Here is a 115,343-nt window from a genome sequence, read left to right on the forward strand (position 1 = left end):
GTCGCCCACATCGGTGTGCGCACACGCGATTTCGCCTACATCGTCAACGGCAAGACCCCGCCGGCCGAACCGTTCCGCCATGCGCTGACCTCGCCGTCGGGGGAGCTGTGGACCTGGGGACCCGGCGACGCGTCGAACGTCGTGAGCGGTTCGGCGCTCGACTTCTGCCAACTCGTGACCCAGCGTCGCAACCTCGCCGACCTCGACCTCGAGATCGTCGGCGACGACGCACACGAGTGGTCCGGCATCGCACAGTGTTTCGCCGGTCCGCCCGGTGCCGGCCGAGAGCCGCGCGGGGCCTGAACCGCCGCCGGCTCACCTTCAGAACCACCAATCAACCGCAGTCACAACCAAGGAGTCTCGGGTGCCCATTGTCAGCCCCAACGTCTGGGATACGCCGGAACGTCTCCAACTTCGTTCGATGGTCCGGAAGTTCGTCGAGAAGCACGTTCTGCCCTTTCAGGACGACTGGGAGCGCGACGGACTGATCCCGCGTGAACTGCACCTCGAGGCCGCCAAGCTCGGCCTGTTCGGCCTCGGAATCCCCGAGGAGGTCGGCGGTTCCGGCGGCGACATCATCGACACGACGATCCTCGCCGAGGAACTGCACTACGCCGGTGCGGCGGGCGGCATCTTCTCCGGCCTCTTCACCCACGGGATCGCCCTGCCGCACCTCATCGCGGCCGGCGACCCGGAGCAGATCGACCGCTGGGTTCGCCCGACCCTGGCCGGCGAGAAGATCGGCAGCCTCGCGATCACCGAACCCGGCGGCGGCAGCGACGTCGGCCACCTCACCACCAAGGTCGAGCGCGACGGCGACGTCTTCATCGTCAACGGCTCCAAGACCTACATCACCTCGGCCGTCCGGGCGGACTTCGTCGTCGCGGCCGTGCGCACCGGCGGGCCCGGCGCCGGCGGTGTGTCGCTGCTCGTCATCGAGAAGGACACCCCCGGATTCACCGTGACCCGCAAGCTCGACAAGATGGGCTGGCGCTGCTCGGACACCGCCGAGCTGGCCTTCGTCGATGCGCGTGTCCCGGTCAAGAACCTCGTCGGTCCGGAGAACTCCGGATTCGCCCAGATCGCCATGGCCTTCGTGACCGAGCGGTCCGGCCTCGCGGTGCAGGCCTATGCCAGCGCCCAGCGGTGCCTCGACCTCACGGTGCAGTGGGCCCGTGATCGCGAGACCTTCGGCAAGCCGATCATCGCGCGGCAGTCGGTGCAGGACACCCTCATCGAGATGGCGCGTCGTATCGATGTCGCCCGCACCTACACGCGCGCCGTCGTGGAGCGGAAGGTCACCTCTCACGACGACCTGATCGCCGAGGTGTGTTTCGCCAAGAACACCGCCGTCGAGGCGGGAGAATGGGTGGCCAACAAGGCCGTACAGCTCCACGGCGGCCTCGGTTACATGACCGGCACCGAGGTCGAGCGGCAGTACCGCGACATGCGCATCATCGGCATCGGCGGCGGCACCACCGAGATCCTCAACGGCCTCGCCGCGAAGCGACTCGGCTACCACGCCTGATCCGGCCGGCCGGCAGAATCCGAACCAACAAGGGAGTGAAGCGATGACAGCTCTGGACAACCCGTTCGTGGAAACACCCGAGCGCGCCGACCTGCGTGACGCGGTCGCCGGGCTGGCCGCGAAATACGGTCAGGAGTACTTCCGGGAATGCGCCCGTGAAGGACGCAAGACCGACGAACTCTGGCAGGAGGCGGGCAAACTCGGCTTCATCGGCGTCAACCTCCCTGAGGAGTACGGTGGCGGCGGTGCCGGCATGTACGAGCTCGCGATCGTCATGGAGGAGATCGCCGCCTCCGGTACCGGGCTGCTGATGCTGGTGGTCTCACCGGCCATCTGCGGCAACGTGATCGCCCGCTTCGGCACCGACGAGCAGAAGCAGCGGTGGCTGCCCGGCCTCGCCGACGGCTCCATCACGATGGCGTTCGGCATCACCGAACCCGACGCCGGGTCGAACTCGCACAACATCACCACCACCGCCCGTCGTGACGGCTCGGACTGGCTGCTGTCCGGGCAGAAGGTCTACATCTCCGGCGTCGACCAGGCCCAGGCGGTCCTGATCGTCGCGCGTACCGAGGACGCCAAGACCGGCAAGCTCAAGCCGGCGCTGTTCATCGTGCCGACCGACGCGGAGAACTTCTCCTACACCATGATCGACATGGAGCTGCAGAACCCGGAGAAGCAGTTCCAGCTGTTCCTCGACGACGTCCGGCTGCCCGCCGACGCGCTCGTCGGTGACGAGGACGCGGCCCTCAGCCAGCTGTTCGCCGGGCTGAACCCGGAACGGATCATGGCCGCGGCGTCGGCTGTCGGCATGGGACGGTTCGCACTCGACAAGGCGGTCTCCTACGTCAAGGAGCGCACGGTGTGGAAGACGCCGATCGGCGCACACCAGGCCATCGCGCATCCGCTGGCGCAGGGCAAGATCGAGCTCGAGATGGCCAAGCTCATGATGCAGAAGGCCGCGACGATGTACGACGCCGGCGACGACTGGGGTGCCGCCGAGCCGGCGAACATGGCGAAGTACGCCGCGGCCGAGGCCGCCGTGAAGATCGTCGACCAGGCCGTGCACTCGATGGGCGGCAACGGATTGACCTCCGAATACGGTATGGCGCCGATGCTGAGCCTCGTCCGCATCGCCCGTGTCGCACCGGTCAGTCGGGAGATGATCCTCAACTTCGTGGCGCAGGCCAGCCTGGGCCTCCCGAAGTCGTACTGAGGCAAGGCCGAAGATGTCCACGCGTGTGTCGTCGAATCGTCGTGAACCTCAGCAGGAACGCTCGCGCCTGACGCGTGAACGCCTGCTGCGGTCGACGATCGACGCACTCGCGGCGGACGGTTGGGCGGCCGCCACCGTCGCCGCGGTCGCCGAACGTGCCGGCGTGTCGCGAGGCGCTGCGCAACACCACTTCCCGACGCGAGAAGCACTCATCACCGCCGCGCTCGAGCAGGTCTTCGACGACCTTACGACCGCGGCCGACAGCAAGTTCGGGGCGTCGGCCGCCCCGGGCGAGCCGATCACCGCGCCACGCGTGCTGGCAGCGGTCCAGCGCGTGGTCGACGTCTACACCGGAACGGAATTCAAGGCGGCACTGCAGGTGTGGGCCGCCGCGGCGTCGGACCCCGCGCTGCGCACGCTGATCCTGCCGCTCGAGGCGAAGTTCGCGCGGGCCGCTCATCAGCGCACGATGGCGGCGATGGGTGTCTCGCCGGATGACGAGAAGGGACATCGTCTCGTCCAGGCGACACTCGACTTCGCCCGCGGTCTCGGTCTGGCCGACACCCTGTCGGATGACTCGGCACGCCGAGCGCAGGTCGTCGACACCTGGTGCGAGCAGCTCGCGGTGTCGCTCGGGGTCGACGGGGCGGCCTGACTCCAAGCGTCGGGACGTCGTCGCACCGGATCCCCGACTGCCGAACCTCAACTCGACCGGCAGACGTCGATCGACGTCTGCGGGTCGGGTTGACGTCGACCGGTGGTTGGGTGGGCGACGGTGTCTCACCGGGCCTTCGAGGCTCGTCGACTTCGATGCGCTCCTTCGTCGCTTACTCAGCCCGGCGGCTTGCGCTCCTCGCACCTCAGGCAGCAGACCTGGGTGCGTCGCGCTCTTTCGGATCGACCATCGGAGCTGGGTGCGTCGCGCTCTTTCGGACCAGGCGGCGGGGGATCAGGCCGGGACCGCGTCCCGCGACCTACCTCGGGTCCCGACCCAGTAGACGCCGAAGGACATGAGCGTCATGCCGACGAACACGACCACCAGCGACATGGTCATCGAGACATAGCCCTGCTCGCGCGGGTCGAGGAACGGGTACGGGTACCAGTCGACGATGGGTCCGCGGATGAGTGAGTACACGCCGTACACCAGCGGGATGGCCAGCCAGGTCAGCCAGCTGCGTTCGGGAAGTCGCTTGGCGCGCACCAGGGCCCAGTCCACCAGCATCACCAGCGGGATGATGCGGTGGAGTACGTCGTTCACCCAGCTGTAGGTGACGTCCACGTCGACCCCGCTGAGCAGCAGCGCGTAGACGATGCCGGTGATCACCATGCAGGTGGTCACGGCTCCGCGGACCCACTCCCACGCCGGCCCGGTGGGGGCGAGTAGTCCGCCGACGAGCAGCACGACCGCGGCCGCGATGTTGCTGAGCACCGTGAAGTAGCCGAAGAAGTTCCACAGGGTGAAGTCTGGGTCGTCGAGGCGGACCATCACCTGATAGATGAGGGCCCAGGTGCCAAGCGCCGCGAACGCGATACGGAGTACACGGATCCACCAGGTCGCAGTCACAGGGTGATTCAAGCACCCCCGCTCGAGTAGGCGTGTGCGACCGCATCGGAGCGGCACGAACATGCTGCTGCGACGCCGGGCGTACCCGTCCGGCGATGAGATGATTCCGGGCATGGCGCCGCCCTTCGCACTGACCGCTCTGCTCACGACGCGTGACCCTGGAGCGGCCCGCTTGCGCAAGGCCGCGCGCGGTGCGTCGGCGATGGCCATCGGTGCGCTGGTGGTCCTCGCGATCCGGTCCGTGGTCAGCATCCCGGTCGCGGCCGAACTGTCTGCCGGGTTCCTGTCGCTGTGGGCGACGGTCGGTGCGGTCAAGGACACGACCGCGCGGGCCCGGATCGTCACGACCGTCGCGCTGCTCGTCCCCGGCTTCGCGGCGGCACTCCTCGCGTGCCTGCTGCATCCGTGGCCGGTCGCGCGGGCGATCGCCTTCGTCGCGATCGCCGGTCTCGCCGCCTGGACGACGCGCTACGGGCCACGGGGGAGTGCGCTCGGCTTCTTCGGGTTCTTCGCGTTCTTCTTCGCCGTCGTGATGGAGGCGGACCTGCACACGTTGCCGGTCCTGTGCGGTCTGGTCGTCATCGCGGTGGCGAGCGCACTCTTCGTGCGGCTGGTGCTGGTCCCCGATCGACCGGGTGGGGAACTGGTCCGACTCCTACGAAGCGTGCAGGTCTGCGCCGACGACCTGCTTCGGGTCGCAAGCGAACCGGAAACCGGGCCGCGGCGGGTGGTGGCATCGGTCACCCGACTGTCGGCGGCGACGAGTGCGGTCGCCGCGTGGCAGAAGAACTACGACGCCGCGCGCTACACGGACGTGGATGACACCACGCTGTCGCGCCGGGTCTCGATGCTGCACCTGTCGGGTGAACAGGCAGCCTTCCTGGTGGCCGAGAACCGTGCGGGTCCCGCCGTCGCACAGGCGGTGTCACATGTCCGCGGTGCGCTGAGGTCATCGTCGGACGCGGCCGCCCCGACCCTCGCCGGACCGGACCCGGACCCGACGATCGCGACGCTACGCGTCGTCGTGTCGGCGACCGCCGATCTGCGCGCGATCGCCGTCCGGCGCCGCGGGACATCCACGGGGGCGACCGCCACTGGGGCGAGAACCGCCTCGACGACCCCGACGCCCGCGGAGAAGACACCGCGGCCCGACACCACTCGATTCGCACTCCAGGTCATGGTCGCCTGCTCGTTGGCCCTCGCCGTCGGCGAGGTCATCTCGGCGAGCCGCTGGTACTGGGCGGTGCTCAGCGCCTTCATGGTCTTCAACGGGATGGCCACGCGCGGAGCCATTCTCACCAAGGCCGTCAAACGAGTGCAGGGAACCGCGGTCGGACTCGTGATCGGCGTCGCCGCCGTGCTGATCATCGGTGAACACCCCGCGGTGCAGTACGCGATCGTGGTCTGCGCGGTCTTCTTCGCCTTCTACTTCGGGGCGATCTCCTACACCTGGACGATCCTCTTCATCACGATCGTCCTCACCAACAGCTACGACCTGCTCGGTGTCCTGAACCGCCACGTCCTCGAGTGGCGCATCGAGGAGACGCTGTGTGGTGCCCTGGTCGGCGCGGCCGCGGCCTTCCTCATCCTGAGCACGCCGACCTCACCCGTCCTCGACACCAAGCTCCGGACGTACTTCGACGCGCTCGTCGACCTGGCCGCCGTCGCCCTCCGCAGAGGCGAGAACCGGCCGGGACAAACCGATTCCGACGCGGCCCTGGCCTCCGTCCGAGTGCTCGACGGCGCCGAGGCCGCGATGCTCGACGCCGCGGCCTCCGCGGTCTTCTCCCTCAGCAGGTTCCATCGATCGACGCTGCGTCGTCTGCGGCCGCATCTCCACGAGACGACACGCGAGGCGAGGGGACTCGCCTGGTCGGCGATCGCCCTGACGCGGCCGGGCGGCGCTGCGGCCGAAGCCCGAGTCGATCCGGACATCGAGCAGGATCTCGTCGAGGAGCTCCGGGGCGCCGCCGACGCGACGGTGTCGGCGATCGAACACGGCGGCGCCGCGGCATCGACGACCGGGAAGTCGACGACCGGGGAGGTGGAGGTCGAGTACAGCGTCCGGGGAGCGGAGCCCGCCGAGTACTCACCTGCTCGGCAGGCCCGTCGACTCATCGCATCGGTGCAGTACATGCGGTCGGCGATCGCCGGGCCCGTCCGGCCGGCTCGTGCAGACGAACAGCTCGCCGGTGACTGAGACCTGCCGGCGAGCTGTTCGGGTCTTCTGTCTACCGGCTCACTCGCCGTGGATGATGACCCCGCGCAGGTTCTTTCCGTCGCGGAGGTCCTGGTAGCCCTCGTTGACCTGGTCGAGGGTGTAGGTGGTGGTGATCAGCTCGTCGAGCTTGAGCTGGCCCTGGTCGTAGAGACGCAACAGTTTGACGATGTCGTACTGCGGGTTGGCCGAGCCGAACAGGCTGCCCTTGATCGTCTTCTGGTTGAGCGTCAGGTCGGTGCCCGACACGTGCACGGTGAGCTTGGCGGGATCGGCGAGACCGGTGATGACCACCGTGCCGCCCTTGCCGATCACAGCCGTCGCGTTCGACACCACCTGCTCGTCGACCGTGCCCACCAGGATGAGCGCCTGATCGGCGCCCTGACCCCACGTCAGTTCGTTGACCTTCGCGGCGGCTTCCTCGGGATCTGCAAACGCATGCGTCGCACCGAATTTCAGTGCTGCGTCGCGCTTCATGTCGACCGGGTCGACGACCACGACGAACTTGGCGCCCGCCGACACCGCACCCTGCACCGCGTTGATACCGAGGCCGCCGATGCCGTAGATGACCACGGTGTCACCGGGGCGTACCCCGCCGGCGTACACCGAGGTGCCCCAGCCCGACGGCACGCCGCATCCGACGAGGACCGCCTTGTCCAGCGGTAGCCAGTCGTCGACCTTCACCACCGAGTGCTGCGAGATGGTGGCCCGTTCGGAGAACGTGCCCAGCATGCACATGGCGCCGAAATCGTCCTTGCCGGAATGGAACCGGAAGGTACCGTCGGGCATCGAGCCCTCGAGGATGGTTGCGCCCATGTCGCACAGGTTCTGTCGGCCCGTCGAGCAGTAACGACAGGTGCCGCAGTTGGGGATGAAGCTGCACACCACGTGGTCGCCCGGCTTCACCTTGGTCACACCGGGGCCGACGGCCTCGATGATGCCGGAGCCTTCGTGACCACCCACGATCGGGTACCGCGGCGGCAGATCGCCGTCGGTGAGGTGGAGGTCGGAGTGGCACAGTCCGGCGGCGGTGTACTTGATCAGGACTTCGCCCTCGCGCGGTTCGTCCAGGTCCAGTTCGACGATCTCGAAGGGCTTTCCGGGCGCGGTGAGAACGGCGGCCTTGGTGGTGAGTGTCATGGCGTGCTCCTTTGCACTAGAGGGATCTGGGGGAGTGGAAGCGGATCAGAGAGCGATGTTCACGGCCTTGGTCTGCGTGTAGAGATCGATCGCCGACGAGCCGAGTTCGCGCCCCCAGCCGGATTGCTTGTATCCGCCGAAGGGCATCGCGGTGTCGAAGCCGTTGTACTGGTTGACCCAGACCGATCCCGCCTGGATCTGGCGGGCCGTTCGATGTGCCTTCGACAGGTCGGTGGTCCAGATGCCTGCGGCGAGACCGTAGATCGAGTCGTTGGCGGCGGCGGCCACCCCGGCGTCGGCGTCGAAGGGCAGCGCGGCGACGACCGGGCCGAAGATCTCCTCCTGCACGATCGAGAAGCTGGGTTCGACGTCGACGAACACCGTCGGCTCGATGAAGAATCCCTCATCGCCCCAACGCTTTCCGCCGGTCAGTGCACGCGCTCCGTCGGCGAGTCCGGCCGACAGGTAGCCGGACACGCGGTCGAACTGCTCCTGGCTGACCAGCGGTCCGAGTTCGGTGGCGGGATCGAGGCCCGGTCCGATCTTCGCCTGCGAAGCCGCTTCCGCGACCGCCGCGGTGAAGTCGTCGAAGATGGGGCGCTCGACGAAGAGTCGGGTGCCGGCGACGCAGCACTGGCCGTGGTTGAACATCCACGCGGCCACCGAACCGGCCACCGCCTTCTCGAAATCGGCGTCGGCGAAGACGATGTTGGGGCTCTTGCCACCGAGCTCCAGCGAGACCTTCTTCAGATTTCCCTTCGCCGCCTCGACGATCTTCTTGCCGACCTCGGTGGACCCGGTGAACGCGATCTTGTCGACGTCGTCGTGTGCGGCCAGTGCGGCGCCGGCCTCGCCGAATCCGGCGACGATGTTGACCACGCCGGGCGGGAAGCCTGCCTCGTCGAAGATCTCACCGAGCAGCAGTGCGGTGAGCGGGGTCTGCTCGGCCGGCTTGAGGATGACGGTGTTGCCCGCGGCCAGCGCCGGCGCCAGTTTGAAGGCGGCCATCAGCAGCGGGAAGTTCCACGGGACGATGAGCCCGCACACCCCGACCGGTTCGCGCAGCGTGTAGGCGTGGAACTCGCCGCCCGGCACGAAGGGCATCGAGACGTCGACGGTCGACCCGGTGATCTTGGTGGCCAGGCCCGCGTTGTAGCGGAAGATGTCGGCCGCCCAGGCGGTGTCCACGGCGGTGGCGATGGTCGCGGCCTTGCCGTTGTCGAGTGCCTCGAGCTGACCGAATTCGGCGGCGCGCTCGGACAGGAGATCGCCCACTCGCCAGAGCAGACGTTCGCGCTCGTTCGGCTTCATCCGGGTCCACGGTCCGGAATCGAAGGCCTCGCGGGCGGCGCGGACCGCACGGTCGATGTCGGTGGCGTCGCCATGGGCGACCGAGGTGAGCGGGCGTGCGGTGGCGGGGTCGATGGTCTCGAAGGTGCGGCCGGATGCGGACCACACCCACTCCCCGCCGATCAGCATCGGTCGGTCGTGGCCGATGAAGTCGCGGACTTTCGGGAGCAACTCGGTGGCGACTGCGGTCATGGGAACCTCCTGGGCAGGCGCTCGTCGCCGGTAGCGAAGCGAGCGGGTCGAGATGAGTCGGTCAGGGGTGATCTGGGTCATAGCTGTGACCTGACTCATTTCTGCCACCGATCGGGCCGGTCGCCGTGTCCAGAAACTGAACACCTGGCGTCGGTGTGCCGGTCGCCGGGAACCGGAGGTCGAGAAAAGTGCGGTCGGCGTCGTCGCTAGCGTGTCCGGGGGTGGCGCTCGCCGCCGTCGTGCAGGAAAGGAACCGATGGCAGTGCGCGTGGCCGATCGATTGCGGGGTGCGTTGCAGTCCGTGGGGCCGTCGCCGTCGCCGGTGTCGCTGCGCGAGGCCGTGCGCGCAGGTGCCGGATCGGCGCTGGGCCTCGGGCTCGTCGGACTCGTACTCGCGACGTCGGGTGTCGACCTGCGGACGGGGCTGTTCCTGATCGCGCCGTTCGGGGCGTCGGCCGTACTGCTGTTCGGCGCGCCCAACAGCCCGCTCGCACAGCCCTGGTCGGCGGTCGTCGGCAACACGGTGTCCGCGCTGGCCGGGGTCGCGGTGACGCTGGTGGTGTCGCCGGGTCAGCTGCGCATCCCGCTCGCCGTCGGCGCCGCGGTGATGGCCATGGTCGCCTGCCGCGCGGTGCATCCGCCGGGCGGCGCGGTGGCGATGACCGCCGGACTCAGTCCGGACGTGATCGGAGCACTCGGATTCCGGTTCGCGCTGGCCCCGGTCGCGGTGGGGACGATCGCGCTGGTCGTCCTCGCGGCCGTGTACGCGCGTCTCACCGGACGCCGGTATCCGTACCGCCGATTCGACGACGAGTCGTCGGCCACCGCGCGGATCGGGCTGGACGAGAACGAGTTGACCGACATCCTCGACCGGTACAGCCAGTCCCTCAACCTCGGTGTCGCAGACCTCGCCCGACTCATCGGCGCCGCCGAACTCCAGGCCGCGGGTCACCGCGCGGGTCCGCTCGTCGCAGGTGACGTCATGTCCCGGGGGCTGGTGACCGTCGGACCCGATTCGACGCTGACCGACCTCGCGCAGATGTTCGACACCCACCGCTTCACCTCGCTGCCCGTGGTGACGCGCGGCGGCCGGTTCCTGGGTGTCGTCTTCCAACTCCATCTCGTCTCCCGTCTACGCGGGGGGTCGGCACAACGCGGTTCGGACCGCCGGTTCGGCCGCCTGCTGCGCCGGGACGGCACCGTCCTGACGGCCGCCGACGTCATGGACACGACCCTGCCGTTCGCGGCGCCGGATACGCCGGTGACCGCGCTGTTGCCGATGCTCGCGGACAGCGGCTGCGACGCCGTGCCCGTGCTCGACGGGGATCTGCTGGTCGGCATCGTCACGCAGACCGATCTCATCGCCGCGCTCGCCCGACAGACCCTGGCCGATCCGCTCGTCGACTGACGTTCGGCCCGGTCCCATCGCGGTACTCCCTAGATCCCGAGTGCTCGCATCCGCGCGTACAACGTGGTGCGGCTGATGCCGAGGTCCCGCGCGGCGTGGACCTTGTTGCCGCCGGAACGATCGAGCGCATCGACGATCGCGGTGCGTTCGGCCTGTTCCCGGCCGGAGAGATGCGCCGCCCGACTCGTCGTCCGGTAGGCGGCCGGCAGATCGGCGGTCTCGATCACGCGTGCCGTCCGGTGCCGGCACGATTCCGCGGCGCCCCGCAGGACCGCGATCAGCTCGGTGAGGTTCCCGGGCCAGTCCTGGCTGAGCAGCGCATCGGTCGCCGGACCGGACAGCGTGAGCTCCGGATCGATGTCACCGAGGATGCCGCTCGCGATGGCCGCGAGCTCTGAGATGCGGTGCCGCAGAGGCGCCGGGTCGACGCGGGTCGCACATCGGCCGAGCAGCGCCGCGACCGTGGGACCCAGCTGCGCGCGCGGGCCGCTGACGAGGATCAACGGGGTCGCCGCCGGAGTCGGCGCGGCGGCCCTGGTGAGTAGAGCCACCGACCTGTCGTCGAGCAGGTCCACGCCGTCGATGACCAGCGGCACACCAGAGGATCGGGCGCGCGTGAGGAACGCCGCGACGTCTGGTTGCCGGCCGGCGATCAGCTCGTCGGCGACGTCGATGATCACGGCCCCCTCGGAAGCCAGTTCGAGGGCCAGGGTCGTGCGTCCGGTGCCCGGCTCCCCGGACACGGCGACGGTCGTCGGTGAGGGCCGGACCGGAGTCGGTCGCGTCGGCGTCGGCGCGGCGAGAGGGCGGAACCGGAAGAGCGCGGCGCCGCGGGTGCCGGCCACCGGTTCGACGGCGATCTCGACCTCGGCCCCGGAGACGAGGGTCAGCGGCAGCGTCGTCGTTCGGAGAGCGGGATCGGTGGCGATGGCGCGGAGTGCACCGATGTCGGTGGGGGAGAGCAGTTCGGCGGCCAGGGCATTCGTGAGCTGCAGGTCGTCGCCGACGGCGGCGACCGCGACGTCGCGTCGTGGGGCGGCGCGCTGGAAGGCGTCGAGCACCCGCCGCTGGTGTGCGCGGGAGCGGTCGAGCAACCGGTCGGCGATGTCGGCGACGATGCCGTCGACCACCGGCACCGCGAGCGGGTTGATCCGGTCGGCGATCTCGGACATGCAGATGATCCCCGCCAGACGGCGGGTCGCGGGATGGATGATCGGCTGGCCGTAACAGCTGATCGACCGGAACTGTTCGAGGTAGTGCTCGGTGCTGTTGACGATCACCCCGCCGCGCGTCTCGGCGGGGGTGCCGAGCGCGGTGGTCCCGACGATGTCCTCGCCGAACGGGACGCCGGGTGCGGCGCCGATCGCATCGAGCCGGCGTTCGACGGTCGTCCCGAACGCCACCCGGGTGACCATGCGGCACTCGTGGTCGACCAGCAGCAAGGACACGTCGGTCTCGGCGAGACGCGCGGCGGCGTCGTCGAGTACGGGCCGCGCCGCGTCGAGCAGGGGATCGGCGGAACCGATGTCGTGCAGGCGGGCCGGGGTGTTGTCCTCCGGTCTGACTCCCGACAGCGCCGACCGTCGCCACGAGTGCTCGATGACAGGGCGGTGTGGCGTTTGATCGGACCGGAACGAGAGAGTGTCGATGACACCAACGTGACACACATCACCGCCGAAGGAAAGCCCGGATGCCGGGTGCGAATCGGCGTCGGTGCGTCGTACTACCGTGGGCGCATGCGCGTCGCGACCTGGAATGTGAACTCGGTGAAACAGCGGATTCCGCGCCTGCTGCCCTGGCTCGACGAACGGCGGCCCGACGTCGTCTGCCTGCAGGAGACCAAGCTCTCCGACGACGCATTCCACGAGGCTCTCGGCGCCGATCTCGCCGAACGAGGGTACGAGATCGCGCATGCCGGGCAGGGCCAGTGGAACGGCGTCGCGTTGCTGTCGCGGGTCGGGCTCGACGACGTGCAGGTGGGTTTCGACGGCATGCCGGGCTACCCCGATCCGGAGACGCTCGAGGCGCGCGCGGTCTCGGCGGTGTGCGGCGGTCTGCGCATCTACTCCCTCTACGTCCCCAACGGCCGCACCCCCGACTCCGATCACTACACCTACAAACTCGAGTGGCTCTCGGCGCTCGCGCAGGCGGTGACGGAGCCCTCGTCGACGCTGCTCTGCGGTGACATCAACATCGCGCCCGCCGACGCGGACCTCTTCGATCCCGATGCCTTCGTCGGGCACACCCACGTCACCGCGCCGGAACGGGCTGCACTCGCCGAGTTCGCGGCACTGGGTCTGCGCGACGTCGTCCGGGACCGCTGGCCGGATGACCGGGTCTTCAGCTACTGGGACTACCGTGCCGGAATGTTCCACAAGGACCTGGGCATGCGGATCGATCTCATCCTGGCGGGCGAGTCGGCCGCCGGCCGGGTCGAGGCGGCCTGGATCGACCGCAAGGCGCGCAAGGGCAGCAAGCCCAGTGATCACGCGCCGGTCATCGTCGACCTCGACGAGGCGCCCGACGGCGACATCGGTCCGGTGGTCCCGCCGCCGTCGAATCCGGCGAAACCCGGTGGCGCGAAGGTGAAACTGCCCCAGACCCCGGAGTGATCCCGCTCACGATTCTCAATCCTTTTGCACGGCAATGTGATTCGTCGACCCGTCGGGCAGGATTGGCCTGTTGAGACGATTGCGGGAAGGTGCCTCTTCTCCGATATGATCACCGCGGCCCGAGCACGGGCCGAAAGATCCTCGTGAGAAAGAGAATCCACACATGAAGCACCTCAGGGCAGGGATCATGGCGCTGGCCATGATGGGTGCAGTACTCATCGCCGTCCCCGTTGCGACGGCACACGCGGCACCGGCGACGGTGGCGCTCCCGACGGCGTCCGCGGCGATCGCCGCGGACCACAAGAGCGTGATCGTCGACGTGCGCGGGGGCAGCGTCGTGGTCAGCCCGGCGGGGGCGCTCCAGATCCTCGACGGTCGCGGCCGCACCGTGTCGTCGATGCCGCTGTCGGGGCGGATCGACGGGTTCACCGTTCCGCTGCGCGCCGCGGTCAGCGCGGACCGGTCGCAGGCCACTCTGACCCCCACGGTCAGCCCGGACCTCCGTGCGCTGCTCGATTCGGCAGCCACCGACGCGGCCAAGCAGAAGCGTCTGACCAAGGCCCAGCGCTACGACATCATGTGGGCGGAACTGAACAAGGGCTGGCGGGGGAACACACCCCTGTACACGCTGGTCGGTGGCCTCGTCGGCTTCATCGTCTTCGGCTGGATCGGTGCCGGCGTCGGCGCGTTCATCGGTGCCTACATCGGTTACGGCGAGTCGAACCCGAAGGCCTGGCCGTCGGTCGTCGCCTGGTTCAACACCCCGTAGTCGACTCGGATCGACACGCCGCCGCCCCCGGTCCGATGGCCTCGGACCGGGGGCGGTGTCGTATCGGGGTCATATCGTGGGCGCATGCGCGCCGACCCCATCGATCGACCGGCCGACCTCGACGCCGTCCGCGCGTCCTATGACCGGGTGGCCGACGCCTACGTCCGACTGGTGGTCGACACGGGAATCGGCGACCCCCGGTGCCGTCCTTGGCTGAAGGCCGCACTCGACGCGTTCGCCGAATCGGTGGCGGGCATCGGTCCCGTACTCGACGTCGGCTGTGGACCCGGGAGAGTCACCGCCTATCTCGCCGAGCGCGGACTCGACGTGGCCGGCGTGGACCTCTCGCCGCGCATGATCGACAATGCGCGTCGCCTGCACCCGTCCTGCCGTTTCGAGGTCGGCTCGGCGACCGACCTGGATCTCGCCGATGCATCGCTGGGCGGCGTCCTGGGTTGGTGGTCGTTGTTCAACCTCCCGCGGCACGTTCTCCCGCAGGTGCTGGCCTCATTCGCCCGCGCATTGATGCCGGGTGGCTGCTTCATCACCGGCACCCACACGGGCGAGGAGGACGTGCGACGCACCGAGGCCTACGGCGGTCCGGTCGAGTGGACGACCCATCAGTGGTCGCCGGAGAAGTACGTCGGATTGATCGAGCAGGCGGGCCTGCGCCCGGTCGCCGAGCTCCGGCTGCCCGCCGACGAACACGTCGGGCCCGGTCTGGTCGTCATGGCCGTACGGGACTGAGGGTCACTCGATGCCGAGACGACTCCTCATCCGGATGGCCCGCGGCTACGGGCGGTTCCTCGGCGTCGTGCTGTCGCTCGCCCGTCGGGTCGGAGGTCGACGTCTGCCGGCGGGACCAGGGCCGACCGCCGGGTTGCTCGTGGCCGCGCACGTCGCACTCGTGACGGTCTGGTTCGGACCCCTCGGGCTCGCGATCGCGGTGATGGCGGGCCTGGGCGCCGGGGTCGTTGCCGGCCTCCTCGTCCGGCACCGTCCGCTCTCCGACGACGAACGGCGGACGGCCGAGCTCGTGTTCGGGCCGGCCGAATGGCTCGACGACGTGATCCTCACCGATCTGGCCGGACGCGGCGCCCGGGCCTTCACGCTGCCCGCCGTCGACGGACGGGTCCTCTGCAATCTCGGCGCGACGTTCGACGCCCCGCTGGGTCCCGGACCCGCGGCCTATCCGGTGCCCGGCCAGCTGCTGATCCACGAACTCGTCCACGTTCGGCAGATCGTCGGCGCGCGGTCGCCGGCGGCGTTCCTGGCCGACGCGTTCGCGGTTCAGGCGCGACACGAGCTCGGTGAGAACGTCTACGGCCTCCGGGGGCCGGGTGATGCTCACCACGCATGGCCCGATCACAACCTCGAACGCCAGGCGACGATCGTCGACCGGTGGTTCGGTGGTCAGAGTTCACCGACCGGGCGGCCGAGAGACCCGGAGAGCTCCTTCGCGGCCTCGATCGCGCAGGTCCGGGGCCGGAATCCGGGACGGTCCGGCGGTGGCAGGGCCGGGCTTCACGGAAGCCTCGACGCGCCGGGTTCCGGGGTGTAAGAGTGGAGAAGGTAATGCCATGCCCCAGCGTGTTCGGACCCCAGCGCGCACGACCTGTTCATCTGCAGGTCGCGCGGAGGATCCGTTTTTTGACCTGTGCAAACCCGATCGGTAGAGTGGATCGTCGGTGCCCGGCCCATGCTGGGCCAGTCCGCATGCCCGGCCGACGGCTCTCGAGCCGGCCCTGAGATCGATGAGAGATCAGGGCGGGGTGGCAGGAAGGACTGACAAGCGAATCCGCTGTCGAGTGTATGACACGCCCGACCTCGGGGTAGCGAAAATGTACTGACCAGTGTGAATGCGCTGGTGGGGCGAGTTGTGGAAGCGCGCCGGAGACCGGTGTAGAAGCCGAGACCCGCGAGCTTGCCCGGAGCACCAACCACGACTGACAACAAAGAGGAATGAACACCTAGTGCCAACTATCAATCAGCTGGTCCGCAAGGGCCGTCACGACAAGGCTGCAAAGACCAAGACCGCGGCTCTCAAGGGGAGCCCGCAGCGTCGTGGCGTGTGCACCCGCGTCTACACCACCACCCCCAAGAAGCCGAACTCGGCTCTTCGTAAGGTCGCCCGTGTGCGTCTGACCAGCTCGGTCGAGGTCACCGCGTACATCCCCGGTGAAGGCCACAACCTGCAGGAGCACTCGATGGTGCTCGTCCGCGGCGGTCGTGTGAAAGACCTCCCGGGTGTGCGCTACAAGATCATCCGCGGCTCGCTCGACACCCAGGGTGTCAAGGACCGCAAGCAGGCCCGTAGCCGCTACGGCGCGAAGAAGGGGAACTGATAAGTCATGCCACGTAAAGGACCCGCACCCAAGCGCCCCCTGATCAACGACCCGGTCTACGGTTCGCCGCTGGTCACCCAGCTGGTCAACAAGATCCTGCTGGACGGCAAGAAGTCGACCGCCGAGCGCATCGTCTACGGCGCGCTCGAGCAGGCCCGCGAGAAGACCGGCACCGACCCGGTCGTCACCCTCAAGCGTGCGCTCGACAACGTCAAGCCCACCCTCGAGGTGAAGAGCCGCCGCGTCGGTGGCGCCACCTACCAGGTGCCGATCGAGGTCAAGCCGAACCGCGCCAACACCCTGGCGCTCCGCTGGCTCGTGACCTTCAGCCGTCAGCGTCGCGAGAAGACGATGGTCGAGCGTCTGGCCAACGAGCTGCTCGACGCCTCCAACGGCCTCGGTGCTTCGGTGAAGCGCCGCGAGGACACCCACAAGATGGCCGAGGCCAACCGGGCGTTCGCGCACTACCGCTGGTGATCACTGCCGGCCGCGGTGGCCCTTTCCGGGTCACCGCGGCCGGACTCACCTCAGACCCAACAGCTCTCTAGCGAAAATGCGAGGCGATTAAGTGGCACAGGAAGTGCTCAGCGACCTGAACAAGGTGCGCAACATCGGCATCATGGCCCACATCGATGCCGGCAAGACCACCACGACCGAGCGAATCCTCTTCTACACCGGTGTGAACTACAAGATCGGTGAAACCCACGACGGTGCCTCGACCACCGACTGGATGGAGCAGGAGAAGGAGCGTGGTATCACCATCACCTCCGCGGCCGTGACCTGTTTCTGGAACAAGAACCAGATCAACATCATCGACACCCCCGGACACGTCGACTTCACCGTCGAGGTGGAGCGAAGCCTCCGCGTCCTCGACGGCGCCGTTGCCGTGTTCGACGGCAAGGAAGGCGTCGAGCCGCAGTCCGAGCAGGTGTGGCGTCAGGCCGAGAAGTACGAAGTTCCCCGTATCTGCTTCGTCAACAAGATGGACAAGCTGGGCGCGGACTTCTACTTCACCGTCCAGACCATCAAGGACCGCCTCGGCGCCAAGCCGCTGGTCCTGCAGCTCCCGATCGGTGCCGAGGACAACTTCGACGGCGTCGTCGACCTCATCGAGCAGAAGGCCATCACCTGGCGCGGCGTCGTGCCGACCGGTGCCGAGCCGACCATCGAGGAGATCCCGGCCGACCTCGTCGAGAAGGCTGCCGAGTACCGCGAGCAGCTCCTCGAGACCGTCGCCGAGTCCGACGAAGCCCTCATGGAGAAGTACTTCGGCGGCGAGGAGCTCACCGTCGACGAGATCAAGGCTGCGATCCGCAAGCTGACCGTCTCCCGCGAGCTCTACCCGGTGCTGTGTGGCTCCGCGTTCAAGAACAAGGGCGTCCAGCCCATGCTCGACGCCGTCATCGACTACCTGCCGTCCCCGCTGGACGTGCCGTCGGTCGAGGGCCACGCCGTGGGCAACGAGGACGAGATCCTCTCGCGCAAGCCGTCCGCCGACGAGCCGTTCTCGGCTCTGGCGTTCAAGATCGCGGCTCACCCGTTCTTCGGCAAGCTGACCTTCGTGCGTGTCTACTCGGGCCACATCACGGCGGGCACCCAGGTGCTCAACGCGACCAAGGGCAAGAAAGAGCGCATCGGCAAGCTCTTCCAGATGCACGCCAACAAGGAAATGCCGGTCGAGGACGCCACCGCGGGCCACATCTACGCGATGATCGGTCTCAAGGACACCACCACCGGTGACACCCTCTGCGATTCGGCGAACCCGATCGTGCTCGAGTCCATGAGCTTCCCGGACCCGGTCATCAACGTCTCGATCGAGCCGAAGACCAAGTCCGACCAGGAGAAGCTGGGCACCGCGATCCAGAAGCTCGCCGAAGAGGACCCGACCTTCTCGGTCAAGCTCGACGAGGAGACCGGCCAGACCGTCATCGGCGGTATGGGCGAGCTCCACCTCGACATCCTCGTCGACCGCATGAAGCGCGAGTTCAAGGTCGAGGCCAACGTCGGCAAGCCGCAGGTGGCGTACCGCGAGACGATCCGCAAGACCGTCGAGAAGCACGAGTACACCCACAAGAAGCAGACCGGTGGATCGGGCCAGTTCGCGAAGGTCATCATCAAGCTCGAGCCGCTGGTGGACGCCGAAGACGGTGCCACCTACGAGTTCGCGAACGCCGTCACCGGTGGTCGCGTCCCGCGCGAGTACATCCCGTCGGTGGATGCCGGTGCACAGGACGCCATGCAGTACGGTGTCCTCGCCGGTTACCCGCTGGTCAATCTGAAGGTCACCCTGCTCGACGGTCAGTACCACGACGTCGACTCCTCGGAAATGGCCTTCAAGATCGCCGGCTCGCAGGCCCTCAAGGAAGCTGCGAGGATGGCCGGCCCGGTCATCCTGGAGCCGATCATGGCCGTCGAGGTCACGACTCCCGAGGATTACATGGGCGACGTCATCGGCGACCTGAACTCCCGCCGTGGCCAGATCCAGGCCATGGAGGAGCGCAGCGGTGCACGTGTCGTGAAGGCACAGGTGCCGCTGTCGGAGATGTTCGGCTACATCGGAGACCTTCGGTCGAAGACCCAGGGCCGGGCAAACTACTCCATGGTGTTCGACTCGTACGCGGAAGTTCCCGCGAACGTGTCGAAGGAGATCATCGCGAAGGCAACCGGCGAGTAATCGCCTCGAGCTCGAGCAATCCGCGCTGGCCGACAAAGCGGGCGCACATCGTAAATCAGTAAATCTCCTGCTGGGATCCGCCCAGCAGCAACAGTCCAGGAGGACACAAAGTGGCGAAGGCGAAGTTCGAGCGGACCAAGCCGCACGTGAACATCGGCACCATCGGTCACGTCGACCACGGCAAGACCACCCTGACCGCTGCCATCACCAAGGTGCTGCACGACAAGTACCCGGAGCTCAACAAGAGCTTCGCGTTCGATCAGATCGACAAGGCTCCTGAGGAGAAGGCGCGCGGTATCACGATCAACATCTCGCATGTTGAGTACGAGACCGAGAAGCGTCACTACGCCCACGTCGACGCCCCCGGTCACGCCGACTACATCAAGAACATGATCACCGGTGCTGCCCAGATGGACGGCGCGATCCTCGTGGTCGCCGCCACCGACGGCCCGATGCCGCAGACCCGCGAGCACGTGCTGCTGGCCCGCCAGGTCGGTGTGCCCTACATCCTGGTCGCCCTGAACAAGGCCGACATGGTCGACGACGACGAGATCATCGAGCTGGTCGAGATGGAGGTCCGCGAACTGCTGGCCGCCCAGGACTTCGACGAGGAAGCTCCCGTCGTCAAGGTCTCGGCTCTCAAGGCTCTCGAGGGTGACCCCGAGTGGGCCAAGTCCGTCGAAGAGCTCATGGCAGCTGTCGACGAGTCGATCCCGGATCCGGTTCGCGAGACCGAGAAGCCCTTCCTCATGCCCGTCGAGGACGTCTTCACCATCACCGGCCGCGGCACCGTGGTCACCGGTCGTGTGGAGCGCGGCGAGGTCAATGTGAACGAGGAAGTCGAGATCGTCGGCATCCGCGAGAAGAGCACCAAGACCACCGTCACCGGTATCGAGATGTTCCACAAGCTCCTCGATTCCGCACAGGCAGGCGACAACGCCGGTCTGCTGCTCCGCGGCCTCAAGCGTGAGGACGTCGAGCGCGGTCAGGTCATCGTGAAGCCGGGCACCACGACCCCGCACACCGAGTTCGAGGGCCAGGCATACATCCTGTCCAAGGACGAGGGCGGCCGTCACACCCCGTTCTTCAACAACTACCGTCCGCAGTTCTACTTCCGTACCACGGACGTGACCGGCGTCGTGACCCTCCCCGAGGGCACCGAGATGGTCATGCCGGGCGACAACACCGAGATGAGCGTCAAGCTCATCCAGCCGGTCGCCATGGACGAGGGCCTGCGTTTCGCCATCCGCGAGGGTGGCCGCACCGTTGGTGCGGGTCGAGTCACCAAGATCACCAAGTGATCTTGTCCTGACGCACTGACTCACTGAGTCGACGAAGGCGCCCCAGCCGCGAAAGCGGTTGGGGCGCCTTTGTCGTTGGCGGTGGTTGTCGTTCGGGGACGGTCTTGCACCACACAAAGCCCTGCTCGGAGCGCGGTGGACGAATACAGTCCCCGCATGACCATGTTCGGGGAATCGGGTGCCGGGCCACGTGTCTCGTCCCATCTGACGGGCGCGGTGGGCACCTTTCTGTTCGTGATGCTGTGCGGGATCGTCGGACCGATCTTCCTCGCCTGCTACTTCCTCCTCGACCTGCCGGACACCGAGTGGATGCTGTGGACGGGACTCGGGGTCACGCTGCTCGACGTCCTGATCGGCGCGGGACTGGCGTGGATGCGATATCGCGGCGGAATCCGATCCGACCGGCTGCGCGCGACCGGGGTGCGGGGCATCGCCGAGGTCACCTCGATCGGCCAGACCGGCGTCGAGATCAACAACCAGCCGCTGATGACGCTCGGCCTGCGGATCGGCGGGGGCGGCCTGGTGCCGTTCGAGGTGAACACCCGAAAGGTCGTGCCGATCTTCCAGCAGCCGCTGTTGTACACCCGACGGCTCGCGGTGATCGTGGACCCCGACACCCAGGAGTTCGAGATCGACTGGGAGGCAACGGCATCGGTAGTCGGTCAGGGGTCGTCGGCCGGTTTCTCCGCGGGTGACACGCGTACGGTCGCGGACCGGCTGTCCTCGCTGGACGACCTGCACCGGAGCGGCGCGCTGACCGAGGACGAGTACCGACGCGCCCGTGACCGTATCGTCGACGAACTCTGAGGACGAAAAAGCCCGCCGACGATCGACTTCTCGCGGTCGATCGCTGGCGGGCGTAGAGAAGGGTTACTGCGTGTCCGTGTACAGGTCGCCGTACTCGCCGCGCATGTTCTTCTTGTCCAGCTTCCCGACGCTGGTGCGCGGCAGGCGGTCGACACGGATGATCGTGTCGGGCAGCTGCCACTTGGCGAACCGGTCGACGAGCAGCGCATGCACCTCGTCGATGTCCAGGTCTTCGCCGTCGGTGGTGGCCACCAGGACGACCGGGCGCTCCTGCCACTTCGGGTGTTCGACGCCGATGACGGCTGCCTCGGCCACGCGCGGGTGGGCCATGATGGCGTTCTCCATGTCGATCGACGAGATCCACTCACCGCCGCTCTTGACGACGTCCTTCAGGCGGTCGGTGAGCTTCAGGTAGCCGTTGCGGTAGATCACGCCCATATCGCCGCTCCGCCAGTAGCCGTCGAGGAACTTGTCGGCGTCGTCGGCGAGGTTGTGGTACCGCTCGGTGATCCACGGGCCCCGGAACAGCAGTTCGCCCTGGCTGACCCCGTCGTGCGGCAGGTCGTTGCCATCGGCGTCGACGACGCGTACGTCAACGGGGGAAGGTGGTCAGGGGTGACAGACCCGCGCATGAGTCCCGCGGACCTGACCGCGAAGGCGAAGATCCGGAACGCGGCGCTCGACCTCTACGCGGGTCAGGGCGAGGGGCGGGTGTCGATGCGTGCGGTCGCCGCGGCGGCCGGGGTCACGGTCGGGCTCGTTCAGCATCACTTCAAGACCAAGGACGGACTCCGGAACGCGGTCGAGCAGCTCATCGTCGACTGTCACGCGCAGGCGATCGCCTCGGCGCCCACCGACGGCACGCCGGCCGAGGTACGAGAGGCGAGGGACCTCGCGGTACGTCGGATGCTGGTCGAGCACCCGCCGGTGGTCGACTACCTGCGTCGGGCCGTGCTCGATCCGTCCGGTGAGCACGGGGCGCTGATCGGTCGTCTGACCGAGTTGACCAGGTCCGAGGTCACCAAGTCGCGTGAGTCCGGTCTGGCGTCGACCGATCGGTCCGAGGCGGTTCAGGTGCTCAGGGTGATGGTGCGCCAGCTGGGTGGCCTCTTCCTGCAGCCGATGGTCGACGCCGTCTGGGCGGGCGTGGACGGGGTCGACACCGCCGACGCGGACATGCCCCTCCCTGAGGGTCACCGTGGTCGAACGGGACCCCGAACGCCTCGACGATCCTGCTTGAGGCGTCCGCGCGGACGCCTGCTGTCGGGTGTGACGAGGGGCGCAGGGCGATCTTTCGTACCCTGATCTGCATGCATGTGCTCAGTCGACGTGCCGAACCCGACCTCGCGGTCCGGGTGGCCGGTGAACCCGACCGCGGGGTGCCGGTGGTCCTCGTCCACGGGATGGCGTCGGATCATTCGACCTGGCGTCCGCTCGCCGCCGCATTGCGCCGCGAGGGTCGCGACGTCATCAGTGTCGACCTCCGCGGGCACGGTCGCAGCGGCCGTGCCGGTGGCCCGTACCGCCTCGACGACTTCCGCGACGACCTGGTCTACGTGCTCGACAATCTGGGGATCCACATGGCCGACGTCGTCGGGCACTCGCTCGGCGCGCACACCGCGCTGCGGCTCGCGATGTACGAGCCCTCCCGCGTGCGCAGACTCGTCCTCGAAGAGGTTCCGCCGATGCCACGCGACGAGGCCGACCTATCCGAGGGCATCACCATGAGGGCAACCCTCGGCGAGCAGGTCTGTGGACTCCTCGCGCTGGCGCGGAACCCCTTGCCGGTCATTCGGTTCGACGGCCGGATGGGGGACGAGATCGTCGCCGAGTTCGACGTCTGCGCACCGCAGTGGTGGTCGGAACTACCGCGGGTGAGTGCGACGACGATGGTGATCTCGGGTGGGGAGAAGAGCTTCCTCCCGCCGCGACATCTGCAGTCGGTCAGCGAGGCGCTCCCGGATTCACGGTTCGTCACCATCGATGCGGGGCACAGCGTGCACCGGGCGGGTTCAATCGGTCCATGCAACACCGGGTTGTTGTAGTGAGTGTAACTGTCCTTCAAAGACTTCGGCGGGGGTCTTCCAGCCGAGGGCCTTTCGGGGACGGTTGTTGAGGGTGTATGCGATGGCTTCGAGGTCGTTTGCAGACCACCGTGACAGGTCAGTTCCCTTCGGAAAATATTGGCGCAGCAGCCCATTAGTGTTCTCGTTGGACGGTCGCTGCCACGGTGAATGCGGATCGGCGAAGAACACCTGCGTTCCGGTATCCATCGCGAACTGGGCATGAGCGGACAGTTCCTTACCGCGATCCCACGTTAACGTCTTGCGCAACTGCTGCGGCAGCGCCGCTATCGACGCCGTCAGTGCCGCGTTCATCGCGATGGCGCCGTAGCCACCGAGTGCCGGCCCGTTCTTCACCGGCGGTTGCTCACCCCACCCTTGCAAGCGTGGGAGATGGACTAGAATCGTTGCGCGACTGCGCCGTTCGACAACAGTGCCGATAGCCGACCGACCCACACCGATGATGAGATCACCCTCCCAGTGGCCGGGGACAGCACGGTCGTGGGCCTCAGGCGGGCGCTGGCTGAGGACGACATCGGAGGTGACGTGACCCTGCGGCTTGTTGCGTGAGCGAGCACGGGGCTCCCGTAATGCCCGCCCGGTCCGCAGGCACGCCACCAACTCGCGTTTGAGCGCGCCACGGCCCTCGATGAACAGGGATTGATAGATTGCCTCATGACTGATGCGCATGGATTCATCATCGGGGAAATCGACCCGCAGGCGCTGGGAGATCTGCTCCGGACTCCATGCCAGAGACCACCGCCGGTCGGCCCGGTGCGGCTTGTTGAGCCCCTTCCACGGCGGCGGCGTGGGGCCGGCGACGATCGTGCCGTCGGGGCTACGGACAGTGCCCGCCAACCGCTCCTGCACGTACTCCCGCAACTCGACGTTGGCCACGAGTTTCGCTGTTTTCGGGCGCTTGGCGGCCTGCTCAGCTTTCCACTGCGCCACCGAGGCTCGATACTCACGTTTCCCACTCCTGGTAGCGGAGTTGCGGCGCAACTCACGCGAAATCGTTGCCGGACTGCGTCCGATCTGCCGAGCAATCTCTCTCACACCACACTGTTGGGCGCGGAGCAGCGCGATCTCTTCCCGTTCAGCGAACGACAGGTAACGACCCGCCGGCTCGTCCAGACTCAGTGGCGTCATTCCGCCAGCGTGGCGGAACCACCGCGACCCCACCGGCACCGACACGCCGACCGCCACCGACGCCTCCGCCGTGCTCATCCCCGTCGCGATCAACCCCCAAAACTGACGTTGCACCGCCCGCGACGGCTCGGGCCGGCCCGGCGAACGCATCGCCGGCCGCAACGCACGATCAGCTCGCCACTGCCGACGAACCCCCGTGGGCGCATCGCTGGTCTTCTTGCTCCAGTCTGCTGTAGCCAAAGCCAACACCTCCAAGATCAAGGTGTTGCGACGACAAGTTGAATTCACCCCGTGACCGACGGTCGGAGTTCATCCGACGCGTCGAGGAGTTCCTGGGACCCATCGTTCCCTGAGGTGCGAGCGATGCGAGCCTCGAAGGGCCTGGGACGCTAGGCCGCCGGCTTGTTGTGCAGCGGGCGCGGGTCGACACCGACCTTCTGCCACGCCTCGTAGGCCCACGGAACGTACAGGGTCTTCAGCGGGAGCTTGTTGAACAACGGGTTGATGGCGCGCATGAACGCGGCGAAACGCTGGAAGTTCTTCTCCTTCTTGTCGTTCCACTCGAGGCCGCAGACGTCACGCATCTGCTGCGGGAGAGTCCCCACGATGACCGTGCGGATGAACGCGTTGAGTGGAGCCGACAGCACCTTCCACACCGGTGCGGGGATCTTCTTGGGACGCGGCAGACCCTGACGGATGTAGCCGGTCGCGTAGACGATCGTCTTGTGGGGGATGAATCGGTCCAGCATGTCGTCCCAGTAGGCGACGAACTCCTCATAGGTCTCCGGCTGCCCGCGGTCGCTGACACCGTAGAGCTGGTACCAGACCTTGCTCTCCTCGAAGATCTGCACCTTCTCGGCGTAGCTCAACCGGCGGATGAAGGTGTCGGTGATGAAGAGGACCTGATCGACGAACGTCGCGTGCGCCCAGTAGAACAGCTCCGGGTTGAGCGCGTGGTAGCGCGAACCGTCGCTGATGGTGCCCTTGATGTCCTTGTGGAAGTCGCGCACCGTCCGGCCCCACTTCTCCGGTTCGGTGCTGTAGACGGTTTTCATCACCGGCGGGCCCGTGCGCTTGGCGCGGCCGAGGAAGTCGCTGAAGATCACCGAGTGGTCGAGGACGGCCTGGCCGAGCTGCTCGATGCAGTTCTCGGTGCCGGCCAGACGCTGGAAGCCGAGAATGCCCCGGGAATCGCCGTAGAACTTCCACACGAGTGAGTCGGCTCCGAGTCGAGGACGCACGATCTCGCCGGCGGTGTCCGGGGTGTCGTCGACGATCATCGGTTCCGCCTCGCGGATACCGGCATCGAATCCCTGGTTGACTGACATGAGAGCGAGGGTAGCGGACTTGGAACAAACTGTGAAGGTTGTTCCATCGATTTCCACAACCCTCGTTCACAAGTGATCTGGTGGACCAGGAGGAAGCGATGCCCGGCGGCGGCGTGAACAGCGAGTGGGAACTCCCTGATGTGGAGGACCTGCTGGCCACGGCGGTGGTCGTCCGACTCCCCATGCGCACCCGGTTCCGCGGGCTGACCGCCCGCGAGGCGATGGTCTTCGCCGGTCCCGCGGGCTGGGGTGAGTTCGGGCCCTTCGTCGAGTACGACGACGCCGAGGCCTCCGCGTGGTTACGGGCCGGGATCGAGGCCGCCTACCTCGGTCCACCGCTCGCGGTCCGCGACGCCGTGCCGGTGAACGCCACCGTTCCCGCGATCCCGGCCGAGGATGTGGCCGATCTGCTGAAGCGATATCCCGGGGCCGGTACGGCGAAGGTGAAGGTCGCCGAACCCGGCCAGACCCTCGACGACGACATGGCGCGGGTCGAGGCCACGCGTGAGGTGATCGGACGTGTCCGCGTCGATGCGAACGGCGGCTGGTCGGTCGACGAGGCGATCACCGCGCTGCGCGCGATCGGCGATGTCGAGTACGCCGAACAGCCCTGCCGCACAGTCGAAGAGCTTGCGCAGGTGCGGCGGGCGGTCGAGGTCCCGATCGCCGCCGACGAATCCATCCGCAAGGCCGACGACCCGCTCCGGGTCGTCGCGGCGGACGCCGCCGACGTCGCGGTGGTGAAGGTGGCGCCGCTCGGCGGGATGCGTGCGACGCTCGAACTCGCCGACACCCTCGGTCTCGACGTCGTGGTGTCGAGTGCGCTCGACAGCGCGGTCGGCATCGCGGCCGGGGTCGCCGCGGCCGCGGCCCTGCCTCGCCTGGACCTCGCCTGCGGCCTGGGGACCGGTTCGCTCCTCGCCGCGGATGTCGCACCCTCGTTCCGGATGCGCGGCGGCGTCGTCGAACCGCGGTGGTTCGGTCCCGAAGAGCCGATCGCTGCCGGGGCGCACGCCGCGCCGGAGGATCGCCGGCTGTGGTGGCGGGACCGGTTGCGACGCTGTCATCACCTGCTCGCCGACGCCTGACGGTTCCATCCCGCGCTAGGAACGTCTTTGCCGATTTGTCTCAACATGGTCTAGTATGCGATGTGGATCACATTCCGCAGGGTTCCGATTCGGAGGGAGACGGCCATGGCATCGGTACTGGCGACCCCGCCCGCGGGTAGCAACCTGCAGGCCATCCCGTGCTCGGGCCGCAACAGCATTCTCGAGATCATGTCGATGCGTCGCGACCCGTTCGCCTTCGCCGACCGTCGTCGCGCGCAGTTCGGCAGCGTTTCCGGGCTCAACGCGTTCGGTGTGCAGATGGTCGTCACCGGAAACCCGCGCGCCGCGCAGGAGTTGCTGATGAACAAGGACCGGGCCTTCGCCAACGGTCCGGCGTGGAGCTATTTCATCGGCCCGTTCTTCAACCGCGGCGTCATGCTCCTCGACTTCGACGAACACCGTCACCACCGGCAGATACTGCAGCAGGCCTTCAGCACCACCGCGCTCAAGGGCTACATGCAGGAGATGCAGCCCATGATCGCCGAGCGCATCGCCGACTTCCCGGTCGGTTCGGTGAAACTCTTCGACCAGTTCAAGGCGCTCACCCTCGATGTCGCGCTGGAGGTCTTCCTCGGGCTGAACCTGCCCAGGGACGAGGCCGACCGCATCAACAAGGCGTTCATCGACACCGTCCGCGCGGGTGTTGCCTACGTGCGCAAACCCGTACCCGGAGGGCGCTGGTGGAAGGGCCTGCGGTCCCGCAAGGTTCTCGAGGAGTTCTTCTACGCCAACATCGCCGCCAAGCGGGCCCGGGAGACCCCGGACCTCTTCTCGGTGCTGTGTCATGCGGAAAGCGATGAGGGACATCGCTTCTCCGACGAGGACGTGGTCAACCACATGATCTTCGTGCTCATGGCTGCCCACGACACGTCGACCATCACGATGACCCAGATGGCCTACCACATGGCCAAGGCCCCCGAGTGGCAGGAACGGGCGCGCGCCGAGTCGCTCGAACTCGGACCCGAACTGGGCTACGACGGTCTCGCGAGCATGACCGCGCTCGACCTGGTGATGAAGGAGTCGCTGCGGCTGTGTCCGCCGGTGCCGGCGCAACCCCGGATGGCCATCAAGGACACCTCGGTCGAGGGCTTCTACGTTCCGAAGGGCACGATCGTCACCACCTCGTCCCTGTCGGGCCAGCGGGATCCGGAGTTCTTCACCAACCCGGACATGTTCGATCCCGAGCGGTTCTGTCCCGAACGCGCCGAGGACAAAACGCACCGGTTCGCCTGGATGCCATTTGGTGGTGGCGTTCACAAATGCATCGGCCTGTATTTTGGCCAGATGGAGATCAAGACGATCATGCATCACCTGCTGCGCGGGTACGAATGGTCGGTCCCGGCCGACTACGAGCTGCCGATGGACTACAGCGCGCTGCCCGTGCCCAAGGACAAGCTCCCCGTGACCCTCCGACGCCGGTGATCGCGTGTCGGACAATCTCGTGAAGGACTCCTTGAAGAGCGCGGTGAAGGGGAGGGGCGCACGCACGTCCACCCGCAAGGTGCGCAACACCGCGAGCCCGGCCGACCAGGAGGCGGCGATCCTCGCCGCCGCCGCGTCGGAGTTCGCCGAGGCCGGAGTGCGCCGCGCCAACATCGACGAGGTCGCGGCGCGCGCGGGCGTCAGCCGCAGCACCCTGTACCGCCGCTTCCCGAACAAAGAGGCGCTCCTGTACGCCGTCGCCACCGACGCCTATGAGCGGGGAATGAAAAGGCTCGAGGAATCGGTCCGGGGGATGGGCCCCAAGGACGCCCTCGTCGAGGCGTTCGCGGTCGGCGCCGAGCTCGTGATGTCGGATCCGCTGTTGAGCCGGATCGTCCTCACCGACTCGGAGATCAAGAGCGTCACCGCGAAGATGACGTCGCTGTTCATCGACATGGTCACCGACCGCGTGGCGGCCACGCTGCGCGACGAGGGTGCCGAGATGCCCGTCGAGGATCTGCTCGAAGCCGTCGAGATCCATGTGCGCCTGGTGATCTCGTTACTGGAAACGCCGCCGTCGGACCCGGCCCGCACCGAACCGCAGCGGGTTCGCGACTTCGCGGCGAAATTCCTCGCCCCGATGATCTGGTGACCGGCGCCTGACGTCGGGCGGCCCGCGAGGCCCGCCATCCGCTTTCGATTTCCACATCAACCACCCGAGGGGGAACCAATGAGCCTGCGCGACAAGCTGTCCCGGACACCCGACCACGACGCCATCCGGGCGGCGTGCAAGGACAAGGTCGTCGTCATCACCGGTGGTGCACGTGGTATCGGCTTCGAGACCGCGACGCAGCTGTTCCGGGCGGGTGCGAAGGTGGCCATCGGCGACGTGGACGGCGAGGCGGTGGGCAAGGCCGCCGCCGATCTCGGTATCGAGGGCGTCGAGGTCGACGTCACCAAGCGGGAGTCCTTCGACGCATTCCTCTCCGAGGTCGAGTCGCGGCTCGGGCCGATCGACGTCCTCGTGAACAACGCCGGGATCATGCCGGTCGGTCCGTTCCTGTCCTACGACGACACGATCATCCGCCGGACCTTCGACATCGACGTCCTCGGCGTCATCATCGGCTGCCAGGAGGCGGCCCGACGCATGGCACCGCGACGCACCGGCCACATCGTCAACATCGCGTCGACCGCCGGCCGCATCCCGACCCCCGGTCTGACCATCTACAACGGCGCCAAGGCCGCGGTGATCGAGTTCTCCGAGGCGCTCGGTGCCGAGCTGGAGCCGGAGGGTGTCACCGTCAGCGCCGTCCTGCCGACCTTCACCCGGACCGCGCTGATCTCCGGGCTCCAGACCAACAAGTTCATCCAGACGGTCGCACCGGAAGAGGTGGCGGCGATCGTCGTGGAGACCATCGCCAAGCCCGTGACGCGCGTGTACGCCCCGCGCTCGATGCGCTGGGCCGACTCGAGCCCGCTGTTCCCGCAGGCGATGAAGCGGTTCAGCCGCAAGCTCACCAAACTGGACTCGATCTTCCTGAGCCCCGACCAGGAGGCGCGCGCCGCCTACTCGAGTCGCATCCGTGGTGAGAAGGTCGTTGACCCGGCGCCGGGTGCGGAGCGAGCGGGCCGATCTGACAAGGAAAGCACGCGCCTGTCGTCGTAGGGGAGCGAGATGGCGTTGTGGAACGGGGCGACGAGCGCGCCGGAGATCGCGGCCGCGCGTACGGCGCGGCGCGATCTGCGTGAGGCGCTCGACGAGTTGCACGCCGTCGAGGTCGAGGCGGGGTTACGCCGCCCGGTGCCGCGGCGCCGGCTGATTCTGGCCGCGCTGGTGGCGATCGTCGCCGTCGTCCTGGCCGGGATCGCGGTGGTGGCCTGGACCGACGCGCGGAATGCCTACACCGACGATGATTTCGAGCGGGCAGCGGCCGAACGCGTCGGTGTGTTGATCGCGCCGGACCATCGTGATCCGAGCCGGGCGCGCAAGATCCTCGCGGGCGCGACCGGCGCCTTCTACGACGAGTTCGCCCAATCCGCGGACAGTTACAGCGCTTTCGTGCAGGCCAATGGATCGGTCTCCGAATCGTCGGTCGACGGCACGGGGGTCTCCGCCCGGGAGGGTGACAATGCAACGGTTCTCGTCGCGGCGACCGTCGTCTTCGACACGGGTGGCGGGGCCGGGGACGGTCAGGCACGCCGATTCCGGCTGCGCGTCCTCGTGACCCCGGACGACGGTTCGCTGAAACTCGGGGCGGTGCAATACCTTCCATGACGTCAACCGGTTACATCTCGTCGCGGGCGGGAGCCGTCCGAGTTCTGGTGGCAGCGCTGGTGCTGGGAGTCGCGCTGTTCGCGGTGGGGTTCGCGTGGCGGTCGTACTCCGCGGGAGAAGACCTGCAGCACAGCCGTGAGCAACTCCGCGACCGTGCGGGAACGATCGTCGCCGACGTCTTCTCGGTCGATTCGGCACGGTGGCAACAGGATCGGTCGCGGGCCCGCGAGCTCGTCGCCCGCGACTTCCTCGACAGCTACGGCGCGCAGCTCACCCGGCCGCCGGAGCCGGGGACCGTCTCCGTCGTGTGGCGGCCCGAGATCGTCAGCGTGGTCGACGCCGATGCCACCGAGGGGAAGGCCCTGATGCGGGTGGCGGTGACCGTACGGGCCGGCGCGCCAGCCGAATCAGAACCCTCCGCGACGACGGTCCGCCGCTCGGTGCTGGCCCGCTTCGTCCGTGCCGACGACACGTGGCTCCTCGCCGCAGCCGATGTGATCGGGTGAGGCCGATGACCGACTCGACGACGACCGCACGTGTGCAGCTCGCCCGGGTTCGGGTCGACCAGGCGACCCGCACCGCGCGCACGACCCGGATCGCCGCCGCACCGGCGCTCCGAGAGCGCGCCGTGCGACGAACACGGCTCCTACGGATGGTGCTCATGGGGGTGGCGGGGATCGTCGCGATCCTCGTCGTCGCGGGTGTCGTCCTGGGGTGGCAGATCCGCGGGCAGCGGGCAGAGGCCGATCTGCAACGCGAGGTACTGGAGTCGGCGCGTACCGCGGTCACGGCGATGCTGACCGCCGACCCGGCCGACGCCGGCGCGTACGTGGACGGGGTGCTCGCGGTGAGCGCCGGGTCGCAGCGGGACCGCATCGCGACTGCGCGTGACGCTCTTGTCGCGGAGGTGCGGTCACAGACCGGACGCAGTGTCGGACAGGTGGTCTCGGCCGGACTGGTGACCGATCCGACATCCGGCGACACCGGCACCGCCGTGGACGTGCTCGTCGTCGCCGACGCCACGAATCCGCTGCTGCTGGGGTCGGGTGATGCCGGGGACGCGGCCGTCGACGCGACCGCGGAACGGATCACGGCGCTGATCACGATGGAACGTACCGGCGACGGCTGGAAGATCGCGGAGGCGCGACGACCATGACCGAAACCCTGAAGCCGCGCCCGAGCCGCCGGCAACGCCGCCGCATCGGTGCGCTGGTCGTCGTCACGGTCGTGGCTCTCGTCATCGCCCTCGTCGCCTGGATCGGGGTGTTGCGGTCCGCTCCCGAGCTCGACGAGGCCGAGCGTGCGGCGATCCTGTCCGCGGCCGGCGGCGCGGTCGGCGCGCTGATGACGTTCGGACCGGGCGATCCGCCTGACCAGCGACGCCGGACCGACGCGCTGCTCACCGATCCGTTGCGCCTCGAGTACCGCAACCGGGGGACCGACGTCGTCCTCGCGGGAGCGCGGGGTTCGTCGATCACGATGGTCGGACGGGTCGTCGGCGCCGGCCTGGACGACAGCGCCGCGGACCGGGCGCGGGTCCTGGTGTTCGTGGATCAGACGGTGTCTGTCGCAGACGGGCAAAAACCTATAGGCTTTAGGGCGCCTGCCGGTGCGGACGGTGAGACAACCCCTACCGCAAGGTGGGCACTTATGCGTAAGGTCGACGGGAATTGGCTGTTGTCCGACCTGCAACCGGTCGGAGACGTAACCCGCTGAGGCAGTCGCCAGGGACGCGACAGGTGTCCCTGGCTGAAGGGTGTCCGCGGTGAGAGGGGACGAGAATGAGTGGATCAGGCGCGGGCGTAGTGGTCGTCGGGGCGGGTCTGGGCGGGATCAGGGTCGCGGAGAACCTGCGCAACAACGGGTTCGCCGATCCGGTGACCCTGGTCGGTGCCGAAACGCACCCGCCCTATGATCGCCCGCCGCTGTCGAAGTCGGTACTGCTGGGCAAGGACGATCGCGTCGACCTCAAGCCCGAGGAGTTCTACGGCGAGAACGACATCGCCCTTCGTCTGGGCTCCGCGGTGACCGCGGTCTCGCCGGCCGACAAGACCATCACGCTCGCCTCCGGTGACACCGTCGCCTACGACACGCTGGTGCTGGCCACCGGTCTGGACCCGCGGCCGTTCCCGGGTCTCGCCGACGCCGTGGCCGGTGTGCACATGATCCGGACCTACGACGACGCGGTGGCGCTGCGTGGCGAGATCGACTCCGCCTCGACCGCCGTGGTCATCGGCGCCGGGTTCATCGGCTGTGAGGTGGCCGCGAGCCTCACCGCCCGCGGGTTGAGCGTCAGCCTCGTCGAACCGGCCCCCACCCCGCTCGCGGTGGCGCTCGGTGAGCAGATCGGCACGCTGGTCTCCCGGCTCCACACCGACAACGGCGTCGACCTGCGCACAGGTGTCGGGGTCGCCGAGATCGTCGTCGCCGAGGACGAGGGCGGATCCCGGGTGCGGGCGGTCAAGCTCGCCGACGGCACCGAGCTCCCGGCCGACATCGTCGTCGTCGGCATCGGTTCCACCCCCGTGACGGGTTACCTGGAGGGCTCCGGGATCGACCTCGCGCCACGCGAGGTGGGCGGCGGGATCGCCTGCGATGCAACCGGACACACGAGCGCCGAGGATGTCTTCGCCCTCGGCGACGTCGCCAACTGGCGCGACGAGGACGGCACCCCGCACCGTGTCGAACACTGGAATCACACGGTCGAGCAGGCGTCCGTGGTCGCCCATCAGATCACCGGTGGCGACGCCGTGACCGCGGCGGTGTCGTACTTCTGGAGTGACCAGTTCGACGTGAAGATCCAGGTCCTCGGCGCCCCCGCGCCGACGACACCGTGCACCTCATCGACGACGACGGCAAGAAGTTCGTGGCCTACTACAGCCGTGACGGCATCCTCACCGGCGTCGTCGGCGCCGGCAAGGTCGGCGCGGTCATGAAGACCCGGCCCAAGCTGCAGACCCCGACACCCATCGCCGACCTCCTGTAGGACGCCGGTGGGTGCCGAGTTGACCGCCGCGGCGGTGCGGGCGGCAGCCGCCGAGATCGCCGACCCGCAGTTGGCGATCGGCCTGGGGAAGTTCTTCCAGACCCGCCCCGGCGGTTACGGGGAGGGCGACGAGTTCATCGGACTCCGTGTGCCCCAGCAGCGTGCGATCGCCAAGCGGTTCCGGGGTATCGGTTCCGATGAGGTCGTCGCGCTCCTCGATTCGCCGATTCATGAACACCGGCTCATCGCGTTGTTCCTGCTGCGTGGTGAATTCGAGCGGACGCTGCGGCCGAGATCGGGTCCGGACCGGGACGGCGCCGCGCGGTGGGTCGAGTTGTACCTCGACGCGGTGCGGCGCGGACGGGTGAACAACTGGGATCTCGTGGACTCGTCCGCCGACTCGGTCCTGGGCGAATACTGCCGCCGGCGGGACGAGAACGCGGTGATCCTCGCCCACGCCGCCGACGACGACCTCTGGCGGCGCCGGGTGGGGATCATCGCGACCTTCGCGCACATCAAACACGGTGACGCGTCGGCACTTCTGTCGGTGGCGCCGCACGTCCGCGACGACCGGCGCGATCTCATCCAGAAGGCGTTCGGGTGGATGCTGCGCGAGGTCGGAAAGCGCGTCGACGAGCAGATACTCCTCGGGTACCTGGAGGAGAATGCCGCCCGAATGGGCCGCACCGCACTGAGTTACGCGATCGAGCACCGAACTCCCGAGGAGCGCGCGCACTTACGTGCGCTGAGGTGAGAGTCGCCTCAGCCCTCGCGCGCCACGCGAACTGCCGCCCAGATCATCGGGAGCTGGAACGGCAGGCGTGCCAGCGCGACTACCTTGTAGGGCAGCGGTTTGTCCCACCAGAGCCGCACCATGTTCAGGTTCGCGGGGTAGACGGCGAGGAACAGCAGCGCCGACAGCGCGCCGGAGACGCGTCGGGTGCGTGGCACGAGAAGTCCGGCGCCCAGACCGATCTCGGCGACCCCGGACAGATAGGTCAGCGTGCGCGGGTCACCGGGGATCTCCTCCGGGATGATCTCGTCGAACGGTTTGGGCGCCACGAAATGGAGCGCCCCGATGCCGAGGAGCATCACCGCCAGGCCGCGGGCGAGTTGGAGCGGATTCAGTCGGGACTTCCGGATGGTGGCCACGTCGTCGTGCTCCTTCGGTTGGTTCGAACTGCTTGTCAGAACTCGATCTTGAGTGAGTCGGAGGTCGGGTGCGCCTGGCAGCCCAGGATGTAGCCGTCTGCGATGTCCTCGGGATCGAGGGCTCCTGCGTTGTCCATGTCGACGGTGCCCTCGGTGAGAGTGCAGGCGCACGAGCCGCATTCGCCCTCCTGGCAGGAGTACGGGGCGTCGAGTCCGGCGGCGAGCATGATGTCGATCAGCGTCCGCTTACGCGGCCAGCTCAGGGTGTGGGTCTCGCCGTCGAGCTCGACTTCGACGGTGGCCGCGGAAGCCTGGTCCTCCTCGGTGACCTCCTCGAGTTCGACGTCGGCGAACGGGTCGCCGGACAGCGAGTTGTAGACCTCGGTGTGGACGTTGTGGTGGGGAAAGTTCGCCTGCGCCAAGGCCTTGTGGACGGCGTCCATGAACGGCCCGGGTCCGCACATGTAGGCGGTGTGGGTGGTCGAGTACGGCGCGAACACCGACGTGAGAGCCGCCGAGGAGGGGAGGCCCTGCAGGGTCTCGAGCCAGTGCACGACGGTGAGCCGGTCGGCGTGCGCGTGGAGCAGGTCGCGCAGTTCGGCCGCGAAGATCACGTCGTCCTCACTGCGGTTGGCGTAGAAGAAGACGATCGGGGCGCTGCTCTTCTTCAGCGCCGCCTTGAGGATCGACATCACCGGTGTCACGCCGCTGCCGGCGGCGATGAGCAGCAGCGGATCGTCGTAGGACTTCGGGGTGAAGACTCCCGACGGAGGAAGCACCTCGATCTGCGAACCGGGGGACAGGTTGTCGCACACCCAGTTGGAGCCGTAACCGTCTACGGTGCGCTTGACGGTCACCTTGGGGCGGGCGTCGGTGTACGGCGACGAGGCCAGGGAGTAGCAGCGCGCCACCGACCCGGTCTGCTCGCTCGGGATGCGCAGGGTGAGGAACTGTCCCGGCTTGTAGTCGGTGAAAGCGGCCGACGACGCCTCGGGGACCTCGAAGGCGATGGATCTGGCATCGGACGTCTCATCGATCACCTCGGCCACCGTGAGAATCACGCTTCGTGAGCCATGAGGGGTCAGGTCAGACATGTAGCAGCTCTCCGACGTCGAGGACCGGGTGAAACCGGGCCGAATTAGAACACGTTCTACTTCAGGATAGCCCAACCGGTGGGCGTCCCACGAGGCCATTCTGTCGCCAGCGTAGTCGGGGTGACGGTCACGACACCCGGCTCAACGAGCCGACGCCGTTCGCGACGGTGCGCGCACCGTCGGCGATCAGTGCCTCGAGGTCGGCATCGGGGTCGGCGAGCCACTGCTCGTAGGCGGCGAGCGCGGCACCCAGGCACAGCCAGCCGATGGTCTGGGGGAGGTGGTCGTTCTCGTCCAGGCCGAGGCGGGTGGCGCAGAAATCGGCGATGACGTGTCGCCAGTCGGCGTACATGATCATCGAATGCGCCTGGAGTGCAGTAACTCCGAGGAGTAGGGACATGCGCCGGCGGTGGTTGTCGAGCTCCTCCGGCGGAACGCGGTTGAAGGCGACGAGTGCTTCCACCAGGGCGTCGGCCATGGGGGTGTCGGCGGGGATCTGGGCGAGCAGTCCGCGCAACTCGCGGAGGTGGTCGTCGAACTCGCCCCAGGGGATCTCGTTCTTCGACGGGTAGTACCGGAACAGTGTCCGGCGGGCGATGCCAGCGGCCTCGGCGATGTCGTCGACGCTGGTCTCCTCGAAGCCCCGGGTGGTGAACAGTCCGATCGCGAGCGCGCTGATCCGGGCCCGTGACGAGATCGGGCGTCGTCCGGGCGCGGTGCGCGAGGGTCTGGTGTCCTGCTGCTGGGGCGTCATCGAGAACACACCCTATGTGACCTGCTTCTTCGTGATGGTGCCTCCGGTGGACTGCCTATCCGTCCGGATAGTTTTCGCATCGACTCTGGCTTTTGTGCACTGAGTGCCACTATAGTCGTCCGTGATCCGAGTCACCATCACGAATCAAGGAGGTATGGATCATGGCCGATCAGTCCGCGGTCACCGCGCAGGGCTCCAACGAGACCGAACTCATCGCCGAGTCGCTCGTCGAAGAGGTGTCGATCGACGGGATGTGCGGGGTCTACTGATGTCTGCCCCGACATCGAATCCGACCTCCGGCGACCGTTCCGCGGTCGCCGGGGTCCGGTTCGACGCCCCCGGTCCCGATGCACCAGACGCCCATGGCTTCGACACGTTCGCCGCGTGGGAACTCAACCCGAAGGTGGCGCTGCGCCCCGAGCCGTTCGGCGCGCTGCTGTACCACTTCGGTACCCGCAAGCTCTCGTTCCTCAAGAACCTCACGGTGGTCGGGATCGTCCAGTCCCTCGCCGACCACGACTCCGCCGAGGCGGCCCTCCTCGCCGCGGGGATCACGCCCGCGCAGCGGCCGCTGTACGTACAGGCGCTCACCGCGCTCGCCGACAGCGCGATGATCACGCCGCGCGCGGCCTGACCGAGCCCCACCACCGATCGCCAGCCCCGATCGATTCCCGCATTCAGCCCCGACCCTAGGACCGACACGATGACGACCATCGAGATGCCGCCCACCGCAGCCGGACTCGTGACCACCGAGCGTCCGAGCGCACCCGCCGACCAGGTGCCCAAGGTCGGCCGCCTCGTCGACCAGTTCGAACGCGGGCTCGACGCGCCGATCTGCCTGACCTGGGAGCTCACCTACGCCTGCAACCTGGCATGTGTGCACTGCCTGTCGTCGTCGGGTAAGCGCGACCCGCGTGAACTCTCGACCGAACAGTGCAAGGCGATCATCGACGAACTGCAGCGCATGCAGGTCTTCTACGTGAACATCGGCGGCGGTGAGCCGACCGTCCGCCCGGACTTCTGGGAACTCGTCGACTACGCCACCAGTCATCAGGTGGGAGTCAAGTTCTCCACCAACGGTTTGCGGATCGACAAGAAGGTCGCGGCTCGTCTCGCGGCGTCGGACTACGTCGACGTCCAGATCTCCCTCGACGGCGCCACCGCCGAGGTCAACGACGCCGTGCGCGGTCCGGGTTCGTTCGACATGGCCGTCCGGGCGCTGGAGAACCTGGCCGAGGCCGGCTTCAATGACGCCAAGATCAGCGTCGTCATGACCCGGCAGAACGTCGCGCAGCTCGACGAGTTCAAGGCGCTCGCCGACCGCTACAACGCCACCCTGCGCATCACCCGGTTGCGTCCGTCGGGCCGAGGTGCCGATGTCTGGGACGATCTGCACCCGCTGCCCGAGCAGCAGCGCGAACTCTACGATTGGCTTGTCGCACATGGTGATCGCGTGCTGACCGGTGACTCGTTCTTCCACCTGTCGGCCTTCGGTGGGGATTCGGGCGGCGGCCTGCCCGGCCTCAACCTCTGCGGTGCCGGACGCGTGGTGTGCCTGATCGACCCGGTCGGCGACGTCTACGCCTGCCCGTTCGCGATCCACGAGAACTTCCTCGCCGGCAACATCCTGTCCGACGGCGGCTTCCAGGAGATCTGGCAGCGCTCGGATCTGTTCACCGAACTGCGCGAGCCGCAGAACGCCGGTGCCTGCACCAAGTGTGCGCACTTCGACGCCTGCCGTGGTGGCTGCATGGCGGCCAAGTTCTTCACCGGATTGCCGCTGGCCGGACCGGACCCCGAGTGTGTGCAGGGCTACGGCGAGGAGCTCCTCGCCGGCGACCGCACCAAACCGACTGCGAACAAGGATCATTCGCGCGGAACCCCGTTGACCCTGATGACCCGCCGGCCCGACGGGGACCTCGCCCCGATCGGTCGGCCCACCAAGTCCTGTGATGAGAACCCGCTGGCCGGGTTCACCCCTGCCGCGCGGTAATCCACCGCCGGCCGACCGTGAACCGAGTCGTCCCGGGGTGCGTACGCACCCCGGCGATGACCCGTGTCCGAGAAGAAGTGAGTGAGAAAATGGCTCTCAACCCCTGGGCGAAAAACCCCTGGTTCGAAACGGTCACCGAGGCTCAGCGTCGCGCCAAGAAGCGACTGCCGAAGTCGGTGTACGCATCGCTGGTCGCGGGCACCCAGGCCGGTATGACCCTCGACGACAACGTGCAGGCCTTCTCCGAGTTGGGTTGGGCGCCACATGTTGTCGGGGCGCAGCCGGAGCGGGAGATGACCACGTCGGTGATGGGGCAGGAGCTGTCCTTCCCGGTGATGATCTCGCCGACCGGTGTCCAGGCCGTCGATCCCGACGGCGAGGTCGCCGTCGCGCGCGCCGCTGCCGCCCGGGGGACCGCCATGGGCCTGTCGAGCTTCGCCTCCCACGCCGTCGAAGAGGTCACCGCGGTCAACGACAAGGTGTTCTTCCAGATCTACTGGCTCGGCAGCCGTGAGGACATTCTCCGGCGGGCCGAGCGCGCGAAGGCGGCCGGCGCAAAGGGTCTCATCGTCACCACCGACTGGGTGTTCAACGTCGGACGAGACTGGGGCAGCCCGGAGATCCCGGAGAAGGTGAACCTGAAGGCGCTCGTGCGTCTCGGGCCCGAGATCGCGGTCAAGCCGCGGTATGCCCTCGACTGGGTCAAGGGTGGCAAGATCACCATCCCCGACCTCACCGCACCCAACCTCACCCCGCAGGGTGTCCCCGGCCCGACCTTCTTCGGCGCCTACGGCGAGTGGATGGGCACCCCGCCGCCCACCTGGGAGGACCTGCAGTGGCTGCGTGAGCAGTGGGACGGTCCGTTCATGGTCAAGGGCATCACCCGGCTCGACGACGCCAAGCGCGCGGTCGACATCGGTGCGTCGGCGATCTCGGTCTCCAACCACGGCGGCAACAACCTCGACGGAACCCCGGCGACCATCCGCCTGCTGCCCGACATCGCCGATGCGGTCGGCGACGACATCGAGGTCCTGCTCGACGGCGGCATCCGCCGCGGCAGCGACGTCGCCAAGGCTCTCGCACTGGGCGCCCGCGCCGTGATGATCGGCCGTGCGTACCTGTGGGGCCTGGCGGCCAACGGTCAGTCCGGTGTCGAGAACGTCCTCGACCTCATGCGGATGGGGCTCGACGGCGTCCTGATGGGCCTGGGCCACAAGAGCGTGCACGAACTCTCGGCCGACGACCTGTTCATCCCGGAGGGATTCAAGCGCTCCTTCGGAAACGCCTGATCCTCGTCGGATCACCCCCGCCCGCCGACCGGACCTCCGGTCGGCGGGCGGGGGTGTGAACGGGCCCTGGACGCAGAACTAGAACGTGTTACAGTTCTGCCATGGGACAGTTCGACGGCAAGGTCGTCTACATCACCGGCATCGCCCGTGGTCAGGGCCGCAATCACGCGGTCCGGTTCGCCCGTGAGGGGGCCGCGATCGTGGGGCTCGACATCGCGGGTCCGATCATCGACCACGCGACCTATCCGCCCGCGACCGCCGAGGACCTCGCCGAGACCATCCGGCTCGTCGAGGGCGCGGGCGGCAAGATCCTTGCCCGGCAAGGGGATACGCGCGACCTCGCCTTCCAGCAACAGCTCGTCGCGGATGCCGTCGAACAGTTCGGTCGGCTCGACCACGTGATCGCCAACGCCGGCGTGCTCACCTGGGGCAAGGTGTGGGAGCTGTCCGAGGAGCAGTTCAGCGACGTCGTCGACATCAACCTGATCGGTGCCTGGAAGACGCTGAAGGCCACCGTGCCCGCGATGCTCGAGGCCGGGAACGGCGGCTCGATCGCGATCATCAGCTCGGTCGCCGGACTGAAGGCGATGCCGCTGCAGGCGTCGTACTCGGCGTCGAAGCACGGCCTGGTGGGTCTCGCGCAGACTGCCGCCAAGGAACTCGGCCACCATCACATCCGGGTCAACAGCGTCCACCCGTACGCGGTGGACACCCCGATGGGTGTCGCCGACACCGAAGCACACCGCATCTTCGGGATTCCCTGGGTCACCCCGCATTTCACGTCGATCCTGGACTACCACCCGGTCGCGTCGCTCGACGAGATCTCCGACGCCGTGATGTATTTGGCCTCCGACAGCGCCAAGGGCATCACCGGTGCCGAGTTCCAGATCGACATGGGGCACTCGAAGGTCTGACCCTTCGAGGCTCGTCGCTACGCTCCTCGCACCTCAGGGAGCGGGGGATGTCGCCGGGCATCGCTTCTCGCACCTCAGGGGCGGGGGATGTCGCCGGGCATCGCTTCTCGCACCTCAGGGGGCGGGGGATGTCGCCGGGCATCGCTTCTCGCACCTCAGGGGGCGGGGGATGTCGCCGGGCATCGCTTCTCGCACCTCAGGGGGCGGGGGATGTCGCCGGGCATCGCTCCTGGCACCTCAGGGAGCGAGGGGGCGCGTCGCGTTCTCTCGGATCAGGGAGCGAGGGACTGGTCGCATCGGACGGGCCGGCCGGAATGAGGTCGCACGCGACATCGCTCCGGCTGTACGACCTCGGCCGAAGTCGTTCCCCCCCCGATCGATATCGCGCGCGACATCAATCAGGGCGCTGCGCACCGGACTTCACGGGGTGAATGGTGAACAGCGGGCCGCGCGGTCGGAAATCTCGTCCATCTCAGGTGCGTCCGAGGGCCATATGCCCTCGGACGGTGCTGACGCGGACGCGATCTCCGACTCTTCGCCGGGCATCGCTTCTCGCACCTCGGGGAGCGAGATCGTCACGAAGCGAATCGTGAGGAAACGAGAATCGCCACTTCCCGTGCAGAAGCGCCGGCTGCAACCAGCCCAGCGCATCTGTCCGGGAAGTGGCGATTGTGGTGGGTCCAGGTCAGGCCCAGAGGGTCTTCGGGTCGACGGCCTCGGTGGCGGGTGCGACCGGGGTCTCCGGCTGGGTGCGCGAGAAGCGCGGGGCGACCTGCGCCTGGGTGACGCCGTCGATGTCGACGAGGTTGGCACGAGCGGCCATGTGTGCGTCGCTCGGCGCCTCGGCGAAGGTCAGCACCGGCGAGGTGCAGGCGTCGGTGCCGTCGAAGATCTTGGCCCACTCGTCGCGGGTGCGGGAGTTGAAGGTGTCGGTGAAGACCTCCTTCAGCTTGCCCCAGTTCGCGATGTCGTTCTGTGCCGGCAGGTCGGCGTCGGCGAGGCCGAGGCCCTTGAGCAGCTCGGCGTAGAACTGCGGCTCGATGGCGCCGACGGCCATGTACTTGCCGTCGGAGGTCTCGTAGACCTCGTAGTACGGGGCGCCGGTGTCGAGCATGTTCACGCCGCGGGTGTCGCTCCACAGGCCGGTGCCGCGGAATGCCCACATCATCTGTCCCAGAACGGAAGCGCCGTCGACCATGGCAGCGTCGACGACCTGTCCCTTGCCGGAGATGCCGCGCTCGAGCAGTGCCGCGAGCACGCCCACGACGAGGAACATCGACCCGCCGCCGAAGTCGCCGGCCAGGTTGAGCGGCGGCACCGGACGATCGTCCTTGCGGCCGATCGCGTGGAGCAGACCGGTGAGCGAGATGTAGTTGATGTCGTGTCCGGCGAGGTTGGCGCGCGGCCCCTCCTGGCCCCAGCCGGTCATGCGGCCGTACACCAGGCCGGGATTCACCGCGGCGAGGTCGTCGGGACCGAAGCCGAGACGCTCCATGACGCCCGGACGGAAGCCCTCGATGATGACGTCGGCCTTGGCGACGAGCTCGAGGATCGTGGCGCGGTCGGTCTCGTCCTTCAGGTTGGCCTCGACGACGCGACGGCCGCGCAGCAGCGCATCGGCGTTCACGCCGGGCTTGGGCAGTGAGCCGGGTCGCTGGACACGGACCACGTCGGCGCCGAGGTCGGCGAGCAACATGGCCGCGTGGGGTCCCGGGCCGATGCCGGCGAACTCGATGACCCGGATGGAGCTGAGTGGGCCGGGCTTTCCGCTGTTGTGGGGTGTCGTACTGCTCATGTGTCGTCCTCCGGTCGTTGTACTGCCACTGTGTCAGGCGTCACGCATTACGCATTAGCATTCCACAACCGATCGAACGCTCGTCAGCCTGGTCGGCACGAGGTTTGCGGCCCGTTTCTCCCTGTTTTTGGGCCGAGGGGCAGAAGCTTGGGAGCGCGATGGCTAGCATTGGTCAGATGACAGGACCGTCGACGCTGGGGCAGTGCAGCTGGCCGGACCTCGATGGGAAGGTGATCACTCTCGTGGTACCTCTCGGTTCTGTCGAACAGCACGGTCCGCACCTGCCCCTGGATACCGACACGCGCATCGCCTCGGCGGTCGCCGACGTCGTCTGTGAGCGCCTCGTGGCCGAGGACATCCTGCGGGCCCCCGACCTCAACTACGGCGCGAGTGGCGAACACGAGGGCTTCGCCGGGACGATCTCCATCGGTCACGATGCCCTCCGCGGGATGCTCATCGAGTACGGGCGCAGCGCCTGCCGCTGGGCCAGGCGCATCGTCTTCGTCAACGGGCACGGCGGCAACACGCGGACGCTGATCGACGCGGTGACCCGACTTCGGTACGAGGGACGCGACGCCGCCTGGTTTCCGTGCGCCTTCCCGGGTGCGGACGCTCATGCCGGATTCACCGAAACCTCTGTGCTGCTTCATGTTTCGCCGTCGATGGTCGACACCGCGCGGGCGGTCGCCGGAAATCGCGAGCCGGTGGGTGCGCTCCTCGGTGCGATGCGCGAAGGCGGTGTCGGGGCAGTCAGCCCGAACGGTGTGCTGGGTGATCCCACCGAGGCCACCGCCGACGAGGGTCGGCGACTGGTGGCCGAGGTGACCGATCGTCTCGGTGAAGCGCTCGTTTCCTGGCAGGTCGACGAACTGGGGCGGCTCGGATGACCGCACTCGACGACTCGGCGCCCCGCGGCACCGGCGAAACCACTGGCGCACAGTCTGTTTCGAATGAAGGCGCAGAGGACGGCGCCGACTCGCCGGGCGAGGCGGCGCCGGAGAATCCCACCGACCTGCCCGACGGCTTCCAGGTTCAGATCGACCTGGGGTCCGCGCGCGGCGGTGACCTCCGCTACCTCGTCGGCGGCTCTCCGACACGACTGCTGCGCATGTCCGACGCCGCACTCGGGATGACCTCTGATGACGGTCGAATCGAGGTGTGCGACAACGTGACCCGCCGTCTGGCCCGGGCGCTGCTGGACGCCGGAATCGCGAACCCCCGCCCGATGTTCGGGCCGCAGCCGGCCGACGTCACCGTGGTGGTGCCGGTCAAGGACAACCAGGCCGGCGTGGACCGGCTCCTCGACGCTCTCGACGGTCTGACGGTCGTGGTCGTCGACGACGGATCGGACGTGCCGATCGTGGCCGATCGGCCCGGTGCGAAGGTGATCCGGTTCGACGACAACCGCGGTCCGGCGGCCGCGCGGAACGCCGGGGCGGCCGCCGCCACCACCGATTTCGTGGCCTTCCTCGACTCCGACGTCGTTCCCGACCCGGACTGGCTGACCGTGCTCCTGACCCACTTCTCCGACCCGACCGTGGGGATCGTGGCCCCCGGATCGTCGGACTCCGATCCGCCGACGGATCGTCCTCGCTGGCGGAGCGGTACGAGAACGGCTGGTCGTCGCTGGACATGGGCCCCGAGGAGTCCGCGGTTCTGCCCTCGACCCGCGTCCCGTACGTTCCCAGTGCGGCGATCGTGGTGCGGCGCAGCGCATTCTGTGGTTTCGACGAGTCTCTCCGGGTGGCCGAGGACGTGGACGCATGCTGGCGGATGCACACCGCGGGCTGGCGGATTCGTTACGACCCGGTCGCCCGGGTGGCGCACGACCACCGCACCGACCTGCGCTCGGTGCTGTCTCGACGATGCTTCTACGGAACCGGGGCCGCGCACCTCGCCGCACGTCATGGCGACCGTGCCGCCCCGATGGTGATGTCGGTGCCGATGGCCGCGGCCGTGGTCGCGCTGTTGTCGCGAACCCGCGTGGGCGCGGCGCTGGCGATGATCATCCTCGCGCACCTCGCGACCCGTCTGCGCAAGCGGCTCGGAGACCTGCCGTCGGCGCCTCTCGTCTCGGCGCAACTCACCGGACGCGCCGCCGGGTTCGGGCTACTGCAGGCGGCCGATGCGATCTGCCGGCACTACTGGCCGGTGGCACTGCTGCTGGCCTGCGTGTCGAGACGCTTCCGCACACTCGCGGTTCAGGTGGCGATCGTCGAGGGGGTGGTGTCCTGGTTCCGGGACCTGCTCGCGGACCCGACCACCCCGCCGGCCCTGGGGCCGTTCCGCTATCTGCTGATGCGCCGCCTCGACGACCTCGCCTACGGGGCCGGTCTCTGGCAGGGCGTCATCACCCACCGAGACGCGGAGGCATTGCGCCCGGTCATCTCCCGATGACCCGTCCTCTCCGGATGTCGTCGCCCGACGAGCGTCTGACCGCGGACGTCGTCATCGTCGGCGCGGGGAGCGCCGGGTGCGTCCTCGCGGAGAGACTGTCGAGAGACCCCGGCCGCGACGTCGTGCTGCTCGAGCGCGGACCCGGACGCCGGCCGGGGCCGGAGGCGCGGGACCTCCGGGCTCTCCCCATCGGCGACCATGCGCGCTACGTGGTCCGGCACGTCACCGATCTCGACGGTCTGACCGCGGCGCGCGGGTCCGCGGTCGGTGGATCGTCGGCGGTCAACGGTGGATACTTCCTCCGCTGGCACCGGGATGACTTCGCGGACTGGCCGGCCGGCTGGGACCTCGACGCCGTCGACGCCGCCTACTCCGAGCTCGACGGGATCGCCGGTTCGATGAGCGTCTCACCGGTGTCCGACGACGAACTCGGTGATGCCGGAGGAGCTTTCGAGCGATACTGGTCGGCGAGGGTGCCGGTTCGGCCCGTCGACGCCCGCTGGCCGGTGGTCGGCGTCAACCGCGTGCTCGGCAACCGGTCCGGGATGCTGCGGCGGACCGCGGCCGAGGCCTACCTGGAGCAGGCCCTCGACCGGCCCAATCTCCGCGTACTGGCCGACTGTGAGGTCCGGCGGCTCGCGGTCTCCGGTGGCCGGCGCGTCACCGGTGTCCGGGCCGACCGGTTCGCCGTCAGTGCGGGCGAGGTGATCCTCGCTGCCGGGACGCTGGGCACCGCGCAACTCCTCCTCGTCTCCGGCCTCGAGGCGCTCGACGGGGCCGATCACCTCGAGGCCGGCGAGCACCGGGGACTCGCGGTCTCCTATCGCCGGATGGCGCCGGCCGACCCCGGAATGGTTCTCCCGACGGTGGTGCACACCGATGACGGACTCGAGATCCGTTGCTATCGAGATGATTTCGCAGCATTCATCGACGGTCTTCCGCCCACTGGGCCGATGGTCGAGGTGACCGCGATGAGTCGGTCGCCCGTTCGGCTCGTCGCGGGTGATGAACGGGTTCGCCTCGAATTCGGCGAACCGTCGCCCGAGGTCACCGTGTCGATGCGGGCCGGAGCCGACCGGGTGGTGGAGATGCTGCGATCGCGCGAGTTCGCCGGCATCGTCGTGCCGGGAAGTGCGTCGGTGGCCGCGGTGCCGGGGTTCTCCCAGCACGCCTGGGGCACGATGCCGATGGGTGTGCGCACCGATGCGCTCGGCGCGGTCCACGGGGCCGAGGGGCTGCGCATCGTCGACGGGTCGATCCTGCCCACCGGTGGCCGCAGCGGTCCGCACGCCACGATCATGATGATGGCCGTCCACATCGGCAATCGACTGGCGGGTCTCGGATGAGTGCCGGCGCGTGATCCGTTGCAGTCTGCACCAGCGGGACCGCTTCCTGCCCGCGGGCGCTAGCCAATAAGCGGGAAGGAATCGGCCACGCGGGAACATCTACTACCGAAAGTCGTTGGCGCGCCCTCTGATCCGTCGATCTGGTGCCGATCGGAATTGTCGGTGGCTGCTCGTATGGTGGTGTCATGGCTTTCGAGTTCGGCACCATCGACCCCGTCGGGGATGTCCCCGACCCGGGTTTTGATGTGTTCGAACCCCTCGCCGGACTCTCCCCGGAAGCCTTGATCGCCACTGCTCGATATTCGGCGTCGATGAACGCGGTCAACACCTGCCGCATGGCGATGGCCGCCAGTCTGCTGCATGACCACCGCGAGGAGGACTACCAGCTGCGGCGCAGTCAAGTCCATTCCGGGCAGGCCGAGTCGGTCGACGACCTGATGGCAATGACCGCCGAGGTGTTGGCCGGTCGCGATCCGTATGAGGAGTTCGGCCCGAACGGGTTCGAGCAGGCCACCGCCGAGTTCGGCGCCGCGATGAACATGACCTCGGCTCAGGCGCGGGACATGATCCGTACCGGCGATGCGATGCGATACCGACTCCCACTCACCGGCACCACCCTGGCCTGTGCCCGCATCGACATGTCACGGTTCCAGATCGCGATGAAGCGCACCGATTTCGTCGACGATGCCACCATGCCGACCGTCGACGCGGCGTTGGCCGAAGCCATCCTGGCCCGCGACCCGATGTCCACCACACGGTTCACCACGATGGTCGACCAGATCGTCCACACCCACGCCCCCGATGCGGTGAAACGCCGCAACGAACACGCCGCCCGCGACCGCGGTCTCACGATCCGCCCGGACCGGCACCAGCCCGGCCAGTCGCGCATCGCCGGGCATGTGCCCAACATCGACGCCGCCGCGCTCAACGCCCGTCTGACAGCGATGGCCACCGGTGTCCACAAGCGTGATGGACGCACCATGAGCCAGCGCCGCGCCGACGCTCTACTCGCACTCGCGCACGGCAGACAAGACCTGGACTGCCGGTGTGAGGACTGCGCACCCGAACCCGCCGCAGAGGAACCCGCCGCGCAGGAGCTCGACGCCTCCGATGCCGGTGTTGGGCCGGTGGCCGACAAGAACGATGAATGCGCGTGCACGTGCACCAGGTGCCGGGCTCCGCGTCCGACGTTTCACATCGTGGCCAACGAGTCCACGATGCAGGGTCGCGACAACGATCCCAGCGTGCTCGATGGTTACGGGCTCATCGATGCCGATGCCATGCGCGCTCTGTTCGCCGATGCCACCCATACCTTCGTCACCGCCGGCGGGCGCACCGAACCGGCCGAAGCCGATGCGGCGGCCGCCGCCGCCGCGAGCCGGTATGTGCCCGGCAAGAAGCTGCAGGCACTCGTGCGTGCCGGAGAGTTGTGTTGCACGTTCCCCGGCTGCAATCAGCCGGTGTGGACGGTCGACCTCGACCACACCCAGCCGTTTGACCACCGCAACCCCGACAGCGGTGGGAAAACCATGCAACGGAATCTGAAACCGTTGTGCCGGTTTCATCACCGCATCAAAACCTTCGGCCGGTGGCGCGATTCCCAGGACGAGTACCTGGCGATCGGGTTCGAAGCACCCACCGGCCATGTGTACCTGGGTAATCCGTTCACCGGACGGGACCTGTTCAGCTCGTTGAAGACCCAGCCGCCCGACCACCCGGCCCGGCAGCGACTCGACGATGAGCGAGTCGCCCGCACCGACACCCACCGCCGACGACAAGACGACTGGGACCGCAACAACCCACCACCGTTCTGACACCGAATCGGAAAGTGGCTGGGTGGAGGCTCCTTTCGATACGCCCTCCGCAAGCTCCGGGCTACTCGAGGGGCGGATGGGGACGTCTCGTCGCGCGCTCCGGGCTACTCAAGGCGGGGATGGGGCATCGGCGCTACTCAACTCTGGCTACTGGAACTGAGAACGTCAGGGCCGGGAAGACCTAGGCTGGAAACATGTCTGGAACGTCGCTGTCGGGTCCCGCGGTCCGCGAATTCCTGGCCTCCGGTACCAAGACCGGCCATCTCGGTTACACCGCCTCCGACGGGCGGCCCCTCGTCGTCCCGGTGTGGTTCGTCGTCGACGGCGACCGGCTGGCCTTCAACACCGGCGCCACCACCGCGAAAGGGCGTGCGCTCCTGCGTGATCCGCGGGTGACGATGTCGGTGGACCTGCAGGAGCCGCCGTACGGGTTCGTCCAGGTGCAGGGGCGTGCGGTGGTGACGGAGGATCTCGACGAGGTGCGTCGGATCGCCACGATGTGCGGCGCGCGGTATATGGGCGAGGAGCGCGCCGAGGAGTTCGGCGCGCGCAACGGAGTGCCCGGCGAGCTGGGCCTCTGGATCGAACCGAGCAAGGTCATCGCGGTCCTCGATGTCACCGCCTGACAGTTCGGCACCGACGGCGTCGAGACGGCGTCGCGCCCGGCCCGCGGCACGGTTCGCGCCGACGCTGCCGAAACAGTGCTTGGGCTTCATGGTGGGTTCGGCGCTGTTCGCCCTGGGGTCGGTGCCGGGATTCGGGCAGCTCGTCGGCGCCGACACCGTCAACCTGTGCTACTTCGTCGGCGCATGGTTCTTCACCGGGGCCGGCTTCATCCAGCTGGTGCGCAGTGCAACACCGGCCGAACTCGAGTCCTCGATGCCGGGCTCGGCGGTCCGTGCCGAATGGCTGAGCGCCGCAACGCAATCCGTAGGAACCATCCTGTTCAACATCTCGACGACCAGTGCGCTGTTCGCCCACACCGTCGCCGGCGAACGCCACCTGGTGTGGTCGCCCGATGCCGGCGGCTCGATCGCCTTCCTCATCAGTGGCGCGGTCGCCTTCGTCGCCTACTCGCGGTCGGCCGGCAGTGGTGTCGATCTTCGGAGCCGCGACTGGTGGTCGGTCCTGGTGAACTGGGTGGGGTGCGTGGCGTTCGGGGTGTCGGCGGTGGGTGCCTTCGTCGCCAGGGACGGCGTGACCGCCGATGCCGTCGCCGCGAATGCCGGGACCTTCGTGGGTGCTCTCTGTTTCCTCGTGGCGTCGGCGATCGTGCTGCCCGGGGCCCGGAACCGCTGATCGCCGCTCACGGGTACGTCTCGACGCCGGATGTGGCACTGATCCGACTTGCGGCGTCGAACCGCGGCCCGGAACATATGTCCGATGCGCGGAAGGACGCGCGATCGCGGCGGGTTCGCCGGTGCCGCGGACACCGAGGTGTGACGGGGGAGTTCGATGAGGGTGTCGATTCGTTCAGGGGTTGCTGCTGCACTGGTCTTGATCGCGGTGACCGGGGTGGGTGCGTTCGGTGCGGGTCCGTCCGCGGCGCTTCCGCGTTCGCCCGGTGACACCCCGATGTGTGCGGGCGTGGGAACGCCACGCACCGTGGTCGCTCAACCGACGGCATTCGAGGCGGTCGCCTTCGACCGGTCCGGCCGAATGCTGGTCAGCGACCTGATGGGAAATCGGCTCATCGCGGTCGACCGACCGGGCGCGGCACCGAGGAGGGTCGCGCGGGTCGAGTCGCCGGGTGGGATCGCGCCACTGCCGAACGGAAGGGTTCTCGTCGGCTCGGGCAGTGGCCCCGCCGCGGCGGTGTCCCCGGACTCCGCATCGCTCGTCGAGGTGAACCCGGGTACGGGTGCGCACAGCGTGTACGCCGACGGGCTGTCGATGGCGAACGGAGTGGTGCGGGCGCCCGACGGGACGGTCTACGCCTCCAGCAACATCGTGTCCGCGATCGATCGGATCAGCCCGGATCGCAAGGTGTCTCGCGCCTGGTTCAGCGACTCCCCGGGCAACGGGCTGGCGGTGTCCGCGGACGGGCGGACGCTGTTCGCGAACGTGTCCCTCGGTGACTCCCGGGTCCTCGCCGTCGACACCGCGACCGGGACCTCACGGACGTACTTCCGTCCGCCCGCCGGGCTCGACTGGGTGTTCTTCGACGACCTCGACATCGACGCCGGCGGCACGCTCTATGCCCCGATCTACCTCGGTGGACAGGTCTGGCGGATCGGCCGGGACGGATCGCATTGCGCATTGGCCGAGAACCTCACGACGCCGGCCGGGATCTCCGTCGGCGCTAGCAGGGCCGGTTTCTCCGCCAGGAGCGTCTACGTGACCACGCACGCCGGTTCCGTCATCGAGATCCCCGGCGCGGTTCCGCCGATCGCACGCTGAGCAGGCAAGTACGGTCCGGGTCAGACGCCGTAGTCCCGGAGGAGGCCGGTGTAGCGTTTGGGTCCCGGCGCGGCGAACTCGCCGGACGCCGTCCCGGTGTACAAACCCATCGCGGCCATCGCCGACAGCATCCCAACCCCGGCCGACACCCCGTCGATCACCGGTACGCCGAGCTCCGCACTGATGGTGCGCGCGTGATCGGCCATGCCCGCGCAGCCGAGCACGATGGCGTCGGAGCTGTCTTCGAGCAGCGCCTCCCGGCAGGACTTGGTGAGGATCTCGGCCGTGTCGGGATTCGTCTCGAGTTCCAGGACCGGTATCTCACACGCGTGCACACCGAGGCAGTGTCGTCCGAAACCGTAGTGGTTCATCAGGTCCCGCGTGCGTCCCATGCTCCGGGCGAGCGTGGTGACGACCGAGAATCCGCGACCGAGCGGCGCCGCGAGGTGGAACGCCGCCTCGGCGATACCGAGTACCGGTGCCGACGCCACCTCACGGGCGGCGTCGAGACCCGGGTCGCCGAAGCAGGCGAGCAGGTAGCCGTCGGCGGCCGGGTCGTCCGCGATCGCCCGGAGCACACCGGGTATGGCGAGGGCTTCGTCGTAGTGGCTCTCGATGGAGGCCGGTCCCGTCGGCGAGGTGACCGCGGTGACAACGGTGTCGGGCCGCGCGAGGAGATCGCGCGGCCCGAGAGATCACCGTTGTCATCTCCCGAGATGTGTTGGGGTTGATGACAGTCAGTCGCATCAGCTGTTCGTGGTCTCCTCGGTGGTGGCTGCCACGACCGGCTCCGGCGTCGGTTCGACCACGGGTTCACCCGCGGCGTCGACCGCGATGTCGGTGGTGGTGTCCGCGGTGGGTGCCGAACCGTGGATCAGATGCGTGGGAACGAATTTCATACCCAGCCAGTAGATCGCCAGCCCGAGTCCGGCGCCGATGAACCAGGTGAAGCTCGCCTGGTAGGCGGTGCCGAAGATGACGACACAGATCGGCAGGATGGACGCGACGACGGTCGAGGCCACCGCCACCGGATTCCATCCGTTGCGGTACCAGTAGGTCCCTTCGGGCTTCATGGTGAACAGGTCGTCGACGACGATCTTCTGCTTCTTGACCAGGTAGAAATCGGCGATGAGGATGCCGAACAGCGGACCGATCACCGCGCCGAGCGTGTCCATCGTGTAGTGGATCGCCGTCGGGTTGTTGAAGAGGTTCCATGGGGTGATCAGCACCGAGCCGACCGCCGCGATCATGCCGCCGGTACGCCAGCTGATCTTGGTGGGGGCCACATTCGAGAAGTCGAAGGCGGGGGACACGAAGTTGGCGACGATGTTGATACCGATGGTGGCGATGGCGAAGGTCAGCACGCCGAGTACGGCGGCGGTGGTGTTGTCGATCTTGTCGACGATGTGGACCGGGTCGGTGATGATGTTGCCGTCCTCGTCCGTGCCGATCACCGTCACCGCAGCCGAGACGGTGCACACGACGAGCAGCGAGAAGAACAGGAAGTTGACCGGCAGACCCCAGAAGTTGCCCTTCTTGACCTCGCCGAAACTCTTTCCGTAGCGCGAGAAGTCGCCGAAGTTGAGCATCGGCCCGGAGAAGTACGAGACCACCAGCGCGAACGCACTGATCATCATGGTGAACGACGACCAGCCGGACAGGCCCTCACCCACCGAGAGATCGAGGCTCACGTTGTCCCAGCCGGCCTTCGCGATCAGGTAGCCGGCGAGCACGATCATCACCACGTAGACCGCCGGGCCGCAGAAGTCGATGAACTTGCGGATCGTGTCCATACCGTTCCAGAACACGAACGCCTGCAGGACCCACATCAGGAGGAAGCCGGCCCAGCCGAGCGCCGAGAGACCGAGGAATCCATGCTGGTCGACGTCACCCCACGGTTCGAGACCCGGCCAGAACTTGAGCGCCAGCAGGCCGAACGCGACCGAGGCGAGGTAGGTCTGGATGCCGTACCAGACCACCGCGATCGCGCCGCGGATGATGGCCGGGATGTTGGCGCCCTTGACGCCGAAGGAGACCCGCGTCGTCACCGGGTACGGAACGCCCGCGATCTGCGAGGGCTTGGCGACGAGGTTGCAGAGGATGTTGACGGCCACGATGCCCACCAGAAGGGCGACGAGGACCTGCCAGGCGGCGATGCCCAGCGCGAACAGGCTACCGGCGAAGACGTACCCGCCGACGCTGTGGACGTCGGACATCCAGAACGCGAAGATGTTGTACCAGGTCCACTTCTGTTCCTTCAGTGGCGCGAGGTCGGTGTTGGTGAGTCGATCGTCGTAGCCGGCCTTGATGATGCTCTCGCCCGCGGCGCCGTGATGCGACTGGGCCGCGTCGGCGGGGGTTGGTGTGGACATGTGTTCTCCCGGTTTGTCTCTCAGCGGTGTCGATTTCGCTCTCAGGTGCGGAACGCTGATGGGACAAAAGTAGGAACGCTTTGTTACCTGTCGATGAACGCGCAGATATATTCCGCAGGGCGGACGGCCCCGTCAGAACGTGTCAGTCGTGGCGGACCGCGAGCAGGGCTGCCGTCTCGATGATCGCGCTCTCGAGTCGCTGGTGGTGGCGGCTCGCGACCTCCAGGACCGCGGTGGTGTCGCGGTCGGCGAAGGCGTCGAGCAGTGCTTCGTGATCGGAGTTGAGTGCCGCCTGCGTCTCCGACGGTACCGACCGCATCATCTGGAAGGGCTCGGTGAGGTTCCAGGTCGCCTCGAACATGTTGAGCAGTCGCGGCATCGCGCACGGGACGGTGAGGGCGCGATGAAAGTCGCGGGAGATGTCGTGAAAAGCCTTGCCGTCGTTGTACTTCACCGCGACGAGCAGTTCGGCGTGGTGGTCACGGGCGAGCTGTAGTGAGGCCTCGTCGATGAGCTCGACCGATCTGGCGAGGGCGGCCTGTTCGAGGGTTCCGCGGACGAAGTAGATCTCGCGGAGCTCCTCGGTCGAGGGCTGGCTCACGCGGTATCCGGCGTTGGGGCGATGCACGACGAGACCCTCGCCGACGAGGGTCTTGAGCGCTTCGCGCACCGGTATCGGACTGACCTGGAAGACGTCGGCGATCTCGGCGGGCGGGATCTGGGTCCCGGGAGGTGCACCACCGGAGAGGATCAGCCTGCGGAGCTCCTCGAGGACGTTGGCGCGGGTGTTGCCCGTGCGGGTCTCCGCGAGCTGTGCGAGCAACCGGTCGGTCATGCGTCGGTTCATCGCATCACTCCTGGGCGGGTGGGGTACTTGGCGATCCACTCGGCGACGGCCTCGGTCAGCCGATGCTGGTTGCTGCGCTTGACGATCTCATGACCTTCGTCGTCGAACATCAGCATCTCGGCGATCGCGCCGCGGGCCTGCAGTTCGGCGACGATCTGTTGCGATTCGCTGACCGGCACGTTGGTGTCGTGTGCACCGTGGACCACGAGCAGCGGTGCCCGCATGTCGTCGATGCGGTGGATGGGGGACAGGTCGGCGAGCAGTTCGCGATCCGAGTCGGGATGGCCGTACTTGGTGTACGCGGCGACGGCGATCCACGGCTCGGTGTTGCGGAAGAACGACTCGAGGTCACTCATGCCGCAGATGGCGATCCCCGCCGCGAACAGGTCGGGGTGGAAGGTCAGGCACGCCAGGGTCAGATAGCCGCCGTAGGAGCGGCCGGAGCAGAACACCGAGTCCGGATCGGCGATTCCCTGCCGGCACAGGAACTCCGCGCAGTCCGCGGCGTCGTCGATACCCGCGTAGCGGCCGTACCGGTCGTCGGCATGGGAGAACAGCCGGCCGTAGCCCGACGAGCCGCGGACGTTGGGGGCGAAGACGGTGATCCCGGCGTCGACGAGGGGACCGAACAGGAACTGGTAGTCGGGTCGCGTCTGGCCCTCGGGGCCGCCGTGGAAGTAGAGCAGCGTCGGGCTGGGCCGCTCGTCGCGCTCCTTCTTCACGGGTCGATAGAGAAAGCCGGAGAGCGGCATGCCATCTCGCGCGAAGAACTCCACGAGTTCGGGGCGGAGGAGGCTCGACGGACCTGTGCCGGTGACGACGTCGTCGCGGACCGCGGTCACCTCGCGGGTCGCGGTGTGGATGAGGTGAACCAGCGGGGAGTGCTGTGGGCTCGACACGGTCACCGACACCACCGTCCCCGCCGCGCTGATCGACAGGTCATGGGCCACCTCGCCGGGGAGATCGATCGGCGGCTGCAGCGTCTGGTCGGGCAGTGTCAGAATCTGCAACTCGCTGCGGCCCTTCACATTCCACAAGAGGGCGACGGTGGACTGGTCGTGGCTGACGGCGAACTCGTCGAGCCCGACGTCGACGCGCTGCGCCATCACCCGGAACCGCACGCCGAACTTGCTGACCTCGACGCCGAGGAGCCGGGGGAACTTCGCGTCGAAGTCGCTGCGCACCAGGGCCTGAACGCTGTCGAGGTCGCGGATGGGTTCGGCGGGTGAGGGGACGAACACCAGCGAGGCGTGGTCGAAGCCCTGGTCGAGTACGTAGCCCTGATCGGTCACGGCACCGGGGTCCTGCGGCAGGAGCGGGGTCATGGTGACCTCGTCGTCGGGCGCGTCCGGGTGGCGACGCAGCAGCAGCATGTCGTGATAGCCGCGCGGTCCGACCCGAACGAGCGTCGCGCCCTTCCACGAGTCGATCAACTCGCTGCCGACGCGTAGGTCGAGGGTCCGGGTGGTCTGCGTGCCGGGATGCACACGCAGCGCGTGGGTGGTGCCGTCGTGGTCGATCGCGGTGAGCAGCACCCAGTCGGTGTCCCAGCCGACGAGGCGGACGGTCCCGTACGACCTGCCGTCCGGCCGGGTGGCCGCGATCCGGTGCGCGGTGTCGTCGTCGGGGTCGGTGGTGACGACCCAGACCTGGTGGTGCTCACCGCCACTGGGCGCCATCTCGACGGCCAGCCACCGGCTGTCGGTGGAGTGCACGATCTTGCGGACCGGGCCGGTGGACCGCAGCTTCACCCATCGCAGGTCGCCGACACCGTCACGGGACAGCGAACGCTGTGCGGCACGCGGATACCCGTTGCCGTCGTCGACGATGTAGGCGAACGCACTCCCGTCGGGGAGAGCGAGGCGCCGTATGTCTTCCAACCGCGGTCGTCGAAACGCAGCATGGTCACCGTGGGGAATTCGCTTCCATGGTCTGGAGCCACATCTCGAGGAGGGCGATCTGCCACAGCTCGTTCCCGTCGAGTCGGGTGCGGATGCCGTTGGGATCGCCGAAGAGCTTCTCGAGTGCCTCGGGCCGATAGAGTCCTCGATCGACGGCCGACTGCGATCGCAGGGTGTCGGTGACGAGGTCGAGGACCCCGCCGGTCAGGTGGCGGATTCCCGGCACGGGGAAGTAGCCCTTGGTCCGGTCGATCACCGCCGAGGGCAGTAGTGCCCGGCTGGCCTCCTTGAGAACACCCTTGCCGCCCTGGGCGAGTTTGAGCTCGGCCGGACAGGTTGCGGCGAGTTCGACGAACTCGTGGTCGAGGAACGGCACCCGTGCCTCGAGTCCCCACGCCATCGTCATCGTGTCCACTCGCTTCACCGGATCGTCGACGAGCATGACGGTGGTGTCGAGTCGGAGAGCCGCGTCGACGGACGTGTCGGCTCCCGGCGCCGACTGATGCGCGTGGGCGAAGGCGAAGCTCGGGTCGTAGCCGGCCTCGAGGAGGTACTCGTCGGCGAGGATGCTGCGGACGTCGGCGTCGTCACGGTCGAAGAAGACGTTCGCGTAGGCGCGCGTCGTGTCCGCTCGCGGCACACCCCGCAGCGGCGGATACCAGCTGTAGCCGCCGAGGATCTCGTCGGCGCCCTGCCCCGACTGGACCACCTTGATCGACTTGCTGACCTCCTGCGACAGCAGATAGAAGGCCACGCAGTCGTGGCTGACCATCGGCTCGCCCATCGCCGCGACGGTGTCGGGGATGGCGGGAAGCAACCGGTCGGTGCCGATGTGGATCTTGTGGTGGTCGGTCGCGAAGGTGTCGGCGATCAGGTCGGAGTAGGCGTACTCGTCGCCGGACTCTCCTGCGGCCGAATCGAATCCGATGCTGAAAGTGGCGAGGTCGGTCTGTCCCTGCTCGGCGAGCAGTGCGACCACGAGTGACGAGTCGACACCGCCGGACAGGAGCACGCCGACCGGGACGTCGGCGACCATGCGGCGCCTGACCGAGGTGCGCAGCGAGTCCAGGAGTTCGGCGTGCCATCGCTGTTCGTCCCAGTCGGCACGGTCGGGATGGGGCGCGAAGGTCGGCTCCCAGTACTTCCGCTCGGTGCGGCGGCCGTCGGGGTGGATCGTCATGACCGTGGCGGGCGGCAGCTTGCGGATGCCGTTGTAGATGGTGTGCGGCGCGGGGACCACCGCGTGGAAGCTGAAATAGTGGTGCAGCGCAACACGATCGATCGAGGTGTCGACGTCACCGGCGCGGAGCAGTGCCTGCACCGACGAGGCGAACCGCAGCCGTCCCGGCGTGTCGGCCAGATACAGCGGCTTGATCCCCAGGCGGTCGCGCCCGAGGGTCACGACGCCGGTGTCGGTGTCGACGATCGCGAACGCGAACATGCCGATGAAGTGGTCCACGCAGTCGGGACCCCACGCGTGGAAGGCCTTGAGGATCACCTCGCTGTCGGCGTGCGAGAAGAAGCTGTAGCCCTTCGCCTCGAGCTCCGCCCGCAACTCGTGGTGGTTGTAGATGCACCCGTTGAAGACGAGTGCCAGTCCCAGGGCCGGGTCGATCATCGGCTGGCTGCCCTTCTCGGACAGGTCGATGATCTTCAGGCGCCGATGCCCGAGAGCGACAGCCCCTTTGGCGAAGACGCCGCTGCCGTCGGGGCCACGTCGCGTCATCTCGCAGGTCATCGCGTCGACGGCCGACACATCGGGCACGCTGCCGTCGAAACGGATTTCGCCGCAGATTCCGCACATGATCTCTGTCCTCCTGCTCGGTGGCGCCTGTCGGTCGGTTCCCCGTCGATACCGTCCTTCTTCGATACTGCCGCACTCCAGGGGTGGACTCCGGATCTTGCGCGCTCCGGGAGGGGCGGCGTCGAGCGCGGGGTCACCTCTCACCCTAAGAGCATCACCGTCGGGTGGCAGGCCGAGACGCCGGTCGCCGGAATGGCCCGGCGCGACAGGCGAGCTGTGGCTACGATCTGGCTGGCGGAGGAGGAACTTTGTTCGCACAGGTCAAGCGCCGGCTCGGCGCGATCGTCGGTGTCGTCGTCGGAACGCTGTGCGCGATGGTGGCGGGTGTGGCGCCCGCGCCGGCATCGGCGGCCCCACAGGGGTATGCGCCGGGACCGGGGTGCGCGTGGCAGTTGATGTCGAACAGCACCGACCTCAATGTCGCCTTCCCCGACGCCAATGCGACGTACTGGGTGTTGCCGTACGCGCTCGGCCCGGGGGATTCGATCCGACTGTCGGGAACCTTCCCCGCCGCCCGGTACTTCTCGCTGAACACCTACGGCACCGACCTCGACACCGTCGACACGCTGCGTGACAACCAGATCCGGCCCGACGCGGGCAGCGTCAACCCGTTCGCCGCGCCGGTCGCGTTGCCGCCGGCGTCGAAGCGGACCTGGCATGCGACGGTCGTGCCCGGCGCCGCCGACCGCTCCCGCAACGAGATCCGCGGACTTCCCGCCGGCGGACAGGCCGTGCCGGTCGGCTTCCTGATCGTCCGGATCTACGTCCCCGACGACCCGAACTCACCGAACGGCGGCGTCACCCTGCCGAACGTGACCTTCTCGATCGCCGGGCGGTCGGTCCCCGTCGCACCTTGTGCGCAGCCGTTCGATCCGCGCGACTACAACGGACCGATCGCGCAGGCGCTCACCAAGGTCTTCGACGACGCGATCGGCAACGCGGCGGCGGCGTCGCTCCCCGGGAACGCCCGGGAGGCGACCTTCGTCAACCCGGCCAGCACGTCGGGTCTGTTCCCGAACGGCGACAACAAGTACATCGGATCGCTGCTCACCTATCAGCCGGGACGTGTCGCGGTGATCCGCGGCAAGGCCCCGACCTTCCCCGACACCCGCGCCGGGCAGTCGCCCGCCACCCCCGGCGAACAACTCCGGTACTGGTCGATGTGCCAGAACGACAAGGTGACGCCGTACCCGGTCGTCGCGTGCGCGGCCGATCACACGACCCGGGTCGACGCCGACGGCTATTACACCTACGTGGTCGCCGCGCCGTCGGATCTGACGCCGTCGCAGGTGGCCGGCTCCGACCTGACCGTCATCCCCTGGGGCAGCACGTCGGTACAGAAGGTGGTGTTCCTCCGCAACATGCTGCCGTCGGAGCAGTTCTACCCGGACAGCGTGCAGGCGTCGCAGGCGAACAAGAGCGATCCCGCGTCGAGCATGGGGCCCTACTACCCGCGCGCCACCTACTGCGCGGCGGAAACGCTGCGCGCATCCGGTTGGCAGGCCTGCTACCGGTAGCTACTTGGGCGTCACCCAGGTGGTGATGTCGCAGTGGACGACCTCGACACCCTTGGTGTCGACGATGCTCACCGACACCGTGACGTCGGTCCCGGTCGTGATGGCGTCGAAGTCGACGTCGTCGGCGAGGCGCGCCTCGGCGGTGAGCCGAGTGGTCGCCTTGGTCAGGTAGGCGGTCTGCATCGCCTTGGGAATCCAGCGGTGCGAGGTCGGGGTGGTCGCCTCCATCAGCACGCCCATCGCGGCTTCGGCCAGGTTGCACGCGGCGATCGCGTGGAACGTGCCGATGTGGTTGTGGACGCCGAACCAGTTGGGTGCGGTGACCCTGGCGTAGCCCGGCTCCATCTCCTGGACGAGAGGCAGGACGGTCCCGAAGTACGGGGCCTTCGCGACCAGGCCGAGTGAGAACAGCACGTTCCCGAGAGCATTGTCGGGAAGCTTCTTGCGCAGGGCGTAGGTGGAGCTGATGGAGGACATGCGCGAATATTACTCATGAGTCAGTTCGTGCGTGGACCCGCGTCCGCAGGGTGTGACGAGGTCGGATTTGAATCGGGACCCGCCTCTGTTGCATACTTGTCGGGTTGCCTTGACCGGCGGACGCACGTTGCACTGTGTGCCGACACCGCGGAAGCCGTCAGGTGAATGACTCCCAGGCCCGGTTTACGGGGACTGGGCGTGTAACGCGTGCTCCGAATCAGGTTCACGGACTCGACACGCCCGACCGCGGGTGCCGGAGCAAACCGGCTCGTACCAGCGACGAGCCAACGTACAACGACAGATGAACAGCGTCGATTGCCGAATCTCACACGGTGGTCATGTGCTCAGCCGGCGAGAGCCTGCCCTGGTCACGCGGTGTTTGTCTGTCGAGAACAACTGACGGAAGAGGACACAGCGTGGCGGGACAGAAGATCCGCATCAGGCTCAAGGCCTACGACCACGAGGCGATCGACGCTTCGGCGCGCAAGATCGTGGAAACCGTGACCCGTACGGGTGCACGTGTCGTTGGCCCGGTGCCGTTGCCCACCGAGAAGAACGTGTACTGCGTCATCCGTTCGCCGCACAAGTACAAGGACAGCCGCGAACATTTCGAGATGCGTACACACAAGCGACTCATCGACATCCTCGACCCGACCCCGAAGACGGTCGACGCGCTCATGCGCATCGACCTGCCGGCCAGTGTCGACGTCAACATCCAGTAGGACGGGGACGAGATAAATCATGAGTAATCAGAGTTCATCCAAGGGCATCCTGGGTACCAAGCTCGGTATGACCCAGGTATTCGACGAGAACAACCGGGTCGTCCCGGTCACGGTCATCCAGGCCGGACCGAACGTGATCACCCAGCTCCGTACGCAGGATCGTGACGGCTACACCGCCGTCCAGATCGCCTACGGCGCCATCGATCCCCGCAAGGTGACCAAGCCGGTCGCCGGTCAGTTCGAGAAGGCCGGGGTCACCCCGCGCCGCCACCTGGCCGAGATCCGCGTCAACGACGTCAGCGAGTTCGAGATCGGTCAGGAACTGACCGCCGAGATCTTCGCCGACGGCGCGCTGGTCGACGTCACCGGCACCTCGAAGGGCAAGGGTTTCGCCGGCGTCATGAAGCGCCACGGCTTCGCCGGTCTGGGCGCCAGCCACGGCGCTCACCGCGTGCACCGCGCACCGGGCTCGATCGGTGGCTGCGCCACCCCGGGTCGCGTGTTCAAGGGCATGCGGATGGCCGGTCGAATGGGTAACGACAAGGTGACCACGCAGAACCTCACCGTCCACAAGGTGGACGCCGAGGCCGGCCTGCTGCTGATCAAGGGAGCGATCCCGGGTCGCAAGGGCGGCATCGTGGTGGTCCGCGACGCAGTGAAGGGTGGTGCGAAGTAATGAGCACCGAGACCACGACCAAATTGACGCTGGACGTCAAGACCGCCGACGGCAAGACCAACGGAACCGTTGATCTGCCCGCCGCGCTGTTCGACGCCCCCGCCAACATCGCGCTGATGCACCAGGTCGTCGTGGCCCAGCAGGCCGCGGCTCGCCAGGGCACGCACTCCACCAAGACCCGCGGCGAGGTTCGCGGCGGTGGCGCCAAGCCGTACCGCCAGAAGGGCACCGGCCGTGCACGCCAGGGCTCGACCCGCGCACCGCAGTTCGCCGGTGGTGGCACCGTCCACGGCCCGCAGCCGCGCGACTACAGCCAGCGCACCCCCAAGAAGATGAAGGCCGCCGCCCTCCGCGGTGCGCTGAGCGATCGCGCTCGCAACGAGCGCATCCACGTGATCACCGAACTGGTTGCGGGACAGGCTCCCTCGACCAAGTCGGCTCGCGAGTTCCTGGAGAGCCTCTCGGATCGTCGCAAGTTCCTGGTCGTTCTCGGCCGTGAGGACCTGACGGCGTGGAAGAGCGTGGCGAACCTGCAGAACGTGCTGCCGATCGCGCCGGATCAGCTCAACACCTACGACGTCCTGGATTCGGACGAGGTGGTGTTCAGCGTCGAGACGCTCAATGCCTTCATCGAGCAGAACACGGCGGATGCCAAGGCTGCCGTCGAGAAGACAGCAGAGGAGGCCTGACATGACGACCGTTGCCGATCCGCGCGACATCATCCTGGCGCCCGTGATCTCCGAGAAGTCCTACGGACTCATGGAGGACAACGTGTACACCTTCCTGGTGCACCCGGAGTCCAACAAGACCGAGATCAAGATCGCGATCGAGAAGATCTTCGATGTGAAGGTTGCCAGCGTCAACACGGCGAACCGACAGGGTAAGCGCAAGCGCACCCGCTCTGGCTACGGCCAGCGCAAGTCGACCAAGCGCGCCATCGTGTCGCTGACCGCAGACAGCAAGCCCATCGAGATCTTCGGAGGCTCGGTCAGCTGACCGGGGCTTCGGCGAGAAGGACTAGATACTCATGGCTATTCGTAAGTACAAGCCGACGACCCCGGGTCGTCGTGGAGCCAGCGGCTCCGACTTCGCGGAGGTCACCCGTGACCACCCGGAGAAGTCGCTGGTGCGTCCGCTCCACGGGCGCGGTGGCCGTAACGCTCACGGCCGCATCACCACTCGTCACAAGGGTGGCGGCCACAAGCGTGCCTACCGTCTGATCGACTTCCGTCGTAACGACAAGGACGGCATCAACGCCAAGGTCGCTCACATCGAGTACGACCCCAACCGCACCGCGCGTATCGCGCTGCTGCACTACGTCGACGGCGAGAAGCGCTACATCATCGCGCCGAAGAACCTGAAGCAGGGCGACATCGTCGAGAGCGGTCCGGCCGCCGACATCAAGCCCGGCAACAACCTGCCGCTGCGCAACATCCCGACCGGTACCCAGATCCACGCTGTGGAACTGCGTCCGGGCGGTGGCGCCAAGATGGCACGTAGCGCCGGCGCGTCGATCCAGCTGCTCGGTAAGGAAGGCACCTACGCCACGCTGCGTATGCCTTCCGGCGAAATCCGCCGTGTCGACGTGCGCTGCCGCGCAACCGTCGGCGAGGTGGGCAACGCCGAGCAGAGCAACATCAACTGGGGCAAGGCCGGCCGTATGCGCTGGAAGGGCAAGCGCCCGACCGTCCGCGGTGTCGTCATGAACCCGGTTGACCACCCGCATGGTGGTGGTGAGGGCAAGACCTCCGGTGGACGCCACCCGGTCTCGCCGTGGGGTAAGCCCGAGGGCCGCACCCGCAAGAACAAGGCCAGCGACAAGCTGATCGTCCGTCGCCGTCGCACCGGCAAGAACAAGCGATAACAGGAGGAGGTAAGAGAATGCCACGCAGCCTCAAGAAGGGCCCGTTCGTCGACGACCACCTCCTGAAGAAGGTGGACGTCCAGAACGAAAAGGGAACCAAGCAGGTCATCAAGACCTGGTCCCGTCGTTCGACCATCATTCCCGACTTCATCGGTCACACCTTTGCCGTCCACGACGGACGCAAGCATGTGCCGGTGTTCATCTCGGACTCGATGGTCGGTCACAAGCTGGGCGAGTTCGCCCCCACCCGCACCTTCAAGGGTCACATCAAGGATGACCGGAAAGCGAAGCGCCGCTAATGACTACGCAGACCGATAATCCGACCGCCAAGGCCACCGCGAAGTTCGTTCGCGTGACGCCGATGAAGGCCCGCCGCGTGCTGGACCTCGTCCGCGGCAAGAACGTGGACGAGGCCCTGGACATCCTGCGGTTCGCCCCGCAGTCGGCGTCCGAGCCCGTGTACAAGGTGCTGGCCAGCGCTGTCGCCAACGCAGAGAACAACCTGGATCTGGATCGCCGGACCCTGGTCGTCGCCACCGCGTTCGCCGACGAGGGCCCGACCCTCAAGCGCTTCCAGCCGCGTGCCCAGGGCCGCGCATTCCGTATCCGCAAGCGCACCAGCCACATCACCGTGGTCGTGGAGAGCCTGCCGGAGAAGGCAGCCGCCGGCCGTGGCCGTTCGCGTCAGCCGAAGAAGAAGGGAGCCTAGTAGTGGGCCAGAAAATCAACCCGCACGGCTTCCGTCTGGGCATCACCACCGACTGGAAGTCGCGGTGGTACGCCGACAAGCAGTACGCGGACTACGTCAAGGAAGATGTCGCCATCCGCAAGCTCCTCTCCACGGGGCTCGAGCGGGCCGGCATCGCGAAGGTGGAGATCGAGCGCACCCGTGACCGGGTTCGCGTCGACATCCACACCGCGCGTCCGGGCATCGTCATCGGCCGCCGTGGCGCCGAGGCCGATCGCATCCGCGGCGACCTGGAGAAGCTGACCGGTAAGCAGGTCCAGCTGAACATCCTCGAGGTCAAGAACGCGGAGTCCGAGGCCCAGCTCGTGGCCCAGGGTGTCGCCGAGCAGCTGAGCAACCGTGTGGCGTTCCGCCGCGCGATGCGCAAGGCGATCCAGTCGGCGATGCGTCAGCCGAACGTGAAGGGCATCCGGGTCCAGTGCTCGGGTCGTCTGGGCGGCGCTGAGATGAGCCGCAGTGAGTTCTACCGCGAGGGACGCGTGCCGCTGCACACGCTGCGCGCCGACATCGACTACGGACTCTACGAAGCCAAGACCACCTTCGGCCGGATCGGCGTGAAGGTGTGGATCTACAAGGGCGACATCGTCGGTGGACGTCGCGAGCTGGCTGCGGCCGCTCCGGCAGCCGAGGATCGCCGTCCGCGCCGGCCCAGCCGGCCCCGGCGTAGCGGTGCCTCGGGCACCACTGCGACGAGCACCGACGCCGCTCGCGCGGCCGAGGCTGCTCCCGCCGAGGCCACTGCTGGTGCGGCTGAGAAGCAGGAGGGCTAGGCCATGTTGATCCCACGTCGGGTCAAGCACCGCAAGCAGCACCACCCCAGCCTCAAGGGGCAGGCCAAGGGCGGCACCAAGGTGACGTTCGGCGATTACGGCATCCAGGCTCTGGAAGGCGCGTACATCACCAACCGTCAGATCGAGTCCGCTCGTATCGCGATCAACCGGCACATCAAGCGTGGCGGCAAGGTCTGGATCAACATCTTCCCGGACCGCCCGCTCACCAAGAAGCCGGCCGAAACCCGCATGGGTTCGGGTAAGGGTTCGCCCGAGTGGTGGGTCGCCCCGGTCAAGCCGGGTCGCGTGCTGTTCGAGATGACCTACCCGAATGAGGAGATCGCTCGCGAGGCCCTGCGCCGCGCACAGCACAAGCTCCCCATCAAGACCCGGATCGTGACACGAGAGGAGCAGTTCTGATGTCTCTCGGAGTTGCTGCGAACGAGCTGCGCGAGCTCAACGACGCCGATCTGGTCGACCGCCTCAAGGAGTCGAAGGAAGAGCTGTTCAACCTTCGCTTCCAGATGGCCACCGGCCAGCTCGACAACAACCGCCGTCTGCGCACCGTGCGTCGTGAGATCGCACGTATCTACACCGTCATGCGCGAGCGTGAGCTGGGCCTGGCGTCGGGACCGGAAGGTGAAGACGCATGAGTGAGGACCAGAAAGTGACCGAAACCCAGACCGCTGAGCGTAACCGCCGCAAGGAGCGGATCGGCTACGTGGTCAGCGACAAGATGCAGAAGACCATCGTGGTCGAGCTGGAAGATCGTAAGAGCCACCCGCTCTACAAGAAGATCATCCGGACCACGAGCAAGGTCAAGGCACACGACGAGAACGGCGATGCCGGCGTCGGTGACCGCGTGCGGATCATGGAGACCCGCCCGCTGTCCGCGACCAAGCACTGGCGTCTGGTCGAGGTGCTGGAGAAGGCCAAGTAAGCCCTCTCCTCGCGAGATCTACACACGAACGGCCCGTTCCCTTTCGAGGGAGCGGGCCGTTCGTCGTTTCGGGTATCTCCCGGAGACGGTCGTGTTGGTCTCACCGACGGATTGACCGCGTCTCCGGCGAATGTGAGGGTGAACCTGATGGCCGCGACCGATGCATCTCCGACCGACATACCGATCGAACATCCGGCTTGGGCGCGTCGGGTCTTCGAATCCGAGTCGGCCGAGCCGGATCTCGATCATGTCCAGCGAATCGGTGCCCGTTTCCTGGGTCTGGGCTTCATCGGTTATCCGATCGTCCTGCCCGCGGCGATCGCGTCGTCCGGATCGGTGACCGCTTCGTGGTGGGTGCCGCTGAGCATCGTGTTGTCGGTGGGCCCGGGAATCCTGCTGATCATCTTCAGTTTCCGTCCGGGCACGTCCTGGTTGGGTCCGTTGGCGCTCGTCACCTGGTCTGGGTTCCTGCTGTCGATCCTCTTGTGGTTCTGGGCGTGGACGGGCGCGACCCTGACCGATCCGGGGGACGTGGCGCAGTGGATGGTGGCGTTCTGCGGCATGCCCAGCATGGTGTTGATGCTGGTCCACGCCCGGCTCGGCGTGATCAGTCTGATCGTCTCCTCGGTGGCCTCGCATCTCTCGCAGCAACTCGGGCGGTTCGGCGAGCTGACCTCGGACCTCGCGTTCGAGATCATGTGGTCGGTCGTTTTCACCTCGGTCTTCCTCGCGGTCGTCCTGGTCGCCACCCGCACGGGGCGCCACCTCGACGAGACCCGGGAGGACACCTATCGGACCGCGGCGAACGTGGCCGCCTCGTCGGCCCGTGAGGTCGAGAAGGCGCGTTTCGACGCCATCGTCCACGACCGGGTGATCGCCTCACTGCTCGCGGTTGAACCGGGCAGACCCGACGAGCGGCTCGCCGCCCAGGCCCGTTCCGCACTCGAAGAACTCGCGCGGGTCCCCGGCCCCGGCGGCGCCGAAGCGCTGTCGCGGGGGGAGACGCTGGGTCGGATCAGGTCGGCGGCCGCGGATCTGGCCGAACGATTCGAGGTCCAGGTCCTGGGAGCGGAGGCCGGCGCCGACAGCCTCCGGGATGCCGGGCGGGATCGGGTCGACTATCCGGTGGAAGTCGTCGAGGCGGTGATCGAGGCGATGTCCGAGGCCCTGCGGAACGTGGTCCGACACGCCGGGCCGGACGCCGAGTGCGCGGTGATCGTGCAGCTGGCCGCCGACGCGTTGAGCATGGCGGTCGTCGACAACGGCAATGGCTTCGACCCGGACTCGGTGGGGCCGGGCCGGGTCGGGATCGCGGTCAGCATCCGCGGCCGGATGGCGCGCCTGCTCGGCGGCCGGGCCCAGGTGAGCAGTCGCGAGGGGCGCGGAACCACCGTCCAGATCGGGTGGGAGCGTCCATGATCGGGAACTGCGAGCGCGGTCGCGACGTCGAGCGGGGCGCGGTCGACAACGCCTTCGGGATCGGCTCCTTCCCGCTGTGGCTGGCAATGGGGATCTTCGGCTGCGGATATCTCGTCGTCACGGTGTATGCGAACAACGACGTCACCGGGGTGTGGCAGTGGATCGGCATCATCGCCGGTTTGGTCTTCTTCGCCGCCGGCGGGTTCCTGATCCTCGACGTACCGGGGGACCCGCTGCCGGTCCCGCCCACGGTGGTGATCTCCGTGCTCGCCGTCGCCGGCGTGACGGCCTCCCTGTTCTCGTTGCCGTTCCCGCTGACGCATGTCATGCAGACCGGACCGCCCATCGGGGCGTCGGTGATCGTCCTCGCGTTCGTCGCGGTACGCGGCCGTCCGTCGGCGGCCTGGACCGCGAGCATCGTCATCTCGGTGATCGCGACGGTGTGGGGCCATGTCGCGACCCAGGGCGCGATGTGGGGTCTGGCGGTGACGCTGCCCGGCTACGCGATCATGATCATGGGCTCGTTGTTCTCGCTCATGCTGCGGCCCATGGCCAGGCAGTTGTATGCACTGCGTGAGGCGAACGAACGGCAGGCGGCGCGCGACGCGGCCGCGGCCGCGGCCGCCGAGGTCCGGCATCGGCGACTGGCTGCTGTCGACGAACGGGCTCGGCCGATCCTCACGCGGATCGTCGAGCGCCGGGAGTTCAGTGCCGACGAGGTGGCTGTCGCACGCCTCATCGAGGCTCAGTTGCGCGACGGTATCCGGGCGTCCGATCTCGACCTTCCCCAGGTGCGGGATGCTGCGTGGCGTGCCCGGCTGCGTGGCGTCAAGGTGGTGCTGCTCGACGACGGCGGCCTGTCCGTCCTCGCCGACGACGAGGCCGCGCGGGCGCGAGACCGTCTCGCTGCGGCGGTCGCCGAACTGCTCGCCGACGCCGAGAGCGGACGCGTGACGGTCCGTATCCACCCACCGGGGCGGAACACGCTGGCGTCGGTGGGTGTCGACACCGACGATCAGGTCGAACTGGTCGAGTTCACGGCCGCAGGGACGGCGCATTCTTCGTCTTCTGCGACGCCAGCGCCTTCTGCGGACCGGTGGCCGGCCAGATGAACACGGCGACCGAGACCGGCGGCCCGGCAGGAGCGGTACGCGTGGCGCGTGTCGTCGAACGCGTTCGTCGGGGTCTCGGACGCGGTATCCGTGAGGATGCATCCGATCTCGACCGGCAGAAGCGAATCGGGTGCAGGTTCGTCGGATGTGGGCTGCTGGCGTTCTGCGCCGTGATGCTCCCGACTGCTCTCGCGCGGGCCGATCTCGCGGCCGGTTGGTGGACGCCGGTGAGTCTGGTCCTGGTGGTCGCGCCGGCGGTGTTGTTGGTGGCGTCGACTTTTCTGGCCGTCCCGCGGGCCCTGCTGGGACTCGTGTGCGCTTGCTCCCTGGGCTATCTGATCGCGACGCTCCTGTGGTTCCCGGCCTGGCTCGGCGTCCCCGACGAGTCGGCTCGGTGGGCGGTGTGGTTGCTGCAGTTCCCGTCGGTGCCGAGCTTCGGGTTGGTCGTCATGCTCCGCACCGGTCTGGCGCTGACCAATCTCGTGGTCGCCACCTTCGCCGTGCACGCGGCCAATCAGATCGCGCGCTACGGGGAGCTCCGTCCGGTCGAACTGCTGAGCGTGCCGCTGTCGGTGGCGTTGGCCGGGGTGTTCCTGGCGGTGGCCCTGGCCGCGGTGCGCAACGTGCGTGCGCTCGATGAGCGGCATCCCGCCGTGCTGGCGATGACCACCCGGGCCGCGGCCGATGCGGCGCAGGAAGCGGAACGCTCCCGATTCGACGCGCTGATCCACGATCACGTGATCGCCACCCTCCTCGCGGTACGCGCGGGTCCGCCCGATCCGCGGCTCGCGGCGCAGGCGGCGTCGGCGCTCGACGAACTGGACCGCAGCGCGGTGGCGACGTCGGAGTTCACGGCCAGGACATTCGCCGCCCGCGTGGAGGACGCCGTGTCCGCGGCGGGTGACCGGGTGTCGTGTACGAACGTGATCTCCGAGCCCGCGGCGAGCTATCCGGCCCAGGTGGTCGAGGACATCGTCGACTGCGTGGCCGAGGCAATCCGGAACTGTATGCGCCACGCGGGCACCGACTCGCGGTGCGACGTCGCCGCCGAGTTCGGGGACGGCTTCGTCCGGGTCACCGTCGCCGACGACGGTGTGGGCTTCGACCCGGATCTCGTCGATCCGCGGCGATTCGGCATCGCGGTCGGGATCCGCGCGCGGATGGCCGGCCTCTCGGGCGGCAGTGCGGACATCGAGAGCGCGCCGGGGCAGGGCACGATCGTCGTCGTCGAGTGGAGACGGCCATGACCCCGATCCGGCGAGGTGATCCGATCGACCTCGACGAGACGACGGGCAATCTGTTCGGACTGGGCTCACCGCTGCTCATCAGGGCCCTGGTCATCTTCGCGAGCGTCTACGTGGTGGTCACCGTCGGCGCGGGATGGGAGATCCGGTCGGTCGCGACCTGGACGGCGCTGGCGGCGGGTTTCGTCATGTTCGTGGTGGCCGCGTCGACGCTCATGCGGTACGGCGGGTCGACGCTGCCTCGCGGCACCGCCGCGGCGGTGACGGTCCTGACCGTCGCCGGGCTCACGGTGTCGTTGTGGTTCTTGCCGCGTGAGACCTACCTGACCCTGCAGACCACACCGGGCACCTCGGCGATGACCATCATCCTGGCGATGGTGGTCCTGTACCGGCGGCCGTTGTTCGCCTGGCTCGGGGCGCTCTGCGCCACCGGGCTGGCCGCGGTCGGCGGCGACCTGATCGGGATCGGATACGCGGTCGGAGCCGGCAACACCTTGTTCTGCTACCCGGTGCTGGTGCTCGCCACACTGTTCGGGCTCATGGCGATACCGATGCCCGACCGTCTCCGCATGCTGCGCGAACAGGCGTTCGCGCAAGCCGCCGAGGAGGCCGCGACGGCGGCGTCGGCCACCGAACGGACCAAGCAGTTGAAACGACTCGATGCCGGTGCTCGTCCGATCCTGGAACAGATCGCCGACGGGCACGAGTTCCGCCCGAAGAGGCGCTCGACGTGCGTCTGACCGAAGCTCAGCTCCGCGACACCATTCGCGCACCCGGGTGGGACTCGCCGGAAGTGGGCAGATCGGTCTGGGCCGTCCGCCGACGAGGCGTCTCCGTCCGGTTGCTGGACGACGGTGCTCTCGACGCGTACGCGTCGGGTGACCTGGATGACACGCAGTCTCCGGGGAATCTGGCCCGTCGGATGCTCGTCGACGAGTTGACCGCCATCGATTCCGACGGCGGGGGGCAGGGCAGCGTGACCGCCCGGATTCTCCCGCCAGGACGCGAGGTGCTCGCGTCGATAGTCGTCGATGTCGGTACGCGCATGCGCCGGGTGGAAGTACACCGAGACGGCAGTGTCTCCGCCGACGCCACCCCGATGGGCGGGGTCGACGCCGCGGGCACGCCGAAGGGGCCGGTCGCCCCGGCGTGAGGTGGCCTCGTCAGCCCTGCTGGCGGCGTAGCCAGCCGAGGACGTCGGGCGTCACCGGCCGCGCGGCGTCGGCGTACTCCGGGTGCTTCTCGAGGAACGCCGCCACCAGCGGGCACACCCCGATGATGACCAACCCGCGTGCCCGGGCGTCGTCGAGTGCCTCCTGGACCAGGATCGTGGCGAGTCCCCGGCCGCCGAACTCCTCGGCGACCTCGGTGTGGAAGAAAACCCGCTCGGTGCCTGTCGCGGCGTCGGCTCGGTCCCGGTACTCGGCGAAGCCTGCGACGACACCTTCGGCTGTTCCGTTGACGGTGATCTCGTAGCGCTGGGCGGAGCCGTTGTCGCGCACCGAGGTCTGCGCGCCGGTCTTGTCGGTGGTGGGCTTCTCCGGGTCAGCCTTTTCTGAGGTCACGAGTGCCAGCTTGCCACGGCCTTGCCGAGCACGGGGTGCCGATGTGCTCGTGTCGCCGATCCGTCGACAGCTCGCCCGCGGATTCAACGCGGTTCGCACGCAATCGAAGAAGTGTGATGGGCCAAGTCCGCGACGACGTGGTAAACAGTTAGCGGCAGCAATAAGTGAAGCTAACAATTTGTGCTCCCGATGGTCGCGGAGCGGGTCATCTCGCGATTCGGGTCCTTTGTTCTGTCTTCCTGCCGCCACCAGGCCGTTTCCCGGGGCGTGCGAAAGGATGTCTCAGAGATGCCGCGATGTACCGCGAAACTGTCTGCCCTGGATACATCTTTCGCACATTCTCGTACGTTGAATCCGTTCAGCATCTACGTCTTCGGCGGGGGAGGGAATCCGGCGTCATTCGAGCAGATCCGGGAGGTTCTCGCGCAGCGGGCGAGCGAGATCCCGCTGCTCGGCGTGAAGGTCATCTCGCCGTCGCCGTGGATCTACCCGCGCTGGACGATCGACCCGACGCCGTCCGCGGAGAAGATCCGCGAGCTCGATGTGGCCTCGTGGGAGGAGGTGCTCGCCTGGCTTCAGGATCACGCGGACGATGACATCGATCCCCGTTCTCGCCCATGGCGATTGGTGGTCGCACGGGGCGTGTCCGCGGTTCCGGGCGCGTCCGGTGAGTGCACCGTGGTCATCACCCAGCACAGTCATGCGCTCGCAGACGGGATGGCATGGTCCGAGGTCGCATTGGGTTTGTTCGGTCACGGGCCGACGGCAATCGGGCCCGACGCCACCGTCGATCGGGTCCGCAAACTCGACTTCGTCAGGGAGTTGGCCGGGATTCCGGTGGACATCGCGCGCTCCTGTCGACCGCTGATCCGACTCGCCAAAACGGGGGCCGGCCGAATTCACAATTCGGCGAATGCAATCACACATCCGCAGGCTGCATTCGACAGGTGGATTCGAGTTGTTCCGCTGAGCAAAGATGTCTTCAAGGTGCCAGGGGAAACGGTCACGACGAGTGCCGTATGGCGAGCCGCCGTCGGCATCGACCGCTATCGGCGCAAATTCGATCTGGATGTCTCCGAACTCAGTTTCGAGATACCTCTGTCCATTCGTCGAGGAGGGGAGACGAATGTCAGCAACGCACTCGTTCTGCGTGAGGTCGACGCGGCACTGGAAGAAGACGACAACACGAAACTGGCGTTGATCGGCGCAGCGATGTCGGAGGCGCGCCTCTTCGCGCGCGGATCCGAGGCACAGCTGGCTGCTCAGGTGGCCGACCTCCTGCCCGCTCGGCTCGTGCAGCGGGACGTCCCGCCGAAGGCGGCCCCGGTGTCGGTCTCGAGCTATGTGCGGCGCGGGCCTCTCGAATTGCTCGGTACGCCGTGCGTCTGGAGCGGCGGAGGTGTCGGCCGCGACAACGCCTCCCTCTCGGTGCGCGCGATCGGTTACGGCGACACCGTCGCGATGTCCGTGTCCGGGAACTCGCACGCGATCGAACATCCCGACGTGCTCGTCGACCTGATGATGGGGGCGTGACACCCGAGTCCGCCGTAGTCACCTGCGGACGATCGGTCCCTCCACGGACCACGGGAAGTTGATCCATTTGTCTGTTGTGCGCCACGTGTAGTCGGGGACCATGATGGTGTGTGGCTTCTTGTAGAGAACGGCGTTCCTGACCTCGGCGACGCGGCCCTGTTCCTCGCAGAAGTCGTTGACGAGCTTGAGGGTCTTCCCGGTGTCGGCGACATCGTCGACGACCAGTACCCGCTGATCGGTCAGGCCACTCGACTCGAGGAGTGAGGGAAGCATGACCGGTTCCGAGAGCGTCTCGCCGACGCCCGTGTAGAACTCGACGTTCAACGAGATCATAAGCTTGCAGTCCAGGGCGTACGCGATGGCGCCGGCCGGGATGAGGCCGCCGCGAGCAATGCCCAGGATGATGGCGGGCACGAAAGCGTCGTCCACGACCTGCTGCGCGAGTTCGCGGCAGGCGGTGCCGTTGAGCTCCCACGTGAGGATCTCGCGGTCGGTGTCAGGAGTGGTCATGTGGACACTCTCGCAGAGCGGGTGTGGCTCTGCTGATCTACGGTCCGGTCCGCCGCGCCCACCTTGCCCGGAGCGTGCTTCCGGTGGCAAGGCGCTTCTTTCGGGTGGCGGGTTGAAGTCAAATTCAGCGCGTATTCATCATGCTGTTAATAAATGTTCTTGATCGATATTCTCGCGCGATCGACCTCATTGTTTTGTGCGCCGGCGGGCGCAAACCGGCGCCCCGGATGGCACTTCGTTTACTGATCGCCATCGGCGATCGCAGATATTCGGGCGTCGCTGATCCGACAGGTCATCGGGCCGTCCTGGCCGGGGCGACGCGCTGATCTCGACCCTCGGTCCGCGGACTGCAATCACTCGTAAGTGATTGCGCTGCAAAAGGATCAGTGCCATGGACCACGCTTGTCCGAGCCCGGGGGTCCACTACGGCGGCGGCGCGGACGAAGCTGTTTGCGTCCCATCAGGGTCTCGAAATCAGATCGAGTGGGCATCCGGCTGATTCTCAGACCTTGCCGATGGAGATTAGGGATGATCAATCAAAGTGTTGAGCGTGCTAATTACGGAATGGTTCTTGTGTCAGGGTTTCGATATTTGCTTCGATGGGCACAGGGAGTCGGGTGATGTGGAGTCTCCTATTCGGGTCGTCCAGGTCCTGTTCGGATCCGATCCGTCCACATCCCGAATGGAAATTCTGATGGGAGCGCGATGAGCACTTTGACCGTTGTCGTACCCGCATACAACGAGGAAGAATTCATCGGAGGGTGTCTGGACCGGTTGCTGGCGCAGAGCAGGCCGATCGACGAGATCATCGTCGTCGACAACGGTTCCGTCGACGCAACCGCCGCGGTCGTGGATCGATATGTGGATGCACATCCGACGGTGTCCCGGGTGGTGGAGGAACGGCCGGGAGTGATGGCTGCTCGCCGGAGGGGCTTCGACATGGCGACATCGGACGTCATCGCCAAGACCGACGCGGACTCGCATGTCGCTCTCGACTGGGCGGAGAGGATCGCCCTTTTCTTCGACCGCGACGACAGTCGGGAATTCGCGGCGGTCACCGGACCCGTCCTGACCTGGGACGGGCCGTCGTATGAGCTACAGAAGCGGCTGATGGCCTGGACTCTCGGTCGACTGGCCGAGGGCGGTGAGTACGGAAGTGTGCACGGCCCCAATTACGCGCTGCGGCGATCGGCCTGGTTGGCGGTGCGGGATGACCTCCAGTGGTCGGACGACGTGTGGGAAGACCTCGACCTCGGGCTCGCGCTGTCCGAAACCGACCATCGGATGTTCCTCGACCCTGGGCTGACGACGGATACGTCCTGCCGGCAGCTCCGCCATTCCCCGTACCGGAATCGGTCGTACATCACCGGTGGGGTGCGGACTGCGCGGGGCAGGAACAACCCGGCCGCGCTCAGAGCGCTCCGCATCGACCTTCCGATTCGGTTCCTGACGTTCACCGGCATGTGGTTGCTCTTCCGGCCGTGGGACCCCGAACAGCGGAACTGGCGGCCGCACCGCCTGCTCCTCCCGCTCGAGCGGGAGCGCCAGCTCGTGACGAGCGAGAGGTCCGGGCGGTGAGGCGCGTACGGGCGCGCGGCGTCGGCTCGTCGGAGGATGTCGATGAAGCTCTCCGCAATCGTGCCTGCCTATAACGAGGAGAAGACGATCGGGGGATGCCTCGACAGTCTCCTCGATCAGACTCGGCCGTTCGACGAGACAGTCGTCGTCGACAACGCTTCGACGGACCGCACGGCCGAGGTGGTCGCCGACTACGCGACTCGGTCACCGACGGTTCGGATCGTCGCGGAACCCGCACCCGGGATCTTCCATGCCCGCCGAGCCGGTTTCGATGCTGCGACGGGCGACGTGCTTGCGCGTACCGACGCCGACGCGCGGGTGTCGCGAGACTGGGCTGCGGCGATCGAAGCTCATTTCGCCGACCCTCCGGGCGAGGAATTCCAGGTGTTGTCCGGTCCGGGGCTGTTCGGCGACGGCCCGCCCTTCGATCCGCTGCGCATGCTGGTAGAGCGCAGTCGGCTGTTCCGAGAGGGCGGTGAGGGCGCGGGCGTGATCGGCCCGAACATGATCATGTCCGCCCGGGCCTGGCGGGACATCCGCGACGACCTGATCGACGACGACGCGATCTACGAAGACGTCGACGTCAGCCACAGGCTGGCGGCACACGGTTACAAGGCGTGGTTCAGTCCGCAGGTCGCCGTCGAGCAGTCCCCGCGGCAACTCAGACATTCGCCGTGGCAGAACCGGCGCTACCTGGTCGGCGGTTACCGACTGGCGCGCGCCCGCCACGACCGGAAACTCGCCGCGCTGTTCGTCCTGGAGATGCCCTTCCGCTTCGCCCTGTACACGGTGTACTGGCTGACTTTCCGGCCATGGGACCCCGGTTCACGAACCTGGCGTCCCCACCGGCTCTTCACGCGTCTGGAGAGAGAGCGTCCGTTGATCAGCGACGGGCGTGAAGGGGGACCCACATGTGGAACATGAACCTCCGCTCGACGCCGAGCAGGAGCCAGCCCGTCTGATCCGAACGAATGGCGGACTGACGCCCGGCCGCGGCGGAGTGCACGCTCGAGTTAATGAAACCCGGCGCCGATGCGATATGCGGACGGATACTCACCGTGCGGCCGCTCAGCGGCTGTCCCACGTGATCGCCCACCCCGCGATCGATAGGCTTGGGGTGGTCTGGGCGAAAATGCTCGGAGTAGCAGCGACACGAACAACCGACGGAAAGAAGAATGCTTGTGGCCGGTGGTCAGCAATCCTCGGATGCCATGCGCCAACCCCGGCATCGGCGACCCGAGGAGGAATCCGCGGCGGTCGACCGGGTCGAGCCCGCAGTCTCGGACAACGGCACAGATGACGTCGCTGCGAAGCTCCGTGAGTGGCGCCTCGAGAATGCTCGGTTGGGTTCGTCGACCAACGAGTCGAGCACCTCGCCGAACGGGAGCGGTCCGGCGGCCGAACCCGTCGGGGAACTGTCGGACGCGCCGACACAGCAGTGGGCGCGGCCGACGGATGCGGGCTCGGAGTCGACGCCGGACGATCATCACGCCGTCGAGTTCGCCGCGGAGCAGGCTGGGGCGGAGCCCGACGAACCCCGCCGGCAGGAGGACGCCGTGCAGGAGGATCCGCTGACCGGTGATGTGAGCGGCGCGGAACCCGTGCCGTCTGCCCGCCCGCTCGCGATCGAGGTCAACAACCTCCAGAAGAGTTTCAAGGACACCCTCGCGGTACGCGACGTGAGCTTCTCCGTCCCGGCCGGAAGCATCGTCGCGCTACTGGGACCCAACGGTGCCGGCAAGACGACGACGGTGAACATGCTGTGCACACTCCTCAAGCCGGACGGTGGCTCGGCGACCGTGAACGGGCACGACGTCGTCACCGACTCGGCCGCCGTGCGCCGGTCGATCATGCTGACCGGTCAGTTCGCCGCGCTCGACGAGTCGCTGACCGGTCGCGAGAACCTGATCCTCTTCGGCCGACTGCTCGGACTCTCCAAGTCCGCCGCGAAGGCCCGCGCCACCGAGTTGCTCGCCACCTTCGGGCTGGCAGATGCGGCCGGCAAGCGGGTGGGCCAGTACTCGGGCGGCATGCGCCGCCGGATCGACATCGCGTGTGGCCTCGTCACGTCGCCCAAGGTGGTGTTCCTCGACGAGCCGACCACCGGCCTCGACCCGCGCAGCCGTCTCGAGGTGTGGTCCTTGGTCGGGCGGCTCCGCGACGAGGGCGTCACGATCCTGCTCACCACCCAGTACCTGGAAGAGGCCGACGTGCTGTCGGACAACATCGTGGTCATCGACAAGGGGCATGTGATCGCTCAGGGCACCGCCGACGAGCTCAAGGAGGCGACCGGCGCAGCGTACTGCGAGGTCACCCCCGCACATGCCGAGGACCTGCCTCGGTTGCTCGAGGTCCTGTCCGATCTCATCTCGGACGGCTCGGCGCACACCGACGATCACACCGTCTCCGTCCCGGCCCCGCGTGGAACGGAAACGCTTGTCGAGGTCATCCGGCGCACCACCGAGGCCTCGATCCAGCTGTCGGACGTCGCGATGCGGCGCCCTTCTCTGGATGAGGTGTTCCTCGCGCTGACCGATCCTGAACGTGGCGGGAGGTAGACGAGTCGCATGTCCACATCCGTGACCGGATCGCAGTCGGCACTACGGGCACCCGCCGAGGCGCGGACCCGACCACTGCAGCAGTGGTGGGCGCTCAGCGCGCGCGGGATCTCCAAGGTCTTCCGAAACGGCGAGTTCGTGTTCGCCTTCGTCTCGCCGGTGTTCCTCGCGGTGTGCTTCTACCTGCCGTTGAGCAGCGTCATGGACACCTTCGGCGTGAATTACGGGCAGTTCCTGATGCCCATCATCGTGCTTCAATCGGTCGGCTTCGCGGCGTCGTCGGCCGCGATGCGTGCATCCTTCGACGACACCGAGGGGATCAACACCCGTTTTCGGGTGTTGCCGATGCCCTCGGCTGTCCCGATGTTCGCGCGCCTCAGTGCGAACGCCGTGCTGCTGGTGGTGTCGTTGATGTGCGCGACCGTCGCCTGTTCGGTCATCGGCTGGCGTCCGATGGGTGGAGTCGTCGGGACAGTCGGTCTCTACGCGACCGCCCTGGTTGTCGGCATCCTCATCGGTCTTCTCGCCGACGGGATCGGCCTGGTCGCCGGTAGCCCAGAGGCGACCAGCCAGGCGCTGATGCTGCCGACCCTGATCCTGGGCATGATGTCGACCGGCTTCGTTCCGGTCTCACAGTTCCCGGAATGGATTCAGCCGTTCGTGCGCAATCAGCCCATCTCCCAGTTCGTGAACGTCATGCGCGCGTCCGACAGCGGTGTCCTGACATGGGACACACTCCAGCCCACGGTGTGGTGGTGCGTCGGCATGTTCGCGGCCGCGGTCGTCCTCCTCGGCATCGGCAATCGGAAGGTTCGCGCGTGATCACCTCTCAGATGGACGGCGGCGTGGTGACCGAACGGGTTTCGGAGGGCACGCCGGTGGTGTATTCGGAGTCATCCGTCCGCGCCTGGTGGAGCCAGAGCCTCGCCCTCGCCGGGCGTCAGCTCCGGGTGTTCGTACGAGACGTTCCGACGCTGGTCCAATCGCTGGTCATGCCCGCCCTGAGCATGCTGATGTTCAAGGTCGTGCTCGGCGACGCGATCGGCCGGGCCACCGGCCAGGACAGTGCATATGGCACGGTCCCGCTGGTCATCCTGGTCGGCGCGATGTTCGGGTCGATCGCGTCGGCGACGCGCCTGAACCGGGAACGTCGGACGGGGCTCCTCGCCAGGCTGTACGTCCTGCCGATCAATCGAGGCGCCGATCTCACCTCACGGGTGGCATCGGACCTGGTCCGCATCCTCGTCACCACACTGCTGCTGCTCGCCGCCGGGACCCTGATCGGTTTTCGATTCACGCAGGGGCTCGGGCCTGCCATCGGCCTGGTGCTGGTCGCCCTGGCTTACGGCGCAGCATTCGGGATCATGACGCTGGCGCTGGCCGTCAACGCGGCCCCGGGGGCGCCGATCGTGCCGTACCTCGGCCTCTTCTCGAGTCTGCTGATGTTCTTCAACTCCGGCTTCTCGCCGCTGAGCGCGTACCCGGAGTGGCTGCAGCCGATCGTGGCGAATCAGCCGATGACTCCCGCCATCGATCTGATGCGAGCGCTCGCGGTCGGGGGTCCGATGGCCGAGAGCCTGCTCAAGGTGAGCATCTGGACCGTGACGTTGCTGGCGTTGTCGATCTATCCCGCGCTTCGCGGATACCGGAAGGCCGCGACCGCTCGGTGAGGCCGTCGGCGGCCGATCGTTCGGGTCGGCTAACGTGTTGAGCGTTCAGAGTGTGGGTACACGCCTCGGTGCGGGTCGGTCGCCAATGCGTGGGAGGGCCCCGACCACGAAACATACAGCCCGGTGTGTTTCCCGACGCTTCCGATCAGAACCTTCCCACCTGGTGGAACCGAGCCGGACATGAGGGGCTCCACCGCCCGGAGACAACCAAACCCAAAGCTGGATGACATCGTCGAATGTAACGCCAAGGAGGACTCCGGTCGATAAACACAAGTGATGCCCGCTCGGCCGTCCGAATAAAATTATCGGGCATTTCCGTGCGTGACGCGATCACAAGTTGAAGAAACGGCCTAGCTTTGGTGTTTGTGGGACGAAAACCATCGGTCGTATCAGGTCTAATCGGTGATACCGAGGAAATCGAAACAGTGAGGAGTGTCAGCGTCCGTGGCGACCGCCGATAACAGCGACAGCGCGAACGTTGTCGGAGAAAACATCACCGAGTTCCTGCCCCTCACCGCGGCACAACGAGGGATGTGGTTCGCCGACACCTTGTCGCCGGACTACTCGGTGAACATCGCTCAGTACGTCGACATCCGGCACGAGCCCGGTGGTTTTGACATCGACCTCCTCGAGCGCTGTTGCGTCGAGGTCGGACAGGCCCTGGAATCCCCGTACGTCCGCCTCGCGGAGATCGACGGATTCCCGGTGCAGTTTGTCGACCTCGAGTTCGACCAGCACGTCGACGTCATCGATTTTCGCGCCGAGTCCGACCCCGTGCGGGCCGCGATGGCCTGGATGCAGGCCGAGTACCGTCGCCCGGTCGACCTGATGACGGACCAGCTGATCGTGATCGCGATCCTGCGGGTCGCCGAGGACCGGACGTTCTGGTACAACCGCGCCCACCACATCATCATCGACGGCTACGCAGCCCTGTCGATCATGCGACGGACCGTCGACCGCTACAACGCCGTCCGCCGCGGCCTCGAGCCGACGGACAGGACCCCGGCGACGATGGCCGAGATCGTGGCCTATGAGGATGCCTACCAGGCCAGCGGCCGCCGCGAGACCGACCGCGAGCACTGGCTGTCGCGGGTGTCGGACCTCCCGGAGAGGGTGACCCTCGCACACGGTGCCGGCACCGCCCCGCTTTCCTTCGACAATGTGGTCGCCGGCGGCGATCTGCCGGTCGCGCAGCAGCGACGACTCGAATCCCTGGCCGTCGAGTTCAACAGTTCGCTGGCAGTCCTCATGTCGGCGGCGTTCGGCGCTTTCCTGTCGCGGATGACCGACTCCGACGACATCGTCATGACGCTGCCGGTGACCGGCCGTACCACCGCGAAGATCAAGGCCTCCGGCGGCATGGTGTCCAACGTGCTGCCGATCCGGTTGCGCGACGTCTCCGGGAGCACGGGCCGTGAACTGGTCGCCGCGGCTCAACTCGAACTCACCGGCGCACTTCGTCACCAGCGGTATCGATCCGACGACATCCGCCGCGACGCCGGCTTCGAGGCCAACTCGGTCTCGTTCGGCCCGACCATCAACATGGTCTTCTTCGACGACCAGCTGGCCATCGACGGCACCTCGATGGACTACCGCATCCTGACCTCGGGCATCCTCGAGGACCTGCTGATCAACCTGTATCAGTCGAGCCCCGATGCCCCACTGGTGGTCGACCTGCACGGCAACCCGTACCTGTACTCCGAGGCCGAGATCGCATCGCACCATCGCCGGTTCCTGGCCTTCGTCGAGCAACTCTTCGACAACGTCGACGCCCCGATCGAGAGCATGCCCATCTTGCTCCCGGGAGAAGCCGCCGAACTCGGTCACTTCGAGCACGGCCCCCGTACCGACTGGACCCCCGCCCAGGCCGGCGGGAACACCCTGCTCGACCTGTTCGCCGAGCGGATGGCCGAGCGGCCCGATGCGGTGGCGATCGTCGCCGACGACGCCGAGCTCACCTACCGCGAGTTCGACACACGCTGTCGCGAACTCGCCGCGACCCTCGTGGAGTCGGGCGTACGGCCCGGAGACAAGGTGGCCGTGCTGATCGAGCGCGGCGTGGACCAGGTCGTCGCGGTGTACGCCACGTTGATGGCCGGCGCCGCGTACGTGCCGATGGACGTCGACCAGCCCGAGGATCGACGCCGTCTGATCCTCGACACCGCGAATCCGGCCGTGGTGATCGACCGTGAGTTCCTCGCCGACGCCGGGGACCCGGACGTCACCGGATCGTCGCGCCGGCTGCCGATCGACGAGGGGATCGTCCGACCGGGGTCGGCCGCGTACGTGATCTTCACGTCCGGCTCGACCGGCGTGCCGAAGGGGGTCCAGGTCTCGCACGGTGCCGTCGTCAACCGGTTGGCGTGGATGCAGGACCACTACCGGATTGACGGTTCCGATGCCGTGCTCTACAAGACGCCGATCACGTTCGACGTCTCCGTCTGGGAGTTGTTCTGGCCGTTGCAGATCGGTGCGCGAATGGTGGTGGCGCGCGCCGGTGGGCACCGCGACCCAGCCTATCTTCGCGACGTCATCGTCGAGCGCGGGGTCACGACGCTCCACTTCGTGCCGTCGATGCTGGACGTCTTCGTCGAGGCGGCCGGGACCGGCGAGCCGGCGATACCCTCCACGGTGCGGCGGGTCTTCACCTCCGGCGAGGCGCTGCCGTCGAACCTGGCGACCCAGGTGGTCGAACACTCCGATGCCGAGCTGGTGAACCTCTACGGTCCCACCGAAGCCGCCGTCGACGTCACCGAGTATCGCGTCGCCGGTCGGGAAGTGCACATGCCCATCGGGCGGCCGGTGGCGAACACCGACACCTATGTTCTCGACTCCCGGCTCCGACGGGTGCCCGTCGGAGTGGTCGGCGAGTTGTACCTCGCCGGTGCACAACTCGCGGACGGGTATCTCGGTCGCGGCGGACTGACCGCTGAGCGATTCGTGGCCAATCCGTTCGAGACCGGCACGCGGATGTATCGGACCGGTGATCTGGTCCGGTGGAATGCGACCGGGCTGCTCGAGTATCTCGGGCGCACCGACTTCCAGGTCAAGATCCGCGGGCAGCGCGTCGAGCTCGGCGAGATCGAATCCGTGCTGCTCGCCGAGGGATCGGTCTCCGCAGCGGTGGCGATCGTCCGTACGGAGACCGGTGGTCCGGCCGTCGTCGCCTACGTCAAGGCGCGCGACACCGCGATCCCGGCCGAGGTCATCGTCGATCGGCAGATGCGTGCAGCGCGCAATGGGCTTCCCGGACACATGGTTCCGTCCGCCGTGGTCGTCCTCGACACCTTCCCGGTGAACGCCTCGGGCAAGCTGGACCGCCGGGCGCTCCCCGCGCCCGCGTCCACGGCAACGGTGGAGCGCATCTATGTCGCACCCGATTCGGAGATCGAGGAAAAGGTGGCCGAGATCGTCGCCGATGTTCTCGGTGCCGAGCGAATCGGTATGCGCGACAACATCTTCGCTCTCGGTGCCGACTCGCTGGTCGCGGCCCGACTGGCGTCGAGGCTACGGAAGCAGTATTCGCGCGCGGTCGCTCTGAGCGACATTTTCAACAGCAACGACGTCGGCGAGTTGGCCGCCGCCATCGCCGACGCGGCAGTGGTCGACGCCCGTCCTCCGCTGCGTCGCGGCACGCGGCCCGAGGTCATCCCGGTCTCGTACGCACAGTCCCGGCTCTGGTTCATCAACCGGATGGACCCGTCGTCGGGCACCTACAACATGCCCGGCGCAGTGCGTATGCGCGGCGATGTGGACGTGGACGCATTGCGCGCGGCGGTCCGTGACGTCGTCATCCGTCACGAACCCCTGCGCACCCGCTTCCCGTCCGTGGACGGCGAGCCGATCCAGGAAATCGTCGACGTCGAGGATGTCGAGGACCAGGTTCGCCTCAGTGTGCACACCACGACCGAGGCCGACCTCGTGGGTGCCGTGGCGTCACAGGCCGCGGCCGGCTTCGATCTCGTCACGCAGGTTCCCTTCCGGGCCAACCTGTTCGAGACTCCCTCCGACGGCCACGTCCTGCTGGTGGTGCTCCACCACATCGTCGGTGACGGCGCCTCTCTGCGGCCCCTGATCGTGGACCTCCTGGTCGCCTACGGGGCCCGGGTCAACGGTCTGGCCCCCGCGTGGGAACCGCTTCCGGTGCAGTACGCCGACTTTGCGGTGTGGCAGCGCAGCACCCTGGGATCGCCCGACGACGAGAATGCCCGGATGGCACGTGAGCTCGCCTACTGGAGCGAGGAACTGGCAGGTCAGCCCGAGCTCCTGGCACTGCCCACCGACCGGCCCCGCCCGCAGATCCCGACGGGCCGAGGCGGTTACGTGGACGCCGAGATCTCGCCGGAGCAGTTCGCGAAGATCCGCTCGCTGGCGGGGCGCTTCGGCGTCACCACCTTCACCGTTCTGCACGTGGCCCTCGCGGCGGTGCTCGGCCGCCTCGGTGACACCGACGACGTGTCCATCGGTACCGCGGTCGCCGGTCGCGACGAGCCCGAACTCGCCGACCTCGTGGGCATGTTCGTCAACACCGTCGTACTGCGACTGAACATCCGTCCGGGCGATTCGGTCGCCGAACTGCTGGACCGTGCGCACCGTTCGCGTACCGGCGCGCTCGAGTACTCCCAGGTTCCGTTCGAGATGGTGGTCGACGAGGTGTCGCCGAGCCGGTCCCGCGCGCACAGCCCGTTGTTCCAGGTCGGTTTCACCTTTCAGCGCGATTCCTCGGCTGTCCTGGCGCAGACCGGGGAGTTCGAGGTGCTGGACATCCGAATCCCGTCCGCGAAGTACGACCTGTCGGTGACCGCCACCGAGTTCGCCGGTGACGGTTCCGAACGTGTTTCCCTCGAATTCTCCTACGCCACCGACCTTTTCAATAGGTCGACCGTGGAATCCACGGCGGAAGCACTGATCATGTTGCTCGATCGGATGACATCCGCCCCCACCGAGGCGATCGGCCGATTCGACATCGTGCCCGCGGCTGATGTGCAGCAGCTGACCGCCGAACCCGCCGGTCGCTCGCCGGTGGTGTTCGCGGACCTGCTGGCGACCTGCTCGCCCGGTTCGGCGACACCGGTGCTCGTCGCAGGTGAGAAGATCACCCCGGATGTCTTCGACGCTCGAACGAACCAGCTTGCGCGGGAACTGATCTCGCGTGGGATCGGCCCCGGCGACGTCGTTGCGATCAGTGCTCGCCGGTCCGCGCGCTCGGTGCTGTGCACGATCGCGGTGATCCGCTCCGGCGCCGCCTTCGTCACGATCGATCCGATGCACCCGGCGGAGCGTCGCTCGGCGATGGTGACCGACAGCGGCGCGCGCGTGGGACTGGCCACCGCGGACGCCGGCGTGGACGCGATCGACTCCGGTGCGGAGTGGATCATCGTCGACGACAGCGAGACCGAGCTGCGTCTCGCCGGCCATCCGATCGCGCCGATCGCAGCTGGTGAGCTCGTCCGGCCCACGCGCGTCGACGAGATGGCGTACCTCATCTACACGTCGGGTTCGACAGGAACTCCGAAGGCCGCCGCCGTGAGCCATCGCGGCCTGGCGAACATGATGGCCAATCAGCGCGAGATGCTGAGGCTCGACGAGACCTCGCGGGTCCTGCACGTTGCGTCCCCGAGCTTCGACGCCTCGGTGTTCGAGCTGACCATGGCGTTCGGATCTGCCGGCCAACTGGTCGTCGCCGACCCGGACACCTATGCCGGTGACCCCTTGGAGCGGCTGATCGCCGAGTCGGGTGTGACACATGCGGTGATGACGCCGTCGGCGCTGGCCACCCTCGATCCGGCCGCGGTGCCGTCGCTCATGACGGTGCTCAGTGCCGGCGAGGCCTGCCCGCCGGAACTGATGCGCCGCTGGGTGTCCGCAGGTCGTCGGTTCTTCAATCTGTACGGCCCCACCGAGACGACCATCTGGGCCACCGCGGACGGACCGTTCTCTCCCGCGGACGACATGACCATCGGAACGGCGGTGCCCGGAGTGGGCGCCCTCGTACTCGATCGCGGACTCCGGCCGACTCCGGCCGGGGTGGTCGGCGAGCTCTATCTCGTGGGCGATCAGCTGGCCATCGGCTATCTCGGCCGTCCCGGGCTGACCGCCGAGCGATTCGTCGCGAATCCGTACTCGAACGGGATACGGATGTACCGGACGGGTGACCGGGCCGTGCGCCGTGCCGACGGGCGGCTCGTCTATCACGGCCGCGATGACTTCCAGCTCAAGGTGCGCGGACTGCGTATCGAGCTCGGCGAGGTCGACAACGCGCTGATGTCCCACCCGGACGTCGCCAACGCGGTCAGCCTCGGCGTGCCCGGACCGGCCGGCGAAGACGTGCTGGTGGCGTATGTGACTGCCGCCGAGGGCCGTTCACCGATGCCCGAGTCGCTGACCGAGCACGTCGCGCAGCTCCTGCCGCGCTACATGGTCCCGCACACGATCGTCGTGGTCGATTCCTTCGAGCTGACCAACGTCGGCAAGATCGACCGCACCAAGCTGCCGCCGGTCGACTTCAGCGCGAGCAAGGACTTCGTCCCGCCGCGGACCCAGCTCGAGGCGATCGTCGCCGAGGTGTTCGCTCAGGTGCTCGGGGTCGAGCGGGTCAGCGTGCACGACGGATTCTTCGAGATGGGCGGCAACTCGCTGTCGGCGACCAAGGTCTCGGCACGCCTGTCGGCGGCGCTGGACCGGCAGGTCCCCGTCAAGGCGATCTTCGAGTCCGCCGACGTCGCCCGGCTCGCCGAGTACATCACCAACAGCCTGTCCGGGCATTCGGCCGTGCCGTTGATCGCGCGCCAGCGCGCGGAAATGGTGCCGGTGTCCGCCGTCCAGCGCGGTATGTGGCTGCTCAGCCGGGCCGACCCGAAGTCCCCGGCTTACAACGTCGCCCTCGCGCTCGAACTGCGCGGCCGGCTCGACGTGGACGCCCTTCGTGCCGCGGTGGACGACCTGCTCCGCAGGCACGAGTCGCTGCGTACCAGCTATCCGATGATCAACGGCGAACCGATGCAGATCATCAGTCCTCCCGATGAGGTCGCCGGCCTCGACGTGACCCCGGTCCCGGTGTCGGGGAGCGTGGCCGAGGCCATCGCGGCCGTGACCGGTCGCGGTTTCGACATCACGACCGCGCCGCCGGTCCGGCTCGCCCTGCTGCGCGTCGACGAGGACGAACACGTGATCGTCTTCGTCGTGCATCACATCAGTGCCGATGGGGCGTCGATGGCGCCGCTGGCCCGCGACCTGATGATGGCCTACGCGGCGCGCCACGATGGTCTCGCGCCGACGTGGGCGCCACTGCCGGTCCAGTACGCCGACTTCACGCTGTGGCAGGCCGAACGGCTGGCCACCACCGACGACGACGGTGCCACGGAGGCGCGGCGCCAGCTCGACTACTGGGTCGATCGTCTCGCCGGAGTGCCCGAGACCATCGACCTGCCGACCGACCGGCCCCGGCCGAAAACGCCGTCGTACGTGGGTGACCAGGTCGAATTCGAGATCCCGGAGGATCTGGCGAGGTCCCTGGAGTCGGTCGCGCGCGCGAACAACACCACGATGTTCATGGTGACCCATGCCGCCTACGCGGTACTGCTGTCGCGCCTGAGCGGGCGCAACGACCTGGTGATCGGCACGCCCTACGCAGGCCGCGGTGAGCAGGCCCTCGACGAAGTGGTCGGCATGTTCGTCAACAGCCTGGCGTTGCGGACCCGGATCGACCACGGCGAGAAGTTCAGCGATCTGCTGTCCCGCGTTCGACGAGACGACCTGGCCGACATGGCCAACACCGATGTCGCCTTCGACACGATCGTGGCGAACGTCCTCAACTCGACGACGACATCGCACAATCCGTTGTTCCAGGTGATGTTCGCATTCCAGAACATCGATTTCCCATCGCTCGAACTCGATGATGTCGTCGTTTCGCCGGTCGCCGAGGGAATCATCCCGGCAAAGGTCGATCTGCAGCTGAACCTCTACCCGAATGATCCTGCGGGGGCGAATCTCAACGGCGGCAGCGGAGCAATGAAAGCGCAGCTCGTCTTCGCCACCGACCTCTTCGACAAGTCAACGGTCGAGACGATCGTGCAGCGTTACCTGCTAATCCTCGAGGCCATTGCGGCGGACGCCGAGTGTATCGTTGGCGACATCGTGATCTTCACCGTCGATGAGCAGGCCGAATCAGTTGATTCGGTGCCTGCGGACATCCGACTCCCCGATCTCGTTTCCGCTGCGAATGACGCGGATCCCGAGGCGATCGCGGTGACCCATGGGGGCGCGACTGTCCACTTCGGCCAACTGTCGGAGATGGTGAGAGCGATGGCCGCAGCACTTCCGGGGTCAGACGCCGACGCCACTCTCACGATGGCGCTGATGAGTGTCGTGCCGGCTCTGGCCACCGACGGACCGGGGGCGCTGGACGAGGTGCTGAGCGAACTCCGGACCAACGCCGCCAGAATCATCGATCTGTCCACCGCTGCAGAAGGAAACAACAGGACGTGACCGTCGACCTTGACGCCGCTGACATCTCGCGTGGTTGGGGCGCTCGGCCGACCACCCTGCACCTGATCGCCTATGCCGCATCGGTCGCCCCACAGGAGACCGCATTCGACGGCAAGGCCGGCCCCGTCGCGTTCGCCGCGCTGAATGCGACGGTGTCGATGACCGCCGGCGTGCTCGCCGCGCAGGGCATCGACACCGAGGCCGCCGTCGGCGCCGCGGTCACCGGTCAGCTGGCGATCGCAGGTCTGGCGCCCGACGAGATCGCGGCGGCCACGGGCCGGGCCATCGAACACATCCGGTCGGTCGCCTGTGATCTGGCCGGCACCCGGGACTGGGGTTCGTTGCCGGGCCTGTTCCGCTCCTCGGCACATCGGTTCGCCGATCGCACGGCACTCACCGATCTCGAGGGTGCGTCCCTCACGTACGCCGAGCTCGACGCACGGTCCGACGCGGTCGCACGTGGTCTGCGGGCATCGGGTGCTGGACCGGAGACCCTGGTCGGTGTGGCTCTGCCACGCAACGCCGAGTTGATCATCGCGCTGCTGGGAGTCCTGAAGTCCGGCGCCGCCTATCTGCCCCTGGACCGGTCGCATCCGCTCGACCGGCTCGGGGCGATCGTCGACGACGCGCACCCGGTGGTCGTGCTGACCGATGCCGACACCACCCATGAGTGGGCCGAGCTGGACGCGCCGCTGTCCACGGTCGCCGACGTGGTCTCCCGTGCCGACGACGCCTCAGGTGGCTTCGCGTCACTTCCCGAGGTCATCGACCCGCGACACCCCGCGTACGTCATGTACACCTCGGGGTCGACCGGAAAACCCAAGGGCGTCGTGGTCACGCACGGCGGTGTGGTGACCCTGCTCTCGGCCATGGGCCGGCAGTACGAGTTCTCCGAGAACGAGGTCTGGACGATGTTCCAGTCGTACGCCTTCGACGTGTCGGTCGGCGAGATCTGGGCCGCGTTGTCCTTCGGTGGACGACTCGTCGTGCTCGATTACCTGACCACCCGTTCGCCGGCGGACTTCGTCGACGTGCTCGAACGGGAACAGGTCACCGTCGTGAACCTGACCCCGTCGGCCTTCTACCAGCTCGCCGGCGCGGTCCGTCCGCCGGCGAACGGCATTCTGGCGCAGAGCATCCGGTACATGATCTTCGCCGGTGAGGCCCTGGATTTCGAACAGGTACGACGCTGGCACACCGACCGCCGGGCCCTCGACGGGAACGACGGACCGCAGCTGAACAACATGTACGGTCCGACCGAGACGACGGTGTACACCACGAGGCGCATCCTCACACCGGAGTTCGTTGCGGCCACCAACGCCAGTGACATCGGCACGCCGATCGAGGGCACACGCACCTACGTACTCGACAGCCGGCTGCGCAAGGTGCCCGAGGGGGTCCCGGGTGACCTGTACATCGCCGGTGACCAGCTCTCCCGTGGTTACTCCGGTCGGTTCGCGCTCAACGCAACCCGCTTCGTCGCCGACCCGTTCGGTCCCGAGGGTTCCCGGATGTACCAGACGGGTGACGTCGCGGTCATCCGCAACGGGTCGCTGGAGTTCATCGGTCGCAGCGACAGCCAGGTGAAGCTGCGCGGTTTCCGCATCGAACTCGGAGAGGTGGAGGCGGCGCTGCTCGCCCACGCCGGCGTGAATGCCGCTGCCGCAACGATCTACGAGCGCGAAGGCTACACAGCGCAGCTCGTGGGCTATGTCGTCGGCGCGGCCGCCGACGGCGGCCAGATCGACGGGTTGGATGTCAAGGCCGCGGTCGCAGCCAAGGTGCCCGACTACATGGTCCCTGACGTCATCATGGTCCTCGACCAGCTGCCGCTGAACGTCAACGGCAAGCTGGACCGGAAAGCGTTGCCCAAGCCGGTGATCGAGGCCAGGGCCGAGTACGAGCCGCCGGCCGACGACACCGAACGTGCGCTCGTCGAGGTGTTCACCGCCGTTCTCGGGCTCGAGGACATCAGCGTCACCGAGTCCGTGTTCGACGTGGGCGGCAACTCGCTGGTCGCCGCTCAGATCGTGGGCCGGGCATGCGAGGTCCTCAATGTCGACCTCAACATGCGCGATCTCTTCGAGGCGCCCACCGTCCGCGGCCTGGCGGCCCGCGTGAAGGACGCGGCCCCCGGACTCGACCCGATCACTCCGGCGGATCCCCGCCCGGACGTCATCCCGCTGTCGTTCTCGCAGCAGCGGATGTGGTTCATCAACCAGTTCGACCCGTCGCTGCCGACGTACAACATCCCGGTCCTGCTCAAGATCACCGGCGATCTCGACGTCGATGCGCTGCGTGCCGCCGTCGTCGATCTGATCGACCGCCAGGATGTCCTGCGAACAGTCTTCCCGGCCACCGACGGGCGGCCCGGCCAGGTGGTCATGCCGCTCGCGGAGGCCGAAGCGGTTCTCGACTGGCTGGTCACCGACTCGTCGGAGGCATTCGAGTCCGCGGTCTCCGCAGGCTTCGACGTCACCGAACAGCTGCCGGTCCGTGTTGCCGTGCTGCGCAACGGCGCCGAGGAAACGGTCCTCGGTGTCGTGGTGCACCACATCGCGGCCGATGGCGAGTCGATGCGACCCCTGGTCGCCGACCTGCTCACCGCCTACACCGCGCGGGTGGAGTCCCGGTCGCCCGAATTCGCGCCGCTCGCAGTGCAATTCGCCGACTACGCGCTGTGGCAGCATCGTGTGCTGGGGGGCACCGCCGACCCGGCTTCGCTGGTGGCCGGTCAGCTCCGCTTCTGGACCGACCGGCTGGCCGACCTCCCCGACGTCATCGACCTGCCCACCGACCGGGAGCGGCCCCGTGTCGCGACCAACCGCGGTGACCGCATCGCCTTCGACGTGCCTGCCGAGGTGGTCGACCGGGTCGAGGAGATCGCGCGGATCAGCGGTGCCACACCGTTCATGGTCGCCCACGCCGCACTGGCCGTGCTGCTGTCACGGCTGGCGGCCACCGACGACGTGGCCATCGCCACCCCGATCGCGGGTCGCACGCATGCAGTGGTCGAGCCGCTCATCGGCATGTTCGTCAACACGCTGGTGCTCCGCACCGGTGTCGACCCCGACGTGTCCTTCCTCGACTTCCTCGACGAGGTCCGTGCTGCCGATCTGGACGCCTTCGCCAACGGCGACGTCCCGTTCGAGACGCTTGTCGAAACCCTTGCGCCGGTTCGTAGTGAGGCGTTCGCACCGCTCGCGCAGGTGATGCTGTCGTTCGATCCCGCCCGATCGGCCCACACGCTGGACGCGACGATCGGCGGACTGCAGTTCACCGAGATCGAGCCGCCGGTCATCCCGGCCCAGTACGACCTCACGGTCGGACTGAACTCGCTCGACGACGGACGCTGGTCCGGCTTCGTCACCTTCGCCACCGATCTCTTCGATCCGGCCACGGCCGAGCTCATCGCACGACGTTTCGTCCGGGTGCTCGACGGACTCACCTCGGCGCCGCGGATGTCGGTCGGCGACGCACCGCTGTTCGCCGACGACGAGGCGACGGCAGTCGCAGCACTCGAGAACGGCTCGCCGACAACAGGTTCAGCCGGGATCGCCGGCTTGACGTCCCTTGCGGACGGGCTGTCGCGCGCCGTCGCCGAGTACGGCGCGCAACCCGCATTGATCCACAACGGCCGCATTGTCACCTTCGCCGAGTTCGGTGCTCGGGTGTGGGGGTTGGCGCGTGAGTTGATTTCGGTGGGTGTGGGGCCCGATGTTGCTGTGGGTGTGGTGATTCCGCGGTCGGTGGAGTTGTTGGTGGCGGTTCATGCGGTGGTTGCTGCTGGTGGGCAGTATGTGCCGGTGGATCCGGATGCGCCGGCTGATCGTGTGGGTTACATGTTGGAGACGGCGGGTGTGTCGGTGGTGTTGGTGGCCGATGGGTTGCCGGTGCCGTCGGTGGTTGCTGGTGTTGATGGTGTGTCGGTGGTGTCGGTGGTGTCGGTGGATGCGTCGGGTTCGTTTGATGCTGGGGTTTCTCCGGTGACCGATGCTGATCGTGTTGCGCCGTTGGGTGTTGATGATGCGTTGTACACGTTGTTCACGTCGGGGTCGACGGGGCGGCCGAAGGGTGTGACGGTGTCGCATCGGTCGGTGCTGAATCGGTTGGCGTGGATGGATGCGTGGTATCCGGTGTCGGGGTCGGATCGGGTGTTGCAGAAGACGCCGGTGACGTTTGATGTGTCGGTGTGGGAGTTGTTCTGGCCGTTGGTGTCTGGTGTTCCGTTGGTGATTGCGGAGCCGGGGCGTCATGGTGATCCGGAGTATTTGCGTGAGGTGATTGTCGGCAACGGGGTGTCGGTGGTGCATTTTGTGCCGTCGATGTTGTCGGCGTTTGTTGATGTGTTGGGTGATCGGTTGGTGGAGTTGGCGTCGTTGCGGCATGTGTTTGCTTCGGGTGAGGCGTTGGCGCCGTCGGTGGCTGATGGGTTGTTGTCGCGGTTGCCGGGTGTTGGTCTGCATAATTTGTATGGGCCGACCGAGGCTGCGGTGGATGTGACGGCGTATTCGGTGCAGGCCGGTGATGTGGTGGTGCCGATTGGTTCACCGGTGCCCAATACGGTGACGCGGGTGTTGGATTCGCGGTTGGCGCGGGTTCCGGTGGGGGTGCCGGGTGAGTTGTATCTCGGTGGTGTGCAGGTGGCGCGGGGGTATGCGGCGCGGCCTGATCTGACTGCGGAGCGTTTTGTTGCTGATCCGTTCGGTGGGCCGGGGGAGCGGTTGTATCGGACTGGTGATTTGGTGCGGTGGAATGCTTCGGGTGAGTTGGAGTATTTGGGGCGTACCGATTTTCAGGTGAAGTTGCGTGGTCAGCGGTTGGAGCTTGGTGAGGTTGAGGCTGCGGTGGCGGCGGCGCCGGGTGTGGTGCATGCGGCGGCGGTGGTGGCCTCCTCTGCTGGTGGGCAGCAGTTGGTGGGGTATGTGGCGCCGGCTGATGTGGATGTGGATGTGGTTGCCGGGTCGGTGGCTGCGGTGTTGCCGGGGTATATGTGTCCGTCGGTGTGGGTGCGGTTGGATGTGATGCCGTTGACCTCGTCGGGCAAGGTGGATCGTCGGGCGTTGCCTGCGCCGGTGTTCGAGGCTGTCGAGTATGTGGCTCCGGCTTCGGATGCTGAGGAGCGGGTTGCGGCGGTGTTTGCGACGTTGCTTGATGCTGAGCGTGTTTCGGTGACCGAGTCGTTCTTCGATTTGGGTGGTAACTCGTTGTCGGCGATGCGTTTGGTGGCGCGGGTGTCGGATGCGTTGGGTGTGCAGGTCGGTATTCGGGATGTGTTCGATGCGCCGTCGGTGCGTGAACTCGTTGCCGCGGTGGCCGATCGCCGTCCTGCTCTGCCGCCGGTGGCGCCGGTCGATTCGCGACCTGCCCGGATCCCGTTGTCGTTCGCGCAGCAGCGCATGTGGTTCATCAACCAGATGGAACCGGACCTGGCGACATACAACATCCCGGCCGTGTTCACCCTGTCCGGCGAGATCGACATCGACCTCCTGCGGACTGCGACCGCCGATGTCGTAGCCCGACACGAGATCCTCCGGACGACCTTCCCGGCCGTCGACGGTCTGCCGTATCAGCAGATCGACACGCCCGCGGCCATCGCCGAACGCCTGGACTGGCGGGTCATGACGTCCGCCGACGAACTCGCAGCCGACATGCGGCGCGGGTTCGACGTCGCGCACGAGTGGCCCCTGCGTGCCCGCGTGCTGCGCACTGGTGACGGACAGGCGACCCTCGCCCTCGTCGCCCATCACATCGCCTTCGACGGCCAGTCATTCGGGCCGCTCGCAACCGACCTCTTCGCCGCGTACGAAGCTCGTAGCCGCGGCGCAGCACCGGAATTCGCACCTCTCGACATCCAGTTCGCCGACTACGCGCTGTGGCAGCGCGACGTTCTCGGCGCGCCCGAGGATCCGAATTCGGTACTCGGCGGTCAGCTCGCCTACTGGCGGGACCGACTCGCGGGACTGCCGGATGTCCTCGAACTGCCCGCCGACCGGGCCCGGCCGCTCATCGCCAGCCACCGGGGCGACGTGCTCACCTTCGACATTCCTGCCGACATCGGCCACCGTGTCGACGCCATCGCCACCCGACACGGTGCCACTCGGTTCATGGTGCTGCACGCGGCGTTCGCAGTCTTGCTCGGCCGGCTGACTGGCACCCAAGACATCGCGGTCGGTACTCCGATCGGTGGTCGCGGGCAGAGCGAGCTGGATGCGATGGTCGGTATGTTCGTCAACACCCTCGTGCTGCGTACCGAGATCGACTCCGCCAGCAGTTTCGACGCAGTTCTGGACCGGGTCCGCGCCGACGACCTAGATGCCTTCGCACACTCGGAGGTGCCGTTCGAGTCGGTGGTCGATGCGGTCAACCCCGTTCGCTCCGAGGCCTTCTCGCCTCTGGTCCAGGTCATCCTGTCGGTCGATCCGATCGGCGCCGACGTGACCGCCACCGCCACGGTCAACGGCCTGACGGTCGCCCCGGTGGCGATCACCGAGGCCCCCGCCCAGGTCGACCTGAACCTGACCGTCTCCACCGGTTCCGCCGACCAGGACTGGTCCGGCATCCTGACGTACGCCACCGATCTGTTCGACCAGGGAACGGTCGACGAGATGTCCCGATGGTTCCTCCGCCTGCTCGACGGCATGCTCTCGTCGCAGCAGACCGCCGTCGGCGACATCCGGCTCCTCGCAGACGAACAGGATCAGGCACTCCTCGCCCGATCCGTCGGTCCGGCGGCGTCCGCAGCCGATGAGACGATTGCCGATCTCGTCCGTGCCCGCGTGGCCGACTCGGCGTCCTCGATCGCGCTCGTGACGGGCGACCGCACGCTCACCTACGAGGAATTCGGGCTCCGCGTCGCCGCGGTCGCACGTACTCTGATCGCCGCGGGCGTCGGCCCCGACACGGCCGTAGGCGTCGTCATGCGCCGGTCGGTCGGCACTGTCATCGCGGTGCACGCCATCATGGCGGCCGGCGGCCAGTACGTGCCCATCGATCCCGACACCCCGGCCGACCGTGCGCGGTACATGGTCGAGACCGCCGGGATAGGACCCGTCCTCGTGGAGAAGGGGCACCGTCCCGCCGATGTTCTCGACGTGCTCGATGGGCGGTCGCCGATCATCGAACTCGATGCCGACGCCCCACTCCCCGCCGACGCGACCCCGTTGGCTGCCTCCGAACGACTCGCCACACTGCGTCTCGACGATGCCGCCTACACGTTGTTCACCTCCGGCTCGACCGGAAGGCCGAAGGGCGTCACCATCTCGCACCGGGCGGTCGCCAACTTCGTCGCCTGGTTCGACTCGCTGATCCCGGCCGGACCTCAACGACTTCTGTTCAAGACACCGCACACGTTCGACGCGTCGGTCCTGGAACTGTTCTGGCCGCTGACAACCGGGCAGACGGTGGTGGTCGCAGATGCCGAAGGTCACCGCGACCCGAACTACCTCGCCGACCTCATGGCCGAAACCGGCGTGACCGTTGCCCAGTTCGTGCCGTCTCTGCTCTCGGTGTTCCTCGACGTCGTGGACCGGCCGGATCTGCTCACCGGACTACAGATGCTGTTCAGCGGCGGCGAGGCGCTTCCCCCGGCGGTACTCCGGCGTTTCACCGAGCGCGTGCCCCATGCCCGGGTGGTCAACCTGTTCGGTCCCACCGAAGCTGCCGTTTACACGATGTCCTCGGCACTCGACGAACCGGCCGACGTCGTCCCGATCGGGCGGCCCATGCCGAACACCACCGCCTACGTGCTCGATGACCGGCTGCACCCGGTGCCCGACGGGGTGGCCGGCGAACTCTACCTCGGTGGTGTCCAGTCTGCGCGCGGTTATGCGGCGCGACCGGACCTGACCGCGGAGCGCTTCGTCGCGGATCCGTTCGGCGCACCCGGAGCGCGGCTGTACCGGACCGGCGACCTGGTCCGCCGTCGGCGTACCGGCGAACTGGATTACCTGGGCCGCACCGACTTCCAGGTGAAGTTGCGTGGTCAGCGACTCGAGCTCGGTGAGGTCGAGTCGGCGATCGCCGATGCGCCCGGAGTAGTCCACGCCGCGGCCCGTGTGGTCGCCGGACCCGGCGGGGACCAGCTCGTCGGCTACATCGCCCCCGCGACGGTGGACGTGGAAGCCGTACGGGTATCGCTCGCCGACTCACTTGCCGAGTACATGAGACCCACCGCATGGGTGCTCCTCGACGAGATGCCGCTGAACTCCGCAGGAAAGGTCGATCGTCGCGCGCTTCCCGAGCCCGAACTCGAGGCCGCCGAGTACGTCGCCCCGGCCACCGAAGCCGAGGCAACCCTCGCCGAGGTGTTCGCCGGTCTGCTCGATGTCGACCAGGTCAGTGTCACCCAGTCGTTCTTCGATCTGGGCGGCAACTCGTTGTCGGCGATGCGTTTGGTGGCGCGGGTGTCGGATGCGTTGGGTGTGCAGGTCGGTATTCGGGATGTGTTCGATGCGCCGTCGGTGCGTGAACTCGTTGCCGCGGTGGCCGATCGTGCTGCGGCGTTGCCGCCGGTGACCGCCGTGGAGTGGCGGCCGGTTCGTGTTCCGTTGTCGTTCGCACAGCAGCGGATGTGGTTCATCAACCAGCTTGATTCGTCGAGCGGGATGTACAACATTCCGCTGGTGCTGCGGGTCAGTGGTGAGCTGGATGTGGTGGCGTTGCGGGCGGCGGTGGGTGATGTGGTTGCGCGTCACGAGACGTTGCGGACGACCTTCCCGAGTGCTGATGGGGAGCCGTTCCAGTTTGTCCACGCCGTGGACGAGATCGACGGTCGCTTGGATTGGCGGCAGGTGGAGTCGGTTGCAGATGTCGAGTCTGCGGTCGCTAGCGGGTTCTCGCTGGATCGTGATTGGCCGGTGCGGGCTCGTGTCTGGGAATCTGAACCGGGGGAGCACGTGGTCGCGGTGGTGATGCATCACATCGCTTCTGACGGTGAATCGTTGGGGCCGCTGGTGTCGGATTTGGTTTCGGCCTATCTTGCGCGGTCGAGTGGTGGGTCGCCGACGTTTGCGCCGTTGGATGTGCAGTATGCCGACTTCGCCCTGTGGCAGCGTGAGGTGTTGGGTTCGCCGGACGATCCGTCGGCAGTGGTCGGTCGTCAGCTCGGGTATTGGACCGGCCAACTGGCGGGTTTGCCGGATGTGTTGGAGTTGCCGACGGATCGGCCGCGGCCGCAGGTGGCGTCCGGGCGTGGTGTGCGAACAGCTTTCGAGGTTCCGTCCGGGGTATCCGAGCGCGTTCGAAAGCTTGCTGATGCCAACGGGGTCACTCCGTTCATGGTGCTGCATGCAGCTCTCGCGGTCACGTTGTCGAGGTTGAGCGGTACCGATGACATCGCCATCGGTACCCCAATTGCGGGGCGCGGTCAGCAGGGGCTCGATCCGTTGATCGGTATGTTCGTCAACACTCTTGTGCTGCGTACCGAGGTGGATGGGGGCGTTCCTTCGTCGAGTTGCTCGACCATGTTCATACCGTTGATGTGAATGCGTTTGCGAATGCGGATGTGCCGTTCGAGGCTGTGGTTGATGCGGTCAACCCGGTGCGGTCGGAGGCTTTTGCGCCGTTGGCTCAGGTGATGCTGGTGGCGTCACCGAAGGCCGGTGACGTTCCGCAGGCGACCGAACTCGGCGATCTGAAGTTCGCGCCGGTGGTCACTGACGAGGTGCCGGCGCAGCGTGATCTGACGGTGTATGTCGAGTTCGGTGCGAACGGTGCCTGGTCGGCTTCGGTCGTGGCGGCGACCGATCTGTTCGACGCGTCGTCGGTGCGGCGAATGGCGGATCGGTTCGTGCGGGTGCTCGATGTGTTGTCGGCGGATCCGTCGATGGCGGTCGGGGATGTGGATCTGTTGTCGGCGGGTGAGCGTGCTGCGTTGGCGCAGTTGCCTGTTCCGGTGACGCAGACGGCGAATGCGGGACGCACGTTGGTGGATCTGTTCACCGATGCGGTTGCCGTGCATGGTGATCGGGTTGCGGTGTCGGCGTCGGGTCGGTCGTTGTCCTATGCGGAGCTCGATGCTCGCTCGGACGCGGTGGCTGCTGGGTTGAGGGCTCGTGGTGTGTCTGCCGGTGATCTTGTGGGTGTCGCTACTGCGCGCTCGGTGGATCTGATGGCGTCGATCCTGGGTGTGTTGAAGGCTGGTGCGGGCTACCTGCCTTTGGATCTGAGTAATCCGGTAGACCGGTTGTCGTTCATCGTCGCTGATGCCGAGGTGTCGGTGGTCATCGCTGATGAGTCGTCGTCTCAGCATCCCTTGTGGCAGAATCTGTCTGCTTCAGCGCAGGTTGTTGACTTGGGAATACTTGCTGCCGAAGTGGTTTCGGTTGCGTGGGCGCCGGTTCAGGTGTTGGCGGATGCGCGGGCGTATGTGATTTACACGTCGGGGTCGACGGGTCGGCCGAAGGGGGTGGAGATCACTCATCGTGATGTGGTGACGTTGATGGACACCGCTGCAACCGATTTCGAGTTCTCCAAGTCGGATGTGTGGACGATGTTCCACTCGTATGCGTTCGACTTCTCGGTGTGGGAGATGTGGGGGCCGTTGCTGACCGGTGCGCGGTTGCTGATCGTGGATCGGGAGCTGGCGCGGGATCCGCGGGCATTCGTGGATTTGTTGGCTGCTGAGCGGGTGACGGTGTTGAGTCAGACGCCGTCGGCGTTCTATCAGCTGATCGATGCCCGTCGGGATGTCGATCGTGACCTGTCGTTGAGGTATGTGGTCTTCGGTGGTGAGGCACTGAGTTTCGACCAGGTGCGTCGTTGGTTCGACGAGAATCCGTCGGAATCGGCGCGGTTGGTGAACATGTACGGCATTACCGAGACCACGGTGCATGTGAGTTTCCGGGCGTTGGATCGGGATCTGGTGGCTGGTACGGATGCGTCGTTGATCGGTCGTCCGTTGGCATCGTTGGGGATTCACATCCTCGATGACCGGTTGCATCCGGTGCCTGAGGGCGTGCCGGGAGAGATGTATGTGACCGGCGGACAGTTGGCCGCTGGCTACTTGAAGCGTCCGGGGTTGTCGGCGACCCGGTTCGTGGCTGATCCGTTTGCTGCGGATGGGTCGCGGATGTATCGGACCGGTGACCGTGCACGGCGGGTCGGTGACGACATTGAGTACCTGGGTCGCGGCGATGCGCAGGTGCAGTTGCGTGGTTTCCGTATCGAGTTCGGTGAGATCGAGGCGGCGTTGCTGGGGGCGATGCCGGCGGCGTCGGCGGCCGCGGCGCGGGTGATCACCGATGCGGTGCGTGGTGACCAGCTGGTCGGTTATCTGGTGGTGGGTGCTGGCGAGGTCGTGGATGCGGCGGCGGTGCGGGCGGCTGTAACCGAGCATGTGCCCGGTTACATGGTTCCTGATGCGGTGGTTGCGGTGGAGCGGTTGCCGTTGAACCACAACGGAAAACTGGATCGTAAAGCGTTGCCTGAACCGGAGTTCGCTGAGGCGGAGTATGTGGCTCCGGCGTCCCCGGCCGAGGAGGCAGTGGCCGCGGTCTACGCCGATCTGTTGGGCCTTGATCGGGTGGGTGTGACCGAGTCGTTCTTCGATCTCGGTGGGAACTCGCTGTCGGCGGCGCGTCTTGCCGCTCGTGTGTCGGCTGCTCTCGGTGTCGAGGTCTCGGTGCGCGACGTCTTCGATACGTCGAGTGTCCGCGACCTCGTCACCGCGACCGTCGACGCTGCTCCTGCTCTAGCGCAGGTCGTCAGAGTGGAGCCGAGGCCGGATCGTATTCCGTTGTCGTATGCGCAGCAGCGGATGTGGTTCATCAACCAGCTCGACCCGACCAGCGGTATGTACAACATCCCTGCACTGCTGCGTGTCTCAGGTGCTCTCGATGTGGATGCGCTGCATGCGGCGGTCGGCGACGTCGTTGCCCGTCACGAAACGCTCCGGACGACGTTCCCGAGCGCTGATGGTGAGCCGTTCCAGCTCGTCCACGACACGTCGGAGATCCTTGAGCGCCTGGACTGGCGACACGTCGGCTCGGTGGCCGATATCGAGGCGGCGGTGTCAGACGGGTTCGTGCTGGAGCGGGAATGGCCTGTCCGAGTGCGTGTCTGGGAGGCTGCGCCGGGGGAGCACGTGGTCGCGGTGGTCATGCACCACATCGCCTCCGACGGCGAGTCGTTCGCACCACTGGTCTCCGATCTGGTGACCGCGTATCTCGCACGTTCGACCGGTGAGTCGCCGGTCTTCGCGCCGCTCGAGGTGCAGTACGCCGATTTCGCACTGTGGCAGCGTGAGGTCCTCGGCTCCCCAGACGATCCGTCGTCGGTGGTCGGCCGACAGCTCGCCTACTGGACCGGCCAACTGGCGGGACTGCCGGATGTCCTTGAGCTGCCCGCCGATCGACCGAGGCCGGCGGTGGCATCGGGGCGTGGTGTGCGAACGGCCTTCGAGATTCCGTCGACGGTCACCGAGCGAGTGCAACACGTCGCCGACACCCACGGGGTGACTCCGTTCATGGTGCTGCATGCCGCGCTCGCGGTGACGCTGTCCCGTTTGAGCGGTACCGATGACATCGCCGTCGGAACCCCCATCGCGGGGCGTGGACACGAGGCGCTCGACCCGCTCATCGGCATGTTCGTCAACACTCTCGTCCTGCGCACCGACGTCGATGCAGCGAGCTCGTTCACCCAGTTGCTCGATCGCGTCCACACCGTCGACGTCGATGCGTTCGCGAATGCGGATGTGCCGTTCGAGGCGGTCGTCGACGCGGTCAACCCCGTGCGTAGCGAGGCGTTCGCATCGCTCGCCCAAGTCATGCTCGTCGCGGCTCCGAAGACCGCCGGAGTGCCGCAGTCGATCGAACTCGGCAACCTCGAGTTCGCGCCGGTGGTCACCGACGAGGTGCCGGCTCAACGCGATCTCACCGTGAACATCGAGATCGGCGGAACCGGTACCTGGACGGGTTCGGTCGTTGCGGCCGCCGATCTGTTCGATGGGTCGACGGTGGATGTTTTTGCGTCGCGTTTGGTGTCTGTGCTGGATGGGTTGACGGCTGCTCCGGGGTCGGCGGTCGGCGATGTTGCGTTGTTGTCGGCTGCTGAGGATCGGTCGGTTCGGGCGTTGGAGTCCGGTTCGTCGGTGGTGGATTCGGCGGCGTTTGCTGGTGTGGGGTCGTTGGCTGATGGGTTGTCGCGTGCGGTGGCGGCGTATGCGGGTCGTGATGCGTTGGTGTTTGGGGATCGGTCTGTCTCTTTTGGTGAGTTCGGTGCTCGGGTGTGGGGGTTGGCGCGTGAGTTGATTTCGGTGGGTGTGGGGCCCGATGTTGCTGTGGGTGTGGTGATTCCGCGGTCGGTGGAGTTGTTGGTGGCGGTTCATGCGGTGGTTGCTGCTGGTGGGCAGTATGTGCCGGTGGATCCGGAGGCGCCTGCGGATCGTGTGGGGTACATGTTGGCGACGTCGGGTGCGTCGGTGGTGTTGGTGGCCGGCGGGTTGCCGGTGCCGTCTGCGGTGGCGCAGGTCGAGGGTGTGTCGGTGCGTGAGGTGGATGCGTCGGGTTCGTTCGATGCCGGTGTGGGGCCGGTGTCGAATGCGGATCGTCGTGCGCCGTTGGGTGTTGATGATGCGTTGTACACGTTGTTCACGTCGGGGTCGACGGGGCGGCCGAAGGGTGTGACGGTGTCGCATCGGTCGGTGGTGAATCGGTTGGCGTGGATGGATGCGTGGTATCCGGTGTCGGAGTCGGATCGGGTCCTGCAGAAGACGCCGGTGACTTTCGATGTGTCGGTGTGGGAGTTGTTCTGGCCGTTGGTGTCTGGTGTTCCGTTGGTGATTGCGGAGCCGGGGCGTCATGGTGATCCGGAGTATCTGCGCGAGGTGATCGTCGATCGTTCGGTGTCGGTGGTGCATTTTGTGCCGTCGATGTTGTCGGCGTTTGTTGATGTCCTGGGTGATCGGTTGGGCGAGTTGACGTCGCTTCGGCATGTGTTTGCTTCGGGTGAGGCGTTGGCGCCGTCGGTGGCTGATGGGTTGTTGTCGCGGTTGCCGGGTGTTGGTCTGCATAATTTGTATGGGCCGACCGAGGCTGCGGTGGATGTGACGGCGTATTCGGTGCAGGCCGGTGATGTGGTGGTGCCGATTGGTTCGCCGGTGCCCAATACGGTGACGCGGGTGTTGGATTCGCGGTTGGCGCGGGTTCCGGTGGGGGTGCCGGGTGAGTTGTATCTCGGTGGTGTGCAGGTGGCGCGGGGGTATGCGGCGCGGCCTGATCTGACTGCGGAGCGTTTTGTTGCTGATCCGTTCGGTGGGCCGGGGGAGCGGTTGTATCGGACCGGGGATTTGGTGCGGTGGAATGCTTCGGGTGAGTTGGAGTATTTGGGGCGTACCGATTTCCAGGTGAAGTTGCGTGGTCAGCGGCTCGAACTTGGTGAGGTTGAGGCTGCGGTGGCGGCGGCGCCGGGTGTGGTGCATGCGGCGGCGGTGGTCGCCGAGTCTGCTGGTGGGCAGCAGTTGGTGGGGTATGTGGCGCCGGCTGATGTGGATGTGGATGTGGTTGCCGGGTCGGTGGCTGCGGTGTTGCCGGGGTATATGTGTCCGTCGGTGTGGGTGCGGTTGGATGTGATGCCGTTGACCTCGTCGGGCAAGGTGGATCGTCGGGCGTTGCCTGCGCCGGTGTTCGAGGCTGTCGAGTATGTGGCTCCGGCTTCGGATGCTGAGGAGCGGGTTGCGGCGGTGTTTGCGACGTTGCTTGATGCTGAGCGTGTTTCGGTGACCGAGTCGTTCTTCGATTTGGGTGGTAACTCGTTGTCGGCGATGCGTTTGGTGGCGCGGGTGTCGGATGCGTTGGGTGTGCAGGTCGGTATCCGTGATGTGTTCGATGCGCCGTCGGTGCGTGAACTCGTTGCCGCGGTGGCTGATCGCCGTCCTGCTCTGCCGCCGGTGACCCGCGTGGAGCCGCGGCCCGCGCAACTGCCCCTCTCGCGTGCCCAGCGTCGGATGTGGTTCCTCAACCAGTTCGACACCGGCTCCGGTGCGTACAACATCCCCGTGGCCCTCACGTTGTCCGGCGACGTCGACGACACCCTGCTGTACGACTCGGTCTGCGACGTCGTCGCACGCCATGAGGTACTGCGCACCGTCTATCCGTCTGTCGGTGCCGCCCCGGTGCAGGAAGTCCTGCCGGACGCAGCGGCCCGGGAGCGGCTCGACTGGCACGAAGCAGACTCCATCGACTCCCTGATCCGTTCGACCACAGAGGGATTCGACGTCAGCTCGCAGTTGCCGATCCGCGGGCGGTTCCACCGCGACGAGGTCGGTCTGCACATCGCGATCACGGCCCATCACATCGCGATGGACGGCCAGTCCATCCCGGTCCTCGCCCGCGATCTGATGGCCGCCTACGCGGCGCGGGCAGACGGCAACGACGCCGGCCTGCCGGTCCTCGACGTGCAGTACGCCGACTACGCTCTCTGGCAGCAGACGGTCCTTGGTGACGCCGCGAACGAGTCGAGCGTCCTCGGTGGGCAGCTCGCGCATTGGCACCGCACTCTGGCCGGACTGCCCACGGTGACCGACCTGCCGATGGATCGCCCACGTCCCGCTGTGCTCAGCACCGCGGGTGCGACGGTCACGGTCGAGTTCGACGACACCATCGCGGCCGGCGTCGACGCGCTGGCGCGCAGCAACACCATGACGGCCTTCATGGTCACCGAGGCGGCCTTCGCAGCGACCGTCGCCCGACTCGCCTCGACCACCGACGTCGTCATCGCGACCCCGATCGCGGGCCGCAACGATGCCGCACTCGAGAACCTCATCGGCATGTTCGTCAACACCCTGCTCCTGCGTTCAGAGATCGACCCCGGGCTCAGTGTCGGTGACCTGCTCGGCAGCGTTCGCACCACGGTGCTCGATGCCTTCGCCAACGATCAGGTCCAGTTCGACGATCTGATCGAGACACTGGCACCCGAACGGTCGTCGTCGTACCAGCCGCTGGCGCAGATCGCGTTCACCTACACCGAAGCCGCGGAAGAGGAGACGGCCGGACTCGAGGCCGCCGGTATCGAGGCCGAGCCGGTCGGCCCGGCAACCACCGATGCCAAGTTCGACCTGACGGTCGCCATCCGCGCACGCAGCGCCGGGGCGCCGATGGCTGCGGACTTCATCTACGCCACCGATCTCTTCGACGAACCCACCGTGGAACGATTCGCCACGGTCTATCGGCGCGTGTTGACGGCGGTCATCGAGAACCAGGACATCGCGGTCGGCGACATCGACATCGTGGGTAGCGAAAGCGTAGAGGCCCCAGCGGCAACCGTCGCGGTTCGCACACCCGGCGCGATGGTCGGCCGTGGCGGCGAGGTGGAGACCGGAACGCTCATCGACGTCCTCGCCCAGCGCGACCTCGAACCCGACCACCCGGCGCTCATCTGCGACGGCACCGAGATCGACTACGACGAGTTCGAGACGCGGACAAACGCGATCGCGCGGGCGTTGCTCGCCCGCGGGGTCTCGCCCGAAGACGTGGTCGCCGTCGGCATGGAGCGGTCCATCGGCTCGGTCCTCGCGACGTGGGGCGTCATCAAGAGCGGCGCGGCCTATGTACCCGTCGACCCGGCATACCCGGCCGACCGCATCGCCTACATGCTCGACGACTCGGGCGCCACCGTCGGCATCACCGACGCCGGCACGCGTGCCCGCCTCGGCGAAAGCGTCTGTGAATGGGTCGAACTCGCCGATCTCGAGGCCGAAGCCGAATCCGGTGACGACATCACAGATGACGAGCGCAATGGATCGGTGCGGCTGACCAATCTGGCGTACCTGATCTACACGTCCGGTTCGACCGGCCGTCCGAAGGCCGTCGGTGTCTCGCACACCGGCATCGTCGACTTCGTCAACTCGCTCGCCAAGATCACCACCGGCACGCCGGAGGACGAGCCCGACACCCGGATCCTGCATGTCGCATCGCCGAGTTTCGATGCCTCGATGTTCGAGATGGCCTGGGCCATCCCGGCCGGACACACCCTCGTGATCGCACCGCAGACCGACTTCGCCGGTGATGCGCTGGCCACGGTGCTGGAACGCGACGAGGTCACCGACATGATCATCACCCCGTCGGTGCTGGCGACGGTCGATCCGGAACGCGCCCAGTACGTGCGGAACCTGGCGACCGGTGGGGAGGCATGTCCTCCCGAACTCGTCGAACGCTGGTCGGAGCGCGGCCGCCGCATCTTCAACTGCTACGGACCCACCGAGGCGACGGTGTGGGCCACCCGGTCGCGGCTCACCGCCGGTAAGCCGGTGACGATCGGAAAGCCGGTCGACGGCTTCACCGTTCGCGTCCTCGACGGACGGTTGCACGAGGTGCCGCAGGGTGTGGTGGGCGAACTGTATCTGTCCACCGCGGGCCTGGCACGCGGCTACCTCGGTCGTCCCGGCCAGACCGCGACCAGCTTCGTCGCCGATCCGTTCGGTGAGCCGGGCGCGCGGATGTACGCGACCGGCGACCTCGTGCGGGTGGCCAAGGGCGGCAATCTCGAATTCGCCGGCCGCGCCGACCATCAGGTCAAGATCAACGGGCAGCGTGTGGAACTCGGCGAGATCGAAGCCGTGCTCGACGCCCAGCCGGGTGTCGCGCAGTCGGTCGTGGTCGGCGTCGAGTCGACCCGGGGCGGACGCAAGCACACCGAGGTCGTGGCCTACCTGGTCGCGAAACCCGGCGCGACCATCGACAGCACCGCGGTCCTCGACGAGGCGGCCCAGCACCTGGCGGCGCACATGGTGCCCAGCCAGGCGATCGCCATCGACGAGATCCCGTTGACCCCGGCGGGCAAGCTCGACCGCACCGCGCTGCCCGAACCGCATGCCCCGGAACCGGCCGAGTACGTCGCACCGGCGAACCCCGTCGAAGAGAACCTCGCGCGGATCGTCGGCGGCCTGCTGGGCGACGAGCGGATCAGCGTCACCGAGTCGTTCTTCGCCCTCGGCGGTGACTCGATCATGTCGATCCAGCTGTCGTCGGCGGCCAAGGCGGCCGGTATCCACCTGTCGCCCCGAGAGATCTTCGAGCTGAAGACGATTCGCGCGATGGCGGCTGCCGCAGCGGCCTCGGGCGGTCCGGTCGAGCTGATCGAGGAGTTGCCGGGCGGTGGAGCCGGTGAGATGCCACTCCCGCCGGTCGTCTCCTGGATGATCGAACACTCCGAGCAGCCCGCCGATTTCGCGGACTTCTCGCAGCCGCTCGTCTTCGGTTTCCCGAGGGACGCCGAGGTCACCGACCTGCAGGCGGTCGTCGAGGCCGTCGCGGCCGCGCATCCGATGCTGACTGCTGTCCTCACCCGGGACAGCGACGAGTGGAATCTGACCGCCGGCGCGGGAACCGTTCCTGCCGTACGTGAGATCGACGCCACCGGACCGATGGCCGAGGCCCTGCTCGGCGCGCACCGCGTGCTGCTGGACGCGCTCGATCCGGCCACCGGCTCGCTGTTCGGTACCGCGGTCGTCACCGGCGACGGCTGGCGTCGGCTCGTCATCGCCATCCATCACCTCGGCGTGGACGCCGTTTCGTGGCCGATCCTCGTCGAGGACCTCGTCACCGCGTGGGCGCAGCAGACCTCCGGCCGGCCCATCGAACTCCGCCCGGAGGGCACGTCCGCACGCCGGATCGCGCATCTCCTCGCCGACCAGGTGGACGCTCGTGAGGGCGAGGCCGACTACTGGCTCGAGCAGCTACCCCCGCGACCGACATCGTTCGGCGACGCCGCCGAACGTTCCGTCCACCGGTGGGGTGACGAGTCCTCGCTGACCTACGTGGTCGATGACGTCGCAGGACCGATCCTGACCGCGGTTCCCCAGGCGTTCGGAAGCAGCGTCGATGACGTCCTGCTCGGCGCGCTCGCACGAGCCGTGCGCACGTGGCAGCTGGACAACGGAATCGCCGACGACGGACCGGTCGCGGTGTCGACCGAGGGCCACGGCCGAGACGAGAGCATCGCCGGCGACGAGGGCGCCATCGATCTGTCCCGGACGGCCGGCTGGTTCACCAGCATCACCCCGCTGGCCGTCGACCCGTCGAGCGACATCGTCCGTGCGATCAAGTCAGCGAAGGACATGCGGGTGTCCCGTCCGGGTGGCGGGGTCGGCTTCGGCATCCTCCGCTACAGCTCCGACGGCGAACTCGCGCGTCGCCCGCTCCCGTCGATCCTGTACAACTTCTTCGGCGGCGGAACCGCCCCGACCACGGACACGACGCCGGACGAGTTCCTGCCGGCGTCCGACGGCCCGCACCTCCCCCCCACGGTGTCGGGCGCGATGCGATCGCCGAGTGTCTTCGGGATCAACATCAGCACGGCCGGCCGCGAGCAGAAGCGGCTGGAAGCGACGGTCACCTACGCCGGCGGCGTCCTCGACGAGGCCGCGGCGGCCGACATCGCCGAGCGTTGGCATCGGGAACTGCGCGCCGTCGCAGAACTCGTCGCCACGGGGGCGGACGTAGGCCTCAGCCGCGCCGATGTGCCCGGTGTCGAGGTCACGCAGGACGATCTCGACCGTCTCGCCGAGCTGTACCCCGGAGTCGACGTCTGGCCGCTGACCCCGCTGCAGCAGGGCCTCTTCTTCCAGGCCGACCTCGCGAGCAACGCGGGCGTCGACCACGCGGGCATCGATGTCTACGTGACGCAGACCGTCCTGTCGCTGACCGGCGACATCGACGCCGACCGGTTGCGGACGGCGCTGGGACAGCTTCTCGACCGTCAGCGGGTTCTGCGCTCGGGCTTCGTGCGGCTGTCGACCGGGGCAGCGCTCACCGTGGTGCCGGCCGAGGTGAACGTGCCATGGCGGGTCGTCGACCTGAGAGCCGACGACCCCGCAACGCGTCAGGGCCGGGTCGAGGCCGTCATCGCCGAGGAGCGGGCGAAACCGTTCGACATGGCGCAGCCGCCGCTCATCCGCACGGTGCTGATCGAGCACGCTGACGGTGCCGAGGTGGTCATCACCAACCACCACCTGCTGATCGACGGCTGGTCGAGCCCGCTCGTCCTCGCCGATCTCCTCTCGCTGTATGCGACGGGGGAGACCTTCACCGGGTCGCTGCCCGGAGCGTCGCAGCGCGACTTCGCCGACCATGCGCGTGCGCTCGCCACGACCGACACCGCCGCCGGCCTCGCCGCCTGGCGCGAGGTGCTCGCGCCCGTCACCGAGCCGACGCTGGTCGCACCGGGTCACGAGCCCTCCGCGGATGCTCCGCCCCGCGACTTCGAGTTCACCGTCGACGTCGACGTGACCGAACGTCTCGAGGCACTGGCCCGGGACAACTCGACCACGATGTCGACCGTCGTCCAGTTCGCCTGGGCGGTCTTCCTGTCGCGTCTCACGGGTAACCGCACGGTGTCCTTCGCGGAGACGGTCTCCGGCCGCTCGCCCGACATCGAGGGCATGGAGTCGATGGTCGGCATGTTCATCAACACGATCCCGGCCGTCGTCGACGTCGATCCCGACGCCACGGTGGTCGACGCGCTGACCGCGATGCAGAACGACAAGGTCAAGGTCCTCGACCACCAGCAGCTCGGACTGCCCGTTCTGGTCGCACAGACCGGGCTGCCCACATTGTTCGACACGCTCGCGGTCTACGAGTCGTACCCGGTGAACGTCGACTCGGTCGCCGGCATCGACGCGTCGTCGGCCGGCGGGCTGCAACTGGTCGGCGCCGAGACGTCGGACGCGACCCACTACCCGCTCAACCTGTCCGCGTCGCGCCGCGGCACCGAGCTCGCGCTGAAGATCAAGTTCCTGCCGACCGCGTTCACGCCGGATCAGGTCGCGATCTTCGCCGACGTGTTGACCGAGTTGTTCAAGGCGATCGCCGAGGCCCCCGAGAACACCTGTGCGCGTCTGCCGCTTCTGTCGGCAGAGGCCGGTGCCGCACTCACACCCGTGACCGGGGGGCCCGCAACGGACCCGGTGACCCTGTGCGAGATGTTCCGGGCCGCGGTGCGCCGTGCGCCCGACAACGTGGCCGTCGTCGACGGTGCGGGAGCACGACTGACCTATCGGGAACTCGACGAGGCCTCAGACCGACTGGCTCGCTGGCTGATCGGTCGCGGCGTGGGACCCGAGCGCGCCGTTGCGCTCGCCATCGGCCGGTCGGCCCGTCTGCTGACCGCGATCTGGGCCGTGGCGAAGACCGGTGGCGCCTACGTGCCCATCGATCCCGACTATCCGGGCGAGCGTGTCGCAGCGATGATCGAGGATTCCGGTGCGGTACTCGGATTGTCGGTCGTCGCGTCCGGTGACCTGCCGGCGCGGGAGTTCGAATGGGTGCGACTGGACGACGACTCCGTGGTTGCCGAGATCGACGCTGTGCCCGCCGGACCGATCACCGAGGCCGAACACCCGGGGGACGTGACCGCGGCGAACCTCGCCTACGTCATCTACACGTCCGGTTCGACCGGCCGCCCGAAGGGCGTGGCGGTCACCCACTCGGGGCTCGCGAACTTCGCCCGACAGGAATCCGAACGCCTGGATGCCGGCGACAACCTGGTGGTGCTCGGGTTCGCCTCACCCAGCTTCGACGCGTCGGTGCTCGAGTACCTGCTGGCCACCGTCAACTCGGGCACACTGGCCTACCGTCCGTCGGAGGCGGTCGGCGGAGCGGCGCTGGAGCAATTCATCGCCGAACACGGTGCGACGCACACGTTCCTGACGCCATCGGTGCTCTCGACGATGGACCCGGCCGCGGTGCCGAGTCTTCGGGTGATCGCGGCCGGCGGCGAAGCGGTGCCGCAACCGATCGTCGACCGGTGGGCCGGGGCGACCGAACTGCACAACCTGTACGGCCCGACCGAGACGACGATCGGTATCACGATTTCGACGGCGATGCAGCCCGGCGACCCGGTGCGCCTCGGTGGTCCGATCGGCGGGGTGGATCTGATGGTCCTCGACGACCGGTTGCGGCCGGTTCCCGTCGGCATGCCGGGCGAGCTGTACGTGGCCGGGGGTGCACTCTCCCGCGGCTACCTCGATCGGTCCGGGCTCACCGCCGAGCGGTTCACCGCCAATCCGTACGGCGAAGCCGGGCAACGGATGTACCGCACCGGTGACGTCGTCCGGTGGACAACTGACTCGAGAACCGGCGGTCTGACCCTTGAGTACACCGGCCGTTCCGACGACCAGGTGAAGCTGCGCGGCCTGCGCATCGAGCTGGGGGAGATCGAGGCCGTGCTCGCCGAGCACGACGCCGTCGAATCGGCCGTGGTCCTCGGCGTCGGCGGATCGGTGGCGACGGCGCTGGCCGCCTATGTCGTCCCGGTCGGCGGCACGGTCGAGGTGGCCGAGCTCAAGACCTTCGCGGGTCGTCGTCTGCCGGCGTACATGGTGCCGTCGTCGTTCACCGTGATCGACGAACTGCCGCTGACACCGGTCGGCAAGCTCGACAAGCGAGCCCTCCCGGAGCCCGTTCTGGACGCCGGCGAGTACATCGCACCGGCCGCCGGCACGGAGAGCACCATCGCCGACGTGGTCGCCGCCGTCCTCGGCATCGACGCCGGTCTCGTCTCGGCGACATCGAGCTTCTTCGAGCTCGGCGGCGACTCCCTCTCCGCGGCACGGCTCGCCGCCCGATTGTCCGATCAACTGGGCGTGGCCGTCTCGGTTCGGGACGTCTTCGAGGCCGGTTCCGTCCGCGCGCTCGCCGATGCGGTCGGCGGCTTCGAGACCGCCGTGCTGCCGCCGGTCACCGCGGTGACGCCACGTCCGGACCGCGTCCCGTTGTCGTTCGCGCAGCAACGGATCTGGTTCATCAATCAGCTGGAACCGGAAGCCCCGACCTACAACATCTCCGTCGGCGTGCGCCTGACCGGGCGCCTGGACGTCTCCGCCCTCGAGGCGGCGGTGCGCGACGTCGTGGCCCGCCACGAAGTCCTGCGGACGACCTTCCCGGCCATCGACGGTAAGCCGTTCCAGTTGGTTCATGCCGTGGATTCGCCTGCAGCCGAGCCGGATTGGGCTGTCGTCTCCGGCGAGGAGGAGCTCGTGACCGCCGCCGGTTCCGGCTTCGACGTCGCGGCCGCGCCGCCGTTCCGGGTGCGCCTGCTGAAGGTGGCCGACAACGAGCACGTCCTGCTGGCGGTGCTGCACCACCTCGTCGGCGACGGCGAGTCGATGCGGCCGCTGATCGGCGACATCGTGAGCGCGTATCGCGCCCGGGCCGCCGGCGCGGCTCCGCAGTTCGCACCGCTGGACGTTCAGTTCGCCGACTACGCGTTGTGGCAGCGCAGTGCGCTGGGGTCGCCGGACGATCCGACGTCCGTGGTGGGCCGGCAGCTCGACTACTGGGCGCGGCAACTGGCCGGGGCGCCAGACGTGCTGGGCCTCCCGGCCGACCGCCCGCGACCGACGGTCGCCTCACACCGTGGCGCGATGGAGACGGTGCCGCTGCCCGCCGAGGTGAGCATGCGGGTGGACGACATCGCCCGTGAGCGTGGCGTGACCCCGTTCATGGTCGTACACGCGGCGCTGGCGGTACTGCTGTCGCGGTTGTCGGCGACCGATGACATCACGGTCGCCACCCCGATCGCCGGCCGTGGCCAGCAGGCCCTCGAGCCGTTGGTCGGCATGTTCGTCAACACCCTCGTGTTGCGGACGCCGGTCGCACCGCGGGGCCGGTTCGCCGACCTCCTCGACGAGGTGCGCACGGTCGATCTCGAGGCGTTCGCCCACGCAGACGTGCCCTTCGAAGCCATCGTCGAGCGTGTCCAGCCGGTGCGCTCGCAGGCGTTCGCTCCGCTGGCACAGGTGATGGTGACCGTCGTCGACCAGACCGCAGCCGATCCCGGTGACGGTGACGCCGCGGCGGCGGGCGAGCTCACGATCGCCCCGGTGGAGTCCCCGGTGGTGCCCGCGCAGTACGACCTCACGGTGACCGTCGGCACCAACCGTCGCGGCGACGGGGAGGTGAGACTCGTCTACGCCACCGACCTGTTCGACGCCCAGACCGCGCGGACGCTGGCCGAACGGTTCGTCACCGTTCTCGACCATCTGAGCTCGCGGCCGGATGCGCTCGTGGCCGATGCCCCGCTGATGACCCGCGCCGAACTCGACGAGGTCCTCGGCTGGTCCCGGGGCGCGTCGGACCCTCCGGCGGCGGAGACCTTGTTCGAGTTCGCGACGGGTAATGTCCGATGAGGAACGGCGCAGAACAAAGCGGTGCCCGCACCGGCGACCACGGCGGTGCCCGCACCGGCGACCACGAGGAGAATCAACGGAACGTGTCGGAGCTGATCAGGACGCACACCTCGACACAAACCGCGTCGACACCGGCTCTGGTTTTCGGTGATCGCCGGGTGTCCCGAGACGAGTTCACCGCGCGGGTCGCAGGCCTCGCGCGGGAGCTCATCGCAGCGGGCGTCGGCCCCGAGGTCGCGGTGGGCGTCGAGCTCGCGCGGTCGGTCGAACTCCTGGTCGCGGTCCACGCGATCATCGAGGCCGGCGCACACTATGTGCCGCTCGACGCGCAGCTACCCGACGAACGTCTCCGCTACATGGTCGCGACGTCCGGTGCCCGGCTGGTCCTGGTCGCGGGCGACGCCGACGCGGCGCGCGCTCGGTACGAGGAGATGGCCGCGGTCCGGACCGTCGACTGCACCGGTCCGGCACCCGACGCAGCCCCGATCACCGACGCTGACCGGCGCTCGCCCGTTCTCGGTGAGACCGCCGCGTACACGATCTTCACGTCCGGCTCGACCGGCCGTCCCAAGGGCGTCACCGTCTCGCACCGTGCGGTCGCGAGCCGGCTCCGCTGGATGCGGAACTGGTACTCGTTGACCGCCGACGACGTGTTCCTCCAGAAGACCCCGATCACCTTCGACGTCTCGGTGTGGGAGCTGTTGCTGCCCATCGGCCTCGGCGCCACGCTCGTCATCGCCGATCCGGGCCGCCACGGAGACCCCGACCACGTCGCCGACCTCATCGCCGCCGAGTCCGTGACGGTCGTCCACTTCGTCCCGTCGATGCTGTCGGCGTTCACCGATGTGCTCGGTGACCGGCTGGCCGAGCTCACCGGACTCCGGCTGCTGTTCACCTCGGGAGAGGCGCTCACGGCCGCGGTCGCCGAACCCGCGCTCGCGGCCCTGCCGGACCTCGAGATCCACAACCTCTACGGTCCGACCGAGGCGGCCGTCGACGTCACCGCCCAGCCGGTCGTCTCCGGCGATCGCAACGTGCCGATCGGCGTGCCCGTTCCCCACACACAGACCTACATCCTCGACTCGTCGCTGAAGCCGGTCCCGGCCGGTGTCCCGGGAGAGCTGTATCTCGGCGGCGTCCAGGTGGCGCGCGGCTACGCGGCGCGCCCGGATCTGACCTCGGAACGTTTCGTCGCCGACCCCTTCGGCGCGCCCGGCTCACGCCTCTACCGCACCGGCGACCTCGTCCGCTGGAACCGCAGCGGCGCCATCGAGTACCTCGGCCGCACCGACTTCCAGGTGAAGCTGCGCGGTCAGCGACTCGAGCTCGGCGAGGTCGAGGCAGCCATCGCCGCGGCCCCCGGCGTGGTGCACTCGGCGGCCTCGGTCGTCGACGCCCCCGGCGGCCAGGTGCTCGTCGGGTACCTGTCACCCGACGACGTCGACCTCGATGCGGTCGCCAAGAGCATCGCCGCGCGGTTGCCGGAGTACATGCGGCCGGGTACCTGGGTGCGGCTGGAGCAGATGCCGCTGAACAGCTCGGGCAAGGTGGACCGGCGTTCGCTCCCGGCGCCCGACTTCGGTGTCGCCGAGTATGTGGCGCCCGAGTCCGCCGACGAGGAGACGGTCACCAAACTCTTCGCCGAACTCCTCGGACTCGATCGGGTCGGCGTCACCGAATCGTTCTTCGATCTGGGCGGCAGCTCGTTGTCGGCCACACGCATCGCGGCCCGGGTCGCCAACGAACTCGGCGTCGCCGTCTCGGTGCGCGACGTCTTCGACGCGCCCAGCGTGCGTGAGCTCGTCGACACCCTCCGGGATCGTGAGTCCGCGCTGCCACCCGTCCGGCGCATCGATCCGCGCCCGGAGATCGTTCCGCTGTCGTATGCGCAGCAGCGGATGTGGTTCATCAACAAGCTCGACCCGGCCAGCGGCATGTACAACATCCCGGTGGTCCTGCGGGTCAGCGGCGATCTCGACGTCGCGGCGCTGCGCACCGCGATGGGCGACGTCGTGTCCCGGCACGAGACGCTCCGGACGACGTTCCCGGACGCCGACGGCACGCCGTTCCAGCTGGTGCACGAGGTCTCCGAGATCGCCGAGCATCTGGACGTGCGGCACGTCGGCTCGGTCGCCGACATCGAGGCGGCGGTGTCGAGCGGATTCGTGCTGGCGCGCGAATGGCCTGTGCGAGTCCGTATCTGGGAGGCCGCGCCGGGGGAGCACGTGGTCGCGGTGGTGATGCACCACATCGCCTCCGACGGTGAGTCCTTTGCGCCGCTGGTCTCCGATCTGGTCACCGCCTACCTCGCGCGATCGACCGGCGAGTCGCCGGTCTTCGCACCGCTCGAGGTGTCCTACGCCGACTTCGCGCTGTGGCAGCGCGAGGTACTCGGTTCGCCGGATGATCCGGCGTCGGTGGTCGGCCGGCAGCTCGCGTACTGGACCGAGCAGCTCGCTGGTCTGCCGGACGTGCTGGAGTTGCCGACGGATCGGCCGCGCCCGCAGACCGCCACCGGTCGCGGCGCGCAGGCCGACTTCGCCATCCCCGCCGAGATCGCCGACGGCATCACGAAACTCGCCGCGCAGCGGGGCGTCACCCCGTACATGGTCGTGCACGCCGCCCTGGCGGTCGTACTCGCTCGTCTGTCGGGCAGCGACGATCTCGCCATCGGGTCGCCGTTCGCCGGACGCGGCCAGCGCGAGCTCGAGCCGCTCATCGGCATGTTCGTCAACACCCTCGTCCTGCGTTCGCGGGTCGACGGCTCCGCGACCTTCACCGAACTGCTCGCCGACATCCGCGACACGGACCTGGCCGCCTTCGCACACGCCGACGTCGCCTTCGAATCGGTCGTCGAAGCGGTCGACCCCGTCCGCAGTGCGGCATTCGCGCCGCTGACGCAGGTGTGGTTGAGCGTCGAACAGGGCGCGGGCCGGCGGTCCGCAGAACTGCCGAACGGACTGGTCGTCTCCCCGTTCGACGGGGGCCCCACCCTCGCCAAGGTCGACCTCGGTTTCGGTGTCCACACCGCGCCCGCCGGAGATCCCTGGTCGGGTTCGGTCACCTACGCGACCGATCTCTTCGACGAGTCGACGGTCCGCGCGACCGCCGATCGACTGATCCGGGTGCTGTCCGCGGTCGTGACCGCACCGGAGGTCCTGATCGGCGACATCGAACTCCTCGATGCCGACGAACGATCCCGCATCGAGGAGTGGTCGGGATCGACGACGTCTCGCGAACAGGGACTCGGGACGGGAACCCTCGCCGACCTGGTGGAAAGGGTCGAGCCGTCGTTCCTGCACTCCACCGCGGTCATCGACGGTGACCGCACCGTCGACTACGAAGAACTGACCGACCGGACCAATGCGCTTGCGCGCCGGTTGATCGGCCTCGGCGTCGGTCCCGACGTGCCGGTCGCGATCTCGCTGCCCCGGTCGGTCGAGATGGTGATCGCCTCGCATGCGGTGATCGCCGCCGGTGGTCATTTCGTGCCCATCGGCGTCGACGCGCCCGCGGAACGGGTCCGTTACATCCTGGACGCCACCGGTGCCGATGTGCTTGTGGTCTCGGCGCACGCGCGCGACGCAGCGGACCGTGTCGCGCCGGAGGCCGTGAGGGTCGTCGAGGTCGACGCATCGGCGCCCCTGACCGGTGACACGTCGACCATCACCGATGCCGACCGCACCGCACCGCTCCACCCCGACCACGCGATGTACACCATCTTCACCTCGGGTTCGACCGGTAAACCCAAGGGCGTCACCGTGTCTCACCGTGCGGCGATGGCGATGCTGTACGCCGATCATCTCGACCACGAATTCACCTCGGCCGACGTCGTCCTGGCCGTCCTCGACTTCACCTTCGATCCGTCGGTGCTCGACCTGTTCCGCCCGGTCATCAGCCAGGGCACACTCGTCATCGTCGGACAGGGTCAGCAACGTGACCCGTGGGCGTTGCGGGACTACGTGATCCGGCATCGGGTCACCTCGATCATGATGGTGCCGTCGATGCTCTCGCTGATGCTCGGCGAACTGTCCGACGAGGATTTCGCGGCGATGCGATCGGTGCGGACCGTGCAGCTCGGTGGCGAGGCGCTCGCACCCGCGCTGGCCGACGCCATGCACCGGGTCTGGCCGCAGGCCGCCCTCCACAACCAGTACGGGCCGACCGAGACCGTCATCTACTCGACCATCGCCGAAGTGGGTTCGGGACCCTCGACGGTGCCCATCGGTGTCCCGACCCCGCACGGCACCGCCCAGATCCTCGACGCGCGACTGCATCCGGTACCGGTCGGCGTGCCCGGCGAGCTCTACCTCGGCGGCATCCAGATCGCCCGCGGCTACATCGGCCGCTCGGGCCTGACCGCCGAGCGGTTCGTCGCCGATCCGAGCGGACCCGCCGGTTCGCGGATGTACCGGACCGGCGACACCGTGCGCTGGCGTGCCGACGGTCAGATCGAATACCTCGGGCGCATCGACTTCCAGGTCAAGCTGCGCGGCCAGCG

The 115,343-nt window shown here is 67.5% G+C and carries 80 protein-coding genes and 5 pseudogenes (2 of these 85 cut by a window edge); 66 read left to right on the forward strand and 19 right to left on the reverse strand.

The window, feature by feature from the left end; translation table 11 throughout:
* From BLU62_RS29720 to BLU62_RS29735, 4 genes are all read left to right on the forward strand, one after another.
* Nucleotides 1-303 carry the 3' end of a TIGR03084 family metal-binding protein gene (locus BLU62_RS29720; protein ID WP_074854058.1) on the forward strand. 501 nt of this gene lie to the left of the window's left edge, so 303 of the gene's 804 nt are visible here — the last part of the coding sequence; the start codon falls outside the window, past its left edge; the stop codon is at nt 301-303.
* Nucleotides 304-364: 61 nt separating this feature from the next.
* Nucleotides 365-1,528: an acyl-CoA dehydrogenase family protein gene (locus tag BLU62_RS29725; protein ID WP_074854059.1), complete on the forward strand. Its 1,164-nt coding sequence runs from the start codon at nt 365-367 to the stop codon at nt 1,526-1,528.
* 43 nt (nt 1,529-1,571) lie between these two features.
* Entirely contained in the window at nt 1,572-2,744 is a 1,173-nt protein-coding gene (locus BLU62_RS29730) for an acyl-CoA dehydrogenase family protein (RefSeq protein WP_074854060.1), read from the forward strand.
* Between the two features lie 13 nt (nt 2,745-2,757).
* Nucleotides 2,758-3,399 (forward strand): TetR/AcrR family transcriptional regulator, encoded by a 642-nt coding sequence (locus tag BLU62_RS29735; RefSeq protein WP_074854061.1) that lies wholly within the window; start codon nt 2,758-2,760, stop codon nt 3,397-3,399.
* A 294-nt stretch (nt 3,400-3,693) separates the two neighbouring features.
* On the opposite strand, the gene BLU62_RS29740 is transcribed toward BLU62_RS29735, so the two are convergent.
* Nucleotides 3,694-4,308, reverse strand: a complete 615-nt coding sequence (locus tag BLU62_RS29740) for a Pr6Pr family membrane protein (protein ID WP_074854062.1) — start codon at nt 4,306-4,308, stop codon at nt 3,694-3,696.
* 112 nt (nt 4,309-4,420) lie between these two features.
* Between BLU62_RS29740 and BLU62_RS29745 the strand changes: the two genes are divergently transcribed.
* Nucleotides 4,421-6,508 (forward strand): FUSC family protein, encoded by a 2,088-nt coding sequence (locus tag BLU62_RS29745; protein ID WP_074854331.1) that lies wholly within the window; start codon nt 4,421-4,423, stop codon nt 6,506-6,508.
* 39 nt (nt 6,509-6,547) lie between these two features.
* Here BLU62_RS29745 and BLU62_RS29750 read toward each other — a convergent pair whose 3' ends face one another.
* Nucleotides 6,548-7,666 (reverse strand): NDMA-dependent alcohol dehydrogenase, encoded by a 1,119-nt coding sequence (locus tag BLU62_RS29750; protein WP_074854063.1) that lies wholly within the window; start codon nt 7,664-7,666, stop codon nt 6,548-6,550.
* Between the two features lie 45 nt (nt 7,667-7,711).
* On the reverse strand, nt 7,712-9,208 hold the full coding sequence (locus BLU62_RS29755; protein WP_074854332.1) for an aldehyde dehydrogenase family protein: 1,497 nt from the start codon (nt 9,206-9,208) through the stop codon (nt 7,712-7,714).
* 256 nt (nt 9,209-9,464) lie between these two features.
* Between BLU62_RS29755 and BLU62_RS29760 the strand changes: the two genes are divergently transcribed.
* Complete coding sequence (locus BLU62_RS29760) at nt 9,465-10,616, forward strand: HPP family protein (RefSeq protein ID WP_074854064.1); 1,152 nt, start codon at nt 9,465-9,467, stop codon at nt 10,614-10,616.
* Nucleotides 10,617-10,645: 29 nt separating this feature from the next.
* Here BLU62_RS29760 and BLU62_RS29765 read toward each other — a convergent pair whose 3' ends face one another.
* A complete protein-coding gene (locus BLU62_RS29765) occupies nt 10,646-12,283 on the reverse strand; it encodes a sigma-54-dependent Fis family transcriptional regulator (protein WP_074854065.1) in 1,638 nt (545 codons plus the stop codon).
* Nucleotides 12,284-12,352: 69 nt separating this feature from the next.
* Between BLU62_RS29765 and BLU62_RS29770 the strand changes: the two genes are divergently transcribed.
* The 9 genes from BLU62_RS29770 (at nt 12,353) to BLU62_RS29810 (ending at nt 21,124) form a co-directional block, all read left to right on the forward strand.
* The gene (locus BLU62_RS29770; protein WP_074854333.1) at nt 12,353-13,228 is read left to right on the forward strand and encodes an exodeoxyribonuclease III; all 876 of its coding nucleotides are present in this window, start codon (nt 12,353-12,355) and stop codon (nt 13,226-13,228) included.
* Nucleotides 13,229-13,391: 163 nt separating this feature from the next.
* Nucleotides 13,392-13,997 carry a DUF8020 domain-containing protein gene (locus BLU62_RS29775; RefSeq protein WP_074854066.1) on the forward strand — a complete coding sequence of 202 codons (606 nt, stop codon included), beginning with the start codon at nt 13,392-13,394 and terminating at the stop codon, nt 13,995-13,997.
* Between the two features lie 84 nt (nt 13,998-14,081).
* Nucleotides 14,082-14,744: a class I SAM-dependent DNA methyltransferase gene (locus BLU62_RS29780; protein WP_074854067.1), complete on the forward strand. Its 663-nt coding sequence runs from the start codon at nt 14,082-14,084 to the stop codon at nt 14,742-14,744.
* Between the two features lie 10 nt (nt 14,745-14,754).
* Entirely contained in the window at nt 14,755-15,558 is an 804-nt protein-coding gene (locus BLU62_RS29785; RefSeq protein ID WP_074854068.1) for a hypothetical protein, read from the forward strand.
* A 412-nt stretch (nt 15,559-15,970) separates the two neighbouring features.
* A complete protein-coding gene (rpsL, locus tag BLU62_RS29790; protein WP_004020596.1) occupies nt 15,971-16,342 on the forward strand; it encodes a 30S ribosomal protein S12 in 372 nt (123 codons plus the stop codon).
* A 6-nt stretch (nt 16,343-16,348) separates the two neighbouring features.
* Nucleotides 16,349-16,819 (forward strand): 30S ribosomal protein S7, encoded by a 471-nt coding sequence (rpsG, locus tag BLU62_RS29795; RefSeq protein WP_005199940.1) that lies wholly within the window; start codon nt 16,349-16,351, stop codon nt 16,817-16,819.
* Between the two features lie 91 nt (nt 16,820-16,910).
* On the forward strand, nt 16,911-19,016 hold the full coding sequence (gene fusA, locus BLU62_RS29800) for an elongation factor G (protein ID WP_074854069.1): 2,106 nt from the start codon (nt 16,911-16,913) through the stop codon (nt 19,014-19,016).
* A 110-nt stretch (nt 19,017-19,126) separates the two neighbouring features.
* Nucleotides 19,127-20,317 carry an elongation factor Tu gene (tuf, locus tag BLU62_RS29805; RefSeq protein ID WP_005199938.1) on the forward strand — a complete coding sequence of 397 codons (1,191 nt, stop codon included), beginning with the start codon at nt 19,127-19,129 and terminating at the stop codon, nt 20,315-20,317.
* Between the two features lie 156 nt (nt 20,318-20,473).
* Complete coding sequence (locus tag BLU62_RS29810; RefSeq protein WP_244278438.1) at nt 20,474-21,124, forward strand: SHOCT domain-containing protein; 651 nt, start codon at nt 20,474-20,476, stop codon at nt 21,122-21,124.
* Between the two features lie 63 nt (nt 21,125-21,187).
* Here the strand turns inward: BLU62_RS29810 and BLU62_RS29815 are convergent.
* Nucleotides 21,188-21,721: pseudogene (locus BLU62_RS29815) on the reverse strand (AMP-binding enzyme); the annotation flags it as partial.
* An 18-nt stretch (nt 21,722-21,739) separates the two neighbouring features.
* Here BLU62_RS29815 and BLU62_RS29820 point away from each other — a divergent pair.
* Both BLU62_RS29820 and BLU62_RS29825 read left to right on the forward strand, forming a co-directional pair.
* A complete protein-coding gene (locus BLU62_RS29820; protein ID WP_084811985.1) occupies nt 21,740-22,429 on the forward strand; it encodes a TetR/AcrR family transcriptional regulator in 690 nt (229 codons plus the stop codon).
* A gap of 5 nt (nt 22,430-22,434) precedes the next feature.
* Nucleotides 22,435-23,169, forward strand: a complete 735-nt coding sequence (locus tag BLU62_RS29825) for an alpha/beta fold hydrolase (protein WP_074854071.1) — start codon at nt 22,435-22,437, stop codon at nt 23,167-23,169.
* On the opposite strand, the gene BLU62_RS29830 is transcribed toward BLU62_RS29825, so the two are convergent.
* Together BLU62_RS29830 and BLU62_RS29835 are read right to left on the reverse strand one after the other, a co-directional pair.
* Nucleotides 23,137-24,486 (reverse strand): IS30 family transposase, encoded by a 1,350-nt coding sequence (locus BLU62_RS29830; protein WP_425284598.1) that lies wholly within the window; start codon nt 24,484-24,486, stop codon nt 23,137-23,139. The two genes, BLU62_RS29825 and BLU62_RS29830, sit on opposite strands and share 33 nt — an antisense overlap.
* A 239-nt stretch (nt 24,487-24,725) precedes the next feature.
* Complete coding sequence (locus BLU62_RS29835) at nt 24,726-25,664, reverse strand: oxygenase MpaB family protein (RefSeq protein ID WP_074854072.1); 939 nt, start codon at nt 25,662-25,664, stop codon at nt 24,726-24,728.
* A 98-nt stretch (nt 25,665-25,762) separates the two neighbouring features.
* On the opposite strand from BLU62_RS29835, the gene BLU62_RS29840 reads away from it, so the two are divergent.
* The 10 genes and pseudogenes from BLU62_RS29840 to BLU62_RS29885 all read left to right on the forward strand — a co-directional run bounded on the left by BLU62_RS29840 (nt 25,763) and on the right by BLU62_RS29885 (nt 34,210).
* Nucleotides 25,763-26,752, forward strand: a complete 990-nt coding sequence (locus BLU62_RS29840; protein WP_074854335.1) for an o-succinylbenzoate synthase — start codon at nt 25,763-25,765, stop codon at nt 26,750-26,752.
* 105 nt (nt 26,753-26,857) lie between these two features.
* Nucleotides 26,858-28,195, forward strand: a complete 1,338-nt coding sequence (locus BLU62_RS29845) for a cytochrome P450 (RefSeq protein WP_074854073.1) — start codon at nt 26,858-26,860, stop codon at nt 28,193-28,195.
* 4 nt (nt 28,196-28,199) lie between these two features.
* Nucleotides 28,200-28,847, forward strand: a complete 648-nt coding sequence (locus BLU62_RS29850) for a TetR/AcrR family transcriptional regulator (RefSeq protein WP_074854074.1) — start codon at nt 28,200-28,202, stop codon at nt 28,845-28,847.
* Nucleotides 28,848-28,925: 78 nt separating this feature from the next.
* Entirely contained in the window at nt 28,926-29,861 is a 936-nt protein-coding gene (locus tag BLU62_RS29855) for an SDR family oxidoreductase (protein WP_074854075.1), read from the forward strand.
* 9 nt (nt 29,862-29,870) lie between these two features.
* Entirely contained in the window at nt 29,871-30,470 is a 600-nt protein-coding gene (locus BLU62_RS29860; RefSeq protein ID WP_074854076.1) for a hypothetical protein, read from the forward strand.
* Nucleotides 30,467-30,976: a hypothetical protein gene (locus BLU62_RS29865; protein WP_074854077.1), complete on the forward strand. Its 510-nt coding sequence runs from the start codon at nt 30,467-30,469 to the stop codon at nt 30,974-30,976. The genes BLU62_RS29860 and BLU62_RS29865 overlap by 4 nt, the downstream gene beginning before the upstream one ends.
* Nucleotides 30,977-30,981: 5 nt before the next feature.
* On the forward strand, nt 30,982-31,626 hold the full coding sequence (locus tag BLU62_RS29870; RefSeq protein WP_074854078.1) for a hypothetical protein: 645 nt from the start codon (nt 30,982-30,984) through the stop codon (nt 31,624-31,626).
* Nucleotides 31,623-32,186, forward strand: a complete 564-nt coding sequence (locus BLU62_RS29875) for a hypothetical protein (protein ID WP_074854079.1) — start codon at nt 31,623-31,625, stop codon at nt 32,184-32,186. The genes BLU62_RS29870 and BLU62_RS29875 overlap by 4 nt, the downstream gene beginning before the upstream one ends.
* 65 nt (nt 32,187-32,251) lie before the next feature.
* A pseudogene (locus BLU62_RS29880) lies at nt 32,252-33,456 on the forward strand (NAD(P)/FAD-dependent oxidoreductase).
* A 7-nt stretch (nt 33,457-33,463) separates the two neighbouring features.
* On the forward strand, nt 33,464-34,210 hold the full coding sequence (locus BLU62_RS29885; protein WP_074854080.1) for a DNA alkylation repair protein: 747 nt from the start codon (nt 33,464-33,466) through the stop codon (nt 34,208-34,210).
* 8 nt (nt 34,211-34,218) lie between these two features.
* On the opposite strand, the gene BLU62_RS29890 is transcribed toward BLU62_RS29885, so the two are convergent.
* The 3 genes from BLU62_RS29890 to mftR form a co-directional block, all read right to left on the reverse strand.
* Complete coding sequence (locus tag BLU62_RS29890; protein ID WP_074854336.1) at nt 34,219-34,548, reverse strand: DoxX family protein; 330 nt, start codon at nt 34,546-34,548, stop codon at nt 34,219-34,221.
* Between the two features lie 95 nt (nt 34,549-34,643).
* A complete protein-coding gene (locus BLU62_RS29895; protein WP_074854081.1) occupies nt 34,644-35,702 on the reverse strand; it encodes a ferredoxin--NADP reductase in 1,059 nt (352 codons plus the stop codon).
* Between the two features lie 127 nt (nt 35,703-35,829).
* Nucleotides 35,830-36,456, reverse strand: a complete 627-nt coding sequence (gene mftR / locus BLU62_RS29900; RefSeq protein ID WP_074854337.1) for a mycofactocin system transcriptional regulator — start codon at nt 36,454-36,456, stop codon at nt 35,830-35,832.
* 161 nt (nt 36,457-36,617) lie between these two features.
* On the opposite strand from mftR, the gene mftA reads away from it, so the two are divergent.
* The 5 genes from mftA to BLU62_RS29925 all read left to right on the forward strand — a co-directional run bounded on the left by mftA (nt 36,618) and on the right by BLU62_RS29925 (nt 40,652).
* The gene (gene mftA, locus BLU62_RS29905) at nt 36,618-36,725 is read left to right on the forward strand and encodes a mycofactocin precursor MftA (protein WP_074854082.1); all 108 of its coding nucleotides are present in this window, start codon (nt 36,618-36,620) and stop codon (nt 36,723-36,725) included.
* Complete coding sequence (gene mftB, locus BLU62_RS29910; protein WP_074854083.1) at nt 36,725-37,090, forward strand: mycofactocin biosynthesis chaperone MftB; 366 nt, start codon at nt 36,725-36,727, stop codon at nt 37,088-37,090. Before mftA ends, mftB begins: the two co-directional genes overlap by 1 nt.
* Before the next feature lie 69 nt (nt 37,091-37,159).
* Nucleotides 37,160-38,449: a mycofactocin radical SAM maturase gene (gene mftC / locus BLU62_RS29915; protein WP_074854084.1), complete on the forward strand. Its 1,290-nt coding sequence runs from the start codon at nt 37,160-37,162 to the stop codon at nt 38,447-38,449.
* Nucleotides 38,450-38,538: 89 nt separating this feature from the next.
* Nucleotides 38,539-39,738 carry a pre-mycofactocin synthase MftD gene (gene mftD, locus BLU62_RS29920; RefSeq protein ID WP_074854085.1) on the forward strand — a complete coding sequence of 400 codons (1,200 nt, stop codon included), beginning with the start codon at nt 38,539-38,541 and terminating at the stop codon, nt 39,736-39,738.
* Between the two features lie 101 nt (nt 39,739-39,839).
* Nucleotides 39,840-40,652, forward strand: coding sequence for a mycofactocin-coupled SDR family oxidoreductase (locus BLU62_RS29925; RefSeq protein WP_074854086.1), 813 nt, complete (start codon nt 39,840-39,842; stop codon nt 40,650-40,652).
* Nucleotides 40,653-41,337: 685 nt separating this feature from the next.
* On the opposite strand, the gene BLU62_RS29930 is transcribed toward BLU62_RS29925, so the two are convergent.
* The gene (locus BLU62_RS29930; protein WP_074854087.1) at nt 41,338-42,447 is read right to left on the reverse strand and encodes a CaiB/BaiF CoA transferase family protein; all 1,110 of its coding nucleotides are present in this window, start codon (nt 42,445-42,447) and stop codon (nt 41,338-41,340) included.
* 176 nt (nt 42,448-42,623) lie between these two features.
* Between BLU62_RS29930 and mftE the strand changes: the two genes are divergently transcribed.
* From mftE to BLU62_RS29965, 7 genes and pseudogenes are all read left to right on the forward strand, one after another.
* Nucleotides 42,624-43,334, forward strand: a complete 711-nt coding sequence (gene mftE / locus BLU62_RS29935; protein WP_074854088.1) for a mycofactocin biosynthesis peptidyl-dipeptidase MftE — start codon at nt 42,624-42,626, stop codon at nt 43,332-43,334.
* Nucleotides 43,331-44,844: pseudogene (gene mftF / locus BLU62_RS34585) on the forward strand (mycofactocin biosynthesis glycosyltransferase MftF). Before mftE ends, mftF begins: the two are co-directional and overlap by 4 nt.
* A 14-nt stretch (nt 44,845-44,858) precedes the next feature.
* On the forward strand, nt 44,859-46,190 hold the full coding sequence (gene mftG / locus BLU62_RS29945) for a mycofactocin system GMC family oxidoreductase MftG (protein WP_074854089.1): 1,332 nt from the start codon (nt 44,859-44,861) through the stop codon (nt 46,188-46,190).
* Between the two features lie 185 nt (nt 46,191-46,375).
* Nucleotides 46,376-48,004: an HNH endonuclease signature motif containing protein gene (locus BLU62_RS29950; RefSeq protein ID WP_074854090.1), complete on the forward strand. Its 1,629-nt coding sequence runs from the start codon at nt 46,376-46,378 to the stop codon at nt 48,002-48,004.
* Between the two features lie 194 nt (nt 48,005-48,198).
* A complete protein-coding gene (locus tag BLU62_RS29955) occupies nt 48,199-48,630 on the forward strand; it encodes a PPOX class F420-dependent oxidoreductase (protein WP_074854091.1) in 432 nt (143 codons plus the stop codon).
* A gap of 88 nt (nt 48,631-48,718) precedes the next feature.
* The gene (locus BLU62_RS29960) at nt 48,719-49,303 is read left to right on the forward strand and encodes a hypothetical protein (protein WP_074854092.1); all 585 of its coding nucleotides are present in this window, start codon (nt 48,719-48,721) and stop codon (nt 49,301-49,303) included.
* Between the two features lie 162 nt (nt 49,304-49,465).
* Nucleotides 49,466-50,404 carry an SMP-30/gluconolactonase/LRE family protein gene (locus BLU62_RS29965; protein ID WP_244278439.1) on the forward strand — a complete coding sequence of 313 codons (939 nt, stop codon included), beginning with the start codon at nt 49,466-49,468 and terminating at the stop codon, nt 50,402-50,404.
* Between the two features lie 20 nt (nt 50,405-50,424).
* Here the strand turns inward: BLU62_RS29965 and BLU62_RS29970 are convergent.
* The 5 genes and pseudogenes from BLU62_RS29970 to BLU62_RS29990 all read right to left on the reverse strand — a co-directional run bounded on the left by BLU62_RS29970 (nt 50,425) and on the right by BLU62_RS29990 (nt 57,328).
* A pseudogene (locus BLU62_RS29970) lies at nt 50,425-51,151 on the reverse strand (aspartate/glutamate racemase family protein).
* The gene (locus BLU62_RS29975) at nt 51,151-52,776 is read right to left on the reverse strand and encodes an NCS1 family nucleobase:cation symporter-1 (RefSeq protein WP_074854093.1); all 1,626 of its coding nucleotides are present in this window, start codon (nt 52,774-52,776) and stop codon (nt 51,151-51,153) included. Before BLU62_RS29975 ends, BLU62_RS29970 begins: the two are co-directional and overlap by 1 nt.
* A 142-nt stretch (nt 52,777-52,918) precedes the next feature.
* Nucleotides 52,919-53,623 carry a GntR family transcriptional regulator gene (locus tag BLU62_RS29980; RefSeq protein ID WP_244278440.1) on the reverse strand — a complete coding sequence of 235 codons (705 nt, stop codon included), beginning with the start codon at nt 53,621-53,623 and terminating at the stop codon, nt 52,919-52,921.
* Nucleotides 53,620-55,532: pseudogene (locus BLU62_RS29985) on the reverse strand (S9 family peptidase). The gene BLU62_RS29980 and the pseudogene BLU62_RS29985 overlap by 4 nt, the downstream one beginning before the upstream one ends.
* Entirely contained in the window at nt 55,529-57,328 is a 1,800-nt protein-coding gene (locus tag BLU62_RS29990) for an N-acetylglutaminylglutamine amidotransferase (protein ID WP_074854094.1), read from the reverse strand. The pseudogene BLU62_RS29985 and the gene BLU62_RS29990 overlap by 4 nt, the downstream one beginning before the upstream one ends.
* A 314-nt stretch (nt 57,329-57,642) precedes the next feature.
* Here BLU62_RS29990 and BLU62_RS29995 point away from each other — a divergent pair, with 314 nt between their 5' ends.
* A complete protein-coding gene (locus BLU62_RS29995) occupies nt 57,643-58,845 on the forward strand; it encodes a hypothetical protein (protein ID WP_074854340.1) in 1,203 nt (400 codons plus the stop codon).
* Here BLU62_RS29995 and BLU62_RS30000 read toward each other — a convergent pair whose 3' ends face one another.
* Nucleotides 58,846-59,322 carry a hotdog fold domain-containing protein gene (locus tag BLU62_RS30000; protein ID WP_074854095.1) on the reverse strand — a complete coding sequence of 159 codons (477 nt, stop codon included), beginning with the start codon at nt 59,320-59,322 and terminating at the stop codon, nt 58,846-58,848.
* 416 nt (nt 59,323-59,738) lie between these two features.
* On the opposite strand from BLU62_RS30000, the gene rpsJ reads away from it, so the two are divergent.
* The 16 genes from rpsJ (at nt 59,739) to BLU62_RS34145 (ending at nt 69,970) form a co-directional block, all read left to right on the forward strand.
* Nucleotides 59,739-60,044, forward strand: a complete 306-nt coding sequence (rpsJ, locus tag BLU62_RS30005) for a 30S ribosomal protein S10 (protein WP_003938093.1) — start codon at nt 59,739-59,741, stop codon at nt 60,042-60,044.
* 19 nt (nt 60,045-60,063) lie between these two features.
* Nucleotides 60,064-60,720 carry a 50S ribosomal protein L3 gene (gene rplC, locus BLU62_RS30010; RefSeq protein WP_074854096.1) on the forward strand — a complete coding sequence of 219 codons (657 nt, stop codon included), beginning with the start codon at nt 60,064-60,066 and terminating at the stop codon, nt 60,718-60,720.
* A complete protein-coding gene (gene rplD, locus BLU62_RS30015; protein WP_074854097.1) occupies nt 60,720-61,409 on the forward strand; it encodes a 50S ribosomal protein L4 in 690 nt (229 codons plus the stop codon). Before rplC ends, rplD begins: the two co-directional genes overlap by 1 nt.
* Before the next feature lies 1 nt (nt 61,410).
* A complete protein-coding gene (gene rplW, locus BLU62_RS30020; RefSeq protein WP_074854098.1) occupies nt 61,411-61,716 on the forward strand; it encodes a 50S ribosomal protein L23 in 306 nt (101 codons plus the stop codon).
* A gap of 31 nt (nt 61,717-61,747) precedes the next feature.
* Nucleotides 61,748-62,584 (forward strand): 50S ribosomal protein L2, encoded by an 837-nt coding sequence (gene rplB, locus BLU62_RS30025; protein WP_074854099.1) that lies wholly within the window; start codon nt 61,748-61,750, stop codon nt 62,582-62,584.
* A 17-nt stretch (nt 62,585-62,601) separates the two neighbouring features.
* Nucleotides 62,602-62,883 carry a 30S ribosomal protein S19 gene (gene rpsS, locus BLU62_RS30030; protein WP_004020551.1) on the forward strand — a complete coding sequence of 94 codons (282 nt, stop codon included), beginning with the start codon at nt 62,602-62,604 and terminating at the stop codon, nt 62,881-62,883.
* On the forward strand, nt 62,883-63,293 hold the full coding sequence (rplV, locus tag BLU62_RS30035) for a 50S ribosomal protein L22 (RefSeq protein ID WP_074854100.1): 411 nt from the start codon (nt 62,883-62,885) through the stop codon (nt 63,291-63,293). Before rpsS ends, rplV begins: the two co-directional genes overlap by 1 nt.
* A 2-nt stretch (nt 63,294-63,295) precedes the next feature.
* Nucleotides 63,296-64,102, forward strand: a complete 807-nt coding sequence (gene rpsC, locus BLU62_RS30040; RefSeq protein ID WP_004020549.1) for a 30S ribosomal protein S3 — start codon at nt 63,296-63,298, stop codon at nt 64,100-64,102.
* Nucleotides 64,103-64,105: 3 nt separating this feature from the next.
* Nucleotides 64,106-64,522 carry a 50S ribosomal protein L16 gene (rplP, locus tag BLU62_RS30045; protein WP_004020548.1) on the forward strand — a complete coding sequence of 139 codons (417 nt, stop codon included), beginning with the start codon at nt 64,106-64,108 and terminating at the stop codon, nt 64,520-64,522.
* Complete coding sequence (rpmC, locus tag BLU62_RS30050) at nt 64,522-64,755, forward strand: 50S ribosomal protein L29 (protein ID WP_005194647.1); 234 nt, start codon at nt 64,522-64,524, stop codon at nt 64,753-64,755. The genes rplP and rpmC overlap by 1 nt, the downstream gene beginning before the upstream one ends.
* Nucleotides 64,752-65,042: a 30S ribosomal protein S17 gene (gene rpsQ / locus BLU62_RS30055; protein ID WP_074854101.1), complete on the forward strand. Its 291-nt coding sequence runs from the start codon at nt 64,752-64,754 to the stop codon at nt 65,040-65,042. Before rpmC ends, rpsQ begins: the two co-directional genes overlap by 4 nt.
* A gap of 147 nt (nt 65,043-65,189) precedes the next feature.
* Nucleotides 65,190-66,461: a sensor histidine kinase gene (locus tag BLU62_RS30060; RefSeq protein WP_074854341.1), complete on the forward strand. Its 1,272-nt coding sequence runs from the start codon at nt 65,190-65,192 to the stop codon at nt 66,459-66,461.
* On the forward strand, nt 66,458-67,573 hold the full coding sequence (locus BLU62_RS30065; protein ID WP_074854102.1) for a hypothetical protein: 1,116 nt from the start codon (nt 66,458-66,460) through the stop codon (nt 67,571-67,573). Before BLU62_RS30060 ends, BLU62_RS30065 begins: the two co-directional genes overlap by 4 nt.
* On the forward strand, nt 67,570-68,820 hold the full coding sequence (locus BLU62_RS30070) for a sensor histidine kinase (protein WP_074854342.1): 1,251 nt from the start codon (nt 67,570-67,572) through the stop codon (nt 68,818-68,820). The genes BLU62_RS30065 and BLU62_RS30070 overlap by 4 nt, the downstream gene beginning before the upstream one ends.
* Nucleotides 68,817-69,557, forward strand: coding sequence for a hypothetical protein (locus BLU62_RS34140; RefSeq protein WP_244278441.1), 741 nt, complete (start codon nt 68,817-68,819; stop codon nt 69,555-69,557). Before BLU62_RS30070 ends, BLU62_RS34140 begins: the two co-directional genes overlap by 4 nt.
* Entirely contained in the window at nt 69,548-69,970 is a 423-nt protein-coding gene (locus tag BLU62_RS34145; RefSeq protein ID WP_244278442.1) for a hypothetical protein, read from the forward strand. The genes BLU62_RS34140 and BLU62_RS34145 overlap by 10 nt, the downstream gene beginning before the upstream one ends.
* A gap of 10 nt (nt 69,971-69,980) precedes the next feature.
* Here the strand turns inward: BLU62_RS34145 and BLU62_RS30080 are convergent, their stop codons facing one another.
* Nucleotides 69,981-70,382 (reverse strand): GNAT family N-acetyltransferase, encoded by a 402-nt coding sequence (locus BLU62_RS30080; RefSeq protein ID WP_074854343.1) that lies wholly within the window; start codon nt 70,380-70,382, stop codon nt 69,981-69,983.
* Between the two features lie 348 nt (nt 70,383-70,730).
* Here BLU62_RS30080 and BLU62_RS30085 point away from each other — a divergent pair, with 348 nt between their 5' ends.
* Nucleotides 70,731-71,915: a WS/DGAT/MGAT family O-acyltransferase gene (locus tag BLU62_RS30085; RefSeq protein ID WP_074854103.1), complete on the forward strand. Its 1,185-nt coding sequence runs from the start codon at nt 70,731-70,733 to the stop codon at nt 71,913-71,915.
* Between the two features lie 18 nt (nt 71,916-71,933).
* On the opposite strand, the gene BLU62_RS30090 is transcribed toward BLU62_RS30085, so the two are convergent.
* Nucleotides 71,934-72,425 (reverse strand): phosphoribosyltransferase, encoded by a 492-nt coding sequence (locus BLU62_RS30090; RefSeq protein ID WP_074854104.1) that lies wholly within the window; start codon nt 72,423-72,425, stop codon nt 71,934-71,936.
* Between the two features lie 705 nt (nt 72,426-73,130).
* Here BLU62_RS30090 and BLU62_RS30095 point away from each other — a divergent pair.
* The 9 genes from BLU62_RS30095 to BLU62_RS30165 all read left to right on the forward strand — a co-directional run.
* Nucleotides 73,131-74,003, forward strand: coding sequence for a glycosyltransferase family A protein (locus tag BLU62_RS30095; RefSeq protein ID WP_074854105.1), 873 nt, complete (start codon nt 73,131-73,133; stop codon nt 74,001-74,003).
* Between the two features lie 42 nt (nt 74,004-74,045).
* Complete coding sequence (locus BLU62_RS30100; RefSeq protein WP_074854344.1) at nt 74,046-74,927, forward strand: glycosyltransferase family 2 protein; 882 nt, start codon at nt 74,046-74,048, stop codon at nt 74,925-74,927.
* Between the two features lie 287 nt (nt 74,928-75,214).
* A complete protein-coding gene (locus tag BLU62_RS30105; RefSeq protein ID WP_425284627.1) occupies nt 75,215-76,561 on the forward strand; it encodes an ATP-binding cassette domain-containing protein in 1,347 nt (448 codons plus the stop codon).
* Nucleotides 76,562-76,570: 9 nt separating this feature from the next.
* Nucleotides 76,571-77,383, forward strand: coding sequence for an ABC transporter permease (locus BLU62_RS30110; RefSeq protein WP_074854106.1), 813 nt, complete (start codon nt 76,571-76,573; stop codon nt 77,381-77,383).
* A gap of 11 nt (nt 77,384-77,394) precedes the next feature.
* Nucleotides 77,395-78,231: an ABC transporter permease gene (locus tag BLU62_RS30115; protein ID WP_074854346.1), complete on the forward strand. Its 837-nt coding sequence runs from the start codon at nt 77,395-77,397 to the stop codon at nt 78,229-78,231.
* A 444-nt stretch (nt 78,232-78,675) separates the two neighbouring features.
* Nucleotides 78,676-86,718, forward strand: a complete 8,043-nt coding sequence (locus tag BLU62_RS30120) for an amino acid adenylation domain-containing protein (protein WP_074854107.1) — start codon at nt 78,676-78,678, stop codon at nt 86,716-86,718.
* The gene (locus BLU62_RS30125; RefSeq protein ID WP_280141574.1) at nt 86,715-96,203 is read left to right on the forward strand and encodes a non-ribosomal peptide synthetase; all 9,489 of its coding nucleotides are present in this window, start codon (nt 86,715-86,717) and stop codon (nt 96,201-96,203) included. The genes BLU62_RS30120 and BLU62_RS30125 overlap by 4 nt, the downstream gene beginning before the upstream one ends.
* The gene (locus BLU62_RS32005) at nt 96,200-110,842 is read left to right on the forward strand and encodes a non-ribosomal peptide synthetase (protein WP_159441590.1); all 14,643 of its coding nucleotides are present in this window, start codon (nt 96,200-96,202) and stop codon (nt 110,840-110,842) included. Before BLU62_RS30125 ends, BLU62_RS32005 begins: the two co-directional genes overlap by 4 nt.
* Nucleotides 110,839-115,343, forward strand: the 5' end (the start) of a protein-coding gene (locus BLU62_RS30165; protein ID WP_074854108.1) for a non-ribosomal peptide synthetase. The gene runs 7,714 nt beyond the window's last position; 4,505 of the gene's 12,219 nt are visible here — the first part of the coding sequence; it begins with the start codon at nt 110,839-110,841; the stop codon falls past the right edge of the window. Before BLU62_RS32005 ends, BLU62_RS30165 begins: the two co-directional genes overlap by 4 nt.

The sequence above is a fragment of the Gordonia westfalica genome, from assembly GCF_900105725.1.
Lineage (GTDB): Bacteria > Actinomycetota > Actinomycetes > Mycobacteriales > Mycobacteriaceae > Gordonia > Gordonia westfalica.

Bases quoted from the DNA above. Each gene is read 5' to 3' on its own strand.
- BLU62_RS29730 (WP_074854060.1), top strand. From the start codon at position 1,572: ATGACAGCTCTGGACAACCCGTTCGTGGAAACACCCGAGCGCGCCGAC.
- BLU62_RS29735 (WP_074854061.1), top strand. From the start codon at position 2,758: ATGTCCACGCGTGTGTCGTCGAATCGTCGTGAACCTCAGCAGGAACGC.
- BLU62_RS29745 (WP_074854331.1), top strand. From the start codon at position 4,421: ATGGCGCCGCCCTTCGCACTGACCGCTCTGCTCACGACGCGTGACCCT.
- BLU62_RS29750 (WP_074854063.1), bottom strand. From the start codon at position 7,666: ATGACACTCACCACCAAGGCCGCCGTTCTCACCGCGCCCGGAAAGCCC.
- BLU62_RS29755 (WP_074854332.1), bottom strand. From the start codon at position 9,208: ATGACCGCAGTCGCCACCGAGTTGCTCCCGAAAGTCCGCGACTTCATC.
- BLU62_RS29760 (WP_074854064.1), top strand. From the start codon at position 9,465: ATGGCAGTGCGCGTGGCCGATCGATTGCGGGGTGCGTTGCAGTCCGTG.
- BLU62_RS29770 (WP_074854333.1), top strand. From the start codon at position 12,353: ATGCGCGTCGCGACCTGGAATGTGAACTCGGTGAAACAGCGGATTCCG.
- BLU62_RS29775 (WP_074854066.1), top strand. From the start codon at position 13,392: ATGAAGCACCTCAGGGCAGGGATCATGGCGCTGGCCATGATGGGTGCA.
- BLU62_RS29780 (WP_074854067.1), top strand. From the start codon at position 14,082: ATGCGCGCCGACCCCATCGATCGACCGGCCGACCTCGACGCCGTCCGC.
- BLU62_RS29785 (WP_074854068.1), top strand. From the start codon at position 14,755: ATGCCGAGACGACTCCTCATCCGGATGGCCCGCGGCTACGGGCGGTTC.
- rpsG (WP_005199940.1), top strand. From the start codon at position 16,349: ATGCCACGTAAAGGACCCGCACCCAAGCGCCCCCTGATCAACGACCCG.
- BLU62_RS29810 (WP_244278438.1), top strand. From the start codon at position 20,474: ATGACCATGTTCGGGGAATCGGGTGCCGGGCCACGTGTCTCGTCCCAT.
- BLU62_RS29825 (WP_074854071.1), top strand. From the start codon at position 22,435: ATGCATGTGCTCAGTCGACGTGCCGAACCCGACCTCGCGGTCCGGGTG.
- BLU62_RS29830 (WP_425284598.1), bottom strand. From the start codon at position 24,486: ATGCGTTCGCCGGGCCGGCCCGAGCCGTCGCGGGCGGTGCAACGTCAG.
- BLU62_RS29835 (WP_074854072.1), bottom strand. From the start codon at position 25,664: ATGTCAGTCAACCAGGGATTCGATGCCGGTATCCGCGAGGCGGAACCG.
- BLU62_RS29840 (WP_074854335.1), top strand. From the start codon at position 25,763: ATGCCCGGCGGCGGCGTGAACAGCGAGTGGGAACTCCCTGATGTGGAG.
- BLU62_RS29845 (WP_074854073.1), top strand. From the start codon at position 26,858: ATGGCATCGGTACTGGCGACCCCGCCCGCGGGTAGCAACCTGCAGGCC.
- BLU62_RS29855 (WP_074854075.1), top strand. From the start codon at position 28,926: ATGAGCCTGCGCGACAAGCTGTCCCGGACACCCGACCACGACGCCATC.
- BLU62_RS29860 (WP_074854076.1), top strand. From the start codon at position 29,871: ATGGCGTTGTGGAACGGGGCGACGAGCGCGCCGGAGATCGCGGCCGCG.
- BLU62_RS29865 (WP_074854077.1), top strand. From the start codon at position 30,467: ATGACGTCAACCGGTTACATCTCGTCGCGGGCGGGAGCCGTCCGAGTT.
- BLU62_RS29870 (WP_074854078.1), top strand. From the start codon at position 30,982: ATGACCGACTCGACGACGACCGCACGTGTGCAGCTCGCCCGGGTTCGG.
- BLU62_RS29875 (WP_074854079.1), top strand. From the start codon at position 31,623: ATGACCGAAACCCTGAAGCCGCGCCCGAGCCGCCGGCAACGCCGCCGC.
- BLU62_RS29890 (WP_074854336.1), bottom strand. From the start codon at position 34,548: ATGCTCCTCGGCATCGGGGCGCTCCATTTCGTGGCGCCCAAACCGTTC.
- BLU62_RS29895 (WP_074854081.1), bottom strand. From the start codon at position 35,702: ATGTCTGACCTGACCCCTCATGGCTCACGAAGCGTGATTCTCACGGTG.
- mftR (WP_074854337.1), bottom strand. From the start codon at position 36,456: ATGACGCCCCAGCAGCAGGACACCAGACCCTCGCGCACCGCGCCCGGA.
- mftA (WP_074854082.1), top strand. From the start codon at position 36,618: ATGGCCGATCAGTCCGCGGTCACCGCGCAGGGCTCCAACGAGACCGAA.
- mftB (WP_074854083.1), top strand. From the start codon at position 36,725: ATGTCTGCCCCGACATCGAATCCGACCTCCGGCGACCGTTCCGCGGTC.
- mftC (WP_074854084.1), top strand. From the start codon at position 37,160: ATGACGACCATCGAGATGCCGCCCACCGCAGCCGGACTCGTGACCACC.
- mftD (WP_074854085.1), top strand. From the start codon at position 38,539: ATGGCTCTCAACCCCTGGGCGAAAAACCCCTGGTTCGAAACGGTCACC.
- BLU62_RS29925 (WP_074854086.1), top strand. From the start codon at position 39,840: ATGGGACAGTTCGACGGCAAGGTCGTCTACATCACCGGCATCGCCCGT.
- BLU62_RS29930 (WP_074854087.1), bottom strand. From the start codon at position 42,447: ATGAGCAGTACGACACCCCACAACAGCGGAAAGCCCGGCCCACTCAGC.
- mftE (WP_074854088.1), top strand. From the start codon at position 42,624: ATGACAGGACCGTCGACGCTGGGGCAGTGCAGCTGGCCGGACCTCGAT.
- mftG (WP_074854089.1), top strand. From the start codon at position 44,859: ATGTCGTCGCCCGACGAGCGTCTGACCGCGGACGTCGTCATCGTCGGC.
- BLU62_RS29950 (WP_074854090.1), top strand. From the start codon at position 46,376: ATGGCTTTCGAGTTCGGCACCATCGACCCCGTCGGGGATGTCCCCGAC.
- BLU62_RS29955 (WP_074854091.1), top strand. From the start codon at position 48,199: ATGTCTGGAACGTCGCTGTCGGGTCCCGCGGTCCGCGAATTCCTGGCC.
- BLU62_RS29960 (WP_074854092.1), top strand. From the start codon at position 48,719: ATGGTGGGTTCGGCGCTGTTCGCCCTGGGGTCGGTGCCGGGATTCGGG.
- BLU62_RS29975 (WP_074854093.1), bottom strand. From the start codon at position 52,776: ATGTCCACACCAACCCCCGCCGACGCGGCCCAGTCGCATCACGGCGCC.
- BLU62_RS29980 (WP_244278440.1), bottom strand. From the start codon at position 53,623: ATGAACCGACGCATGACCGACCGGTTGCTCGCACAGCTCGCGGAGACC.
- BLU62_RS29990 (WP_074854094.1), bottom strand. From the start codon at position 57,328: ATGTGCGGAATCTGCGGCGAAATCCGTTTCGACGGCAGCGTGCCCGAT.
- BLU62_RS29995 (WP_074854340.1), top strand. From the start codon at position 57,643: ATGGTGGCGGGTGTGGCGCCCGCGCCGGCATCGGCGGCCCCACAGGGG.
- BLU62_RS30000 (WP_074854095.1), bottom strand. From the start codon at position 59,322: ATGTCCTCCATCAGCTCCACCTACGCCCTGCGCAAGAAGCTTCCCGAC.
- rplC (WP_074854096.1), top strand. From the start codon at position 60,064: ATGAGTAATCAGAGTTCATCCAAGGGCATCCTGGGTACCAAGCTCGGT.
- rplD (WP_074854097.1), top strand. From the start codon at position 60,720: ATGAGCACCGAGACCACGACCAAATTGACGCTGGACGTCAAGACCGCC.
- rplW (WP_074854098.1), top strand. From the start codon at position 61,411: ATGACGACCGTTGCCGATCCGCGCGACATCATCCTGGCGCCCGTGATC.
- rplB (WP_074854099.1), top strand. From the start codon at position 61,748: ATGGCTATTCGTAAGTACAAGCCGACGACCCCGGGTCGTCGTGGAGCC.
- rpsS (WP_004020551.1), top strand. From the start codon at position 62,602: ATGCCACGCAGCCTCAAGAAGGGCCCGTTCGTCGACGACCACCTCCTG.
- rplV (WP_074854100.1), top strand. From the start codon at position 62,883: ATGACTACGCAGACCGATAATCCGACCGCCAAGGCCACCGCGAAGTTC.
- rplP (WP_004020548.1), top strand. From the start codon at position 64,106: ATGTTGATCCCACGTCGGGTCAAGCACCGCAAGCAGCACCACCCCAGC.
- rpmC (WP_005194647.1), top strand. From the start codon at position 64,522: ATGTCTCTCGGAGTTGCTGCGAACGAGCTGCGCGAGCTCAACGACGCC.
- rpsQ (WP_074854101.1), top strand. From the start codon at position 64,752: ATGAGTGAGGACCAGAAAGTGACCGAAACCCAGACCGCTGAGCGTAAC.
- BLU62_RS30060 (WP_074854341.1), top strand. From the start codon at position 65,190: ATGGCCGCGACCGATGCATCTCCGACCGACATACCGATCGAACATCCG.
- BLU62_RS30065 (WP_074854102.1), top strand. From the start codon at position 66,458: ATGATCGGGAACTGCGAGCGCGGTCGCGACGTCGAGCGGGGCGCGGTC.
- BLU62_RS30070 (WP_074854342.1), top strand. From the start codon at position 67,570: ATGAACACGGCGACCGAGACCGGCGGCCCGGCAGGAGCGGTACGCGTG.
- BLU62_RS34140 (WP_244278441.1), top strand. From the start codon at position 68,817: ATGACCCCGATCCGGCGAGGTGATCCGATCGACCTCGACGAGACGACG.
- BLU62_RS30090 (WP_074854104.1), bottom strand. From the start codon at position 72,425: ATGACCACTCCTGACACCGACCGCGAGATCCTCACGTGGGAGCTCAAC.
- BLU62_RS30095 (WP_074854105.1), top strand. From the start codon at position 73,131: ATGAGCACTTTGACCGTTGTCGTACCCGCATACAACGAGGAAGAATTC.
- BLU62_RS30100 (WP_074854344.1), top strand. From the start codon at position 74,046: ATGAAGCTCTCCGCAATCGTGCCTGCCTATAACGAGGAGAAGACGATC.
- BLU62_RS30105 (WP_425284627.1), top strand. From the start codon at position 75,215: ATGCGCCAACCCCGGCATCGGCGACCCGAGGAGGAATCCGCGGCGGTC.
- BLU62_RS30110 (WP_074854106.1), top strand. From the start codon at position 76,571: ATGTCCACATCCGTGACCGGATCGCAGTCGGCACTACGGGCACCCGCC.
- BLU62_RS30115 (WP_074854346.1), top strand. From the start codon at position 77,395: ATGGACGGCGGCGTGGTGACCGAACGGGTTTCGGAGGGCACGCCGGTG.